The sequence below is a fragment of the Nocardiopsis sp. ATB16-24 genome, assembly GCF_030271535.1.
Lineage (GTDB): Bacteria > Actinomycetota > Actinomycetes > Streptosporangiales > Streptosporangiaceae > Nocardiopsis.
Genome location: NZ_JASCXJ010000009.1, coordinates 57,194 through 172,536, shown reverse-complemented (window position 1 = coordinate 172,536; position 115,343 = coordinate 57,194). Strand labels below are relative to the sequence as shown.

General features: G+C 69.5%; 89 protein-coding genes, 3 tRNA genes, 1 pseudogene and 1 riboswitch (1 of these 94 cut by a window edge). Of the genes and pseudogenes, 61 read left to right on the top strand and 32 right to left on the bottom strand.

All coding sequences use genetic code 11. From position 1 onward, the window contains the following. Positions 1-19: 19 nt before the first annotated feature. The 4 genes from PFX91_RS12520 (at position 20) to PFX91_RS12505 (ending at position 5,099) form a co-directional block, all read left to right on the top strand. On the top strand, positions 20-691 hold the full coding sequence (locus tag PFX91_RS12520; RefSeq protein ID WP_285731679.1) for a hypothetical protein: 672 nt from the start codon (positions 20-22) through the stop codon (positions 689-691). A 165-nt stretch (positions 692-856) separates the two neighbouring features. Then, positions 857-2,197 (top strand): M16 family metallopeptidase, encoded by a 1,341-nt coding sequence (locus tag PFX91_RS12515; RefSeq protein WP_285731678.1) that lies wholly within the window; start codon positions 857-859, stop codon positions 2,195-2,197. Between the two features lie 57 nt (positions 2,198-2,254). Further along, positions 2,255-3,601 (top strand): M16 family metallopeptidase, encoded by a 1,347-nt coding sequence (locus PFX91_RS12510; RefSeq protein WP_285731677.1) that lies wholly within the window; start codon positions 2,255-2,257, stop codon positions 3,599-3,601. A 244-nt stretch (positions 3,602-3,845) separates the two neighbouring features. Continuing rightward, positions 3,846-5,099: a serine/threonine-protein kinase gene (locus PFX91_RS12505; RefSeq protein ID WP_285731676.1), complete on the top strand. Its 1,254-nt coding sequence runs from the start codon at positions 3,846-3,848 to the stop codon at positions 5,097-5,099. 83 nt (positions 5,100-5,182) lie between these two features. Here PFX91_RS12505 and PFX91_RS12500 read toward each other — a convergent pair. Then, positions 5,183-5,257: transfer RNA gene (locus PFX91_RS12500), tRNA-Leu, on the bottom strand. Between the two features lie 86 nt (positions 5,258-5,343). After that, entirely contained in the window at positions 5,344-5,826 is a 483-nt protein-coding gene (gene bcp, locus PFX91_RS12495) for a thioredoxin-dependent thiol peroxidase (protein ID WP_285731675.1), read from the bottom strand. 327 nt (positions 5,827-6,153) lie between these two features. Here bcp and PFX91_RS12490 point away from each other — a divergent pair, with 327 nt between their 5' ends. Next, positions 6,154-7,272: a CDP-alcohol phosphatidyltransferase family protein gene (locus PFX91_RS12490; RefSeq protein ID WP_285731674.1), complete on the top strand. Its 1,119-nt coding sequence runs from the start codon at positions 6,154-6,156 to the stop codon at positions 7,270-7,272. A gap of 15 nt (positions 7,273-7,287) precedes the next feature. Next, positions 7,288-7,683 (top strand): DUF3618 domain-containing protein, encoded by a 396-nt coding sequence (locus PFX91_RS12485; RefSeq protein ID WP_285731673.1) that lies wholly within the window; start codon positions 7,288-7,290, stop codon positions 7,681-7,683. Between the two features lie 70 nt (positions 7,684-7,753). On the opposite strand, the gene PFX91_RS12480 is transcribed toward PFX91_RS12485, so the two are convergent. After that, positions 7,754-8,980: an alanine racemase gene (locus tag PFX91_RS12480; protein WP_285731672.1), complete on the bottom strand. Its 1,227-nt coding sequence runs from the start codon at positions 8,978-8,980 to the stop codon at positions 7,754-7,756. Between the two features lie 144 nt (positions 8,981-9,124). Here PFX91_RS12480 and purU point away from each other — a divergent pair, with 144 nt between their 5' ends. The 8 genes from purU (at position 9,125) to PFX91_RS12440 (ending at position 13,743) form a co-directional block, all read left to right on the top strand. Beyond that, a complete protein-coding gene (gene purU / locus PFX91_RS12475; protein ID WP_285731671.1) occupies positions 9,125-10,006 on the top strand; it encodes a formyltetrahydrofolate deformylase in 882 nt (293 codons plus the stop codon). 327 nt (positions 10,007-10,333) lie between these two features. Next, entirely contained in the window at positions 10,334-10,801 is a 468-nt protein-coding gene (locus PFX91_RS12470) for an Asp23/Gls24 family envelope stress response protein (protein WP_285731700.1), read from the top strand. A 2-nt stretch (positions 10,802-10,803) separates the two neighbouring features. Beyond that, on the top strand, positions 10,804-11,118 hold the full coding sequence (locus tag PFX91_RS12465; protein WP_285731670.1) for a hypothetical protein: 315 nt from the start codon (positions 10,804-10,806) through the stop codon (positions 11,116-11,118). A gap of 37 nt (positions 11,119-11,155) precedes the next feature. After that, entirely contained in the window at positions 11,156-11,329 is a 174-nt protein-coding gene (locus tag PFX91_RS12460) for a hypothetical protein (protein WP_285731669.1), read from the top strand. 14 nt (positions 11,330-11,343) lie between these two features. Beyond that, positions 11,344-11,712 carry an Asp23/Gls24 family envelope stress response protein gene (locus PFX91_RS12455; RefSeq protein ID WP_285731668.1) on the top strand — a complete coding sequence of 123 codons (369 nt, stop codon included), beginning with the start codon at positions 11,344-11,346 and terminating at the stop codon, positions 11,710-11,712. A gap of 1 nt (position 11,713) precedes the next feature. Next, a complete protein-coding gene (locus tag PFX91_RS12450; RefSeq protein ID WP_285731667.1) occupies positions 11,714-12,319 on the top strand; it encodes a DUF6286 domain-containing protein in 606 nt (201 codons plus the stop codon). A 2-nt stretch (positions 12,320-12,321) separates the two neighbouring features. After that, positions 12,322-12,912: an Asp23/Gls24 family envelope stress response protein gene (locus tag PFX91_RS12445; protein WP_285731666.1), complete on the top strand. Its 591-nt coding sequence runs from the start codon at positions 12,322-12,324 to the stop codon at positions 12,910-12,912. A gap of 135 nt (positions 12,913-13,047) precedes the next feature. Continuing rightward, positions 13,048-13,743, top strand: coding sequence for a hypothetical protein (locus PFX91_RS12440; RefSeq protein ID WP_285731665.1), 696 nt, complete (start codon positions 13,048-13,050; stop codon positions 13,741-13,743). A 291-nt stretch (positions 13,744-14,034) separates the two neighbouring features. Here PFX91_RS12440 and PFX91_RS12435 read toward each other — a convergent pair whose 3' ends face one another. From PFX91_RS12435 to PFX91_RS12425, 3 genes are read right to left on the bottom strand one after another with little or no spacing between them, the layout of a single operon-like run. Next, positions 14,035-14,685: a restriction endonuclease subunit S gene (locus PFX91_RS12435; protein ID WP_285731664.1), complete on the bottom strand. Its 651-nt coding sequence runs from the start codon at positions 14,683-14,685 to the stop codon at positions 14,035-14,037. Then, the gene (locus PFX91_RS12430; protein ID WP_285731663.1) at positions 14,670-16,316 is read right to left on the bottom strand and encodes an N-6 DNA methylase; all 1,647 of its coding nucleotides are present in this window, start codon (positions 16,314-16,316) and stop codon (positions 14,670-14,672) included. The genes PFX91_RS12435 and PFX91_RS12430 overlap by 16 nt, the downstream gene beginning before the upstream one ends. A 10-nt stretch (positions 16,317-16,326) precedes the next feature. Then, positions 16,327-16,977 carry a hypothetical protein gene (locus PFX91_RS12425; RefSeq protein WP_285731662.1) on the bottom strand — a complete coding sequence of 217 codons (651 nt, stop codon included), beginning with the start codon at positions 16,975-16,977 and terminating at the stop codon, positions 16,327-16,329. 431 nt (positions 16,978-17,408) lie between these two features. Here PFX91_RS12425 and PFX91_RS12420 point away from each other — a divergent pair, with 431 nt between their 5' ends. Further along, complete coding sequence (locus tag PFX91_RS12420; RefSeq protein ID WP_285731661.1) at positions 17,409-17,612, top strand: hypothetical protein; 204 nt, start codon at positions 17,409-17,411, stop codon at positions 17,610-17,612. Beyond that, a complete protein-coding gene (locus PFX91_RS12415; protein ID WP_352231663.1) occupies positions 17,613-18,017 on the top strand; it encodes a type II toxin-antitoxin system death-on-curing family toxin in 405 nt (134 codons plus the stop codon). A gap of 13 nt (positions 18,018-18,030) precedes the next feature. On the opposite strand, the gene PFX91_RS12410 is transcribed toward PFX91_RS12415, so the two are convergent. The 6 genes from PFX91_RS12410 to PFX91_RS12385 form a co-directional block, all read right to left on the bottom strand. After that, the gene (locus PFX91_RS12410) at positions 18,031-19,443 is read right to left on the bottom strand and encodes an L-serine ammonia-lyase (protein ID WP_285731659.1); all 1,413 of its coding nucleotides are present in this window, start codon (positions 19,441-19,443) and stop codon (positions 18,031-18,033) included. A gap of 78 nt (positions 19,444-19,521) precedes the next feature. Further along, positions 19,522-20,790, bottom strand: coding sequence for a serine hydroxymethyltransferase (glyA, locus tag PFX91_RS12405; protein WP_285731658.1), 1,269 nt, complete (start codon positions 20,788-20,790; stop codon positions 19,522-19,524). 7 nt (positions 20,791-20,797) lie between these two features. Further along, the gene (gcvH, locus tag PFX91_RS12400; RefSeq protein WP_285731657.1) at positions 20,798-21,178 is read right to left on the bottom strand and encodes a glycine cleavage system protein GcvH; all 381 of its coding nucleotides are present in this window, start codon (positions 21,176-21,178) and stop codon (positions 20,798-20,800) included. Between the two features lie 154 nt (positions 21,179-21,332). Then, a complete protein-coding gene (gene gcvT / locus PFX91_RS12395; RefSeq protein ID WP_285731656.1) occupies positions 21,333-22,445 on the bottom strand; it encodes a glycine cleavage system aminomethyltransferase GcvT in 1,113 nt (370 codons plus the stop codon). A gap of 144 nt (positions 22,446-22,589) precedes the next feature. Further along, positions 22,590-22,691, bottom strand: a riboswitch (glycine riboswitch). Between the two features lie 106 nt (positions 22,692-22,797). Further along, the gene (locus tag PFX91_RS12390; RefSeq protein ID WP_285731655.1) at positions 22,798-23,859 is read right to left on the bottom strand and encodes a 3-deoxy-7-phosphoheptulonate synthase; all 1,062 of its coding nucleotides are present in this window, start codon (positions 23,857-23,859) and stop codon (positions 22,798-22,800) included. 233 nt (positions 23,860-24,092) lie between these two features. Continuing rightward, entirely contained in the window at positions 24,093-25,811 is a 1,719-nt protein-coding gene (locus PFX91_RS12385; protein WP_285731654.1) for an AMP-binding protein, read from the bottom strand. Between the two features lie 194 nt (positions 25,812-26,005). Here PFX91_RS12385 and PFX91_RS12380 point away from each other — a divergent pair, with 194 nt between their 5' ends. Continuing rightward, the gene (locus PFX91_RS12380) at positions 26,006-26,884 is read left to right on the top strand and encodes a DUF4429 domain-containing protein (RefSeq protein ID WP_285731653.1); all 879 of its coding nucleotides are present in this window, start codon (positions 26,006-26,008) and stop codon (positions 26,882-26,884) included. A 96-nt stretch (positions 26,885-26,980) separates the two neighbouring features. After that, positions 26,981-27,937: a prolyl aminopeptidase gene (pip, locus tag PFX91_RS12375; RefSeq protein WP_285731652.1), complete on the top strand. Its 957-nt coding sequence runs from the start codon at positions 26,981-26,983 to the stop codon at positions 27,935-27,937. 306 nt (positions 27,938-28,243) lie between these two features. Here the strand turns inward: pip and PFX91_RS12370 are convergent, their stop codons facing one another. Then, positions 28,244-29,509 (bottom strand): NAD(P)/FAD-dependent oxidoreductase, encoded by a 1,266-nt coding sequence (locus PFX91_RS12370; protein ID WP_285731651.1) that lies wholly within the window; start codon positions 29,507-29,509, stop codon positions 28,244-28,246. Between the two features lie 42 nt (positions 29,510-29,551). After that, on the bottom strand, positions 29,552-30,514 hold the full coding sequence (locus tag PFX91_RS12365) for an asparaginase (RefSeq protein ID WP_285731650.1): 963 nt from the start codon (positions 30,512-30,514) through the stop codon (positions 29,552-29,554). Between the two features lie 242 nt (positions 30,515-30,756). Here PFX91_RS12365 and PFX91_RS12360 point away from each other — a divergent pair, with 242 nt between their 5' ends. Then, positions 30,757-31,704: a 3'-5' exonuclease gene (locus PFX91_RS12360; protein ID WP_285731649.1), complete on the top strand. Its 948-nt coding sequence runs from the start codon at positions 30,757-30,759 to the stop codon at positions 31,702-31,704. A gap of 78 nt (positions 31,705-31,782) precedes the next feature. On the opposite strand, the gene PFX91_RS12355 is transcribed toward PFX91_RS12360, so the two are convergent. The 3 genes from PFX91_RS12355 to PFX91_RS12345 all read right to left on the bottom strand — a co-directional run bounded on the left by PFX91_RS12355 (position 31,783) and on the right by PFX91_RS12345 (position 33,645). Continuing rightward, positions 31,783-32,043 carry a hypothetical protein gene (locus PFX91_RS12355; RefSeq protein ID WP_285731648.1) on the bottom strand — a complete coding sequence of 87 codons (261 nt, stop codon included), beginning with the start codon at positions 32,041-32,043 and terminating at the stop codon, positions 31,783-31,785. Positions 32,044-32,184: 141 nt separating this feature from the next. After that, entirely contained in the window at positions 32,185-32,853 is a 669-nt protein-coding gene (locus PFX91_RS12350; protein WP_285731647.1) for a TetR/AcrR family transcriptional regulator, read from the bottom strand. Positions 32,854-32,958: 105 nt separating this feature from the next. Continuing rightward, on the bottom strand, positions 32,959-33,645 hold the full coding sequence (locus tag PFX91_RS12345) for a biliverdin-producing heme oxygenase (RefSeq protein WP_285731646.1): 687 nt from the start codon (positions 33,643-33,645) through the stop codon (positions 32,959-32,961). Between the two features lie 582 nt (positions 33,646-34,227). Between PFX91_RS12345 and PFX91_RS12340 the strand changes: the two genes are divergently transcribed. The 5 genes from PFX91_RS12340 to PFX91_RS12320 all read left to right on the top strand — a co-directional run bounded on the left by PFX91_RS12340 (position 34,228) and on the right by PFX91_RS12320 (position 39,476). Then, on the top strand, positions 34,228-35,493 hold the full coding sequence (locus tag PFX91_RS12340) for a PP2C family protein-serine/threonine phosphatase (protein WP_285731645.1): 1,266 nt from the start codon (positions 34,228-34,230) through the stop codon (positions 35,491-35,493). Between the two features lie 23 nt (positions 35,494-35,516). Further along, positions 35,517-37,442 carry a sensor histidine kinase gene (locus tag PFX91_RS12335; protein ID WP_285731644.1) on the top strand — a complete coding sequence of 642 codons (1,926 nt, stop codon included), beginning with the start codon at positions 35,517-35,519 and terminating at the stop codon, positions 37,440-37,442. Positions 37,443-37,470: 28 nt separating this feature from the next. Then, positions 37,471-37,905 carry a response regulator gene (locus PFX91_RS12330; RefSeq protein WP_285731699.1) on the top strand — a complete coding sequence of 145 codons (435 nt, stop codon included), beginning with the start codon at positions 37,471-37,473 and terminating at the stop codon, positions 37,903-37,905. A 92-nt stretch (positions 37,906-37,997) separates the two neighbouring features. After that, positions 37,998-38,525, top strand: a complete 528-nt coding sequence (locus PFX91_RS12325; RefSeq protein WP_285731643.1) for a low molecular weight protein-tyrosine-phosphatase — start codon at positions 37,998-38,000, stop codon at positions 38,523-38,525. 6 nt (positions 38,526-38,531) lie between these two features. Next, positions 38,532-39,476 (top strand): fructosamine kinase family protein, encoded by a 945-nt coding sequence (locus PFX91_RS12320; RefSeq protein ID WP_502888313.1) that lies wholly within the window; start codon positions 38,532-38,534, stop codon positions 39,474-39,476. Between the two features lie 54 nt (positions 39,477-39,530). On the opposite strand, the gene PFX91_RS12315 is transcribed toward PFX91_RS12320, so the two are convergent. The 3 genes from PFX91_RS12315 to PFX91_RS12305 form a co-directional block, all read right to left on the bottom strand. Beyond that, the gene (locus PFX91_RS12315; protein ID WP_285731641.1) at positions 39,531-40,508 is read right to left on the bottom strand and encodes a carbohydrate ABC transporter permease; all 978 of its coding nucleotides are present in this window, start codon (positions 40,506-40,508) and stop codon (positions 39,531-39,533) included. Then, positions 40,505-41,482: a carbohydrate ABC transporter permease gene (locus PFX91_RS12310; RefSeq protein ID WP_285731640.1), complete on the bottom strand. Its 978-nt coding sequence runs from the start codon at positions 41,480-41,482 to the stop codon at positions 40,505-40,507. The genes PFX91_RS12315 and PFX91_RS12310 overlap by 4 nt, the downstream gene beginning before the upstream one ends. An 87-nt stretch (positions 41,483-41,569) precedes the next feature. Next, positions 41,570-42,913 carry an ABC transporter substrate-binding protein gene (locus PFX91_RS12305; protein ID WP_285731639.1) on the bottom strand — a complete coding sequence of 448 codons (1,344 nt, stop codon included), beginning with the start codon at positions 42,911-42,913 and terminating at the stop codon, positions 41,570-41,572. A 335-nt stretch (positions 42,914-43,248) separates the two neighbouring features. On the opposite strand from PFX91_RS12305, the gene PFX91_RS12300 reads away from it, so the two are divergent. The 3 genes from PFX91_RS12300 to PFX91_RS12290 all read left to right on the top strand — a co-directional run bounded on the left by PFX91_RS12300 (position 43,249) and on the right by PFX91_RS12290 (position 46,460). Further along, positions 43,249-44,331, top strand: coding sequence for a Gfo/Idh/MocA family oxidoreductase (locus tag PFX91_RS12300; protein WP_285731638.1), 1,083 nt, complete (start codon positions 43,249-43,251; stop codon positions 44,329-44,331). A gap of 127 nt (positions 44,332-44,458) precedes the next feature. Beyond that, complete coding sequence (locus PFX91_RS12295; RefSeq protein ID WP_285731637.1) at positions 44,459-45,820, top strand: four-carbon acid sugar kinase family protein; 1,362 nt, start codon at positions 44,459-44,461, stop codon at positions 45,818-45,820. Between the two features lie 208 nt (positions 45,821-46,028). Further along, entirely contained in the window at positions 46,029-46,460 is a 432-nt protein-coding gene (locus PFX91_RS12290) for a PPOX class F420-dependent oxidoreductase (RefSeq protein WP_285731636.1), read from the top strand. A 76-nt stretch (positions 46,461-46,536) separates the two neighbouring features. Here PFX91_RS12290 and PFX91_RS12285 read toward each other — a convergent pair whose 3' ends face one another. The 5 genes from PFX91_RS12285 to PFX91_RS12265 all read right to left on the bottom strand — a co-directional run bounded on the left by PFX91_RS12285 (position 46,537) and on the right by PFX91_RS12265 (position 51,342). After that, entirely contained in the window at positions 46,537-47,436 is a 900-nt protein-coding gene (locus tag PFX91_RS12285; RefSeq protein WP_285731635.1) for an alpha/beta fold hydrolase, read from the bottom strand. A gap of 92 nt (positions 47,437-47,528) precedes the next feature. Continuing rightward, the gene (locus PFX91_RS12280) at positions 47,529-47,882 is read right to left on the bottom strand and encodes a DUF4873 domain-containing protein (protein WP_285731634.1); all 354 of its coding nucleotides are present in this window, start codon (positions 47,880-47,882) and stop codon (positions 47,529-47,531) included. After that, positions 47,879-49,420, bottom strand: coding sequence for a flavin-containing monooxygenase (locus tag PFX91_RS12275; RefSeq protein ID WP_285731633.1), 1,542 nt, complete (start codon positions 49,418-49,420; stop codon positions 47,879-47,881). The genes PFX91_RS12280 and PFX91_RS12275 overlap by 4 nt, the downstream gene beginning before the upstream one ends. 143 nt (positions 49,421-49,563) lie before the next feature. Further along, a complete protein-coding gene (locus PFX91_RS12270) occupies positions 49,564-50,475 on the bottom strand; it encodes an AurF N-oxygenase family protein (protein ID WP_285731632.1) in 912 nt (303 codons plus the stop codon). A 12-nt stretch (positions 50,476-50,487) separates the two neighbouring features. Next, entirely contained in the window at positions 50,488-51,342 is an 855-nt protein-coding gene (locus tag PFX91_RS12265; RefSeq protein WP_285731631.1) for an SDR family NAD(P)-dependent oxidoreductase, read from the bottom strand. 115 nt (positions 51,343-51,457) lie between these two features. Between PFX91_RS12265 and PFX91_RS12260 the strand changes: the two genes are divergently transcribed. Then, positions 51,458-52,267 (top strand): MerR family transcriptional regulator, encoded by an 810-nt coding sequence (locus tag PFX91_RS12260; RefSeq protein WP_285731630.1) that lies wholly within the window; start codon positions 51,458-51,460, stop codon positions 52,265-52,267. Positions 52,268-52,374: 107 nt separating this feature from the next. Here PFX91_RS12260 and PFX91_RS12255 read toward each other — a convergent pair whose 3' ends face one another. Further along, positions 52,375-54,249 (bottom strand): GMC family oxidoreductase N-terminal domain-containing protein, encoded by a 1,875-nt coding sequence (locus PFX91_RS12255; RefSeq protein ID WP_502888312.1) that lies wholly within the window; start codon positions 54,247-54,249, stop codon positions 52,375-52,377. 218 nt (positions 54,250-54,467) lie between these two features. Here PFX91_RS12255 and PFX91_RS12250 point away from each other — a divergent pair, with 218 nt between their 5' ends. Both PFX91_RS12250 and PFX91_RS12245 read left to right on the top strand, forming a co-directional pair. Beyond that, positions 54,468-55,109 (top strand): DUF6230 family protein, encoded by a 642-nt coding sequence (locus PFX91_RS12250; protein WP_285731629.1) that lies wholly within the window; start codon positions 54,468-54,470, stop codon positions 55,107-55,109. A gap of 4 nt (positions 55,110-55,113) precedes the next feature. Continuing rightward, positions 55,114-56,532 carry a DUF6114 domain-containing protein gene (locus PFX91_RS12245; RefSeq protein ID WP_285731628.1) on the top strand — a complete coding sequence of 473 codons (1,419 nt, stop codon included), beginning with the start codon at positions 55,114-55,116 and terminating at the stop codon, positions 56,530-56,532. Positions 56,533-56,580: 48 nt separating this feature from the next. Here the strand turns inward: PFX91_RS12245 and PFX91_RS12240 are convergent, their stop codons facing one another. Continuing rightward, positions 56,581-58,392, bottom strand: a complete 1,812-nt coding sequence (locus tag PFX91_RS12240) for a UvrD-helicase domain-containing protein (RefSeq protein ID WP_285731627.1) — start codon at positions 58,390-58,392, stop codon at positions 56,581-56,583. An 826-nt stretch (positions 58,393-59,218) separates the two neighbouring features. Between PFX91_RS12240 and PFX91_RS12235 the strand changes: the two genes are divergently transcribed. From PFX91_RS12235 to PFX91_RS12220, 4 genes are all read left to right on the top strand, one after another. Further along, on the top strand, positions 59,219-59,848 hold the full coding sequence (locus PFX91_RS12235; protein ID WP_285731626.1) for a DUF1707 SHOCT-like domain-containing protein: 630 nt from the start codon (positions 59,219-59,221) through the stop codon (positions 59,846-59,848). Between the two features lie 145 nt (positions 59,849-59,993). Continuing rightward, positions 59,994-60,599 (top strand): SanA/YdcF family protein, encoded by a 606-nt coding sequence (locus PFX91_RS12230; protein WP_285731625.1) that lies wholly within the window; start codon positions 59,994-59,996, stop codon positions 60,597-60,599. 137 nt (positions 60,600-60,736) lie between these two features. Further along, positions 60,737-62,173, top strand: a complete 1,437-nt coding sequence (locus PFX91_RS12225; RefSeq protein WP_285731624.1) for a hypothetical protein — start codon at positions 60,737-60,739, stop codon at positions 62,171-62,173. 234 nt (positions 62,174-62,407) lie between these two features. After that, entirely contained in the window at positions 62,408-63,976 is a 1,569-nt protein-coding gene (locus PFX91_RS12220) for a DUF885 family protein (RefSeq protein WP_285731623.1), read from the top strand. 193 nt (positions 63,977-64,169) lie between these two features. Here the strand turns inward: PFX91_RS12220 and PFX91_RS12215 are convergent, their stop codons facing one another. Beyond that, positions 64,170-65,201 carry an N-acetylmuramic acid 6-phosphate etherase gene (locus PFX91_RS12215; RefSeq protein WP_502888311.1) on the bottom strand — a complete coding sequence of 344 codons (1,032 nt, stop codon included), beginning with the start codon at positions 65,199-65,201 and terminating at the stop codon, positions 64,170-64,172. A gap of 86 nt (positions 65,202-65,287) precedes the next feature. Further along, the gene (locus tag PFX91_RS12210; protein ID WP_502888310.1) at positions 65,288-66,274 is read right to left on the bottom strand and encodes a MurR/RpiR family transcriptional regulator; all 987 of its coding nucleotides are present in this window, start codon (positions 66,272-66,274) and stop codon (positions 65,288-65,290) included. Positions 66,275-66,858: 584 nt separating this feature from the next. Here PFX91_RS12210 and PFX91_RS12205 point away from each other — a divergent pair. From PFX91_RS12205 to PFX91_RS12135, 15 genes and pseudogenes are all read left to right on the top strand, one after another. After that, complete coding sequence (locus PFX91_RS12205; protein ID WP_285731621.1) at positions 66,859-67,044, top strand: hypothetical protein; 186 nt, start codon at positions 66,859-66,861, stop codon at positions 67,042-67,044. A gap of 265 nt (positions 67,045-67,309) precedes the next feature. Continuing rightward, positions 67,310-67,383, top strand: a tRNA-Lys gene (locus PFX91_RS12200). A 173-nt stretch (positions 67,384-67,556) separates the two neighbouring features. Continuing rightward, a tRNA-Lys gene (locus PFX91_RS12195) sits at positions 67,557-67,630 on the top strand. Between the two features lie 418 nt (positions 67,631-68,048). Next, positions 68,049-68,537 carry a septum formation family protein gene (locus PFX91_RS12190; protein WP_285731696.1) on the top strand — a complete coding sequence of 163 codons (489 nt, stop codon included), beginning with the start codon at positions 68,049-68,051 and terminating at the stop codon, positions 68,535-68,537. 219 nt (positions 68,538-68,756) lie between these two features. Next, positions 68,757-69,350: a septum formation family protein gene (locus PFX91_RS12185; protein WP_285731620.1), complete on the top strand. Its 594-nt coding sequence runs from the start codon at positions 68,757-68,759 to the stop codon at positions 69,348-69,350. A gap of 94 nt (positions 69,351-69,444) precedes the next feature. Then, the gene (locus tag PFX91_RS12180) at positions 69,445-69,708 is read left to right on the top strand and encodes a hypothetical protein (protein WP_285731619.1); all 264 of its coding nucleotides are present in this window, start codon (positions 69,445-69,447) and stop codon (positions 69,706-69,708) included. Between the two features lie 746 nt (positions 69,709-70,454). Then, entirely contained in the window at positions 70,455-71,699 is a 1,245-nt protein-coding gene (ccrA, locus tag PFX91_RS12175; protein WP_285731618.1) for a crotonyl-CoA carboxylase/reductase, read from the top strand. A gap of 615 nt (positions 71,700-72,314) precedes the next feature. Beyond that, positions 72,315-74,831 (top strand): sensor histidine kinase, encoded by a 2,517-nt coding sequence (locus tag PFX91_RS12170; RefSeq protein ID WP_285731617.1) that lies wholly within the window; start codon positions 72,315-72,317, stop codon positions 74,829-74,831. A 94-nt stretch (positions 74,832-74,925) separates the two neighbouring features. Then, entirely contained in the window at positions 74,926-75,351 is a 426-nt protein-coding gene (locus PFX91_RS12165) for a roadblock/LC7 domain-containing protein (protein WP_285731616.1), read from the top strand. Continuing rightward, a complete protein-coding gene (locus PFX91_RS12160; protein WP_352231661.1) occupies positions 75,299-75,754 on the top strand; it encodes a DUF742 domain-containing protein in 456 nt (151 codons plus the stop codon). Before PFX91_RS12165 ends, PFX91_RS12160 begins: the two co-directional genes overlap by 53 nt. A 22-nt stretch (positions 75,755-75,776) precedes the next feature. Beyond that, positions 75,777-76,334 (top strand): GTP-binding protein, encoded by a 558-nt coding sequence (locus PFX91_RS12155; RefSeq protein ID WP_047869036.1) that lies wholly within the window; start codon positions 75,777-75,779, stop codon positions 76,332-76,334. Positions 76,335-76,393: 59 nt separating this feature from the next. Further along, positions 76,394-77,656 (top strand): annotated as a pseudogene (locus tag PFX91_RS12150) (styrene monooxygenase/indole monooxygenase family protein). Positions 77,657-78,188: 532 nt separating this feature from the next. Further along, positions 78,189-86,270, top strand: coding sequence for a type I polyketide synthase (locus tag PFX91_RS12145; protein ID WP_285731614.1), 8,082 nt, complete (start codon positions 78,189-78,191; stop codon positions 86,268-86,270). Continuing rightward, positions 86,257-91,005: a type I polyketide synthase gene (locus PFX91_RS12140; protein ID WP_285731613.1), complete on the top strand. Its 4,749-nt coding sequence runs from the start codon at positions 86,257-86,259 to the stop codon at positions 91,003-91,005. The genes PFX91_RS12145 and PFX91_RS12140 overlap by 14 nt, the downstream gene beginning before the upstream one ends. Positions 91,006-91,102: 97 nt before the next feature. After that, positions 91,103-98,332 carry a type I polyketide synthase gene (locus PFX91_RS12135; protein ID WP_285731612.1) on the top strand — a complete coding sequence of 2,410 codons (7,230 nt, stop codon included), beginning with the start codon at positions 91,103-91,105 and terminating at the stop codon, positions 98,330-98,332. Positions 98,333-98,394: 62 nt separating this feature from the next. Here PFX91_RS12135 and PFX91_RS12130 read toward each other — a convergent pair whose 3' ends face one another. Both PFX91_RS12130 and PFX91_RS12125 read right to left on the bottom strand, forming a co-directional pair. After that, complete coding sequence (locus PFX91_RS12130) at positions 98,395-98,586, bottom strand: hypothetical protein (protein WP_285731611.1); 192 nt, start codon at positions 98,584-98,586, stop codon at positions 98,395-98,397. Positions 98,587-98,741: 155 nt separating this feature from the next. After that, entirely contained in the window at positions 98,742-99,812 is a 1,071-nt protein-coding gene (locus PFX91_RS12125; protein ID WP_285731610.1) for a serine/threonine-protein kinase, read from the bottom strand. Positions 99,813-100,222: 410 nt separating this feature from the next. Here PFX91_RS12125 and hrpA point away from each other — a divergent pair, with 410 nt between their 5' ends. From hrpA to fmdA, 6 genes are all read left to right on the top strand, one after another. Continuing rightward, on the top strand, positions 100,223-104,173 hold the full coding sequence (hrpA, locus tag PFX91_RS12120) for an ATP-dependent RNA helicase HrpA (RefSeq protein ID WP_285731609.1): 3,951 nt from the start codon (positions 100,223-100,225) through the stop codon (positions 104,171-104,173). Between the two features lie 211 nt (positions 104,174-104,384). Next, the gene (locus PFX91_RS12115) at positions 104,385-105,482 is read left to right on the top strand and encodes a lactonase family protein (protein WP_285731608.1); all 1,098 of its coding nucleotides are present in this window, start codon (positions 104,385-104,387) and stop codon (positions 105,480-105,482) included. A gap of 369 nt (positions 105,483-105,851) precedes the next feature. After that, positions 105,852-106,691: an SMP-30/gluconolactonase/LRE family protein gene (locus PFX91_RS12110; protein WP_285731607.1), complete on the top strand. Its 840-nt coding sequence runs from the start codon at positions 105,852-105,854 to the stop codon at positions 106,689-106,691. Positions 106,692-106,702: 11 nt separating this feature from the next. Further along, the gene (locus PFX91_RS12105) at positions 106,703-107,359 is read left to right on the top strand and encodes a hypothetical protein (protein ID WP_285731606.1); all 657 of its coding nucleotides are present in this window, start codon (positions 106,703-106,705) and stop codon (positions 107,357-107,359) included. Then, positions 107,331-107,618 (top strand): FmdB family zinc ribbon protein, encoded by a 288-nt coding sequence (locus tag PFX91_RS12100; protein ID WP_285731605.1) that lies wholly within the window; start codon positions 107,331-107,333, stop codon positions 107,616-107,618. Before PFX91_RS12105 ends, PFX91_RS12100 begins: the two co-directional genes overlap by 29 nt. Positions 107,619-107,645: 27 nt before the next feature. Continuing rightward, entirely contained in the window at positions 107,646-108,902 is a 1,257-nt protein-coding gene (fmdA, locus tag PFX91_RS12095; protein ID WP_285731604.1) for a formamidase, read from the top strand. A 73-nt stretch (positions 108,903-108,975) separates the two neighbouring features. Here the strand turns inward: fmdA and PFX91_RS12090 are convergent, their stop codons facing one another. Further along, the gene (locus tag PFX91_RS12090; RefSeq protein WP_285731603.1) at positions 108,976-109,968 is read right to left on the bottom strand and encodes a type IV toxin-antitoxin system AbiEi family antitoxin domain-containing protein; all 993 of its coding nucleotides are present in this window, start codon (positions 109,966-109,968) and stop codon (positions 108,976-108,978) included. 521 nt (positions 109,969-110,489) lie between these two features. On the opposite strand from PFX91_RS12090, the gene ctaD reads away from it, so the two are divergent. The 6 genes from ctaD to PFX91_RS12060 form a co-directional block, all read left to right on the top strand. Continuing rightward, positions 110,490-112,112, top strand: a complete 1,623-nt coding sequence (gene ctaD / locus PFX91_RS12085; RefSeq protein ID WP_285731602.1) for an aa3-type cytochrome oxidase subunit I — start codon at positions 110,490-110,492, stop codon at positions 112,110-112,112. 111 nt (positions 112,113-112,223) lie between these two features. After that, positions 112,224-112,589 (top strand): hypothetical protein, encoded by a 366-nt coding sequence (locus tag PFX91_RS12080; RefSeq protein WP_285731601.1) that lies wholly within the window; start codon positions 112,224-112,226, stop codon positions 112,587-112,589. A gap of 149 nt (positions 112,590-112,738) precedes the next feature. Next, a complete protein-coding gene (locus PFX91_RS12075) occupies positions 112,739-113,365 on the top strand; it encodes a biotin transporter BioY (RefSeq protein ID WP_285731600.1) in 627 nt (208 codons plus the stop codon). Beyond that, positions 113,365-114,045 (top strand): energy-coupling factor ABC transporter ATP-binding protein, encoded by a 681-nt coding sequence (locus tag PFX91_RS12070; protein WP_285731599.1) that lies wholly within the window; start codon positions 113,365-113,367, stop codon positions 114,043-114,045. The genes PFX91_RS12075 and PFX91_RS12070 overlap by 1 nt, the downstream gene beginning before the upstream one ends. Continuing rightward, complete coding sequence (locus PFX91_RS12065) at positions 114,042-114,656, top strand: energy-coupling factor transporter transmembrane component T family protein (RefSeq protein ID WP_285731598.1); 615 nt, start codon at positions 114,042-114,044, stop codon at positions 114,654-114,656. Before PFX91_RS12070 ends, PFX91_RS12065 begins: the two co-directional genes overlap by 4 nt. Positions 114,657-114,847: 191 nt before the next feature. Then, on the top strand, positions 114,848-115,343 hold the 5' portion of the coding sequence (locus tag PFX91_RS12060) for a serine hydrolase (RefSeq protein ID WP_502888309.1). 410 nt of this gene lie beyond the right edge of the window; the window shows 496 of its 906 coding nt (coding positions 1-496); its start codon is at positions 114,848-114,850; the stop codon falls past the right edge of the window.

Sequence of the window (115,343 nt, the reverse complement as noted above, 5' to 3'; positions counted from 1 at the left end):
CGCACGAGAGGGACAGGGCATGGCGGGCATCCACGGGCGGCGGCGGTGGGTACGCGGGCTGCGTGCCGCGACGGGAGCGGCCGCGGCACTCGTACTCCTGGGCGCCTGCTCCGGCGGGGACGACGGGGCGGAGGTCGAACTGGAGCGCGGGGAGAGCGGCATTCTCCCGGCGGCGCAGCCCCCGGCTCCGGAGGAGTTCGGCACCGAGAGCATCGAGGGCGTGTCCATCGAGGTTCCCGACGACTGGGAGGTCCAGACCCAGGACGGCGTGCTGTGCGTGAGTCCACCCGGGCAGGCGGCCTGCGCCTACGGCTCGGTGCACCTGATCCCGCGCGCGGCGGAGCGCAACCCCAAGGACTGGCCCTCCAAGGGCGACGCCTTCAGCAAGGACGACGGCTGGGCGGACGACACCGGCAGTTGCCGCAGTCTCAACACCTCCGCCTCCGGGGGGATCGGTGTGGACGAAGCGGAGCTGACCGTCACCAACAGCTTCACCGAACACGCCGACGGCCTCAAATCGCACCACGCGGTGTGGAAGGTGACGTGCGTCAACGACGACACCTTCGAGGTGCGTATGTGGTTCCTGCCCATCAGTGACGTCCTGCTGTACGTGTGGTCGGCCGACTCCCAGTACTCCGCGGTCTATGACGAGATCGCCCTGTCCATGGACACCACTGAGTACCAGAACTGACCCGACCGCCCCGCTCACGCGACGTCGGTCCGGTCGAATGACGATCGAGGTGTCCCACGGTCCCGTGAGGCCGTAGGGTCGTAGTCGTCACGAAACCGTTCGCGCGGGAGCCGCCGCGTGGACGGTGACAATGGAGACACGGCGTGAGGCGGGGGTGCAGCACTGGTGACCAACATCGGAGCGGCGGGACAGGTGAGGCAGTACACGTTGGACAACGGGTTGCGTCTGGTGACCGCGCCGGCCTCCACCGGCCAGGTCGCCGCCGTGAACCTGTGGTACGGCGTGGGTTCGCGACACGAGGTTCCCGGACGCACGGGTTTCGCTCACCTGTTCGAGCACCTGATGTTCCAGGGCAGCGGCAACGTCGCCAAGGGCGAGCACTTCGAGGAGGTCGAAAGGCTCGGTGGCGACATCAACGCCTCCACCTCCTCCGACCGCACGAACTACTACGAGACGGTTCCCGAGCACGCCCTGGACCGCATCCTGTGGCTGGAGGCGGACCGGCTGGAGACCCTGCGCGAGGGCATGACCCAGGAGGTCCTGGACAACCAGCGCGACGTGGTCAAGAACGAGCGCCGTCAGCGTTACGACAACCAGCCCTACGGCACCGCCCTGGAGCGCATCCTGCGTCTGGCCTACCCCGAGGGACACCCCTACCACCACCCGACCATCGGTTCCATGGCGGACCTGGACGCGGCCGACCTCGACTACGTCAAGTCCTTCCACAAGGCCCACTACGGTCCGGACAACTGCGTGCTCACCGTGGTCAGCGGCCTGGACTCCGAGGACGTCCTGGCCCGTGTGGAGAAGTTCTTCGGTCCCCTCCCCGCCCGTGAGACCGTCGCCAAGGCCCCGGACGCCTCACTGCCCGAACCGATGGGCGGGCCCCTGCGCGACTCGACCACCGGGAACGTTCCCGCGGCCGGAGTCTTCATCGGCTTCCGGGTCCCTCCCTACGGCACACGCGAATTCGACGTCATGCACCTGGCCTCGGCCGTCCTCGGCCAGGGGCAGGGCAGTCGCCTGTACCGTTCCCTGGTGGTGGAGCGCCCCATCGCCGCCGACGACGGCGGATCCGCCTCCGACATCCTGGCGTTCCGCTACACCGACAGCCTCATGCTGGTGAACATGCTCGCCAGGGAGGGGGTCGGCGGCGACGTGCTGGAGGCGGCCATGCGCGAGGAGATCGCCGAACTCGCCTCCGGGATCACCGCGGAGGAGCTCGACCGGGCCCGCGCCGTCCTGGAGCGCGACCACTTGCAGTCCATCTCCAGCCCCTCCGGACTCGCCGACACCATCAGCAGCTGCACCCAGCTGTTCGACGACCCCGAGCTCGCCTACACCTGGCCGCGCAGGTGGGACGACATCACCGCGGAGGAGGTGCGGGCCACCGCGGAGCGCCTCCTGGTCGACGACAACCTGCTCGTCGTGCGTTTCGACCCCGAGGAGCCCCAGGCCTCCGAGGCCGACGAGGCCGCCACCGCACCGGAGACCTCCGGAGCCTGACGCCTCAGCACCGTCCCCGGTCCCGTTACCCGCAAGCCTCAGAAAGAGCCGCAGAGCATGCCGCAGACTCGCCCGGACCTCGGTACCGCAGCGCCTTACACCTTTCCCAAGCCCCGCCGACTCACCGTCGGCGGGGGCACGGTCGTGGCCATCGACGTGCCCGGCCAACAGCTCGTCTCCCTCCGCCTGGTGCATCCCCACGGCGGCGCCGCCGAGCCGCTCGACGCGATGGGCGTCGGCGTGCTCACCAGCGAGGTCCTGGAGGACGGGCCCGACGGTAACAGCTCCCTGGCGCCGGCCCTGGAGCGCCACGGAGCCGAATGGGTCTCCCGCGTCAGCTGGGACGCCTTCATCACCGGTCTGGACGCTCCCGCCAACCGTCTCGACGAGGCGGTGCGCCTCTTCTCCGAGGCGGTGCGTCGCCCGGCGCTGGCCCCCGACGACATCCTCCGCCGCCGTGAGCAGCTTCTGGAACGGTTCTGGCTGGAGGCCGCCTCGGCCGGCACCTTGGCCATGCGCAGTCTGGGCGGGCAGTTGTTCACCGGCCGCTACGCCACGCCCCTCGCCGGTGGCCCGGTGAAGCTGGCCGATGTCACGCCCGAGACCGTGGCGGCCTTCCACGCCGACTCCATCGCCTCCGTGGCCGGAACCCTGGTGGTCGTCGGCGACCTCACCGGGGTCGACCTGGAGGAGCTGGCCAAGACCGTGTTCGGTGACGCCGCGGCGGTGACCGCGGACGAACCCTCCGAGCCCGCGCCGCCCCCCGGTGAGCTGCCTCGGGTCCTGATCGTGGACCGCCCGGGGTCGGTCCAGTCGGCCCTGGTCATCGCGCACCGCGCACCCTCGCGCAGCCAGGTGGACCTGCCGCGCGCCGAGGGCATCAGCGAGGTCCTGGGCGGCATGTTCACCTCACGGCTCAACCTGGAACTGCGCGAGCGTCTCGGCTACACCTACGGCGCCGGCTCCCGCTTCGACCTGCGCCGTGACAGCGGGGTGTTCTTCATGTCCACCCAGGTGGAGGCGGACACCACCGCGCACTCCATCACCTCCTCGCTGGAGCAGGTCACCGAACTGCGCGAGTCCGGGGTCACGGAGGAGGAACTGACCGCCGTGCGGGAGTCCAACACGGTGGGCCTCCCGGTCGGTTACGCGACGGCACGGGCGCTGGCGGGCGCCTTGGTCGACATGGTCGTGCACGACCTGCCCGAGGACCACGTGGACCGCACCCGGGCCGGGTACGAAAGGCTCACCAAGGAATCCCTGGACAGCGCCGCCGTGGAGTACCTCCGTCCCGACGAGTCGGTGGTCGTGGTCGTCGGTGACGCCGAACGTCTGCGCGGGCCGATCACCGACACCGGGGTCGGCCCGGTCGAGGTGCGCTCAGCGGACTCCCTCTGGTCCTGAGAGCCCGGGTGTGCGGACCCGGTGTCCGCACACCCGGCTCCCCTGGACCGTGGGAAATCTTTCGATGTGACCTACGTCACTGCATGTGAGGGCTTTCGTCGGACATAACGAAAGCGAACCTATGTGCTCGTGATATGGCAACCACCAGCATGGACCCGGCGTCCTGCTGGTATAACGAGTGATCCGTGCACCTACGTGGTGACAGCGACCGCAATGCTCCGCAGGAGGCCACCATGGCCGGCGAATGGACCCGTGGATAACCGTGTCCTCCCTAGATAACCCCCACACGCAACGTCCTGAGACGTCGCGCTCTTCGACGAACCCGAAGGACTCCGGTGCGGCCGCCACCGGAGCCGGTCGCCTGCTCAAGGGGCGCTACCAGTTGGTGTCGGAGATCGCCCGGGGCGGTGTCGGTACCGTGTGGCGAGCCACGGACCTGGTCATCGACCGGGAGGTGGCCGTCAAGGAGTTGCGTCTGCCCGCGGACCTGAGCCGCTCGGAGCGCGAGTCGCTCCTCCAGCGCACCACCCGTGAGGCCCGTGTCGCCGGACGCCTGGTCCACCCCAGCCTGGTCACCGTGCTGGACGTCGTGGACGAGGACGACCGTCCCTGGATCGTCATGGAGTTGGTGGAGGCCTCCACCCTGGAACAACTCATCCAGGTGGGCGGTCCTTTGCCCTACCAGCGTGTGGCCGAGATCGGTCTACAGCTCATCGACGCCCTCAAGGTCGCGCACAACGAGGGCATCGTGCATCGCGATGTCAAGCCCGACAACGTGATGATCAGCCAGAGCGGGCGGGTGGTACTGACCGACTTCGGTCTGGCCGCCTGGAACGGCGAGTCGGCGTTGAGCGCCTCGGGTCGCATCATCGGCTCCCCGGCCTACATCCCACCGGAGCGGGCCAAGGCGGGCCCGGTCGGTCCGGAGTCGGACCTGTGGTCCTTGGGCGCCACGCTCTACACGGCCGTGCAGGGACACCCGCCCTACGACCGCAAGGGCTACATCAAGATCCTGCGTCAGGAGCAGTTGGACGAACCGGCCGAGGCCACCAACGCCGGTCCCCTGGCCCCGGTGCTGGCCGGACTGCTGAGGGTCGAGCCGGCGGAGAGGCTGACCGCCGAGAACGCCACCAAGATGTTGCGGATCGCGGCGTTGGCCCCGTGGGCACCGAGGACGAGCGGGGAGACGACCGCCCAGGGCGCGGAAGCGCCCACCGAGCCCCGGACCCAGGACGGTGAGGAGCGCGAGTCGGCCCGTGAACACTTCAAGGCGGGTGCGCACGTACTGGCGGAGTCCATCAACGAGCGGCTGCGCAACAGTCCCGAGGCGATGAACTCGATCATGACCTCCATCCGTGAGTCCACGGACACGCTGGGGCTGACCAGTTCGGGCAAGCACGCCGAGAAGAGCCGTATGCCGGTGATCGCGGTCGCGGCGGTGGCCCTGGGCGTGGTGTTGTTGCTGGCCGTCATGCTCTGGGCGCTGTTGGGGCGCTAGGAGCCCGCGAAGACCGAAGGCCCGCCACCCGTTCGGCTTTGGGTGGCGGGCCTTGTCCGTGCGTCGCCCCGCACGGGTCGAAGTAGGGCCGGCGGGATTCGAACCCGCACTGTACAGCACCTAAAGCTGCCGTCTCCTGCCAGTTGGACTACGGCCCCTTTCCCGGACAACTCTACCGGTGTTCGGGCCGGGCCCGTCCGCTCGGTCGCGCTTTGGCTCCCGTGCGGCCGGGCCCCGAGCCGGCTCAGAGAGACAGTTCCCGCTTGATGCGGTCGACGTGGCCGGTGGCCTTCACGTTGTAGAAGGCCTTCTCCACCTTGCCGTCGGCACCGACGATGACCGTGGAGCGGATGACGCCCTGTACGGTCCGGCCATAGTTCTTCTTCTCCCCGAAGGCGCCGTAGGCGCGCAGGGTCTCCTTCTCCGGGTCGCCGAGCAGAGTGAAGGTGAGACCCTCCTTGTCCCGGAAACGGGCGAGCTTGTCGGTGGTGTCGGGGGAGACTCCGAGCACGGTGAACCCGGCGGCGTCGAACTCACGCAGGTTGTCGCGGAAGTCGCAGGCCTGGGTGGTGCATCCCGGGGTCATGGCCGCGGGGTAGAAGTACAGCACGACGCGTTTGCCGGTGGAGGCGAGCAGTGCGCTGAGGGTGACGGGCTTGCCGTCGGCGTCGTGGAGGGTGAAGTCGGGCGCCTGGTCGCCGGGCTCCAGGAGGATCGGGTCGCTCACGTGGTGTTCCCCTTCGGTTCTTCGGCGGTGCGTGCCGCTCCGCCGTCTCACAGCGCTTCTCACCCTAGCCACTTCCACCGATGCCCCGTGGTTCGACGGATCGGGGGGTGTGCCAGGCTGTGAGGTGCGATCTTCGGTTGCGATTGCGGTTCGTTTCGTCCGCATCGGGAGTGATCAAAGACGTGATCACCTATTGTTGACCGCACTTGGCCTATCGACCGGCTCCGGAAGGCGTTCGTCGCTCGCACCGGGACGCCGAGCCGTCGGCGGTGCCCGGAGCCCGCGGGCCGGAACACATCCGCTTCGCTGTGGGGAGTAGTGGCGACGATGCCTGGATTCACACTCGACGAGGTCAGGGCTCGGACGCTCAAGGAGCGCGACTCCTGGTGGACGGTCTACCTCGTGGACCCGATCGCGATCCGGCTCGTGCGCCTCATCGCCAACCGGACCTCGCTCACCCCCAACCAGTTGACGGTGGTGGCGCTCTTCCTCGGGCTCGGTGCCGCCGTCTGCTTCGCCCTCGGCTACCGCCAGTTCCTGGCCCTGGGAGCGGTGCTGTACTTCCTGTGCTTCCTCGTGGACTGCGTGGACGGAAAACTGGCCCGGCTCACCGCGTCCGAGTCGTTGTTCGGGGCGTGGATGGACTATGTCTCCGACCGGTTCCGGGTGTTGGTGTGCGCGGTCGCCCTCATGGGCGGTCAGTACGTCGTGGCCGCGAACGACACGGGCAGTGGTCCGGTGTGGCTGGTGTGGCTGGCACTGGCCGTGGTGTTCCTGGACATGCTGCGCTACCTCAACGCCCTTCAGGTCTACAAGGTGCGCCGTGAGATGCGCTCGCACCTGGCCGCGGCCCTGGAGCGGGCCCGCGCGACCCTGTCCATGCTGGAACCGGAGGAGGACGACACGGGGTCGGCCACCGGTGGGGGCGGTCGCACGATGAGCGACGGCGGCGAACAGGCCGTGCTGCGTCACGGTATCGGGGTGCTGGAGCAGATCCTGCACAGCCAGAACGAACGCGAGACGCGCAACCAGCGCACGGCGGGAAAACAGCCCGACCTCACCCTGCCCAAGGTGGACCTGCACCAGGAGTTCCGAGACCGTTTCCCCTGGTATCAGCGGTTCTGGGCGGCTCTCAACGCCCGACGGATACGCACCCACCTCGTGGGCGGCATCGAGTTCCAGATGGCGGTGTTCGTCATCGCTCCTCTGGCCGTCGCGATCTTCGCCATGCCGTCCCTGATTGGGTGGATCACTGCCGTTACAGGCGTTTTGCTCCTCGCCTTCGAGATCGCCATCATCTATAAACTGTGGTTGTCCACGCGGGACTTCTTCCGTGTGGTCGACGGAATCGACAGCGCGCTGAGGTTCACCGGTCCGTCCGACGGCGCGGAGGAGAAGAGCCGGGACACCGGCTCGGACACGGGATCCCAGACGAGCCTGCGCTAGTGGAGAGAGGCACCCATGACGGGACGCGACACCGAACCGCGCCAGACCCCTGCGGAGATCGAGGCCGAGATCAACCGCGAGCAGCGGCTTCTCGCCGAGACCCTGGAGCAGTTGAGTGTGCGGGCCCGGCCCTCCAACATCGCCCGGCGTCAGATGGAGCGGGCCCGGGAGAGGGGCGCACGCATCGTCGACGAGGCACGCGCCCTGGTCGTGGGCGGCGGCGCGGTGCGCGTACAGAGCCACCTCGTGGAGCCCCCGGAGGGCAGCATCGTCCTCAAGGGCGATGACGAGGTCGTCACCACCTACCAGACGCGTGGCCAACTCCCTCCCGAGGCGCTGATCCTGGCGGCCGGTGTCGGAGTGGTCATCGCCGTGGGCGTGGTGGCCTGGGCGGTGCGTCGCAGGAGGTAAGGGCACAAAGGTGATGGGGCTCGCGTTCGCGGGCCCCATCGTCGTCTCCGGGCGGCCGGGTGTCGGGTGCTCAGAGGAACGTCCGGCCCTCACCTCGGTAGGTGGGCACACGCCCCTCGTAGGTTCCGGTGTCGGAGTCGATCAGGTGCAGGCTGTCGAAGCGTTCGCACAGTTCCCCCGCCTTGGCGTGGCGCATCCAGACCCTGTCACCGATGGCGAGTGCGTCCGCGGCGGTGCCCAGCAGGGGCGTCTGCACTTCTCCGGCGCCCTCGTTGGCGCTGTAGGAGAGCCCCGCGGGCAGATGGGGCAGGGGGGCGCGGTGGACGTCCACGGGCCCGGACGCGGGATAGCCGCCGCCGAGGGCGGTGACCGATCCGGGGCCGGGGCGACGGACCACCGGGAGCGCGAACAGCGCGGCGGGACGGCCGTCGAAGGAACGGTAGTGGTCGAACAGATGCGGATGGTAGAGCCCCGAACCCGCCGCCAGTTCGGTCACGGCCCTCTCCCTCGCGGTGGTGTGCAGGCTGCCGGTGCCGCCGCCGTTGACGAAGCGAAGCCCGGTGACCTCCCTGACCGCGTCCACGATCGCGGCTCTGCGCCGGGCCAGCTCCACGGCGGAACGGCGCTGTACGACCCGTAGGAGACGTCCGTAGAGGGGTCTGCCGGGCGGGGCGTCGCCGACCCCGGCGATCTGTCCCTCGTAGGCCATGACACCGTCCAGTTCCAGCTCCGGCCGGGTCGTGACGGCCCTGGCGAGGGCGGCGGCCTGCGCGGGGGTCCGTACGGGGGAGCGGTAGGTGCCCACACGGGCGCGCGGCCCCAGTGGCTGCCAGCTGGTGTCGATGTCCACACACACCCGGACCGGTGGCGCTTCGGGGCCGCGTGCGTCGGCGGCCTCGGCGACCGCGGCGCCGATCAGGTCCAGATGGGTGGGATCGTCCACCATCAGGGTGATGGCGCGGACCGCGACGGGGTCGCGTACCAGGCGGGCCAGGGCCTTCCTGTCGACGGTGGGATAGGCCACGAGGACGTCGTCGCTCACGGGGTCCTCACCGGTGGCCAGCCAGAGGGCCTCGGGCAGGGTGAAGGCCATGATCCCCGCGTAGCCGGGCACGGCGAGGACGGTGCGCAACAGGTCACGGCTGCGCACGGACTTGCTGGCGACACGGATGGGTTTGCCTTGGGCCCGACCGACCAGGGCGGCCGCGTTGGCGCGCAGGGCGGCCAGATCGACCACGGCGAAGGGGGCGTCGAGTCCGCGGGTGGCGGCCTCGTAGGTCTCGCGCAGGCTTGTCATGCCTTGAGAATGCCAGAACGTGAATGTTATTCATATTACTTGGGGAAGGGGCGTGTGCCCGTGGGGGAGGCCGACGGCCCCCGGGGTCGATATCCTGGGACGTCACGGCTGATCAGCCGTTCGACCCCGGGAGTGGTTCTTTCGATGAGTGAGCGTGAGTACGTTCTGACCCTTTCGTGCCCCGACAGTCGGGGCATCGTCGCCGCTGTGGCCAACCTGCTGTCCGACCACGGTTGCAACATCACCGAGAGTCAGCAGTACGGCGACCACTACACGGGACGGTTCTTCCTGCGGATGCAGTTCGTCGCGGAGCGCGGGGCCGACGGTGCGACGGGGGAGGACGTCCTCCGGGGTGCCTTCGCGGCGCTGGCCGGCGACTTCACCAGCGGCGACTCTTTCGTGGAGTGGACCCTCAAACCGCGTGACGTGCGCTCGCGCATGATCGTGATGGTCTCGAAGTTCGGCCACTGCCTCAACGACCTGCTCTACCGTCAGCGCAGCGGTCTGCTGGACGCGGACATCGCCGCCGTGGTCTCCAACCACCCCGACCTGGAGTTCCTCGCCGACTCCTACGGTGTGGACTTCCACCACCTGCCGGTCACCCCTCAGACCAAGCAGGAGCAGGAGGCACGCCTGCTGGAACTGGTGGACTCCTACGACACGGACCTGATCGTGTTGGCGCGTTACATGCAGGTGCTCTCCGAGCGGCTGTGCGCCAAGATGTCCGGTCGTATCATCAACATCCACCATTCCTTCCTGCCCAGCTTCAAGGGCGCACGTCCCTACCACCAGGCCCACGCGCGTGGAGTGAAGCTGATCGGCGCGACGGCCCACTACGTCACCGCGGACCTGGACGAGGGCCCGATCATCGAGCAGGAGGTCTCGCGGGTCGACCACACGCACAGCCCCGAGCAGCTCACCGCGATCGGTCGGGACCTGGAGTCGGTGGCGCTGGCGCGGGCGGTCAACTGGCACGCGCAGCGGCGTGTCCTGCTCAACGGGAACAAGACGGTCATCTTCGACTGAGGGATCCGACCGCGATCGCGGGCCGTCGGAAGAGGTTCTTCATGGGGGGCGCCTTCGGGCGCCCCCCATGTCGTCTCTCGCCGAATTCCGGACCCTCCCGCCGGAAGCGAGGTGGCACACGCCCTTTTCGGACCAGGAAATCCTACGCAAGGTGCCTTGGTGGTTACTCCCTGTGTGTATATGGTGTGTTCAGTTCGAAACTTCCGGACCTTCGGATGACATCTAGGCAAGGTTTCGGTCCGGCATTCCGGAAGGCGTGCCCGGAAGACGTGGATGGGAAGCACATCGGCCCGACCGTGAAGCGCACAAGGGGGACCAGTGGCGGACATGAGGACCGTGGCCAAGGTGCCGGGCGCCCGTGAGCAGGGCTGGTCGAGCCGAGGGGACACCCCGCAGGGAGAGGGCGGTCGTACACAGATCGCCGACGGGGTGGTCGCCAAGATCGCCGCGGTGGCCGCGCGCGAGATCGGCGGTGTGTACGCCATGGGCGGTGGCGCGAACCGGACGGTCGGGGCGGTACGCGACGCCGTGACCGGCAACGGGGAGGGCAGGGCGGCGTCCAAAGGGGTCCTCGTCGAGGTCGGGGAGCGCCAGGCCGCCGTGGACATCCACCTTGTCATCGAGTACGGCGCCGCCATCCAGGACCTCGCCGCGGCCGTGCGCCGCAACGTCACCGCGGCGGTGGAGCGGATGACCGGCCTCGAGGTCACCGAGATCAACATCCGGGTGGAGGACGTCCACCTGCCTGATGAGGGCCGCGAGGACGAGTACGACCCCGCGCCCCGGGTCCGGTAGCCGTGGGCTCCGAGGAGGAGCCGGGTGAGGTGGCACGGCGCCTGGCTCGTGAGGCCGAAGCCTTCCCCGACGTGGTGGAGCTGTCCTCCGGCGGGTTCGGAACGCTCGCCACGCCCGTTCCGGGGGGCCGTGTCCACGGGGTCGCGGTACGCGCGGACAGCGTCGAGATCGGTGTCGTGGTCCGCTTCGGGCGACCCCTTCCCGAGATCACCGCGGAAATGCGTCGGAGGTTGGCCCCTCTCGCGGCCGGTCGGATCGTCCACATCAGCGTGGAGGACGTGATCGCGGGGCTGGGAGACGGTGCCGGAAGTGGTTGAGGAAGAAGTGCCAGGGGCTGGACGAGAGGGGGAGACCATGTGGCCCGTAGTCGGCCTGTCCTACGGGACGGTACTGGGGTTGGCCGCGGCGTTCGGTGGATTCACGGCCTTCGCGCTGGTGCTGATCCTGGGTCTGGCGGGATTCGTCGCCGGTCTCGCCGTCGAGGGTGAGATCGACCTCACCACGATGTTCGCACGACGCTCCACCTGAGAGGAGGAGTGGACATGGTCGGAGCGAGAACCGGTGCGGCGCCCCCGAGGAGGGGACACACCGACGCCGTCCCGGACACGCCCCCGCACGCGGAGGGCCGGGACCCGGGGGGACGCACCACCATCTCCCCCCTCGTGATCGAGAAATCCGCCGCGCGGGCGGTCCGCGAGATCCCCGGTGCGCGCCGTGCCCGGTCGCGTGCCGCCCGCGCCAGGGTGAGCGGTGAGATCGTCCTGCTGAAGCTGAGGATCGGTGTCCTCTACCCCCGCTCCGCCCGAGAGGTCGCCGTACGGGTGCGCGAGCACGTCGGCCGGCGGATCGAGCGGACCACCGGAAAAAGGGTTCACCACATCGACATCGAGATCGCGGAGTTGGTGCGCTGACATGACCACCGTGGAAGAGGCGCTCGGACGTCCGGACCAAGGCGTCGACCGCCGGGCCAGGCGTGTGGCCGTCCACACGTTCCGCCCGAGGCGGTCCTGGCCCGCGGTGATCACGAGTCTGGTGATCCTCGTCGTGGCCGTGGTGGCCGCCGCCGAGGTGATCGCGGCGCTGGCCGGTAGCCCGCTGGGGCTGGTCCCGGTCGGAGCCGCCACCGGGTACGCGGCGGCCTCGACCTGGTCGGCACCGTCGGTGCAGATCGCCTCAGCCGTCCTGGCGTCGATCGGCCTGGCCCTGATCGTGATCGCCCTGGCGCCCGGTCGAGGTCGTTGGACCGCTCTGCGCACCGATGACCCCGCTCTGGTGGTGGGTCTGACCCGGCCCGCGTTGCGTCGGGCGGTGGCCGCCGCGGCCCAGGACGTCAGCGGGGTCGACGAGGTGTACGTGGCGGTGCGCGGCAACGTGATCCGGTTGTACGTGCGCACGGGGATGCGCGGCGCGATGGGGCTGCCCGGCGAGGTGACCGCGGCGGTGGAGCGGCGGTTGGAGGAACTGGCGCCGCTGCGCAGCATACGGATCCTCACCCACGTGCGGTACGCGGAGGAGTGACCATGCCCGGTGACAGGGCACGAAGGTCCGCCAGGGGGAACCGGTGGGGACTGGTGGCCGTGGGCACGGTGCTCCTCGCCGCCGGACTGGGCTCGCTCGCCGTCGGGCACGGTCTGTTCGGCGCGGAGGCGGCCGACGGTGTGCTGCTCGGTCCTTCGGTTCAGGAGGTGCTCGGTCGACGGTGGACGCCCTACGTGGCGGTCGCGGTGGCCTTCACCGCCGCCTTCCTGGCCCTGCGATGGCTACTGGTCCAGGGACTCAACGACACGGTGGGACACCTGGTACTGGAACGCGGGGGAGCCGGTCGGGTGGAGATGACGGAGAACGTGGCGCGGAGTGCCCTGGAACAGGAGGTCGCCGCCTACCCCGGAGTACGCCGTGCCCGTGCGCGCCTGACCGAGTCCGCCGACGCCCCGCACCTGCGACTCGCGCTGACCCTGGAGGAGGACGCGGACGTGGCCGGGGTGTGGCGGAGGGTCCGCGCCGAGGCCCTGGCGAACCTGAGGGGGACGCTCGACCTGGACCGGTTGCCCACCGTGGTGCGGATGTCGATGACCGCACCGGCCAAGACTCCGAGACGCAACCTGGTCTGAGCCGTCGGGGCACGAGGTCTCTCCGTGCCCCGACGTGCCCGGTGTCCGGAAACGGCCGGCTGTGCGGGGTGGGACACGGAACGTGAGGCGCTACGCTGTCCGCTGTCGATGCCGGACCGCCCCTTGGACGCCCCCATGAACCCCTGTCCCCTCTGCCAGAAGTCGGACCAGACCGCGAGCGTGCAGGCGATCGTACGCTCGGGAAGCAGCGAAACCTCGGGCACGGGGACCACGTGGCACCCCGGAGCCACCGGCTACGTCGGTTCCACCTCGGTACACGTGGGGCCCTCCCTCAGCACCCACCGGTTCCACTCGCACAGCCAGACCCACCTGGCGCGGGAACTGGACCTGTGGCTGGAGCAGCCACCGGAACGATTCCGACTCAACCTGGGGCTCCTCACGCTGTTCCTCGCCGTGTTGGGCTCGGGCGCCGTGGACTCCACGACGAGGATGCTGATGTTCCTCGTCCTCCTGGCCACGGTCTTCGGTCTGGTGGTCCGACGCTTCGCCCCCAAGGTCGGCCCGCTCGCCGGACTGGCCGCCTTCGGCGCCATCCTGTACCTGCTCTCCCGACCCGAACCGCTCGACGGTTTCGTGCGGATCGTGGTCCTGGCCGCCCCGGTGGTGTCCGTGGTAGCCCTGGGAAGCTGGCTGTGGGCCTGGATCGGCTACCGTCGGCGCGCGCCGCTGCGAGAGCACCTGTACCAGGTGTGGTCGCGGTTGCTCTACTGTTCCCGTGACCACAGGGTGTTCGACCCCGAGACGGGGATGCACACGGACCCCGGGGACGTCAACGCGCTGCTCTACGCACCCCGACCGGGGCGGAACTGACCGACCGGTGCTCGACGCTCGTGGTGGCCCGGCCGCCGCGCGAGGTCTCCTTGTCGTGCATGGTCGTGATGACCTCGCCCGAGGCGACGATGGGCGACCGTTCACGAGGACGACCTTGGACGATATGGGGCGACGCCTCTTACTCACCCCCAGCTGTCGTCAGTCCTCGCCTGAACGATCTGCTCCGGGGCGCTCTCCGTTCGTTCGGGGCGTTCGAACCGTCCGATGTCATGGACCTGCCACGGGTTCGCCTTCCGTGGATCGGCGATCCCACCCGGGCGAGGCCCGTCGTCAGGGTCTGGCCGAGTCGTCGGGGGAGAGGGGGTGCTCGGCGAAGAGAAGTTCGGCCAGGGAGGCGCGAAGTTTCCGGGTGGTCTGTAGGACCTCGGACTGCAATCGGATCCGCGTGTCGAGGAGCGCCAGTCTCTCACCGATGTCGCGCTGGACGTGCAAAGGCGGAAGGAGCACGGGAAGTGATTCCATCGTCTTCCGTGTGATCGAGGGAATGGTGCTGCCGGAGGTGTGCGCGTCGAGCCAGACCCGGAGTCGAGGCAGAGTGAGGTAGTGCACGAGATAGTTCGGGTCGACTTCCGCCGAGGGGCGCAGCCGCAGCAACTGTCCGCTCATCAGCCACCCCTGTTGTCCCTGCTCGACCAGCGCGAATCGGCCGAGGGTACCGGTTCGCACCGTCACGATGTCGTTCGCCAGTAGGCGGTACCGGTTGCCCAGTTGCGCGGCGTTCTCCTCGGGCACGTGAACCAGGCCATGCTCTGAAACGCGCAGTTCGACGATGTTGAGGGGGCGGACCAGAGGTGTCCCCCGGTCGGAGAATTCCTGAGAAGAAGTGCCTCTCCCCGAGGGCCCGGCCTGGATGTCGCAGATTTCTCCCAAGGGCCGCTCCAACCGATCTCCGGTGTCCGTGTCGCTCAAGGGCGCGTCCATCGTCGTGTCTCCTCGATCAGGTGGTGGACCGGGATGTCCGTGGCCGCCAGTTGGCCCTCCAACCGGTGCAGTCGTCGGGTGAGGCTCTCGAACCTCTCCCTCTCCTCGTCCACGTCGACGGTCGGGAGAGGGGGGGAGACGTAGGAGGCAGGGAGCAGGGAATGGTCTCGCGCACGGATTTCGTCCAGACCGATGGCACGGCCCATGTCCGAAACGGGGGCGCCCTCGCGCCAGGCCAGCACGGTCGAAACGATGTCGTCGATTTCTTCGGGAGCGAGGCCGCGTTTGGTGTGGGACACCGTTCCCAGCCTCCGTGCGTTGACGAACAGGACCTCGGAGGCTTTGTCGGCTGGGCTTCTCAGAAGCCAGATATCGGCGGGGATGTTCGTGCTCTGGAAGAGTCGGTCCGGTAGTGACACCACGGCCTCCACCACGCCATCCTCGATCATGGCCGTGCGGATGGCCTGCTCCCCGGGGTGGGAGGAAAAAGTGGCGCTCGGCGACATGACGACTGCGGCCCGTCCACCCGGTCGGAGCGCTGTCACGGCGGATTGCAGCCAGACGAAGTTCGCATTCGAGAGGGGCGGCCGCCCATAGGGGAGGTGACGCGGGTCGTCAGCGGAATCCTCGTCGGCCGCCCAGCGCATATTGAACGGTGGATTGGCCAGGATGAGATCGGCCCGGCGGCCCCGGTGCCGTAGGCCGAATGGGTCGGCGCCGGGCATCAGCTCGGCCTCCACACCGTGAACACGCAGGCGCATCTTGGCCATATCTGACAACTCATCCGAGCCTGGGATTCCGCTGAGCAAGGGCCGGGACGCAGGCTGGTTGACGTGGAGCCACCGCTCCATGGCGATGAGGAACTCACCGGTTCGGCAATAGGGGTCGTGTACCGCTCGGGGAGGTGTACGTGAATCGAGCATTCGGACGGCGGTCTCTACAATGGATTCCGGGGTCTGCCACATCGCTCCGACTTTGCCTTCGGTGTCCGCCAGCAGGGCGAGTACATGGTCGAAGACCGCGGCAGCCCGCTCTCGCCGATCTCCATCGGAGACCAGCTCCTCAACATCCCTGAGGACACGGGGAAGGATGTGAGGCGGGTCCGTCAGATTCGGCAACCCGTGCCTCTGTGAAGGAAGCAGGGACGTGAGGGACGCGGCCATGCGGAAGTACGTGGGTTGGCGCAGGAGTTCCTGCCAGTCCTGTTCACGCGACACGGAGATGTCGATGAGGTGGAGGAGGAACTTGAGATTGGTGTCGAAGGGGACATGACCGCGCAAGTGGTCCAGAATCCCGTAGACGGCCCGGTCCGGGGTCTGTCCCCGGGAGGTCGTCCTCCTCACCTGCGCGTGTGCAGGAACACGGGATGAACCCGAGGCGGCCAGGGAGGCTTGTACCCGTTCGGCGTAAGTCGTACCCGCATCCTCGCCCGGTCGACGGGCATCGGCGGGGATGGTGCGCTTCGCTAACCAGGAGAGGACTTCCTCGAGGTCGAACAGCTCCTTCTCGGCGTCCGCGGGCTCGGGGAAATCGGGTCCGCGCCTGCGCCAGTTGGTGACCGCGGCGCGGCTGACCCCGGCGTACCGGGCGAGTTGCGCGCGTGACACCAGGGCCGGGCCGTCCTTGCTCACAGTGGCCTCCTCAGAAGCTCGAAGGGAGATCACCCCGGCACACCTGCTCTTTGACCAGGAGCACCTCGGGAACGCGGTCGAGGAGCTTGATACCGGAGGCGGCCTCAGGATTGACATACGAGAGCACGAGGTAGAGCTTGGCGTGGTCCGCATCCAGGTGGCGGTGGTGGATCGGCTCATGGTGCATGATGCGGTTGCGCAGCAGTCGCAGGGAGTAGAGCTGGTCCTGGAGGATGCGGCGCGGCCCTCGGTATCCGGGGAACGCGCGATGAAGGGCGGGAACCCACAGATCTCGGTCGTACCTACGAGCGACCAGTGAGGACCAGAAGCCGAAGGACAGCTCGGTGACGACGTCGTCCGGAGTGGCCGAACGGCGGCACCGGGCCCGCGCCTGGCGGACGAGGCGCTGGCCCTCGTTGTCGAGCGGAGCCCTGTTCCACCAGTCCTCCTGCCCGAAGTGGGCGCTCAGACGGCCGTGGATGGAGTTGCGCAGGGCGAGTTCGAACGTGTGGAGCGGGCCGTAGAAGGCCGCGGAGACCATGACGTTCCAGTGATACAGATTGACGGCTCGGGCCACATCGCCCCCACTGTGGCGGAGGTAGGGCCCGAGGCGGGGCGAGGAGTACACGGAGACCATCCATTCCGGGATGCCGGTGCTCACGATGACCTTCGTTCTATCTCGGCTGAGGGCGCGAGAGGACAAGGGCGAGGACGTTTGGTATCGTTGGCTCCGTAAGCCCCGGGTTCGCCTCTGCTCAGCACGCCACCCGGGGCACGGCTTTTTCTGGGGCGGTACTGCCCAAGCCCCGATGATCGGCCCATCGCGAACTGAGCCGCGTGCACCTGTCTTCCATCAACAAAGGTACACACGGCAACCCCGTTGTGCAAGCGCACTCCAGTGCGCGATTTTGTTAACACCTCTGTGATGGCCCTCAGCACTTGATGACGTTGACGGCCAGACCGCCGCGCGAGGTCTCCTTGCCGTGCATGGTCGTGATGACTCTGTCCAGGGATACGGATCCACGACGTCTCCCGGTGTTCCGGCCTCCTCGGGTATTCTGGAGGCAGGGCGCACCGTGGAAGGGGGCGAGCATGTCGGTACTCGGTATCGAGTTCACAGAGGCGGAGGCGGAGCAGATCCGTCAGACCGCCGCCGCTGAGAAGCGACCACCGCAGGAACTGGTCCAGGAGATGCGGGAGAGCATGCTCGCCGAGATCCGACGTCGTCGTTTCCTGGCTGCGGCACGGCGCGTCACCACCCTCTCCGCCGAGCTCAACGAGAGGCTCGCCCAGTAGGTGGAAGACGTCTTCTACCTGGACTCGGCGATGATCGTCGACATCACCACCATGGCTCTGGCCCAAGAGGAGCAGGGCGCTGCCGTGGTTCGTGACCCGGGGCTCCTGGAGAGCGCCGTCCACCGCCCCCAAGGGTCTTCGTTCGGGGACGAACACTATCCGGATATCTTCGAGAAAGCCGCCGCGCTGATGCATTCCCTGGCCAGGAACCATGTGTTCCTCGACGGGAACAAGCGAGCCGCGTGGAACTCTACGGCGGTCTTCCTCGAAGTGAACGGGAAGCCCCTGGTGGATCCTGTCGATGTGGACCGCGCCGAGCGTTTCGTTCTCGACGTCGCCACGGGAGGGCTCGACGACATCGGGGACATCGCGGCGGCTCTGCGTACTTTCCACATGGCGCACTGAGCTGTCGGGCGCGTCAACACTCGATGACGTTGACGGCCAGTCCGCCGCGGCTCGTCTCCTTGTACTTGTCGTGCATGTCGCGTCCGGTGTCGCGCATGGTCTTGATGACCTTGTCCAGGGACACGAAGTGGCTGCCGTCGCCGCGCAGGGCGATGCGCGCGGCACTGATCGCCTTGACCGAGGCCAGGGCGTTGCGCTCGATGCACGGCACCTGCACGAGGCCGCCGATCGGGTCACAGGTCAGCCCCAGGTTGTGCTCCATGGCGATCTCCGCGGCGTTCTCCACCTGGGCGGGGGTGCCTCCCAACACCTCGGCCAGGCCGGCGGCGGCCATCGACGAGGCGGAACCCACCTCGCCCTGACAACCGACCTCGGCTCCCGAGATCGACGCGTTCTGCTTGAACAGGATGCCGATCGCCCCCGCGGTCAACAGGAAGCGCACGAAACCCTCGTCACCGGCGCCCGGACTGAAGTGCAGGTAGTAGTGCAGTACCGAGGGGACGATGCCCGCGGCCCCGTTGGTCGGCGCGGTCACCACCCGGCCGCCCGCGGCGTTCTCCTCGTTCACCGCCAGCGCGTACAACGTGATCCAGTCGCTGCCGCGCATGGGATCGGAGTCCACGGTGGTCGGTGCCAAGAGTCCCGACTCGTCGCAGACGCCGCCCAGCTGCCGGTACAGGCGAGGCGCGCGCCGGGGCACCTTCAGGCCGCCCGGCAGGGTCCCCTCGGTGGTCACGCCGCGGCGCACACACTGGCGCATGGCCTCCCAGATGACGAGCAGTTCGTCGTGGATCTCCTCCGAGGACCGCCCGAACGCCCTCTCGTTGGCGAGCATCACCGCGCTGATCGACATGCCCGTCTCCGCGCAGATCTCCAGCAGTTCCTCGGCGCTGTCGAAGGGGTGGGGCAGCACGGTGTCGTCGGGCTTGATCCGGTCCGCGCCGGCGGCCCGCTCGTCCACGACGAAGCCACCGCCCACCGAGTAGTAGACCCTGGAGGTCGACTCGTTCCCGTGGGCGTCCAGAGCCACGAAACGCATGCCGTTCGGGTGCTCTGGCAGGTTCTCCTTACGGCGGAAGTCCACGTCCACGGACGGATCGAAGTCCACCCGCGGCCCGTCGGGCCCGCCCAGGCACAGTGTCCGCTCCTCGCGCACCCGCTCGACCAGCGCGGGCACCGCCTCCACGTCCACGTGCTCGGGCGTGTGCCCCATCAGCCCCAGGACCACCGCGGTGTCGCTGCCGTGCCCCCTGCCCGTGAGTGCCAGGGACCCGTACAACTCGGCCCGCACACGGGTCGTCCCGTCGAGGCGTCCGTGCTCGCGCAGCCCGTCCACGAACGTGCGCGCCGCCTTCATCGGCCCGACCGTGTGCGAGCTGGAGGGACCGATACCGATCTTGAACAAGTCGAACACACTGATGGCCATGGCCGTCCTCCTCGTCGAGCACAGGACCTTGGGCGACAAAGCGCCGTGCGGGGCCGGTGCCCCGCACGGCGCGGGGCTCTACAGGTTCGGGTAGAGCGGGTGCTTGCCGGTCAGAGCCCGGACCCGGCCGCGCAGCGCGTCGGCGTCGAACTCGGGCTTGAGCGCCTCGGCGATCACGTCGGCGACCTCGGTGAAGTCCTCGTCGTCGAAGCCGCGTGTGGCCAGGGCCGGGGTGCCGATCCGCAGGCCGGACGTGACCATGGGCGGACGCGGGTCGTTGGGCACCGCGTTGCGGTTGACCGTGATCCCGATCGTGTGCAGGCGGTCCTCGGCCTCCTGGCCGTTGAGCTCGGAGTGGACCAGGTCCACCAGCACCAGGTGCACGTCCGTGCCCCCGGAGAGCACCTTCACCCCGATCTCGGCCATGTCCGGACGGGTCAGGCGCTCGGCGAGCAGTCGGGCACCGGAGAGCGTGCGGCGCTGGCGCTCGGCGAACTCCTCGCTCGCCGCCACCTTGAGCGAGACCGCCTTGGCCGCGATCACGTGCTCCAGCGGCCCGCCCTGCATGCCGGGGAACACCGCGGAGTTGATCTTCTTGCCCAGCTCCGCCTTGGACAGGATCATGCCGCCGCGCGGACCACCCAGGGTCTTGTGCGTGGTGGTGGTGACCACGTCGGCGTACGGCACCGGGTTGGGGTGCAGGCCGGCCGCGACCAGACCGGCGAAGTGCGCCATGTCCACCAACAGCAGCGCCCCGACCGAGTCGGCGATCTTACGGAAGCGGGCGAAGTCCAGCTGCCGCGGATAGGCCGACCACCCGGCGATGATCATCTTGGGCCGATGCTTCTCGGCCAGCGCCTCGACCTCGTCGTAGTCGACGGTGCCGTCCTCGTCGCGTACGTGGTAGGCGACCGGGTTGAGGATCTTGCCGGAGTAGTTGATCTTCATGCCGTGGGTCAGGTGACCGCCGTGGGCCAGGTCCATCCCCAGGACGGTGTCGCCCGGCTTGAGCAGCGCGAAGTACACGGCCGTGTTGGCCTGCGCGCCCGAGTGCGGCTGTACGTTCACGTGCTCGGCGCCGAACAACTCCTTGGCCCGGTCGATCGCGAGCTGCTCGATGACGTCGACGTGCTCGCAGCCTCCGTAGTAGCGGCGGCCGGGATAGCCCTCCGCGTACTTGTTGGTCAGCACGGTGCCCTGTGCCTCGAGGACCGCCTGCGGGGCGAAGTTCTCCGAGGCGATCATCTCCAGGGTGTCGCGCTGGCGGGCCAGCTCCGCGTCGACGGCGGCGGACACCTCCGGATCCAGTTCGCCCAGTGTCTTGTTGAGCGTGTTCTCAGTAGCCATCGGGGGCCTAATCCTCGCCTTCGGTCAACTTGGTGTACTCCTCGGCGGAGAGCAGGTCGGAGGGTTCCTCGGAGGTGCGGACCCGGAACAGCCACCCGGCCCCGTAGGGGTCGGAGTTGATCGTCTCGGGCTCGCCTTCAAGGGCCTCGTTGACCTCGAAGACCTCACCGCTCACGGGCGAGTAGATGTCACTGACGGACTTGGTCGATTCCACCTCACCGCACGGCTCGCCGGCGGTCACCTCACTGCCGACCTCGGGCACCTCGACATAGACGATGTCACCCAGGGACTCGGCGGCGAACGAGGTGATCCCGACCGTGGTGACTCCGTCCTGGACCGAGACCCACTCGTGTTTGTCGGTGTAACCCAGCTCCGTGGGAACGCTCACTTCAACTCTCCTTGGAGGTGTTCCTTTTCCTGCCGCGCGCCCGTACGGCTGCCCGGCCCGGCCTATGCCCGGTCGTGCCCCGTGCGCGCGGGTCCCCTGTACGGGACCGCGCACGCAGGAGGCGTGTGGGCCTTCGGGATGTGAAGACCCGCTCCTACGACCGCCGCTTGTAGAACGGCAGTTCGACCACGTCGACGTCCTCGTTCCGTCCACGCACGTCCACGCTGAACGCGCCGGTGGTGGTGTCGAGGTCGCCGTCCACGTAGGCCATGGCGATGGGGCGGCCCAGGGTGGGAGAGGGCGCGCCGCTGGTGATGGTTCCGACGGTGGTGCCGTCGCGCAGCACCTCCTGGCCCTTGCGCAGGGGGCGGCGGCCGCGTGCGAGCAGGCCGATGAGACGGCGGGGACGGGTGTCGCGCGAGGCCTCCTCCAGGCGGGCCCGGCCCACGAAGTCACCCTTGTCGAACTTGACCACGCGGCCGAGACCGGCGTCGAAGGGGGTGAGTTCGGCGGTGAGCTCCTGCCCGTACAGCGGCATCCCGGCCTCCAGGCGCAGGGTGTCGCGTGCGGAGAGCCCCGCGGGAACCAGCCCGTGTTCCGCCCCTTGGGACATGAGGGCCTCCCACACCTTGGGGGCCTTGGCGGCGGGGCGGACGAAGATCTCGAAGCCGTCCTCACCGGTGTAGCCGGTACGGGCGAGCAGCACCGGCTCTCCGGCGACGGTGTGCTCATAGCCCGCGAAGTAGCGGATGCCGTCCAGGTCGGCGTCGGTCAGCGGTGCCAGGACGTCCACGGAGCGGGGACCCTGGATCGCGATCAGGGCGTAGTCGGCGGACTCGTCGGTGACCTCGACGTCGAAGCCGGAGGCGCGTTCGGCCAGTGCCGGGGCCACCACCGGCGTGTTCACGGCGTTGGCCACGACGAGGTACTCCTCCTCGCCCAGGCGATAGACGATGAGGTCGTCCAGGACGCCGCCGTCCTCGTTGGTGATCATGGTGTATCGGGCACGACCCACCTTGAGCCCGGACAGGTTCCCGACCAGGGCGTAGTCCAGGGCCTCGGCGGCCTGGGGGCCACGCAACCGGATCTCCCCCATGTGGGAGAGGTCGAACATGCCGGCGGCCTCGCGCACCGCCTTGTGCTCCGCGGTCTCGCTGTCGTAGCGCAGGGGCATGAGCCACCCGGCGAACTCGACGAGTGTGGCACCGGCCTTTTCATGGACCTCGCGCAGAGCGGTGACACGCGGCTCGGATGCGGGCTCTGACATGGGCACTCCCGAGAGGATGGGCGTCGTGACGTGCGTGGCGTTGCCATCCTCCCCCTCTGTCATCGGCGCCTGAGAGCTTCACCACGTGCTCGGCGTGGCTTGCACCTTCGGCGAAGGACGGTCGTCCCTGCTTTCCAGAGTGGTCTCGCCCGTACGGTCCATTGTGCCTGAGAGGTTGTCTTCGGGGAGGAATTGCTCCTTCGGCGGCCCGGGCTGGATACGCGGACACTCTCCCGTACGGGGTCAGCAACACGTTCAGCCTAGCAGCGGGCGCGCAGCGTGCCCAAGAGCGTCCGGGCCGAACGAGGACGGGGCGGCCCCGCCGCCCCGCCCTCCTCGGGGTCGCCCGTGGTCAGCCGGCGTTCTTGCGGCGCTGACGTACGGCCTCGGCCAGGTGGGCCAGGACCTCACCGGTGGTCTCCCACCCCATGCACTTGTCGGTGATCGACTGACCGTAGGTCAGCTCGGCCGGGTCGCCCAGCTTCTGGGCACCCTCGACGAGGAAACTCTCCAACATGACGCCGATGATGCCCGTCTGGCCCTCGGCCACCTGGGCGGCGATCGCGGAGGCCACGCCGGGCTGTCGGGTGTGGTCCTTGCCGCTGTTGGCGTGGCTGGCGTCGATCATCAGCCGGCGCGGCAGTCCCGAGCGTCCGATGACGTCCAGGGCGGCGTCGACCGCCTCCACCCCGAAGTTGGGGCCGCTGCGGCCGCCGCGCAGGATGACGTGGCAGTCCGGGTTGCCGGAGGTCTCGACCACGGAGCCGACCCCCGAGGGGTCGACCCCGAAGAAGGTGTGCGAGGCGGCCGCCGCGCCCACGGCGTCCACCGCCACCTGCACGTCGCCGTCCGTACCGTTCTTGAAACCGACGGGCGTGCTCAGACCGCTGCTGAGCTGGCGGTGCACCTGACTCTCCGTGGTGCGGGCCCCGATGGCGCCCCAGGAGACGGCGTCGGCGATGTACTGGGGGGTGATGGGGTCGAGGAACTCGGTTCCGGCGGGCAGCCCCAGCGAGTTGATGTCCAGAAGGAGCTCACGTGCCAGGCGCAGACCGCGGTGCACGTCGTAGGTGTCGTCCAGTCCCGGGTCGTTGATCAGACCCTTCCATCCCACCGTGGTGCGCGGCTTCTCGAAGTACACGCGCATCACGACGCACAGCTCCTCCCGGAGAGAGGGCACCAACTCGACCAGGCGGCGGGCGTAGTCCATGGCGGACTCGGGATCGTGCACCGAGCAGGGTCCCACCACGACCAGCAGTCGGTCGTCGTCGCCGTCCAGAACGCGCTTGACCTCGGTGCGCGCCTCCTGCACCAGGGCGCTGCGTTCGGGGCCCAGAGGGAGCTCGGCCAGCAGGTCCCCGGGGGCGATGAGCGGCTTGTAACTGGCCACCCGTGTGTCGTTCGTGTTCGGCATGATGCTCCCCTTGGGTCCTGTCTGTCCTTTTTCGCTGCCGTGGCAAGAACCGTCACCAGAACAGTAGCGCGGACGGTCGCGTACAGAACATCGGCGTCGATATTCCGGCACGGCCCGGGTGGCGGAGGGCACCACATCTTCCCGGGGTCAAAATCGTCTCATCCAGTGAGACGATATGTAGGGTATTACCGCGCGAATTTCCGTGGCGATGGCCCCGGGGGAGTCGCCGAAGCTCAGTCCCGCAGGCTCGGGAGGTCCTCCTCCCAGTACTCGCGCGGGTTGCGCGTGCCATCGATCGCCGTGCCGCGTTCGCTCTCGGCCTGGCGCAGCTCCACACGACGGATCTTACCGGAGGCCGTCTTGGGGAGCTCGGTGAACTCGACACGTCTCACCCACTTGTACGGCGACAGGCGTTCGCGTACATGGGTCAGGACGGCCCCGGCGGTGTCCGCGTCGGGCGGCACACCCTCCGCCAGGGAGACGTAGGCCTTGACCACCGCACGCCGCAGTGGATGGGGCGAGGGAACGACGGCGGCCTCGGCGACGTATTCGTGCTCGACCAGGACGCTTTCTATCTCAAATGGTGAGATGCGATAATCTGAGGCTTTGAACACATCATCGGATCGACCGATATAGGTAATGTAACCGTTCGCGTCTCGGGCGGCGATGTCACCGGTGCGGTAGCGCCCTCTACCGGTCACCTCACGGGTGAGCTGGGGGCGGTCCGAGTAACCCTTCATCAGCCCCACGGGGGACGTGGTCGTGTCCACACAGATCTGCCCTGTGGCGGACGGCTCGTCGGTGACCGGATCCAACAGCATCACGTCGTAGCCGGGCATCTCCCGTCCCATCGAGCCGGGGACGACCTCCTGTCCGGGGCCGTTACCGAGCAGGATCGTCGTCTCGGTCTGCCCGAAACCGTCGCGGACGGTCACCCCCCACGCCTCGCGCACCTTGTCGACCACCTCGGCGTTGAGGGGCTCGCCGGAGGACACGGCCTCGCGCAACCCGACGTCCCACGCGGTCAGGTCGAACTGGAGGAGCAGGCGCCACACCGTGGGAGGCGCGCACAGTGTGTCCACCCCGCAGCGCACCACCTCGTCCAGCAGTCGCTCGGCCTCCCACCGCCCCTGGTCGACCACCAGCACGGTCGCCTCGGCGTTCCATGGCGCGAACACACTGCTGTAGGCGTGCTTGGACCAACCCGGCTCGGACACGTTCAGGTGAACGTCGCCCGGCCGCACGCCCAACCAGTACATGGTCGACAGATGTCCGATCGGATACGAACTCTGGGTGTGGGCGACGAGCTTGGGTCGGGAGCTGGTGCCCGAGGTGAAGTACAGCAGCAGAAGGTCGTCGGGACGGGTGGGGTGCGGTGGGTGGAAGGTCAGTCCGGCGTGTTCGGAGTCGGAGTAGGACAGCCACCCCTCCACGTAGCCCGTGCAGATCCGCGTCCAGTGTCCCCGCAACGTCTCGAACTTCTCCGTCTCGGCCGCGGAACAGACCACGTGCGAGATCTCACCGAGCTCCAGCCGGTCGAGCAGGTCGCCCTCCGACAGGTTGGTGGCGGTCGGGACGACCACGGCGCCGAGCTTGATCGCGGCGAGCAGGGTCTCCCACAGCTCCACCTGGTTGCCGAGCATGAGCATGATCCGGTCGCCCGCGCGCACACCCTGGTTGTTCAGCCAGTTCGCCACCTGGCTGGAGCGTTCCGACATGTGCCGGTAGGTGTACTTGGTCCGGCCTCCGCCCTCGTCGAGGATCCACAGAGCGGTCCGGTCCGGCCGTCGTTCGGCGACCTCGTCGAAATGGTCCAGGGCCCAGTTGAAACGTTCGGGCCGTGGCCAGGTGAACTCCCGGTGCGCCCTCTCCTGGTCCTCACGGTGTCCGAGCAGAAGATCCCGTGCGGCCCTGAACTCCTCCGCGCCCGTGAGGGCCTTGCCTTGCGACATCTTCGGTGACCTCCGGTTCGGGGACGGGGCACTGGACGCGCTGTCGGCCGACTCCGTCCCCACGGGACGGGTGGAACAGCATGTCCCGCTTTCCTACCCGTGATGCGTGCCCCGACCCCTGGCCCGAACCGGTCGCCCGAGCCCCGGATCGAGTCCCGTGGACGCGGCTCCGCCGCCCTCTAGGATGGGTGTCCATGGAGGAACTGCGCGGACATCACGGAACGTGGCTGATCGAGGACGAGACGGTGCGTATCCGTTTTGGCTCCGGACGCAAGGTGCCGACCCTGTTCAGGGCACTGGGCGGCTGTACGGTGCCGCTGGCGGCCGTTCGCGAGGTCGACTTCGACCGGGGGACCCGTAAACACGGATGGAGGCTGCGCCTGCACCTGCTGGAGGGGGCCGACCCCTACGAGCCCCTGGGAGCCCCGGGTCGAGACGCGCCGACGCCGCTGATGCTCACGGGCCCGCACGACAAGGAACTCCTCGCCGAGTACTTCTCCGAGCAGATCTCCACCTCCTCCCGCTACGCGCGCGAACTCTCCTCCACCACGCCGGACCCACGAGAGGTGGCCAAGGGGTTGGTGGCCCGCCCGCCCCTCCAGGTCCGTACCGCCGAGGGTTCCGCCTCCTTCGACGGCACGCGTGTGCGCCTGCAATGGGACGGGTGGCTCGCCAGCACGACCAAGGAACGGGAGAAGTCCCGCGACTACCGACTCTCGGAGATCGAGTCCGCGCAGTGGTACCCGCCGGTCGACATCACCGAGGGCCATCTGCGCATCGTGCTGAGGGGGGTGACCATCCCCGAGGCCACCACGTTGGACAACGACTTCTTCACCCTGGCCTCCCACGGTCCCAAGGGCAGCGAGGAGAGCCTGCTCATGGCGGCCACCCTCAACGCTCACGTGGCCTCCGAGGAGGGGCGGGAGGAGGCCGCGGCGCTCCCGGCGGGGGCCGACGACGGCAGCGAGGCGATCTTCGACAAGATCCGTGAACTGGGCCGTCTGCACGCCGAGGGCCTGCTCACCGACGAGGAGTTCGGCGCCAAGAAGGCACAGCTCCTCGACCGCCTCTGACCGGAGTCCTCCGCCCGGGCGCCGACCGGTGACCCCGGCCGCGGTACCTCTTCCCCGGGGACCGCCCGGGGCACACCCAAGAAAGGCTCCAACGCTGTGCGTACCTTGTATCCGCCCATCGAACCGTACGACTCGGGGATGCTCGACGTCGGTGACGGACACCGCGTCTACTGGGAGCTGTGCGGCAACCCCGCGGGCAAGCCGGTGGTGTTCCTGCACGGTGGCCCCGGCGGCGGTTGCACACCCGCCCATCGCAGGCTCTTCGATCCCGAGCGTTACCGGATCCTGCTGTTCGATCAGCGCAACTGCGGCCGTTCCACCCCGCACGCCGGTCGGATGGACACCGACCTGTCCACCAACACCACGTGGAAACTGGTGGAGGACATGGAACGGTTGCGCGAGATGATCGGCGCCGAGAAATGGCAGGTCTTCGGAGGTTCCTGGGGCAGTTGTCTGGCCTTGGCCTACGCCCAACAGCACCCCGAACGCGTCAGCGAACTGGTCGTGCGCGGCGTCTTCACCCTGCGCGAGGAGGAACTGCGCTGGTTCTACCAGGAGGGCGCCTCCCACCTCTTCCCCGACCTGTGGGAGTCCTACCTGGAGCCGATCCCCGAGCAGGAGCGCGGTGACCTCATCGCCGCCTACGGTCGCCGCCTCGCCTCGCCCGACCGCGAGGAGCGGCTGGCCGCGGCGCGCGCGTGGAGCGTGTGGGAGGGGTCCACGGTCACCCTGCGGCCCGATCCGGCGCTACGGGAGCGGTACGCGGACGAGGACTACGCTCTGGCCTTCGCGCGGATCGAGAACCATTACTTCGTCAATCGCGGGTTCCTCACGCCGAACCAGCTCATCGCCGGCGCGGAGAGGATCCGGCACATCCCCGGGGTGATCGTGCAGGGCCGCTACGACGTGTGCACTCCGGCCCGCACGGCCTACGACCTGCACAAGGCATGGCCCGAGGCGGACTTCCACCTCGTGGACGACGCCGGGCACGCCTTCGACGAGCCCGGCATCCTGCACCGCCTGATCGAGGCGACCGACCGCTTCGCGGAGTGAGGGTCCACGCGGCGAGGTGACGGCCTTCCCACACGGACCGGGGAGGCCCGGGGTCCCGGGCCTCCCCGGTCGCGTCGCGGTCGGCGGTGGGGACGCTCCACGACGGACCGTCCGTCGACAGCGAACGGATCCGGGTCGCTCGACGGCCCTCGCGCCCGTCACGGCAAGGTTTCCACGGTTGGGGAACCAACGACCACGTGTGCCGTGGTCCACCACTCGACCCGTGCGTGGAGCGATCGGATGTGCGCTGGGAGGTCCCGCCTCCCAGCGCACCGAACGGAGGTGGGAAGGGCGCGCACCGCCGTACTACGCGACGGCGAACCCGGCGGCCTCCAGGGCCTCGTCCCACGTCGTGGGCCGCTCCAACAACCCGCGGTAGCGCATCGTCCTCGGCGTGGAGCGCAGTCCCAGCACACCGGTGAGCATGCCGTCCCTGCCGAGGAAGGCCACGAACTTCCGGTCCTCGGGGGAGCCGTGCACGAAGGCGACCTCGTCGGCCGGGGAACCCTGTCCCAGCAGCTGGATCTTCCTCCCGTACTGGTCCGACCAGAAGTAGGGCACGGGGGTGAAGGGCGTGCGCCCGTCGCCCGCGAGCAGGTTGTACGCGGCGGCTTCGCCCTGCTCGCTCGCGTTCGTCCAGTGCTCCAAGCGGATCCGACCGCCGTAGCGCGGGTGTGGCCAGTTCGCCAGGTCTCCGACCGCGTACACGTCGGGCACCGACGTGGCGGAGTACTCGTCGCACGCCACCGCACCGTCGGCCAGCAGCTCCACACCCGACCCGCGCAACCACTCGGTGTTCAGACGCACGCCGATCCCCACCACCACCAGTGAGGCCTCCAGGGTCGAGCCGTCCGCCAGCCGGACCCGCTCGACCCGGCCCCGCCCCTCGAAACCGGTCACACTCGTGCCCAGACGCACGTCCACGCCGTTCTCCCGGTGCAGTTCGGTCAGGACCCCCCCGATCCGAGGATCGACCACCCGGGTCAGTGGAGTGGGAGCCGCCTCCACCAGGGTCACGTCCATGCCCACCGTGCGCGCACTGGCCGCGACCTCGGCACCGACGAAACCGGCCCCGACCACCACCAGGCGACCACCGGAATCGAACTCCGCGCGCACCGCCTCGGCGTCGTCCAGCGTGCGCAGGACGTACACGCCGTCCAGGTCGGTGTCGGGACGGCGCGCACGCGCGCCCGTGGCGATCACCAGGCCGTCGTAGCGCACCGCCCCGTCCGTGCCACCGGGGCCGGACACGTGCACCTCCCGGGCGACGGTGTCCAGTCCCACGGCCCGGGTGTTCGGTCGAAAGTCCAGGTCGAGGTCGTCCATGACGTCGTTCTCGCGCAACCGCAGCGCCCGGTGACCCACCAGCCGGCCGGGAGCGCCCCCCGACGGGTCCATCCCCGCACCGGTCAGGACCTCCTTGGACAACGGTGGACGCGAGTAGGGGCGGTGCGCCTCCTCGCCGAGGAGCGTCAACCGCCCCTCGAAGCCGTGCCCGCGCAGAGCCTCGGCGGTGCGCAGACCCGCCATCCCGGCGCCGACGATGACGATGTGGTTCAGGGTGTCCCGCACTTGGTGTCCCTTTCCGATGGCGGACCTTCCAGGAGGGTCTGGTCAGAGTGGGCGGACCTCGCCGACGGGGGCGCCGCCTCCGTGGACGTCGACGCGCAACCGGTCCTGGACGGGGGTGACGTCCACACCGAGGGTCCGCAACGCGTCGAGTGCGACCAGCGTACGCGCCCGATCCTCGGCGTCCCCGTCACTGATCTTGACCGCGACCGTCTCGCCCGTGGGAGCGCCGAGCACCATGACCCCCTCGGCGCCGACCTTGGAGACCAGTCCGGGCATCCGGGTCATGAGGTCGGTGTCGACGCGGTCGGTACCCGACACGTACAGGGGATGAGCCCTCATCGCGTCGATGACCCCGCGTTCCGGGCCGTCCGCGGGCGCCGTGTTCATCCGCCACAGCCCTCGGGCCAGCCCGACGAGGGAGACGGCCATCTGGGGCGCTCCGCAGCCGTCCACCGCGGTGTGCGCGACGGGTTCACCGCACAGTTCCTCGGTGGTCCGCCGGACGAGCAGTTGGAAGGGATGGTCGGGGTCGAGATAGTCCTCGGTGCTCCACCCCCTGGCGACGCAGGCGGCGAGCATGCCGGCGTGCTTGCCCGAGCAGTTCATCAGCACGCGCTCGGGTTCACGGCCCGCACGGAGAAAGGCGGACCGGGCCTTCCTGCCGCCGGGGACGGCCGGCGGACAGCGCAGGTCCTCCGTGGTGAGCCCGACCGAGGCGAGGATACGTCCGGTCTCGGCGGCGTGGACGTCCTCGCCGCCGTGGCTGCCCGCGGCGATGGCCAGGGAGGGGCCCTCCAGGGCGGCGCCCGCCCGCAGCATGGCCAGCGCCTGGAAGGGCTTGGCCGAGGACCGCGGGAACATGGGCCGGTGCACGGGACCGCGCGCGTGGGCGACCCTCCCGTCGCGAGAGAGTCCGACGACCGCTCCGTAGTGGACGCTTTCGAGCATCCCGGAGCGGACGACCTCGGCCAGCGGGACGTACTCGGGCAGGGGGACCTGGGGCATGCGGATTCTCCTCGCCGGTGGCTTGGGGCTGACTGTGCGCGGAGTGCCCGCACGGAAGCGGACACGAAGAGGAACGTTACCCAGCCCCCTCTTCTTCCGGTGGGTCGACGGCGGCCGAAGCCGGGCGGATCCAGCTCACAGGCGCGTGCGGGGGATTTCGGTGTCGGAGGTGGGGAGTAGGGTCGGTGCCGTTGAACACCGGGAGGCCGGTCACCGAGCCAGGCGAAGGAGTGGGGCACACGATGGGAACGCTGCGAATGGGCGCGCTGACCCGGCGCGGGGTCGGTATGCGGGCGGCGGACCTGGAGTACGCGGTGCTCGACATGGAGACCACCGGGCTCGAACCGCGCGAGGGCGCGCGCATCGTGGAGATCGCGGTGGTGCGCATGCGCGGTGACGGCGAACCGGTGGCGGAGTTCAACACCTTGGTCGACCCGCGTGCACCGGTGAGGGGTCAGGAGTTCCATGGGATCGGCCGGAGCGACACCGTCGGCGCACCGACCATCGCCCAGGTGGTACCGAAGCTGACCGAGTTGCTCTCGGGGGCGGTCGTGGTCGGCCACAACCTCGACTTCGAGCAACGCTTCCTCGCCTCCGAACTGGTGCCCGCGGGCCTGCCCACGGGCCAGTCGGGACTGTGCACGCTGCGTGCGCTGCGCTCCCAGGTGGACCTGGACCGGTATTCGCTGCCCAAGGCGTCCTTCCGGCTCAGCGGGCACTGGCCGACCGGTCAGCACACCGCGCTGGGTGACGCCCGCACGTGTGCCAAGATCCTGGCGGAGATGCTCGCGAACGCGCCGGGGGAGCTGCGTTACAGGGGTCCCTCACCGAGGCACTTCACGGTGCCCGCAACGCCTGCGGGGGGCCTTCCGGGACAGGGCGAGGGGGCTCGCCCGGGCATGGGCGGGGCCGGCGCTCCGGTCCGGTGGAAGCCGCGCACGGAGTCGGTGCCCGGCGGGGTCCCCGCTCCGAGCGCCTGGCGGGTGAGCTGGAGACCGAACGAACTGGACCCGGCGCTGTGCGGCGGGGTCTTCGGAGCCACGGAGCGCGCGATCGCCGAGACGGCGGCGCGTCGCGGTGTCCGTTTCCGCGAACGCCTGGCCGTCGCCGCCGCCGTGACGGGCGGGATCGCGGCCACGGCGGCGGGCGGGCTGATGGTGCGACTGGCGGGCGGTCGCGGCGGGAGCTGACCGGCTCGGGCGGAGGTCCGTTCACGGTGTCCGAAGGCGTGGGCGCCGGGCAGTCCCGTCGGTGGCGGTGCGGTGCGCTTAAAGATCGGACAGTGCGAGGAAGAGGGCCACGATCAGGGCGCTGCCACCGAGAGCGGTGAGCAGGGCCTTTCCCCGTTCGGTGAGGCGGGCCGGGACCAGGCGCACGCGCGGAAGGACACCGGGAGGTCGCGCGGTGGACACGGATCCGGGGCGGTCGTCACCGGGGGACGGAGGGCGCTCGGGCACGGAGCCGGGCACCTTGTCGAAGAAGGCGATCGACACCAGCGCGGCGCCGAGGAGGATCAACATGAGGGACACGATGGAGAGGGCCTCACACTCGGTCGCAGGGGTGAGCTTCCGGCAAGGGTGAGCGGGTCCGCTCATTCTCACCGATGCGGCCGTACCGTCGCGACCTGATATCTCCCTGCCGGGGCCGTGTCGTGGACGCGGGCCCGCCCCTCACCCCATGTTCACGGGTTCCCCCTCGGGGTCGCGGGGGCGGCGTGCGGGCAGGAGGACGTCCACGGTCTCGGTGGCCACGCCCAGGGCGCGGAGCACGAAGCGGGTGACCAGCGCGTGGGTCTCCTCCAGGTCGACCTCGCCACTGACCAGGGGAAGGCGCTGGGAACCGACCATGGACAGGGCGAGCCGGGCCGTGGGCTCGGCCGGTAGGGGGTCGAACTCGCCCGCGAGGGCGCCCTCCTCCAGGATCTCGGTCAGCAGCCGCTGCATGGGTGCCACATGGGCGGCGAGCGCCTCGTAGGCCGCCGGGCCGAGGCTGGCCCCGAGTTCGGCGGCGGGAGGGTGCGGGTGCGCCACGATCCCCTCCAGTTGAAGCCGCAGGAACGCCGAGAGGCGCCGCGCGGCGGACACCCCCGAGGGCAGTTCACGCCGGTAGCGCTCGACGAACTCGTTGCTGACCTTCTCGGTGAAGGCCAGGAGCAGAGCGGGTTTGTCGGGGAAGTAGTTGTAGAGCGCGGTACGTGTGATCCCCGCGGAGCCGGCCACGTCGGTCATGGAGATGCGGTCGATCCCCTGTGTCCGGGTCAGTTCGCCGACGGCCTCCATGATGCGCTCCCGTGTACGGGCACGGTGGGCGGCGATGGTCGGCGCCGTGATCTTGGGCATTCTCCTATGGTGGCACGAGGTGGAAACGCTCCGGCATGGTCCGACGGACGTGCGCGCGCAAGGCGGGGCGCCGACGTCCCCATCGGGGTCCCCGCCTTCCACTGCTCAGGACTCGGACACGTACGACCGCCCCAGATCGGCGAGCACCTCGGTGTTGAGCCGGTAGGCCAGACGGGTCTCCGCCACCAGACGGTCGGCGGCGGTCGGATCCAGTCGTAGGGAGTCGAGTCTGTCCTTGTATCCGTTGCGGAAGCGCGGCAGGCTGCCCAACCCGTCGAAGACGTAGAAGGCGACCCCCGCCTCGTCGGTCAGCCCGTAGGTCCTGGCGGCCACACGACGGATGAACTGGCCACCGGAGACATCCCCCAGGTAACGCGTGTAGTGGTGGGCGACGAACCCCTCCGGGTGCTCGGCCATCTGCTCGATGCGGGCCACGTAGGTGCGGGTGGCGGGGGTGGGCGAGATCTTCTTGCGCCAGTCGGCGCCGAGCAGGTGCTCCAGGTCGCGGACCAGAGCGGGGACGCGTTCCAGTTCCGGGTAGTGGAATCTTCCGGCCACGGGGTCGTCCGCCAGGAGTCTGCCGGTCTCCTCCAGGGCCGTGTAGGCGAAGTAGTGCTGGGCGACCATCCCGACGTACCCGGCCAGGGGGAGGGTGCCGTTCAGGAGCAGGCGGGTGAATCCGTGGTCCTCGGCGGCCTGATGGTCGTTCCAGGTGGCGGCCTTGAGTCGCTCGGAGAACGGCTCGGAGGAGGGGGGAACGGTTTCTGGAGGAGCCTCGGCTTCTGCGCTCATGCGGGTGCTTTCCACCTTCCGCGCCGTATGTTTCATGACATCATGTCATTTAGATTGCCACGACTGTCAAGATGGATCTGACACATCGTCAGAAAAACTTCGGGCCCCGCCTCCTGGCGTGCTGGAAGGGGAAGGTCGTGCGTGAGGCGATCGATGGGCGCGACGGAGGGCCCCGGGCCCTCCGGGCGACTTCGCCCGACTTCCGGAAAGATGACGCTGAGGTTTCCGATAGGCTTCTTTTGTGTCTCGGTGTGCTTCCGATCCCTCCTCGCGCGCGCTCCCGCGGGCGCGGACCCTCGTACCGCTCTCGGTGTGGGGAACCCGTTCCTTCGCCCGCCCCCGGGAGGAAACAGGGCCTCGCTCGTGCGCGGCGGCCCCGCGGTTCCTCCCCGTGGCGTTGGATGTGTCTCGTCACGGTCGCTGGTCAACAGGTCGCCGGGGCGATTATCGTTTGGGTGTCGTGCAGTCCGAACCGCCGGAATGAGCCCCGGGCGTCCCCAGGGCGCGCGGCGTGGCAGAGTACCCCACGGACCGGCAGACCAAGGGCGATGAGTGGATACCAGGAGAACAGGGCACGATCCCGTGACGGTGGTCGGAGGGGAAGCGGCGCGGACCGCTTCCGCCAACGGCGACTCCCCGGGCACCAGAGCCTCCCTGGGAGACGACACCGCTGTGGACGAACGGGTGGAGGCAGCCGTCGAATCAGTTGACGTCCTGCTGATCGAAGACGACCCCGGCGACGCCTTCCTCGCCGAGGAGCTGCTGGACGAGACGCCCCTGACCACGCGGATCACCTGGGTCACCACCCTCGCCGAAGCGCGCGAGCACCTCGAGAGGTTCCGGGGCTGCGTGCTGCTCGACCTCAACCTCCCCGACGCCAGGGGACTGGATCTGCTGCGCGAGGTACTGGACAGCGCACCCGCCGCGGCCGTCGTCGTCTTCACCGGATTCGACGACGAGCACGAGGGTGTGGCCGCCGTCGCCGCGGGAGCCCAGGACTACCTCGTGAAGGGACAGGTCGACGGCTCCCTGCTGGGCCGCAGCCTGCGCTACGCCCTCGAACGGCGCCGCGCCGACGAGAACGCCCGCCAACTCCACGAGGCCCGCATGCGGGCCCGGGAGAACATGCGCCTGGAACGTGGACTGCTTCCCCAGGTCCTCCTCCAACGCTCCCCCCTGGAACACCGTGCCTACTACCGTCCCGGGCGCAAACGCGCCCTGGTCGGCGGGGACTTCTACGACGCCGTCGAGAAGGACGGCACCACCCATGTCCTGATCGGCGACGTCAGCGGGCACGGCCCCGACGAGGCGGCCCTCGGCGTCAGCCTGCGCATCGCCTGGCGCGCCCTCATCATGGGCGGTGTCCAGGAGGAACGGATCCTGCCCAACCTGGAGGCCATCCTGGTCAGCGAACGGGCCCAGGAGGAGATGTACGCGACATTGTGCATGGCCAGCCTGGACACCGGCGACGAACGGGTCAGGCTCCGCGTACTGGGGCACCCGCCTCCCCTGATCCTCAGCGACGGTTCGGCCGTCCAGACCCAGGTCACCCCCCAACCTCCCCTGGGCGTGTTCCCCGTCGAGCAGAGCGACACGGACGAGGTGACCCTGCCGAGGGGGAAGAGCATGCTCTTCTACACCGACGGACTCGTGGACGCCTATGACGGGGGCCCGCCCGGACGGCTGGAGGTCGAGGGCCTGCGCCGTATGGTCGCCGAGGTGCTGGACCAGGGAGTGTCCCTGCCCCAGTTGCCCGAACGGCTGGTGGACGAGGCCGAACGGAGCAACGGCGGACCGCTCCAGGACGATGTGGCGATGCTGCTCATCACCCATGGAGAACCGGGGTGAGACCCGCGGAGGAGGGAACGGCCATGGAGACCGAGAAGACCGGGCCGTCCCCGGACGCCGACGTGCGTGGCGGCACATCCGTCGGGGGCACGCACTTCGTCAACGGCACGGGCGGCGAACCCGAACGACCCGCCCCGGGGACGTGGAGCCTGAGGCGGCGTGTCACCAGCCTGCTCACCGTGGTCGCGGTCGTCCTGGTGGTGGCGGTCTCGGTCATCACCCTGGCCGCGTTGAACGCCCGAGAGTCCCTCTCCCTCCAGGTCGACTCGCTGACCCCCGCCGTGAACGCCGTCGAGCAGACCCGCTCGGGCTACCTCACCCAGGACCACGCCCTGCGCGGCTACATCCTCACCCAGGACCGTGAGTTCCTCCAGCCCTACGTCGAGAGCCAGATGTCCATGGCCGAGGGGCGGGCCACCCTGGCGGAACTCGCCGAGGACCACCCGGAGGTGGCGACCAACGTCGAGGACATGCTCACCGCGGGCCGGGTGTGGACCGAGGAGTTCGCCGAGCCCGCCCTGGAACAGGTCAGCAACGGGCAGGAGGTCTCCCAGGAGGACCTGCGGCGTGGACGGGCCCTGTTCCTGGAGCTCAGCAGGATCAGCGACGCCACCAGCCAGCAGTTGCAGGACGAGATCAACGACGCACGTGACGGCCTGGCCCTCGCCACCCAGCAGGTCGTGGCCCTGCTGGTACTGGTCGGCCTGGTCGTGGTGTTCCTGTCGGTGTTCCTGTGGGTCATGCTCCAGCAGTGGGTGTTGCGTCCCCTCGAAGAACTCGCCGGGCACATGCGGCAGGTCTCGGAGGGCTACTACGCGCACCGGATCTCCCTGCACGGTCCGCCGGAGATCGTCCGGCTCGGTCAGGACGTGGACGCCATGCGCGAACGCATCGTGCAGGACCTGGACGAGGTCGCCTCCGCACGGCGCAAGCTCCAGGAGCAGTCCACGCTCCTGGAGAAGCAGACCGAGGAACTGCGCCGGTCCAACCTGGAGTTGGAGCAGTTCGCCTACGTCGCCTCCCACGACCTCCAGGAGCCGCTGCGCAAGGTCGCGAGCTTCTGCCAGCTGCTTCAACGGCGTTACCACGGACAGCTCGACGAGCGTGCCGACTCCTACATCGACTTCGCCGTCGAGGGTGCCAAGCGCATGCAGACCCTCATCAACGACCTGCTGGCCTTCTCACGGGTCGGCCGTACCAAGAATTTCGCGCCGGTCCCCCTGGAGACGGCCCTGGACGACGCGATGAGCAGCCTGTCCACACGCCTGGAGGAGGCGGGCGCGGAGGTCACCTGGGAGCCGATGCCCACCGTCCAGGGCGATCGCACCCTGCTCACCCAGGTGTTCTTCAACCTCGTGGGCAACGCCGTGAAGTTCCGCGGAGAGGAGGACCCCCGCGTCCACATCAGTGTCGAACGGCGTGAGGACGAGTGGGTGTTCTGCTGTGAGGACAACGGGATCGGGATCGAACCGCAGTACGCGGAGCGCGTCTTCGTGATCTTCCAGCGGTTGCATACCAGGGACAAGTACACGGGGACCGGCATCGGCCTGGCGATGTGCAAGAAGATCGTCGAGTTCCACGGGGGTCGGATCTGGCTGGACACGGCCCCCACGACCCCTGAAGCGACCGAAACCTCACCCGAAAGCAAGTCCGGGCGGACCGGAACCCGCATATGCTGGTCCTTGCCGATCGACTCCGAGCAGGAGGAAGGAACGGTTCTCTCCGAGGGAACCGGGGAGGTCCCTTCCGGCGATAAGGAGATCGAGGGCACCGAGGACGCCGAGACCACCCCTGAGGATTCGGCTCCGACGGCCGAACGACGGCCCACGGGTACGGGCGACCCCAGGGAGGACGGCGCCGAACCGGCGGACAGACCGGGCGGCGCACGTTCCACCCCGCCCGGTACCGGTGGCGGTACGGCTCCCCCCGGTGACGGGGCGGAGCCCTGAGCAGGGGTTTGGAAGCTTGAGCGAGGTCATGTTGGTGCATCCCATAGAGGTGCTGTTGGTCGAGGACGATCCCGGTGACGTCCTGATGACCAAGGAGGCGTTCGAGGAACACAAGCTCGGCAACCGCCTGCACGTGGTCTCCGACGGCGTCGAGGCGCTCCGTTTCCTACGACGTGAGGGCGAGTTCGCCGACGCTCCCCGCCCCCACCTGATCCTGCTCGACCTCAATCTGCCCCGTAAGGACGGCCGTGAGGTCCTGGAGGAGGTCAAGAACGACGACGAACTCGCGCACATCCCCGTCGTGGTGCTGACCACCTCCGAGGCCGAGGAGGACGTACTGCGCAGTTACCGTCTGCACGCCAACGCCTACGTGCCCAAGCCGGTGGACTTCGAACAGTTCATCAAGGTGATCCGGCAGATCGACGACTTCTTCGTCACCGTGGTGCGGTTGCCCAAAGGGTGAGGGCGCCTCCGCCCCGCCCCTCCCGGCCGCCCGGACGAACGCGCGGAAGCAGAAGTGGTTGGTGATCGAGGTTTTTCGTTACGGTAAGAGGCATGAGCTTGCCGGAACCACGTGACCCCGCTGGTCCCTATCGCATCAGTATGGTGTGCCTGGGCAACATCTGTCGCTCGCCCATGGCCGAGAAGGTCCTCGTCTCCGACCTCGAACGGGCCGGCCTGAGCGACCTGGTGGAGGTGGACAGTTTCGGCACGGGCGACTGGCACGTGGGGGGCGGCATGGACCCGCGTGCGGCCTCCACCCTGCGCGTGCACGGTTACCTCACCCACCACACCGCCCGACAGTTCACCCATGAGGCCCTGGCCACCCGGGACCTCCTCCTGGCGATGGACCTGGACAACATGGACGTCCTGCGACGCGTCGTCGACCAGTACGGCCAGGAGTACGGGTTCGACATGTCCCGACTCCGACTGTTCCGCTCCTTCGCGCCCGGCACCGGTTCCCACCCGGAGGTCCCCGACCCCTACTACGGTGGCGACGACGGCTTCACCGCCGTGCTGAACATGGTGGAGGCCGCCTCCAAGGGGCTCATCGGCGAACTCGCCGCCCGGTTGAGGCGGTAGCACCGGGTGGAGGGGGAACCGATCGTGCGGGCCTTCGAGGGCGACGACGGCGGCGGTCCCCGGAAGGACCGCCGCCGGGATCCGGTCAGCGGCACCATGGCCGAACGGCTGAGCGTCCTCCTGGGCCGTGAGGTCCGACGCGCCGCACGTGCCGGAAGCAGCCACGACTGGGAGATCTCCTACGCCGAACTCGCCGACGGCACCCGTCTGTTCGTCAAGGCCCTGCCCCGACAGTCCCCGCCCAGTGGTGTGCTCACCTCCGAGGCGCGAGGGCTGGAGTGGCTGGGACGCGCCTTCGGCTCCCCCGTCATCGACGTCCTGGCCTGGGACGAACGCATCCTGGTCCTGCCCTGGCTGGAGGAGCGTGAGCCCACCGTCGCGGCGGCCGAGCGGCTCGGCCGCCGGCTCGCGGGACTGCACCTGACCGGCGCCGAGCACTTCGGCGCCGACTGGCCCGGGTACATCGGCCCGTTGCCCATGGACAACACCCCCTCATCCGAGTGGCCGCGCTTCTACGCGGAACAGCGGTTGCGCCCCTACCTGCGTCGGGCGGTGGACCGGGGCGCGCTCACCCCCTCCGACGCCCGTGTGGTGGAGAAGGTGGTCGACGCGGTGCCGGAACTGGCCGGGGAACCCGAGCCGCCCGCGCGCGTCCACGGTGACCTGTGGAACGGCAACGTGCTCTGGGCGGGGCGGGACGCGGTGCTCATCGACCCGGCCGCGCACGGCGGGCACAGGGAGGCCGATCTGGCCATGCTCGCCCTGTTCGGACTGCCCCACTTGGAGCGGGTCCGCGACGCCTACAACGAGGTGGCGCCGCTGGCCTCCGGTTGGCGTTCGAGAGTGGCCCTGCACCAGTTGCACCCGTTGCTGGTGCACGTGTGTCTGTTCGGCGCCGCCTACCGGACCACGACACTGGAGGCGGCGCGTACCGCCCTGCGCGGCGGTTGACCGACGCGCGGCGGCCCGGGCACCGTCGGCCGCGGTACCCGGGCGCGAGGCCTCTCAGCCCTTGACGCTTCCCGCCAGCAGACCGCGTACGAAGTAACGCTGTAGGAGGAAGAACACCGTCAGCGGTACCACCATCGAGACGAAGGCTCCCGCGGTGAGCCGGTGCCAGGCCTCGCCGCGGGTCCCGGCCAGCTCGGCCAGACGGACGGTCAGGGGCGCGGTGGCGGTGTCGCCTCCGGTGAAGATCAGCGCCACCAGCAGGTCGTTCCACACCCACAGGAACTGGAAGATGCCCAGGGACACCAGCGCGGGGGCGATCAAGGGCAGCACGATGCGGGAGAAGATCCTCCCATGGCCGGCGCCGTCCACCCGGGCCGCCTCGAACAGCGACCTCGGTAGTTGTGAGACGAAGTTGTGCAGGAGGAAGATGCCCAGCGGCAGCCCGAAGATGGTGTGCGCCACCCACACGTTGGTGAAGGCCATGGCGCCCGTCAGCTCCCACGCGGGCAGGACCTGCGTCCCGCCGATCGACACACCCTGGGAGAAGAACCGCAACAGCGGTACCAGCGACATCTGCAACGGAACGATCTGTAGGGCGAAGATCCCCAGGAAGAGCCAGTCCCGGCCGCGGAAGTCGATCCAGGCCAGGGCGTAGGCGGCCAGGGCGGCCACCCCCAGCACGAACACCGTGGAGGGCAACGTGATCACGAGGGAGTTGACGAAGTGGCTGGCCAGACGTCCGTCACTGGCGCTGCCGAACAGCACGTCCCGATAGTTGTCCAGGGTCACCTCGGGAGAGGCGAAGAACGTCCACCATCCGGTGGTGCGGATCTGGTCGGCGGGCCGGAAGGAGGAGACGAACAGTCCCGCCGTCGGCACCGTCCACAGCACGGCGATCACCAGGGCCGCGAGACCGGCCGCGGAACCGCTCAATCGGTGGCGTACCCGTCCGGCGGCGCTTCCTCCCCGTGGCCTGCGGGAGGGCCTGCCGGGGGTCTCGGCGACGACGGGGGCCGTCGGAGTGGTCGTCATACCAGCTCCCTTGCCTTGCGGTTGCGGCGGATCTGCACCACGACCAGGGGAATGACCAGGACGAACAGGAACACCGCCAGGGCCGACCCCTGACCGATCTGACCCTGTTGGAAGGCCTGGCTGTACATCTCGTTGGCGATCACACTGGTTCCGTAGTTGCCGCCGGTCATGGTGCGGACGATGTCGAAGACCTTCAGGGTCTGCACCGTGATGGTGATGAGCACCACCAGCAGGGTCGGCCACACGGAGGGCAGGGTGATCCGTGCGAACAGCTGCCAGGCGCCCGCGCCGTCGATACGGGCGGCCTCGATCGTCTCGGCGGGGATCGCCTTGATGGCCGCCGACAGCACGACCATCGCGAAACCGGCCTGGACCCAGATCAGCACCAGGATCAGCAGGAAGGTGTTGAGGGGTTGTTCGAGCAGCCACAGCCGTGGTTCCCCACCGAACCAGACCACGATCTGGTTGAACAGCCCGTACTGCTCCTGGTCGGCGGGCCGGTAGGCGAAGACGAAACGCCAGATGATGCCGGCGCCGACGAACGAGATCGCCATCGGCATGAACACCAGCGACTTGGCGACCGCCTCGAACCGGGACCGGTCGATGAGGACGGCGTAGAGGAGGCCGATGGCGGTGGCCAGTGCGGGGGCGAACACCACCCACAGCAGGGTGTTGCGCAGCACCAGCAGGATCTCGGGCCGCTGGAACATCCACAGATAGTTCGCCAGCCCCACGAACTCCTCACCCGAGCGGTCGTGGAAGGACAGCATGGTGGTGCGCAGCACCGGATAGACGAGTCCTCCGACCAGGAGGAGCAGGGCCGGTGCGAGGAAGAGGAACGCCTGCCATCGGTCACGCCGGGTGCGCGGTAGGTCGATCACCACGAGCATCAGGCCGATGACGCCCAAAAAGGCGGCGATCCCGATGAGCATCCATACGATCTTGGGAAGCTCGTACAGGAACGAGTACTCCATGAAGGCCCCTTGTCGGTCCGCAGGGGTGACGGGGCCCGGCCCGGAGCGGACCGGGCCCCGTGGGGGAAGTGGGGAGGGGGAGTCGGATCAGGGCCAGGCCGACTCGATGCTCTCCAGGACGTCCTCGGTGGAGCTGCCGGTGACCCAGTCGACCATGCCGTTCCAGAAGACGTTGGTCCCCACGGAGGAGGGCATCGCGTCACTGGCGTCGAAGTGGAAGACGGTGTCGGGGGCGAGCAGGACCTCCGCCGCGAACTGGGAGGCGGGATCCTCGATCACGGACGTGTCCATGTTCCTGTTGGCCGAGACCCAGGCGCCCTCGGAGGCGCGGCTGTCGGCGTACTCGGGGGTGGACAGGTACTCGTGCACCGCCGCGACCTCGGGGCGGTCGGCGAACGGGACGACGAACTCGCCGCCGCCCATGACCGGGACCTCGGCTCCGGCCTCCAACGGGGGCAGGACGAAACCGTAGACGTCGCCGTCCTCGGCCACCACGACGTCCTCCTCGAACTGGGCCGAGTAGAACGAGCCCATCAGGTACATCGCGCAGCCGCCGTCCAGCAGGGGCAGCCCGGCCTCCTGGAAGGAGGTGACGGCGATGCTGTCCACGCCGCCGAACGTGCCGTTGACGTAGTCGGGGTTGCGGACGATGCCGTCGGCCAGGTCGAAGGCCTCGGCGACCTGGGGGTCGTCGAAGGGGATGTCATGGGAGATCCACTGCTCGTAGGCCTCGGTGCCCGAGGTGCGCAACAGGGCGTTCTCGATCCAGTCCGTACCCGGCCAGCCGGTGGCGTCGCCGGACTCGAAGCCGACACACCACGGCTTGGTGCCGGAGTCGGCGATCTCGTCGCTGAGGGCCACCATGTCGTCCCAGGTCTCGGGGACCTCGTGGCCGTTGTCGGAGAAGAAGGTCGGTGAATACCACACCATCGACTTCATGTTGGCGCCGTAGGGGGAGCCGTACAGTTCTCCGTCGAAGGTGGCGTAGCCCTGCCAGTCCTCGCCCCAGCCCTGCTCGACGTTGGCCCGGACGCCGTCGGACACCGGCAGCGCGTAGCCGTCCTCCACGACCCGCTCCAGCAGACCGGGCTGCGGGATCAGCGCCAAGTCGGGGGCGTTGCCGCCCTCCAGGCGGATGGGCAGCTGTGCCTCGAACTCGCCGCTGCCCTCGTGCTTGATGTCGATGCCCGTGCACGCCTCGAAGTCGGCCCAGGAGCGGTCCATGCGCTCGGCCTCCTCGTCGCGGATGGACGAGTAGACGGCGACGGTGCCCTCGACGTCGCTCCACTGCTCGTAGGGGGTGCAGTCGACGTCGGAGGCGTCGCCTCCGCCACCGCCCCCACCCTCACCACTGAGGAAGGCGCATCCGGAGGTGACGAGGAGGAGGCTTCCGGCGGTCGCCATGACCGCCAGACCTCGGCGATGTGCCATGCGGTCTGGTTTCAACATGGGGCTTCTCTCTCGTGAGGGGACGGCGCCACGGAGGTCGGTGCGACCCCGGGCATGCCGAACTCGATGGAAGCCATTCCTGGTGAAAAAGTCTACTTTTTTTGCAGAAGTTTTCGTAACGAAGAGGAGTGTGCTGGTCGAAGGCGCGAAAAAAGTTTTCCGAAAGCGCTCCCGAGAGGGAGGAGACCTACGAGGGTCGTCCCTGTCGGCGGCTCGTCGCCGTGGTGCGGCCCGCGCCGAGGAGCGGAGAGGGCCGCGAAGGCGGCCGTGGTCACGTGACGGACGGTCCTCTTCCGCGCACGCCCTAGATTGGGGGCATGGCTGACGCACCGAGTACACCCGGCGACGGCGGCTCCGAGCTGCACGTCGCACTCATCGGCTACGGAAAGGGCGGCGAGGTCTTCCACGCGCCGCTGATCGACGCGGTCCCGGGACTGCGTCTGGCCGCGGTGGTCACGGGCAACCCCGACCGGCGCCGAGCCGCGGAGGAACGTTATCCCGGTGTCACCGTCTACCCGAACGCCGCCGCTCTGTGGGAGGACGCCCACCGCTACGAGATCGCGGTCATCGCCACCCCCAACGACACGCACGCGCCCCTGGCCAAGGTCGCGTTGGAGGCGGGCATGGCGGTGGTGGTGGACAAACCGTTCGCCCTGAGCTCGGTCCAGGCGCGTGAGTTGACCGACCTGGCGGCCGAACTGGGCCGGGTGCTCACCGTCTACCAGAACCGCCGCTGGGACGCGGACTTCCTCACCCTGTGGAAGCTGATCGAGGAGGGCGCGCTGGGGCAGGTGCACCGGTTCGAGTCCCGTTTCGAACGTTGGCGTCCAAGGCCCAAGCCGACCTGGCGCGAGAGCGGAGGCGTCGAGGCCGGGGCCGGCCTGCTCTACGACCTGGGTCCGCACCTGATCGACCAGGCGGTCAACCTGCTGGGCCCGGTCGCCTCCGTCTACGCCGAGATCGACGTACTACGTGAGGGGGTCAGCGCGGACGACGACGTGTTCCTCGCCCTCGACCACGCGCGGGGGACCCGTTCCCACCTGTGGATGAGCGCGCTCTCGGCTCAGAACGGCCCACGTTTTCGGGTGCTGGGCGACAAGGGGGCGTTCGTCAGCCACGGGATGGACGGGCAGGAGGCCCGACTGGCCGCGGGAGAGCAGCCGAAGACCCCCGACTGGGGGGTGGTCCCCGAACAGGACTGGGGCGTGCTCGGCGTGGACGGCGACACCCGCCGGGTACCCAGTGAGCGCGGTGCCTACCAGGAGTTCTACGCGGGTGTACGCGACGCGGTCGGCGAGGGCGAACCGCTGCCGGTGGACCCCCACGAGGTGATCCACGGGCTGGAGGTCATCGAGGCCGCCCGACGCAGTGCCAGGACGGGCTCCGTGGTCACCCTGTGAGCCGCTTCCAGTCGGGCGATCCTCGACGTACGGACCGGGGCCTATGTTGGAGGCGGGGCACTCCCCGGGCCCGGTGCCCGACTTCGGTGGAGGGCCCCACGCCGACGAACACCGAAGGAGACGTGCAGTGGCCCAGGTCCTCGTGGTCGCCGATGACCTCACCGGTGCCAACGCCACCGGTGCCAGGTTCGCCCGTACCGGGATGCGCGTGGCCACGGTGACCCCGGAGCACGTGAGCCGAGTGGTGGGCGACTACGACGTGGTCGTGGCCAACCTGGACAGCCGTCATGTACCCCCCGAACAGGCCGCGGATCTGGTCACCGACGTGGTCGAGGCCGTGTGGCCGGTGGGGTTGGTGGTCAAACGCACCGACTCCACGCTGCGCGGCAACATCGGTGCCGAGCTGGAGGCCGCCTACGACGCCGTACGCGAGCGGGTCCCGGTCGGGACCCGCGTGCGGGTGCTGTTCGTTCCGGCCTTCCCGGGGTCGGGACGTGTCACCGAGAACGGATCGCAGTTGCTCAACGGTCTGCCACTGGAGCGCACCGAGCTGGCACTGGACCCGTTGTGGCCGATGACCACCAGCGCCGTCGCCGACCTGCTCGCCGAGCAGACCGACCTGGCGGTGCGGCACGTGCCGGTGCGTCGGGTGACACAGGCGATGCTCACCGCCGACCTCCTCGCCGGTGACGAGCCCGTCGTCGTATGCGACGCGAGTACGGAGCAGCATCTGGCCGACATCGCCGAAGCCGCCGCTGCCGCGCACCATGACACGGGCGTCGTGTGGCTGGCGGCCGATCCCGGTCCCACGGGCGCACTGCTGGCCTACGCGCTGCGGCTACGCGGCCAGGCCGGTTCGCGTGGACCACTGCTGGGGGTGGTGGGCAGCACCACGGAACTGACCCGCCGCCAACTGGAGGCGGTGGCCCGAACCGGCGCGGTCCGGTTCCTGGACCTGGACGCGGTGGCCCTGAGCGAACCCGGAAACGGTCACGCCGACGAGGTCGCCGAGGAACTGGCCGACCAGCTGACCTCCTCGGGGTTCCCCGAACTGTGCGTACTACGGGTGGTGACCACGTCCGAGCGGGTGCGCGAGCTGCCCGCCCAGGCCCGGGCGGAACTTCCCGAGCGGATCGCTCGGCTGGTCGCGGACGTGGTCAACGGGGTCGCCGATACCACCGGTACCCACGCGCTGCCCAGCGGTCTGTACCTGACCGGCGGAGCCCTGGCCGCCAGCCTGCTGGCCGAACTGGACGTGCACGCCTTCGACGTGGGCGGCGAGATCGTGCCCCTGGCGGTGCACGGTCACCTGAGCGGCGGGCCGCTGGACGGAACCCCGGTCGTGGCCAAGGGCGGCCTGGTGGGGGACGACACCACCCTGGTCGACTGTCTGGCCAAGCTACGCCGGGCCGTGCAGACACGTCTGCGCCAGGTGCACTCGGAGGTCTCCGAGTACGTGGTGCCGACGCTGCTGCGCGACACCGTCTGACCCGGAGCCTCGTAAGGGGGAGTATCCCGACACCGGGCCTTCGCGTCCCCGCGAGGACCTGAGGGGTCGGACAGGAGATGATGGGCGAGGTGACAGCGGTCACACGGGAAGGTCGGGTGCTTCCACGGGTCCACGGGAGGACGTCCACGACCGCCTCCCACCGCGTCGCCGAGAACGTTCAGCACACGGCAGAGAGGTGACCCCGCCCATGACCGACACACCGTTCGACCCGCGCACGTTGCTCGCGGGAAGCCGACTCGGCGTCCTGGCGACGATCAAAGCGGACGGTCGGCCCCAGCTCTCCCCCGTCACACCCTTCTACGACCGGGAGGCCGAGCGCCTCCACATCTCGACGACCCAGGGCCGGGCCAAGACCGCGAACCTGCGCCGGGACCCGCGGGCCGCGCTGGAGGTCACCAGTCCCGACGGTCGCTCCTGGGCCACGGCCGAGGGCACCGTCACCCTCATCGGGCCCGGAACCGACCCCCACGGTCCCGAGGTGGAGGCCTTGGTGGACTACTACCGTCAGGCCGCCGGAGAACACCCCGACTGGGACGAGTACCGGGCGGCGATGGTCTCCGACCGCAGAGTGCTCGTGACCATGGCGGTCGAACACGTCTACGGTGCCAGGATGCGCTGACGTCTGAGTCGAAGGGGCCCGGCACCGCGAACGCCCCCGTTCCCTCGGATCGGGGCGTTCACGGAGCGGAGCCGGATCAGGCGGCCTCCGCGAGGCCTTCCAGGTGCTCGGCGGCGAGCCGGTTCAGCCGGTCGGCCAGGAGCTCCGGATACTCCAGCGGCCCCATGTGGCCGGCGTCGGGGACCTCCAGGACCTCCCGGCAGTCCCCGACCAGCGAGGCGATGTGGTGCGCGTGCCAGGGCGGGGTCAGTTTGTCCTCGACCCCCACCAGCACGACGGTGGGCGCCGTGATCCGACGCGTGGACCCCTCCAGGTCCAGCGTGCTCATCACGCGTCCCCACGACCCGCGGCACACGGGGTCACAGGCGTGCACCATCCTCATGCACAGCCGCACCATGCGAGGGTCCGCCTTCCTGCCCATCACCATGGACTTCAACGCGGCGGTGGTGAGGATGTTGCGGGGGCCCAACGGAAGGGGTGCCTTGAGGAACACGTGCGCGCCGAGCGTGCCCAGCGGGCCGGGCAGCGGGACGGCGGTCGACCGTTGGGGCAGTTGCGTGCACCCGGTGTTGGTGAGCAGGACCGCGGCGGCTCTGTCCTGGAACACCGGGTGGGCGCCGGCCGCCATGATGGTCATGCCGCCCATGCTGTGTCCGGCCACCACCGCCTTGTGTCCCTCGGGCACGGTCGCCTCCAGGACCGCGCACAGGTCCTCGGCCAGCTTCTCCGCGCCGTACCCCGCCCTGGTGACCGGTAGGGGGGTCCGGCCGTGGCCGCGTTGGTCGTAGAGCACCACCCGCAGCGAGGGGTCGAGCGCGCGGACCACCGGCCCCCAGGAGGCCGACGAGGTCGCCCAGCAGTGGGCGAGGACCACGGTCGGCCCGTCCTCGGGGCCGCGTACCTCGACGTGCAGCGTCGTGCCGTCGTCGGAGCGCACCTGGAGTTCACGGGCCTGGCCCACGTGCCGCATCGCCATCGGGGGAACACCTCTCACTCGGGATGTGCCGGGGGTATCGTCATGAGCCCCCCGGCCGGCACGTGTCCGAGGGGCCTGGTGGGGGACGCGGCTCAGTGGTCGGGCTCGCCGATGTCCACCAGGGGGACCGCGAAGGGGGGAGAGCCGGTCCCGCCGATCGGATGCCCACCCCACAGGTTGGGCTCCTCCAGGACCCCGGCGCTCTCGAATCCTCCGGGTGTACGCACCACCACGGTACGCACGCCCTCGCGGAAGGCCGCGCTCACCCTCGTGCTGGGGGAGAGCCGTCCACGCCACCGGTAGTCGCCGGTCAAGGGGGAGAAGTTCCCCGCCAGGTGGGCCCGTACCTCCACGTGCTCTCCGGAGCCCTCCTCGGAGTCGTCGCCGGGCAGCACGATCGTCACGAGGCCCTGGTACTCCTCCTCGCCGTCGTCGAACCCGCTCATCGCGCGCCTCCTCCCGTGACCGCCGGTACGCGGGTACGCGGACCGCGTCCGCGGGAGCGGTCCACGCGCAGGTCGTAGTTGTGGGGGTCGAACCACCGCGTGCGCAACGCGAAGCTCCACGTGAAGGTGGGCCACAGCGTGGTGTTGCGGCCGTTCTCGTTCAGGTACCAGCTGTCGCAGCCGCCGGTCACCCACACGGTGCCCTCCATGGCCTTGGCGATCCTCGCGTTGTAGGCCTCCTGGGCCTGGGGGCGCACCTCCAGACGATCGAGCCCGTTGCGGCACAGGTAGGTGAGAGCCTGCATGGTGTACCGGATCTGGGCCTCGATCATGAACACCTGGGAGGTGTGCCCCAACCCCGTGTTCGGCCCGGCCAACAGGAAGGCGTTGGGGAACCCGGCGACGGTGGTGCCCCGGAAGGCCCGCACGTCCTCGCCCCAGTGTTCGGCCAGTGACCTGCCCTCGGCGTCGAAGATCCGTCGGGCCACGGGAGGGTCGGTCACGTGGAAACCGGTGCCCAGGATGATCGTGTCCACCTCGTGCTCGGTCTCGCGGCCCGAGGGGTCGCGGGTGACGACGGCGTTCGGTCGGACCTCCACGATGCGGTCGGTGACCACGTCCACGTTGGGCCGGGCCAACGCCGGGTAGTAGTCGTTGGACATCAGGATGCGCTTGCAGCCCGCCCGGAAGCTCGGCGTGAGCTTGGCGCGCAGCTCGGGGTCCTTCACGCTCCGGTTGATGTTGGCCCGGCCGAGCCTCTCCACCACCGACAGCAGTCTCGGATTCTTGGCGAAACCGAGCACGTAGCTCTCCCGGCCCCAGTAGATGCTCTTACGGGCGACCTGCTGGGCCAGCGGGACGTTGCGGTACAGCCATCTCTCCACCCTGGTGATGTCGCGGTCGTGCCGGAACATCACCCATGGCGCGGTCCGCTGGAACAGCGTCAGTCTTCCCGCCTTGGGCTGGATCCGCGGTACGAACTGGATCGCGGAGGCGCCGGTGCCGATCACCGCGATCCGACGACCGGTCAGGTCGTGGTCGTGGTCCCAGGTCGCCGAGTGGAACATCGTCCCCTCGAAGGTCTCCAGGCCCTTGATGTCGGGGTAGGAGGGATCGGCGAGCGGACCGGCTCCGCTGACCAGGAACTGGGCGGTGAGGGTGCCCTTCTCGGTCGCGATCCGCCACCGGTTGTGCTCGGGCTCCCAGTGCGCGGAGGTCACCTCGTGGCCGTGGCGGACGTGCTTGTGCACGCCGTACTCCCCGGCGACCCGCTTCATGTAGTCGAAGATCTCCGGTTGGGGGGAGAAGGTGCGACTCCAGTCCGGGTTGAGCGCGAACGAGAACGAGTACAGGTGTGAGGGAACGTCGCAGGCGGCGCCGGGGTAGGAGTTGTCGCGCCAGGTGCCGCCGATGTCGTCGGCGCGTTCCAGGACCACGAAGTCCTGGAGGCCGGCCTGCTTGAGTCGGACGGCCATCCCGATCCCGGCGAAGCCGGAGCCGATGACGGCCACCCGGAAGTGCGGTGGTGCTTCGGTCACGTGCGGGATTCCCTTCGTGCGATCGGCTCGGGACACCCGGCCGGGGGCGTTGGGCCCGGGGACGTGGCGCGTTGCGTCCCCGGGGGTGTGACCACCGTCGGAGGGCGTGGCGCGTTGCGCCCTCCGACGGTGGAGTCCAAGGGTCAGCCGAGCAGCCCGGCCTTCTTCCAGAAGTAGCGGCCCAGGCCCGAGATGGCGCCGGCGGTGTCCAGGGTCCTGACGACCTTGCGGGCGGCCCAGGTCTTGGTGGCGATCCAGTGGGGGTTGCGCCGGGCGACCCGGGCCGCCTCCCGCGGATCGAGTCCGACCTGTGCGTACACCTTGGGGTTGATCAGGCGGGTGGCCGAATAGTAGGCGACCAGGCCCAGGATGACGCGGCTGTAGGCCCTGTTGAGCGGCCCACGCGTGGCCCAGTCCCGGTGGAACTCCTCGCGGGCGTAGCGCATGTGCCGCGCCTCCTCCACCACGTGGATCCGGGAGACGGCGCGCACCAGGGGGAGGACCTGCTCGTCGGGGACCGCCTCACGCTGGAACTGGTCGAGGACCTCCTCCACGAACAGGGCCCCGGCGAAGATCAGCGGGCCGTGCGCGATGGTCTTGAACAGGCGGCCGAGGTTGTGTGCGGCGGGGTCGAGCTTGTAGGCCTTCGAACCGAGTTTCTCCACCAGCTTGGCGAACATCACCGTGTGCCGGCACTCGTCGGCGATCTCGGTGTACGCGTACTGGACGTGCTTGGTGGTGGGGTCGTGGTCGTAGGCGTGCCGCACCAGCATCTGCATGAGGATGGTCTCGAACCAGATGCCGATGGTCGCGATGGAGGCGATCTCCAGGCGGGAGAGCTCCTTGCGCTGCTCGTCGGTGAGCCGCTCCCACAGGTAGGTGCCGTAGAGCGAGACGCGCTCGGGTCGGACCGCCCACATGTCCTTGTCGACGGGGGCGTCCCAGTCGATCTCGACGAGCGGGTCGAAGGAGGCCTTCGCCGAGCCGCGCAGCAGCCGCTTGGCGATCCCCTCGCGGTCGGTGGGCTTGGGCGGTGCGGTGGTGTCTGCGGTCAACTTTCTTCCTCCTCAGGACGCGTCCGGACGAACCGGGGAGTGGCCGTGTCGCTCGTGGAGCCCCCGGGCGATCTCGGCGTCGCCGAAGGCGCCGTCCGCCAGGAGCAGCCCCACCTGGAGCGACACGATCTGTTCGGTGGTGCCGGGGAAGTGTCGGAACAGACGCAGTCCGACGGTGCCGAGTGCGGTGGAGGCCACGTCGCGGGGGGCCCGCCTGGCCCCGGCCGCGCGGACCACCGACATGACGGTGTCGCGCTCCCGTTCGGCGGGCACCAGGCCGTCGAGGGCCACCCCCGTGGCCCGGGAGCTGTCGTGGATGGGGGTGTCGACGTAGCCGGGGTAGACGGTGGTGACCCCGATGTGTGTGCCGTACTCGGCGCGCAGACAGTCGGCGTAGGCGGTGAGCGCCCGCTTGGAGACCGTGTAGGCGCCGGCGAAGGGAAGTTGGAGGCCCGACAACAGGGAGGCGGTGATGATGACGCGGCCCCTGCTCCGGAGCAGGGCCGGCATGGCGGCGGCGGTGACCCGCCAGGGGCCCAGCAGGTTGACCTCCAGGGCCTGGTGGACGTGCGCGTCCGGAGTCCGGCCGATGTCCACGGCCGGTCCGACCCCCGCGTAGTGGATCAGCAGGTCCACACGGCCGTCGAGTCGTTCCAGTGCTTCGGTGACCCCCTGGCGAACCTGCTCGTCGTCGGTGATGTCGCAGCCGATGACGTCGGGGGCGGGTTTGAGATCGATGCCGACCACGTTCACGCCGAGCCGGCGGAGAACGGCCATGGTGGCGTTGCCGAAAGCCCCCGAGGCACCGGTGACGAGGGCGTTCTGGCCGGGCAGCCGTCGTAGGTGGCGCGGCGGGGGCGTCGTCATGTGATCTCCTCCACAGTCATTGCCGGGAACGTTACAACGAGCATTGTCACAATGCAATGGGGAGAGGATGGAAATTTACTGACGAGTAAGGTTCGGGGGTCCCTAGGCTTGGCCCATGGCCGAATACCGCATTGACGAACTCGCCCGCCTCGCCGACACGACGGTGCGCAACGTCCGGGTGTACCAGGACCGGGGGCTGCTGGCCCCTCCCCGGAGGGAGGGGCGTGTGGGCATCTACTCCGAGGCGCACCTGACGCGTCTGCGGTTGATCGGCCAACTGCTGCGCAGGGGCTACACCTTCGCCAACATCGGGGAGATGTTCCGGGTCTGGGAGCGCGGCGGCGACCTGTCCGACATCCTCGGCTTCGAGTCGGCCATCGGGGACGCCTGGAGCGACGAGATCCCCGACTACCTCACCATCAAAGACCTGAAGGAACTGTTCGGCGGAGGCGTGACACCGCGGACCGTCAAACGTTCCTTGGACCTGGGCGTGCTCGAACGCGACGGCCTGCGCTTCCGAGTGCCCAGTCCCCGGCTGCTGCACGCCGGTGTGGAACTGGTGAAGCTGGGGATGAGCGTGGACTCGGTGCTCGACATCGCCGAGAACCTGCGTGACAAGCTGGGCAACGTGGCCGAGCACATGGTCCGCCTCGTCGCCGACCACATCATCGCCGAGTACGCGCCGGGCACGGTGGTCCGCAGCGAGGAGACCGCCGAGATGGCCGAACTGATCCGCCGTGTGCGTCCCCTCGCGCAACAGGCCGTGGACGCGGTCCTGGCGCAGGAGATGGCGGACAAGCTCACCAACGTGATGGGGGAGCACTTCGCCCTGGCGATGGAGTACCTACAGAAGGAGGCCGCGGAGAAGGAGGGGCCGGAGGAGGGCAGCCCGGGAAGGGTCGGCTCCGGGCAGGGGGCGCGCTGAGCAGGCCCCGCGCCACGCGGAGCGGGACCCTTCCTAGGCCCACCGCCGAGGGCCTCCCGTCCGGTCCCGCCCCGGCGTCGGAGCGGGACCGGACGTGGAGAGGGGCCTCAGACACCCTCCGCCTTCGGCATCGGCTTCGGGGAGGTCGGCGTGGGTTCGGCCACCGTCAGGGGCAGCGGGACGGTGAACCGCAGCTCGGCGAAGGCGCCGGCGGGGACGGCGGGGGAGTGGGGGAACACCGGTGCGATCCGTCGGTACGGTGCCCCCTGCTCCGGACGCGTGTCCTCCTCACCCTTGTTCGGCCACATCGACATCGCGCGCTCGGCCTGTGCCGTGATGGTCAAAGACGGGTTCACGCCCAGGTTCGCGGTGACCGCCGAGCCGTCCACCACGTGGATGTCCGGATGTCCGTACAGGCGGTGGTAGGGGTCGATGACACCGTTCTCGGCGCTGTCGCCGATGGGACAGCCGCCCAGGAAGTGCGCGGTCATCGGGATGTCGAACACGTCCCCCCACGTTCCTCCGGGGAACCCGTCGATGCGTTCGGCCAGCCTGGTGGCCGCCTCCTGCCCGGCCGGGATCCACGTCGGATTGGGTTCGCCGTGGCCCTGCCGGGAGGTCAGCTTCTTCCTGCCGCCGAACAGGCCCCGACGCACCGACGTGGTCAGCGAGTTGTCCAGGGACTGCATCACCAGACCGATGATGGTCCGCTCCGACCAACGGCGGTTGGAGAAGCTGCGGACGAAGACGTGCGGGCGGCGGACCACCAGGCCCAGGAACCGCAGCCAGCGTGGAATCCTTCCTCCGCCGGGCACCTGGATGGCGGTGAGGAGTCCCATCGCGTTGGAGCCCTTCCCGTAGCGGACCGGTTCGATGTGGGTGTTCTCGTCCGGATGGATCGAGGAGGTGATGGCCACGCCCTTGGTCAGATCCTCCGGCGGCGGTACGTGGCGGCTCATCGCTCCCACCAGGGCCTCGGAGTTGGTACGGGTGAGCGTGCCCAGTCTTTCCGACAGTCGTGGCAGCGTCCCCGAGTCGCGCATGCGGTGCAGCAGGGTCTGGGTGTTGTAGGTCCCGGCGGCCACGACGACCTGACGGGCGGTGAACGTGCGGGCGTTCTCCCTGCGCCGAGGTGCGTCGGTCCTGACGGTGTCGACGGCGTACCCGCCTTCGGGCAGCTCGCGCAGACGTTCGACGGTGGTCAGGGGGTGCACCTCGGCGCCGTCGCGTTCGGCGAAGTACAGGTAGTTCTCCGTGAGGGTGTTCTTGGCGCCGTGGCGGCATCCGGTCATGCACTCACCGCACTCCCGGCAGGCCCTGCGCTCGGGTCCGGCCCCGCCGAAGTAGGGGTCGCCCACCGACGCGCCGGGGGCACCCCGGTTCCCCGCGCCGTCCTCACCGTCACCGAAGCACACGCCCACGGGGGTCGGCCGGAAGGTGTGTCCGACGCCCATGTCCTCGGCCACCGCCCTCAGGTGCACGTCGGAAGGGGTGATGGTGGGGTTGGTGCGTACGCCGAGCATGCGTCGGGCCTGGTCGTAGAAGGGCGCCAACTCCGACTTCCAGTCGGTGATGTGCCGCCACTGGGGATCTTCGAAGAACGGGTCCATCGGGTGGTACAACGTGTTGGCGTAGTTGAGGGAGCCTCCGCCCACGCCCGCTCCGGCCAGGATCATCACGTCGCGCAGCAGGTGGATGCGCTGGATGCCGTACATGCCCAGTCGCGGTGCCCACAGGAAGTTGCGCAGGTCCCATGAGGAGGACGGCAGCGTCTGGGGGGTGAAGCGACGTCCCGCCTCCAGGACACCGACGCGATAGCCCTTCTCGGTGAGGCGCAGGGCGCTGACCGAACCTCCGAATCCGGAGCCCACGACGATGACGTCGTAGTCGAAGCGACCGTCGTCGCCGTCGGTGGTCTCGTTGGTGGTGCCGGTGGTGGGGGTCGTGGGGGAGGCGGAGGATGTTCTGCGCTCTGAGGGCACGGCTGATCTTTCTCCAGGTCGGTTACGGTCTACGCATGGTGGTCTTGCTACGAGTCCGCAACATTGAACGCGCCATCTAGAAATGTGACATTGGTTATTGTAATGTTCCTCACTACCGCCGAGTAGGGCGTGTTTCATACAACACACGTGGCGTGCCTCGGCGCAAGATCCGCTCCCCCCACGCCGTCTCCCCGGGCGGCGGAACACTGGAGGTACCCATGCCCAAGGCTTCCGACGAGGTGTCCGAGCCGCCCCAGGACACGCCCGAACAGCGACAGGGCGGCACGCAGTGGCGCAGGTTCGCGCTCGTGGCGGTCCCGGGATTCGTGGCCGCGGCGGTCCTCGGCGGTATGACCACCCAGGGACTGCTCGCCGCGTCCTTCGCCGTCTCCGGCGACAGCTTCAAGATGTCCGCGGACCGACTCTCCGGCAACGGCTTCACCCAGTACGGCGACGCCGCCACCTCCGTGGACGGCTCCTCCCGACCGGTCGGCCTGTCCTCGGTGAGCACCGCGGAGCTGACCGACCTGTGCATGTCCTCCCTGTGGGACCTGCCCATCGGGCAGGCCACCCTGGTCATCAAGGCCGGTGAGAGCACGCCGGTGGAGGGACGCAACCTCGTCCTGGACATCGAGCAGCTCCAGGGCGACGCCGAGTTCGGGTCCATCGAGATCGGACGTGACGCCAGCACCCTGGACAAGGCCGACGGTGGTCAGGGCCCGGAGGGAGGCTTCGGTCTCCAGGCCGACTCGATCACCGTCTCCGACATGGAGCTGACCACGTGGGCGGTCACCTCCGGATCCCTGCGTCTGTCCGGCCTGAGTCTGGCGGTCAAGCCCGGCGACCACGAGTGCTTCTGATCCCATGGCCCACGCACTGACCCCGCTGCGCACGGGGTGGGGGCACTTCCGGAACTGGCGGCGCAGCCGCCCGTTCTGGGGTGGGCTCCTCCTCGTCGCGGCCGGAATCGAACTGCTGGTGGCACCGGCCGCCCAGAGTCTGATCCTGCCGATCGACCTGATCATCTACGCCGGTATCGCCGGTGTGTCCGGCACCCTCATCGCACTGTTGATGATCACCCTGGGAGTGCTGAGCTGGTTGCAGCCCGCACAGCACGTCTTCTTCGGACTGGTCGGCCTCTTCCTCTCGCTGGCGTCCTTCGTGACCTCCAACTTCGGCGGGTTCGTCATCGGGATGCTGCTCGGTATCGTCGGTGCTTCGCTCGTGTTCGCGTGGACGCCCGGTGTCCGAGGGCGCCCGGGTCGGCGACGTGGGATCGGGGACGCCCCGACCTCCCGGGGCGGTGGGGAGCGGGAGGAGGACTCCGGCGAAGAAGGGTCCACGGAGGAGGAAGGCCCCGACGACAACGTCACCGGCGAGACCGAAACCCGGACCGAAACGCAAGCGGGCCGTGCCGGCTCCGACGCCGGTTCCGACGAGACGGTCTCGCCTCCCCGGAACGGGACGCGGCCACTGGCCGCCCTCGCCCTGCCACTCGCGGCGATCATGACCCTGGCGAGCGCGCCCGCGCCCACCCTCGGCTGGCCCTGGGACTGGTTCCGCCCTCCGAGTGACGAGGAGGAGCAGCCGACGGAAGAGCCCTCGCCCTCTCCCACGCCCACTGACGGCCCCGAGGAACGGCCCACCGACCCGGGTGGTGACGAGGAGGCCGAGGACGGCGCCGAGGAGACCGAACCCGAGGAGGAGCCGGAGGAGGAAGACGAGGAGGAGGGCGACGCCGACCAGTGCGAACTGCGCACGGGCGAGTCCGCCCTGGCCGGGTCCGAGGAGGAGTTCCTGGACGCCGTGCGCGCCTGCGAGGCGGCCCAGGAGGAGGGTAGTCTCCCCGACGTCCTGGTGGCCCGGGAGTACGACTGTTTCCCCGGCTCGGTCCGCACGTCCGGTCTGAGCGCCGACAGGCTGACGATGAGCGGTGCGCGCTACGACGGGATCGTGGAATGCCCCACCCAGGACGGCGCCCGCAGGTACATCCGGCTGTCCATGAGCAGGGCGGACTTCCACGACGCCGAACTGTGGTTCGAGGACGCCGGGACCCGGATGAGCCTGGGCCTGCCCACCATGGTCATGGACGGTGACGTCCAGATGCACGTCACCCGGATGCACGTGCGCATCCTGGGCATCCCCCTCACCTTCACCCCGGACTTCCCTCCCCCACTGCTGCTGCCGTACATGATCGTGACCGACGTGGACGTGGACGACCCGACGGCCAGTACCGGCACCATGAACATTCCGAACCTCAACGGGCGTTACGGCGGCTCCTGACAGGCCGCGGGGGCGCCGTGGTCGACCACGGCGCCCCCGGGGAACACCTCAAAGACCGCCGGCGATCAGACGACTGGCCCGGCCCACGTACGAGACGTACAGAGCGTCGCGGGCCCGGGTGCAGGCCACGAACAGCAGCGTCCGCTCCCGCCGGAGGGCGTGCTCCAGTGCCACCTGGTCACCGTCGGCCGCCTCGATCGCGGCCTTGGGCGGTAGCAGATGGTCACTGACGCCGACCAGAGCCACACAACGGAACTCCTGACCCTTGAGCCCGTGCAGCGTGCCGGTGCGCACCGCCCGGATCCCGCCGCCGTCATCCAACCGCGCGGTGGGGATGTCCCTGGCCTCCAACTCCTTGGCGATGCCGCGCACCACCCACTGGTTGCGCCCGGCCACCGCGATCTCGGCGGGATCGACCCCGGCCTCCAGCCACACGCGCACCCAGTCGCCCAGCGCGGTGAGCTCCTCGGCCCGGTTCTCGCAGGCGCGTACCACCGGAGCGGGCCCGCGCAGCAGTGAACGGTACCCGGCCAGGGTGTCGGCGTCGTCGTCCATGCCCAGACTCGCCCGGCGGCCCAGGACGGGCATGCTCCAGTCCAGGATCTCCTGCGTGATCCGGTAGCCCACGCGCAGACGGCGGCTGCGTCCACGCACGCTGATGCCCAGTGAGGCCAGTGAGACCCGGTTGTCGGACACTCGCTGGTTCGGATCGCCGACGATGAACAGATCGTCCGGCCCCTCGGGAACGGCGGCCCGAAGCATGCGCCATTGGGTCGGGTGCAGGTCCTGGGCCTCGTCGATCACCGCGTGCCGGAACAGCGGTCCGCCGCGCCCCAGGATCCGGGCGGCCTCGTCCGCCAACTGTGGAGAGGACCACAGGCCCTCCACCCGCATGGCGCCGACGTAGCGCCGCACGGTCTCCCACACCTGGCGGCGATGCTCGGGAGCCAGATGCTGTATCCGGCCGCTGCGCTCGCAGCGAATGTACTGGGGCAGCAGCTCCAGCCCCTTGGCGAGGATGACCTGCTCCCACTCGTCCACCAGGAAGCGACCGGAGAAGGCGAGACCGTCGGCCACGGCCACCGCCCGCCAACGCCGCGCCAACTCGTCCTTGCCGATCAGGCGCGGTGCCATGCCGGCGTGCGACTGCACCACCGCGTGGGCCAGACCGTCGATCGTGGCCACGCGCACCCGGGCACGGACACCCGGGTCGGGCAGCAGCCGGTCCAGGCGCTCGGACAGGGACTGGGCCAGCGCGCGGTTGTAGGTGGTCAGCAGTACCGACTCCCGGACATCCCCCGGGTGCACGGCGGCGTCGTGTTCGGCCAGGTGGGCGGCGCGATGCAGCGCGATCACGGTCTTGCCGGTCCCGGGTCCGCCGGTGATCTGGGCGGATCCGTTGTAACGGGCCTCGGTGATCCGGTGCTGGTCGGGGTGGAGCGTCAGCCGCCACCGGTCGAAGGGACCGCTGAGCGCGTCCGCGAGCTCGGGAGGACCCGTGGGCGTGGGGTCGGGGACGGCGAGGGCCGCACCCGCCGGAGTCCGGGGCCGCAGGTCTCGGGCGAAACGCAGGGCCTCGTCACGTGGACGCACGGTGACCAGGCGGTAGTGCGCGTCCTCGGTGGGACCACCGGGACGCTCCTCCCCGTCCGGGTCGGAGACGGGAACGATGACGCCGGACCAGTCGGGAGAGATGCGGACGACCCGGACGCGCGGATCGGCGGCGCCCTCGACGGACTCCGGTTCGGGTCGGTCGCCCGCCTGGTAGGCGCGCATCACGGCCAGGGTTTCGAGCTGGACGTCGGGCGTGAGGCGGGTGAAGTCGCTGAGAAACGTCGGGGCGATCGCGAGGGCGGACACGTCGTGGTTTCCTCCGGTCTTCGACCAGGTGGTGTCTGTGGTGCTCGGAGCGGTCGGAACGGATGAGTCTGGTGCGGCGCGGACGGTCGGGACCGGTCCCGCGCTCATAGGGAGGATGCTCGCCCCGGAATTTGGGCAAACGCCGCCTGAAGGGCTATTCCACCCGAGGGGAGTGGTATCTGAAGAGTCTGCGTAAGACCAGGTCAGAGCGTCGTTTGCGGAACTGTGTTCGGCCCTTCGGTGAAGGTTTTCCGTGGAGGGCGCAAGGCGTCCCCGTGACCTGGGCTTCTTCGACGCCCTCCGGTTTCCTTAATATGACTTATAGTCTGTCCGAAATTCGGGCAGCCAGACGGACGGGAGGAGGAGAGCCTGTTCCCGGCAGGATTCGTCAAAAGAGCGGGGAGAGCCCCTCGCCTCGATATGTGCGGGCCGAAACCGAGGGACGGGGAGAGCGGCGGGATGGGGACACGAGCGTCCGCACGCGAACCAGTCCGGCCCTCCCGTGATCGTGTCCGCACGTTAACGCAGTGGCCGTTTGCGGACACGTTCTGTGCAAAGGGTTCCCTGATGCGAGATCGTGGAGACACGCGAGGTACCACGTGTGGTTCAGGGCCCTGCCGGGGTCCGTCCTACCCCGGCAGAGTCCTCAACCACCCTAGAGAAGCGGTACCCCGCCCCGGCCCCGTCCAAGCGGGAGGGCGCGCCAACCTTAGCCGGTCCGATCGACGCGGCTCCCCGGGCCCCACCGGCCGGCTCTCCGCCCATGTCGTTCTCCATGCTCTACCGTGGGTCTGACAAAAGAGCGGAAAGGATCGGAACGAGACCAGTGGCCTCCGACGACATGAGCCGTATGCGCGTCTCCGATGCCGAGAGAGACCAGGTGGCGGAGGTCCTGCGCGAGGCGGCGGCGCAAGGGCGCATCACCCTCGACGAACTCGACGAACGGCTCGACGCCGCCTACGCCGCCAAGACCTACGCCGACCTCGGGCCCCTCACCGCCGACCTGCCCCCCGGCGGTGGGACGTCCGCGAGTCCGGTCCCCCCGGTGGCGGGAGACCGTCCGCCGGAGCGCCGAAGCGACGACGTCCTCGTCCTTCGCGCTCAGGGCAGCACCGTCGTGCGCAGGGGCACATGGCGGGTGCCACGCCGTGTCGAGGTGCACAACCAGTACGGTTCCGTCCGTCTGGACTTTCGCGAGGCGCACATCCTCGACCCCGTCGTCGAGATCCACATCAACGCCTCCTGGGGATCGGGCGATCTGATCCTGCCGGAGAAGGCCACCGCCGAGGTGGACGTGGACACCACCTGGTTCGCGGTCCTACGGGAAGACGTCGACTCCATCCGCGAGACGACCCGCACCCACTTCGTCATCACCGGCACGTGCCAGGGCGGCAGCCTGTCGGTCCGCTACAAGCGTCCCTTCTCCTGGGCGGGCCTCATCGGCCTCGACGACTGAGCACCCACGGCGGTCGTCCCCTCGTCCTCCGAACCCGATCCGGGACCGAGCACCGTGCCGGTGCGCCATGATGGGTGCCACGCGCGACCTGGCGCGTGAAAGGCACACGGTGCGTCGGCGCCGGACGACGACGAGGGGCGGCAAGGTGGCTCTGTGGATCGCGGTGGTCGGAGCGGGCGCGTGCGTTCTGGCCCTGGCGCCCTACGGGTGGATCCACCTGGCCGGTGTCGGGCGTCGGAAGGAGATCGACACCGTCCCCTACCGGCCCGTGGCCGTGGTCCTGGGTGCGGCGGCCTGGGACGACGGACCCTCGCCGCTGCTCGCCCGTCGCCTGGACCTGGCCGTGCGGCTGTACGAGAACGGCAAGGTCGAACGGATCATCGTCTCCGGTGACAATCGAGAGGTGTCGCGTCGTGAGACCGACACCATGACCGGGTACCTGATCGGACGAGGGGTGCCCGCCGACAGAATCGAGGCCGACCGTTACGGCTACCGCACCTGGGACACCTGCGTACGGGTGCGCGACCTGTTCGGGGTGCGTGCGGCGACCATGGTCACCCAGTCCTTCCACCTGCCCCGCACCATAGCCCTCGCCCGCGCCGCCGGAATCGACGCCGTCGGAGTGGGCGACGCCAGCCTGGGCGCCCGACGCCGTTCCACGATGATCGGCTACGGCCGTGAACTCGGCGCCGCGGTCAAGGCACTGCGCGACGCGCTCCTGCGCCCCGCCCCGGCCCACGCCGAGCTCTAGGAGACACCCGGCGCCTTCGCGACCCCACACCGCGGGAACGGGTCGGCGGCGGACGGCCTCACGCCCCCTTCCACGAGAACCGGAGAGCGGTGCCCGGGTCGGTACGCGGGCGGCGGCACAGCCGGGATAATCACCCCATGAACGCGACCACGGACAACGACTCGAACGACGGCGCGGAGAACGTGGACTGGGAGGCGCTGGCGCCCCGGGAAGGCGCGCGCATCCCCGAACTCCTCGCGCAGCTCGCCGGCAGTGACAGCGCGCTCTCCGAGCTCCACGACATCCTCCACTTTCCCGCACCCGGGCACCTCGCGGCACCCAGGGCGGTCGACTTCCTGGTCGACATCGCCTGCGCCGCGTCGACCCCCGCCACCGACCGTTGGCGCCCACTGAGCCTGCTGCTGGAACTGGTGGTCGGGCACGTGGAGGACCGCTTCCCCGAGCCCCTCGAACTCGACCAGTGGCGCGAAGAGGTGGCCTGGGCGACCTCCGAGGACGTGGAGAAGGTGCGCGAACAGTACCGCTCCTGGGCCGAAGAGGCACAGAACGAGCAACGCCACCACCGCATGCGCAACCGACTCGCCGTCATGGAGCGGCCGGAGGGGCCCGCGCTCCTGCAAGCACAGCTGGACACCTACCAGGCCGTGCACGCCCGCGTCCCCGACCTGGTCACCCTGCTCAAGGGCGGCGACAACCGGGGCGGTATGGACCGCGCCGGAGAGTGGGTGAGCTACCTGCTGGGCTTCATGGACTCCGATGCCCGGCGGATCGCCGCCGAGATCACCTCCGCCTCCCACATCCTGCTCGCCAAGGACCTGAGGCCGGCCCCCAAACCGCCCACGAGCCTGCGTGAGGCGATGAACATGACGGACACCGGCGAACCGCTGCCCGCCGAACTGTTCGCTCTGGGGATGGTGGCCGATCCGACCGACATCGACACCACCGTCGGGCTCACCCACCAGATGGCGGGTGGGAACCTGTACAACTCCTTCGCCGCCTCCGTGGCGATGGTGCTCATCCATGGCGAGAACACCCCGCGTGAGGCACTGCGCCGCATCGGCCGGGGCGGCGGCACCTCCGTGGGTTACGCAGGGCTGTTCAACGAGTCCTGGCCGCACTGCGGCGGCCACTCCCCCCAGGTGCTGGGCTTCCTGGCACTGGGCCGTGCCGGTGACCGCGCCCGCCGCCTGCGACTGGACATCCTCCCGGGGCTGATCAGGGACGAGGAAGGATCACGGGCCCTGGTGACCGGCGTGGGACTGGAGATCCTGTTCGGTCCCCGCACCAGGGAGCGCTCCGTCGAGGACCACGCCGGCGCCGACTACGACGAGGAGACCCTCAAGGTCCTGTGGGCCATCGCCGAGCTGCCCGACTCCGCATGGGAGGACGAGGAGTTCGTCCGGACCCTGAGCGCCTGGGCCCTACCGGACGACGCCGAGGACTTCCGCGCGCTGGCGGGAGTGGAAGCCCGACCCGAACCCGAACCCCGGCAGGAGCCGGAACCCCAGCGGCAGACCCCCAGCGCACCACAGCCCGGTGGTCTTTTCGGACGCCTCTTCGGAGGTGGACGCTGACGGACCGGCCGTGACCGTCACCGGTGGGCGAGCGGTCCCTTCCCCGCTCTCCTGAAACCCCTCGGTGTCGCCGCCGGGCGCCGGTGGCGACACCGAGGGCGAACCTTCCTTGGGAAGCGCCTGAGGAACCCCCACGGGCGTCTCCACGCACCGGGGAGACCACGGACGGGAACGCCGTGGGCGAGGGCCTTCCCGGACGATCCGGTCTGCGCCCGGGCCCACTAGAGTCGCCGCATGCCCTACCAGTCACAGCACGACGAGCTGCCCCCGCGACTCAGAGCCCTCGCCGACCTCATGCCGGGAGACATGAGAGAGGGGGCCGGCATGCACCGGTACGACGGGAAGGTCGCCGACATGTCGCCCGACGGGGTCGAGGCCGCGCTGTCCCGCCTGGGCGGCGACCCCCTCGACGACCCGCACGACGAGGCACATCTGACCGCCTTCGAGAACGCCCTCCGCTACGAGTGGGGCGAACTCGGACTCCACCGGGTCAACCCCCTCTACCACCTGGCCGAACTCGACCTGTCGGGCTACGACCGTGAGTACGCTCCACGAGTCGAGCGGGACGCCGCGCGCATCGCGCACCTGGCCGAGTGGCCGCGCGTGGTCGACAACGCGATCACCGCCCTGGACCGGGTGCCCGCGCCCGTCGCCGAGGCGCTCATCGGCGCGGTCAGGGGGGTAGCCGACGGACTGCCCGGCGACCTGCCCGCCGACATCCGGGAAAGAGCCCTCGCCGCCCACGCCCGTCTGGTCGCCCACATCGAACGCGCCGCGCGGGAGGGGCCCGCCAGTGCGGCTCTCGGCACCCGGACGCTGGCCCGCCTCATGGGCTGCGGTGAGGCCGTGGAGGTGGATCCGGCGGACCTGGAGGCCCGTGCCCGAGCCGAGCGCGACCGTCTCCGTTCCCTGTTGGCCGAGAGCGTCGGACGCCTCGCGCCCGGACGCCAACCCATGGAGTTCGTTCGCGAGCTCACCCGCAGGCACCCCGACACCGACGGGGTCCTGGACGCCGCACGTCAGTGGACACGCCTGGCGCTGGAGTTCACCGCCGAGCGGAGACTGGTCCCCTACACCGACGGGGAGTGCCGTGTGGACGCCTCCCCCGCCTCCCAGCGCTGGGCCACCGCGATGATGGCGTGGTCGGGGCCGTGGGAGGCGGACACGCCCTCCTTCTACTTCATCACCCCGCCCGACGCCTCCTGGAGCGAGGAGGAGGCCGACGAGTGGCTGGAGATGTTCAGTCACACCACCCTGCCCGCCGTGAGCGTCCATGAGGTCGCCCCGGGGCACTTCTCCCACGGTCGTGCCCTGCGCCGGGCTCCGGGGCCGGTGCGTCGGGGACTGCACTCCATGACCTTCGCCGAGGGTTGGGCGCACTACGTGGAGGAGGTGTGCGTGGAGGAGGGCTTCGGCGCCTACGCCGCCGAACGCCTCGGTGACGACTCCTGGACCGCGGACCACTACGAGATCGGGGTATGGGTGGAGGCGCTCATCCGCGTCACCCGGTTGTCCGTGGCCATCGGTGTGCACAGCGGCACCATGACCGTGGAGCAGGCCGCCGCGAAGTTCGCCGAGGACACCCCGCTCCAGGGACCGGCGGCCCTGTCCGAGGCCCGCCGCGCCACCTTCGATCCCACCTACGGCCGCTACACCTGGGGCAAGTTGGAGATCCTCCGACTCAGGGAACGGGCACGGCGACAGTGGGGCGAGAAATTCACCCTGGAACGTTTCCATCGGGCGTTGCTCGACCTGGGATCACCGCCGCTCGGCCTGATCGACGCCGCCCTCGCCCACGGCTGACGGGCCCGTCCACGGTCGGACGGACGGTGGCGTCCTCGGGCGCCGGCGGAGTCCCGAAGAACGCGCGTGAGGCGACGGCGGGCCCCGAAGGTGCCACGGGTGGGTCGGTGAGACGCCGACCCACCCTCCCCGGACCTCCGAAGACCCCCGATCCTCGTGGCGCACGGTCGAACGGCGCCCCGAGGGAGCATCCCTAGCCGTCGCCGGCCCGCTCGGCCACGCCCAGGGCGCCGAGAGCGGCGCGCACCCGCCCCCGCGCGGTCCCCAGCGCACGCGCGGCCGAGGCCGCGTCCACGTCGGCCAGGAGCGACACCAGAGCCACACGCGTGTCGCCCTCGGCCGCGTTCAGTGCCCGCGCGCACGCCTCCTCGTCCAGGCCCGTGGCCTGCATCAGGATGGTGACCACTCGGCCGCGCAACTTGCTGTTGGTGGCGTCCACTCCCACCATCAGGTTCGAGTACGTGCGCCCCATCCGCACCATCACCGCCGTGGAGAACGCGTTCAGCGCCAACTTCTGCGCCGTGCCCGCCTTCATACGGGTGGACCCGGCGATCACCTCCGCACCGGTGGACATGCCCACGTGCACGTCCACGTCCTCGGCCAGCGGCGCCTGAGGGTTGGCGCTGATCAGCACCGTCGACGCCGAACGCTCCCTCGCCACCTCCAGGGCCCCTCCCACGTAAGGGGTCCGTCCGCTGGCCGCCAGGCCCACCACGAGCGATCCCGGAGTGATCTCGGCCGCGTCGGCGCGTCCGGACCCCCAGTCGTCCTCGATCCCCTCCACCGCCCGGGTCAGGGCCTCACCACCGCCCGCGTGGTGAGACACCACCCAGTGCGGGGGGACACCGTAGGTGGGGGGCAGCTCGGCGGCGTCCTGTGCGGCGATACGACCGGACGTGCCCGCCCCGAAGTAGTGGATGGACGCCCCGCCCTCCAGGGCCGCCACCCCCAACTCCACGGCTCGCGCGAGCTCCGGCAGGACCGCGCCCACCGCCGCGGGGACCGTGACGTCCTCGGCGTTGATCTGCCGCAGCACGTCCAACGCCGGAAGCAGATCGATGTCGTAGGTACCGGTGTTGCGCTCCTCCGTGGGCGCACGCACGATCACGGCCTCGCCGCCCCTTCCACCGGAGGCCGTGGCGTCGGTCCCCCGTGGAGCACCTCCGCCTTCGGCCGTGACACCCCGCCCGTCGTCGTGCACAGCGCTCTCCTGTTCGGTCCGCACTCGCGTCCGTTCCTTTCCGCCAGTGCCGCGGTCGGCCCCGGCCCCGTAGCCGGGGGAACCCGACGACGAGGCCGACACCCACCGGGTCAGCCGTCGCTTGCGTCCGTGCTCCTGCCGCCGGGGCCCTCGCCCCGGCGGCGCCTGCGTTCATCGCTGAACCGCAGTCCCCGCACCGCTTCGAAGGTGGTCTCCAAGGCGGTGCGGCTGTCGGTGTAACGGCTCTGCGCCAACCCCACGAACAGGCAGTCCACGACGGTCAGCTGGGCGAGCCTGCTCGCGGTGGCACCCGACCGGAACGTGGTCTCACGCGCCGCGGTGGTCAGTACGTGGTCGGCGAAGCCGATGGGGGAGCGGGGGAAGTTCGTGATGGCCACGGTCACGGCACCACGCCGACCCGCCTCGGTCAGGGCCTGGACGGTATCGATGGTCGTACCACTGTGGGAGATACCGATCGCCACGTCGTCCTCGCCCAACAGGGCCGCGCTGGTGAGCATCACATGCGCGTCCGACCACGCGAACGAGGTCAGACCGATCCGATGCAGCTTCTGCTGTAGGTCGGCGCCCACGAACGCGCTCGCACCCACCCCGTACACGTCGATGCGCCGGGCGCCCGCCATCGTGTCGATGACCATGCGCAACACCTCCACGTCCAGGGAGGCACCGGTCTCCTCCACCGCGCGCGCGTCGGTGTAGGCGATCTTCTGGACCACCGTGACGAGGGTGTCGTCGGGGTTGATGTCACTGGACAGCTCAGGCGAGCCCGATCGCGCACCACGCGCCTGCCCCGCCTCGGTGGCCAGCGCCAGACGCAGGTCCCGATAACCGCTGAAGTCGATGGTCCGGCAGAACCGGATCACCGTCGCCTCGGAGGTGGCGCAGTCCTTGGCCAGCTGGGTGATGGAGGAGGCCGCCGCCCGCTCCGGATCGTCGATGATGCGCTGGGCGACCCGTCGCTCGGCGGGGGCCAAAGAGGGCAGCAGAGACCGTATGCGCAGCACGGTCGTGGGCACGGGCGGCGCGGAGACGTCGGGGGTCTCCGGTGGTCCGTTCACATGTTTCGGATTTTCCGCCATGGAGGAAAGTTTCTTTCGGTCGTGGTGCAGAGTCAACGCAGGGACAGGAAAAAGCGGGAGAATCCAGGATTCCAAGGCACAGGCGAAGCGGCAAGTACCAGAGTCCCAATTGCGATATCCCAGCTCAGAAGGCACCTTGGAACCAAGGGGCGCATCGGCCGCCCGAACACACCGTCACCACCGCGCACCTGAGCGAACGCGTCCGGACCGCCCGAACGCGAACCCTTCATCCGCGTCCAGACGCTCGTCCTCCACCTCGGCGAGTCCCTGCGCGTCTTCGCGCGTCCCCACGGCCCGGAAGGCCGTCGTACCGCACGCCGGGCCCGCGAAGGGTCGACACGGCCGTGGGGAGGTACCGGCCGCCTCCCGAGCCCTACGGGAGGGCGTGGCCGAGGAGGACGGCGTCCGGTCCTCCTCGCGGTGAGGAGTGGTCCCATGGGCGGCCCAGGGCGATGTTCCCCGGTGTGGTGAGGGAGCCGCCCCGGACACCTGCGGTCGGCACATCCTCACTCTTGGGCCATGAAATCGGTCGGATATGCCCACAGGGGTCCTCAGCACTCACACAAGTCGCTAATGTCAACCCCATGACAGAGAACAACGATCCCAACATCGACCCGGCGGGGACCACCCAACACTTCCGCCGCTTCGTCGACGAGAACCCGGCGCCCGAAGAGCCCGCGCGCCGTCCGATCCTGCCGATCGTGCTGGCGGCCGTCGGCGCGGTCCTGATCATCGCCGTCATCGTCGCGTTGGTCATGGCCTTCTCCTAGGAGGCCCTCTTCAGGGGGCTCCGTTCCCTCGGTGCCCCCAGAGAGGAGACCTTCGGCGTCCACGGTGTCTCCGGAGCCCGCACGACCTCCCAGTGGACGCAAAGCGCGCCGAAGGCGTTGGACACCCCTTCCCCGAAGTCTTCGGAGAACGCACGAGGATCGGCCGTCGGAACGGCCCCAGAACGGTTCGCGGCCACCTCACGGTCCTGCTAGAGTTAACGACGTCGCCAAGGTGAGGCCCAAGAGCCACGCCGGTGAGCGGCAGGCGCCATTAGCTCAGTTGGTCAGAGCAGCTGACTCTTAATCAGCGGGTCCGGGGTTCGAGTCCCTGATGGCGCACAGAGCGGCGGCCCCGAGGCGAAGGCAGCACCTTCTCTCCGGGGCCGCCGTACTGCCCGGTCGAAGCGCCCGCGGATGTGATCCACGACCTCTTCCGCAGAGGCCGAGGGTCGCCATGGGTCGGGTAAGGTGGAACGGTCGCCGCGGCCGAGAGGCCCCGCGGCGGACGGCAGGCGTCATTAGCTCAGTTGGTCAGAGCAGCTGACTCTTAATCAGCGGGTCCGGGGTTCGAGTCCCTGATGACGCACACGAAGCGAAGGCCCCGGTCGATTCGACCGGGGCCTTCGGCGTTCACGGGAATGGATTCCGGAAGGGTTCTCCCGTCTGGTCTTCCTGTGTTCCCCCTTCTCATGACTCTTCGTGTGCGCACGAAAGCTCTCTGTTCTTCGACGGAAAAGAAAAGGGGAGTACTTCTGTGCAGAGAGAACATCGCTCTGTGTGATGGGACGCGAGTGCAGCAAAAACGTCGTAGCCGCGTGATGGGCTGTCCGGTGTTGGAAAACCCCCGTTCAGGGGGTGGAAGGTGCGATGGCACATCGTGTGCACGAAGGTTCCCTCCCACGATCCCAGGAATGGGATTGACACGAACCCGTGGCCGGTGAACTGTTACCTTCTCACCCCGATCGGGACTGATCACCCTCACACATGACTTTCGGAGTATGCCCATGTTCTCTTTCCCTCCCGTTTTACGTGCCGCCGGGATCTCCCTGCTCGCCTCCGGCTCGATCCTGGCACTCAGCGGCTGCGGCACCCTCATGTCCGTCCTCGGAGAAGAGGGCAATGTGATGACGCTCAACGTCGGCGACTGTTTCGACGAGGAGACGATGAACACCGCCCTCATGAACAGTGAGATCACCGACGTACCGCTGGTCGACTGCGCGGAGGAGCACGACTCGGAGTTCTTCCACTCCCACCAGATGACGGGTGACGAGTACCCGGGGGACGGTGAGATCCAGACCCAGGCGGACGAACTCTGCTCGGGAGACGCCTTCACCGACTTCATCGGTGTCTCCTACGAGGAATCGGAGACCTACGTGGCCCACCTCTCTCCGACCCAGGAGAGCTGGGAGCAGTTGGACGACCGCGAGATCCTCTGTTACGTCAACGTCCCCGGTGAGAAGGTCACCGGGACCCTTGAGGGCAGCGCGCGCTGATCGCCGGCCCCAGGAGACCGATGGAGGTCCTGTTCCGACCTTCCGGACACATTCCCCACCTGGGGCCCCGATGGGGTGTATGTCCTGATGAGAGCAGGATCTCCGTTTCATTCGGGTCGGAGATGGAACCTTCAGCGGGTTCCGGGCATCTGCACAGATGTCGACGGCCACGGCCCCCACGTCGGCTCGAGTACCTCAACGATCCCAGTGGAGTCTTCCTTGTCCGAAACGCGTCGCTCGCCGCTCGGCCGCATCACCTTCGGAGCGCTGGCCCTAGGCACCGCCACCCTCACACTGACCGGATGCGGTCTCCCCCTTCTGCCCCCCGCCTTCCAGAACACCGACGAGACGGTCGCGCCGGAACCGGTGGACACCGAAACGCCGACCGACGTCGTCGAGCCCACCGAGCCCGAGGACACGCCCGAGCCCGCCGGGCCGGAGGACACCGACGTCTTCGCCATCTACGTGGGGGACTGCGTCAACGAATTCGGTGAAGAGGGTCCCTCCGAGTTCTCCGAGGCACCGACCATCTCCTGCTCGGAGCCCCACGACTACGAGGTCTACCACGCCGAGGACGTCCAGGAGACCGGGCTCTACCCGGGCTTCGACAGGATCTCGGAGATCGCCACTGAGATCTGTTACGACGAGTTCGCCGATTTCGTCGGTACCTCCTACGAGGAGTCCGGACTCGACTTCACCTCCTGGTTCCCCACGGAGGACGGATGGAACGAGGGCGCAGACCGTGAGGTCCTCTGCCTGATCTACGACCCCGCCGGCCAGGCCACCGGGACCCTGGAGGGTTCGCGGATCTAGGTGTGCGTCGCCAGAGGAGGGGGCCGCACCGCTTCGTGAACCGGTCCCCGGAAGCCGGACTGAGAGATCGGTTCCGCTTCCGGGGAGTATGTGCGTGAACCCGCGCAGCTCGATCACCAGCGAGCAGTGTGCTGCCGCTGTAGACCTGTTCGAGGCAGGTCGCGGCTTCAGAGCCGCGTCCTCGCTGCTCGGCGTAGGCCGCCGGGCGCTCCGTGTCCCGTTCGAGCGATGGAAGCTCCATGGTCGAAGGGCTCTGGTGGAGAAGCGGACCAAAGAGTGGTTCCCGTTCGAGGTGAAGCGGGAGGTCGTGCGCCGGCGCCTGGCGGGCGAGACAGCGATGGACCTGTGCAGCGAGTAGGGGCTGTCCTCGCGCAGGATCCCGAACGAGTGGGGCCGGTACACCCCCTGAGGGGATCCGGATCCGTGGACGTCATCGTGTTCCGCGACCCGGGCGGTGCATCCGGCCCATGTTCGCGCCGTAGGCAGGGGCCCGCACGAGAAAGACACCGCGCCAGATCCCGTCGGGGCGCACCGACGGGTCCGGCACGCTGCGGTCCGACCGCTCGGGGAACAGGCTGCCATAGACCGCCGTGGGCCAGGAGCACCTGTGCCCGGTGATCGGAGCGGTCGTGTCGCGAAGTCTCCACGGTGAGGAACCCTGGCACCCGCAACGAGCGATATCGGGAGGACCACGTCGGCCCGCCCCCGGTCAGGGGGCGCCCGGTCGGACGACCCGGTGGCGGTGTCGGCCGTGGTGAATGCCGGCGGGTGCCCACCGCAGTTCTGCGCGGCATTCCTTCTGCCGTGGTAATGCTCGTTCATGTCTGTAAGGTTGGTGGAGAGGCGATCCATTGACGTTCCTGTGGGCGGTGTTCGACCCACGGCTCTTTTCATCGGAATCGCCTTCCCTCCATGCTCGACCCCCGCCCCCCTCATCGGCTATCGACCTTTCCCCGATCAACGTCCTCCCGGTGTTTCCAGGAACGGCTCTCGATGGCCGGGAATTCGTCGTAATCACAGGTGGAGAGTGGTTTCGAAAGGGATTTAGGCGCGACGAAGAACAGGGAAGGTCGGCGTCGCTCACACAGGAATCAGGGAATCCTCATGTACAAGGACCTGTACGACCTCGGTGAGATGCCCCCGCCGAGGCACGTGCCCGCCCGCATGCACGCCTTCACCCTCAGGCGTGACCGCTACGGCGAACCCCGTGACGCCTTCGCGCGGGAGATCGTCCCGGTACCCGAACTCCGGCCCGGGCACGTCCTGGTGTACACGATGGCCGCGGGCATCAACTACAACAACGTCTGGGCGGCACTGGGTCACCCGGTCGACGTCATCGCCATGCGCGAGAAGGCCGGGGCGGACGAGGACTACCACATCGGTGGATCCGACGGCTCCGGCGTGGTCTGGGCGGTGGGGGAGGGGGTGCGCGGAGTCCGGGTCGGCGACCACGTCATCCTGTCCCCCGGACAGTGGGAGGAGGACTCCGAGGACATCCGGCTGGGTCGCGATCCCATCGCCTCACAGAGCATGCGGGTGTGGGGGTACGAGAACAACTTCGGCTCCTTCGGGCAGTTCACCCTGGTGCGTGACTTCCAGTGCCACCCCAAGCCCGAGAACCTGCCCTGGGACGTGGCGGGCGGCTTCCTGGTGAGCGCGGCCACCTCCTATCGTCAGCTCTTCGGCTGGGAGCCCAACGTGGTCCGTCCGGGCGATCCCGTGCTGATCTGGGGAGGGGCGGGAGGCCTGGGCACGTCGGCGATCCAACTGGCCCGCCAGGTGGGCGGCAAGCCGATCGCCGTGGTCTCCACCGAGGCCAAAGCGCGCCTGTGCCGTGATCTGGGGGCGGTCGGCACGATCCTGCGTACCGAGTTCGATCACTGGGGGCGTGTCCCCGACGAGCGGGACGCCCAGGCCTACGCGGCCTGGACGCGCGGGGTGCGGGCCTTCGGCAAACGCTTCTGGGAGGAGTTGGGGGAGCGGCGCTCTCCCAGGATCGTCTTCGAGCACACCGGAGCCAACACCCTTCCCACCTCGCTCTACCTCTGTGACAACGCGGGGATGGTGGTCGTCTGCGGGGCCACCTCGGGTTTCCAGGCCGACGTGGACCTGCGTTTCCTGTGGATGCGCCTCAAGCGGCTCCAGGGCTCGCACTTCGCCTCACCGGCGCAGTGTCGGATGGTGATCGACCTCGTCGCGGGCGGACAGCTCGATCCCTGTGTGACGAAGATCGTCCAATTCGACGAGATCGGACTGGCGCACCAGCTGATCCGCGACAACGCACAACCGCCGGGGAACATGTCCGCGCTGGTCAACGCACGTGCGGGACAGATCGGACTCGACCTGTAGCCTCCGGTCCGCGATTGACTGACACCGGACCAGAAACAGACATTTCTTCATAATCCTCACAAAAACAACCCGGGGCGGTGCGCCTTGACAGTGGTGTTCTCGCACGTCAGAGGCGCTCCTCCGGGTTCCTTCCCGGTGCTTCTTTGATTCTTCTGCCAAGCCCGCCGACCTTTGTTAGTCTGACGAACCGAACGACGGTTCTCGGTGGAAGTACAGGAATTGTGCGGGGAGTGCATACTTGTCGGCGGATGGGGTTTTGTTCCCGCCCATGTCCCCGCACGTGCGGGGACACTCGGCCCTCGCCAAGGCGTTCCCCCGGCGTACGGGCACCCGGCTGCCACGGGTCCCGTCACGGTCCTCGAGGTGGTCACCTCCCAGATCAGGGTGGTGGCGTGGGACCGCCGCCGATCCGCCCACCTGAGACGAGGAGACGAGACTGTGGCAGAGGCGCCGTCGCCGCGAGACAGCCCCACCTCCCGCTTCGGCGGGGACGGACACAGACCATCGGCGGAGGGCGGGCAAGGAGCCAGACGAGAGGGCGTGTTCCGCAGGGCCATCTCCCGCATGGTCAGGGCCCACGAACCCTCCTCACCGGAGACCGAGCAAGGAAATCCCGTGCATCATCCCGTGCATCCGCATTCGCAGGACCCCGGCCGCGCCCCGGACAGGGGGCAGCACCAGGCCGATGACGCTCCCCAGAGCGGTAAGACGGCGCGTGGCGGCGAGTCCGCCTCACCCGCCACCGGATCCTTCTCGGGACCGACCGAGAACGGATACCGCCCCTCCGCCAGGGTGAGCGTGCCCAACCCCTACACCAAGCGGCGGGTGAACGTCGACGAGGTCGACAGCGGAGCGACGCCCGTCGGCCAGTGGCGGGGCGTCGGTCTGAACGAGCCCGAACCACGTTCCTCCCACATCCCGGCCACCACGGACACCATGACTGACACTTCCTCCGAGCGTCCGGAGCAGACCGACAAGCCCGTGGCATCGACACAGGCGTCTCCCGCGACCCCGGCCACCGCGCCCCAACAGCCCCCGCCTTCGCAGCCCGCTCCCGCACGGACCGAGGCCCAGAGCTCCGAGGATTCGAGGTCCGGACCTCAGGCCGAGGACCGTCAGGACGAGGCGGTGTCGCCCCGAACCTCACCGCAACCGTGGGCACCGACCGAGGCCGGCGGGATCCAGGACGAGGAGCGGAGCGGCGCACGGCCGCAGGCGGAGCCCGACACGACGCCCCAAGGAGAACAGTCGAACCAGCAGCCTGCGTGGACGCCCGCCTGGAACGCACACCCGCAGCACCCCCACCAGGCACCCCCGCCTCAGCCGGACCGGCAGGGATACGCGCCACAGCCGGGGCCGGTCCAGCCTCCCGCCCCTATGGGCCATGACCCCTACGCCGCGCACGGCGGTCCCTACCACCAGGCTCCGGGCACGCCCTACGGAGGCCCGCCCCACTGGCAGGACCAGAACCTCCACGGGCCTCGCCCCGAGGGTTACGCGCCCGCGCCTCAACAGCACGGCGGCTACGCCCCCCACCCCCAGGGCCCGCCCGTCTCCTACGCTCCGCATCAGACGCACTACCAGCCGCAGCCCGCTCCCTATCCGGCGCCGTACCCGCCCCAGCACCTGGTCGCCTACCAGAGCGCCTACCCGGCGCCCTTCCAACCGCCCGGCTACGTCCTGCACGGCCAACCGGTCTTCTACACGGGCCAGTACAACCCCTACGGACAGCCGGTCCAGCACGTCATCGTGCTCGCCGCCGGACAGCAGCCGCAGGTCATCAGCGCCGAGTCGGCCAGTACCCTCCTCGCCGAACTCTCCGAGTCGGGCGGCGACGCGCGCGAGGGCCGGGCCCTTCCCCACGCGGAGCGGGAAGCCGCGTCCGAGGAGGAGCCCGAGAAGGCCGCGGCCCCCGAGGTCGGGACCGAACCGGAGGAACAGCGGACCGCGGCCGTTCCCGAGGAGGAGGACCTCGAGCCCGTGGCCCAGACGGCACAGGAGCGCAGCGTGGTCGCCGAGGCCGACGAGACCGGGACGGGATCCGACGACGGACTGCTCAACGAGGCGCTCGCCGGTCTGGCCATGCGCGACCTGTCGCTCGTGGACGCCCTGTTGGAGATGGTCGAGGAACTGGAGACCGAGGCCAAGGACCCCGACCTTCTCGACAAGCTCTTCCAGATCGACAACTTCGCGACCCGTATGCGGCGCAACGGGGAAAACTTCCTGGTGCTCACCGGACACGACGGCGGGGAGTCCGACGCCCACGACGAGATCGTCCCCCTGCTCGACGTGGCCCGCGCGGCGACCTCCGAGATCAAGGACTACCCCAGGGTCCGCCTGGGCAAGATCCCCCAGACCTCCATCACCGGTATGGCGGCGGACGACATCAGTCACCTGCTCGCCGAACTCCTGGACAACGCCACGGCCAACTCCCCCGAGCACTCCCAGGTCGTGATCAGCGCCCAGGAGCTGAACGACGGCCGCCTCATGATCGTCGTGGAGGACGAGGGGGTGGGCATCCCCGAAGCACAGCTCGGCGAGCTCAACCAACGCCTGAGCGGCGAGCCCGTGCTGGACGACACCGTGCCCCGCCACATGGGCCTGTACGTCGCCAGTCGGATCGCGGAGAAGCACGGCCTGGAGACCCGGCTCGAATCACGCTCCTTCCGAGGGGTGAGCGCCTACACGATCATCCCCAAGAAGCTCCTGCGCGTGGCCACGCCGAGAACCCCCGGACAGGCCCGTACCTCTTCCATCCCGGCGAGTGCCCCGGCGGCGCCGGTCGCGCCCCCCAGGTCGACCGCCCCGGTGAAGCCCGTCGCCTCCACACCCTCCTCCAACGGTGTGGCCAGGCCCTCCAACGGTGCGGCCAAGTCTTCGGCGGGCGGAAGCTCCGCGGTCACCGCCGCCGGTCTGCCTCGGCGCAGTGCCACTCCGCACGGTTCGCCGTTGCGGATGATGCCGCGCCCCGGACAGACGCCCGACGGTCCGCCCAAGGCCCGCGAGGACACCCCGCCCAAACTGACCGGTGAGGCCCGGGCGAAGCAGATCCACGACGAGCTCGGCGACTTCTTCGACGGTGAGCGAGAGGCGCGAGAGGGAGCGGACGAGCCCAAGGGCGACAAGAAATGACGGACTCCCACACGACCACGGGCGCCTCCCCCGGAGGGCCCTTCCAGATCCCCCAACGAAAACGACACTCGGCCCAGGCAGGTAAGGCACAGCGATGACTGAATCCGTGAACGACAGTGTTGAGAACTTCTCCTGGCTCATCGACCGGTTCGTCCGGGACGTGCGCGGGGTCGAGCACGCCGTCGTGGTCTCCTCCGACGGCTTGGTCCTGACCCACTCCAGTGATTTCCCCGAGGAGCACGCCGAGCAGCTCGCGGCCATCGCCAGCGGCCTGCACAGCCTGGCCGTCGGTGGTGCGAGCCTCTTTCAGCGGGGTGAGTGCGAACAACTGCTCGTCCGCTTCAACCACGGACACCTGTTCATCATGGCGATCAGCGACGGTTCCTGCATGGCGGTCCTCACCGCTCCGGGCACCGAGCTCAAGCTCGTCGGTTTCCAGATGACCAAGCTCGTGGAGAACGTCGCCCATGTGCTCACGCCGCAGCTGCGATCGCAACTGCGCGAGGTCATCCAGAACTGACGACGGTGACCGAAACCGTTCGGGAGGAAAGGTTGCCTCGGCTATGAGCTTCCGCAGGCGAAGGAGTAACCGTGTCCGCCCGTTCACCTTCACCGGTGGGCGGACGCGGTCACGGCATCCGCTGATGGTGCAGACTCTGGTTTCGACGTCCGAGCCCGGGCAGGAGCCTCCCAGCACCCTCATGCCGGAGTCGATCAACATCTACAAGCTGTGCCGGGAGACCCGGTCACTGGCCGAGGTCTCGGCCGAGCTGAACATCCCACTGGGCGTCACCCAGGTCCTCATCAGTGACCTGGCTGAACAGGACCTGGTGTACATCCACCCGACCATCACCGGCAGCAGTCCATCGGAAAACCAGGTTCTGGAGAGGGCTCTTCGTGGTCTCGAACGACTTTTCCAGTGACAAGCGGTCCAATCGCAAGAAGATGTCGAGCAAGATCGTCATCGCCGGTGGCTTCGGTGCCGGTAAGACGACCTTGGTGCGCTCGGTGTCGGAGATTCCGCCGGTCACGACCGAGGCGATCATGACCGAGGCCAGCATCGGTCATGACGACACTTCGATCACACCAGACAAGACGACCACCACCGTCGCGATGGACTTCGGTCGCATCACCATCGACGACGAACTGGTCATGTACATGTTCGGAACACCGGGCCAGGCGCGTTTCTGGTTCATGTGGGACGATCTGGTCCGGGGCGCCGTGGGCGCCGTCGTCGTGGTCGACTGCCGAAGGCTCGCGGATTCCTTCGACGCCGTCGACTACTTCGAGACGAACAAGCGCATCCCCTACATCGTGGCGCTGAACAAGTTCGAGGGCCGCCTCGACTACACCTCCGAACAGGTCCGCGAAGCGCTGGAGGTCAGTCCGGAGGTGCCCATCATCGACTTCGACGCTCGGAATCGGCTGTCCGGGGGTGAGGTGCTCAAGACGCTGCTGCGGTACGCGTTGGAGCACAATCGCGCCAGCGAGCCCGTCGCTTGACGGGTGGGGAGACCCGGTCTCCCCACCGCCCCGCAGATCCCCCAGGAAAGTTAGCGACAATGCGCAAGATCCTTATCGTCGGCGCGGGCCACGCCGGTCTACACCTGGCTCACGGCCTCCTGACCCACGGATACGACGTCACGGTGATCACGGGGCAGTCCTCGATGGAGATCCGTACCGGTAAACCGTCGATTTCGCAGTTCACGCTCCCCACGGCGCTGGACTACGAACGGCACCACGACCTTGATCTCTGGAGCGCTCTGTCTCCGCAGATTCGGGAACAGAAGGTGCACCTGTATCCAGGGCAGGGTCGGCCTTTGGTGTCCTTCAAGGGAAGAACCGGCAAAGACAACGACTACATGGTCTCGGTCGACCGGCGTGTGAAGATGGCCGACTGGCTGGAGTACTTCGAGGACCGGGGCGGCAAGGTCGTCATCCACGGAGTCACCGTCACCGACCTGGACTACTTCTCCCGGATGTTCGAGCTCATCATCGTGGCGGTCGGGCACGGGGAGCTGGGGCAGCTCTTCGACTACGACGAGAGCAGGTTCAGTGGAGCCAGGCCTCGTTCGATCGCTCAAGCGTACGTGTACGACGTCTGGCCTGACGAACAGGGTGAGGAGAACATCGGCTGGGCCGCGTCGGCGGCGGACGCGGGCAATATCAACTTCATGCCGATCCTCGCTCAAGAGGGTCCCTGCCACACACTGATGATGGTGGACAAACGCGGTGGTCCCATGGACGCCTGGCCTGACCGCCCGGGACCTGAGGAGCAACTGCGGCGGATGAAGGATCTCCTCCGCCAGTACGCGCCCGAGTACTTCGAGCGCGCCAAGGACGCGGTTCTGGTCGATGGCAACAGCACCCTGGTCGAGGACCTGACGCCCCAGGTCCGTAATCCCGTGGGCGTGCTTCCGTCCGGTGGACGCGTCCTCGGTATGGCGGACGTGGTCGTCACGATGGATCCGTATGTGTGCCAGAGCTGGAACAACTCCACGCGTTGCGCTCAGGCATACCTGGAAAGCATCATGGAGCACGGCGATCGCGAGTTCGACGAGGATTTCCTGGTCGGGGCGTTCGACCGTTTCTGGGAGTTCGGTCTGCACAACCAGCTCTGGTCGGAGATGAACTCCACGATGTAGGAGCCAGGTGATCTTCCGCCGTACTTCTACGAGCTCATCGAAGGGGCCAACACCTATCCCGAGGTGGGGGACAGGTGGATTCAGGGGTGGGACTACCCGCCGGATTACTCCACCTGGCTTCTCGACCCGGATCTGGCCAGGCAATATCTCGCCGAGGTCCGTGCCCGGCACGGCGACTGACCGCCGCGCCGTCGCGCCCCCGCCCGATGTCCTTGGGGACATCGGGCTTCTTGCTGTCAGGGGATGGTTTTTCTCGGGAGTTATGCCGCCGACCGAATAGCGAAGCGGAATGACCGAAAATCGGTGATGCGTTGTCACGCCTCCTGAGCGGCGGTTACGATCCTCCGTGTTGGTGCTTGTACGTGTCCTATGGTCACTGGTGGGGCTTATGTGACAATGGGGCTTGTGCGTCGACACCTGGGACACCGGGCCGCCCCCGGAAGAAGGCCTGCATCAGCCATGAAGGGTGTTTCGTGTATCCCCGTGTGTGCTCCTTCCCCTCGGCCTTCTCCCCGGTTTCCCTCAGAGTGAGGACTTTAGTCCTTCCTGGGGGAGAGATACATCATATTTCCAGAAAATGCATTCTGGCCTGCGAAAAAGAGAAGCGGTTCGTGCATCTGCACGGTACGGGCGCAGGTACGCCGCCCAGGACGACGCACACCGCGGAAGCCCTCGTGGACGCACGGGGAGAGCACGAATCGGAGGGAACGCGTTGAGCAGTGACCATGCGTACGGCGGCCAGGGGGAATCCGGCGCTCCCGTCGCCGTGGTGGGGGTCTCCTGCCGGCTTCCCGGAGCCTCGACCCCCGACGCCTTCTGGAGACTGCTCTGCGAGGCACGCGAGTCCATCACCGCGCCGCCCGAACGCCTGGGTACGGTCTCTCCTGAGCGCGACCGTCATTGGGGCGGTTACCTGGACCGGGCCGAGGACTTCGACGCCTCCTTCTTCGGTGTCTCACCGCGTGAGGCCATGGCCATGGACCCCCAGCAGCGGATCATGCTCGAACTGAGCTGGGAGGCCCTGGAGAACGCCCGGACCTCTCCCGAGTCCCTACGCGGCTCCGACACGGGGGTGTTCACCGGTGCGATCGCCTCCGACTACGCGACGCTCCAGCAACGTGGCGGTCACGGCGGCATCACCCACCACACGCTGACCGGGACCCAACGCGGCATGATCGCCAACCGGGTCTCCTACACACTGGGTCTGTCCGGTCCCAGCCTGACCGTGGACAGCGGCCAGTCCTCGTCGCTGGTCAGCGTGTACATGGCGATGGAGAGCCTGCGCAGGGGCGAGTGCGGGATCGCCCTCGCGGGCGGAGTCAACCTCATCCTCTCCCCGGAGAGCACCGAGAGCGTCGCCCATTTCGGCGGGCTCTCACCGGACGCACGCTGCTACACCTTCGATGCCCGTGCCAACGGCTACGTGAGAGGCGAGGGCGGAGCCGTGGTCGTGCTCAAGCCCTTGGACCGGGCACTGGCCGACGGTGACCGGATCCACGCCGTCCTGCGAGGGGGCGCGGTCAACAACTCGGGGCGGACCTCCTACCTCGCACGGCCGGAGGTGGCGGGCCAGGAGGAGGTGTTGCGAGCCGCGTACCGGCAGGCCGCCGCCGACCCGGCTCAGGTGGGCTACGTCGAACTGCACGGTACAGGTACGCCCGCGGGAGATCCCGTCGAGGCCGAGGCACTCGGCACGGTCTTCGCGGCCGGACGCGAAGAACCACTGAAGGTGGGATCGGTCAAGACCAACATCGGCCACCTGGAGGGCGCCGCCGGTATCGCGGGGTTCGTCAAGGCGGTGTTGAGCCTGTCCCACGGACAACTGCCTCCGACCCGGAACTTCGCTTCTCCCCATCCCGACATCGACCTGGAACGGTGGGGACTTTCTCCGCAGACCACACGCGAGCCCTGGCCCGCGGACGCCCCGTTGGCGGGGGTCTCCTCCTTCGGGATGGGAGGGACGAACTGCCATCTGGTGCTCGGACCGCCTCCTCTCCGGCAACCCGAGAAGACGGAGCCGAGCACGGGGGAGAGCACGCTGGACCCCGTGCCCTGGGTGCTCTCCGCGCGCTCGGAGGCGGCGCTGCGCGCGCAGGCCGCGGCACTGCACGCCTTCGTTTCGGCGCGTCCGGGGTTGAGCGCCCAGGATGTGGGGTTCTCGCTGGCCACCACTCGCGCGGTGTTCGAGCACCGCGCGGTGATCCTCGCTTCGGGTGACAGCGGGGCCCAGGAGTTGGAGTCCGTGCGCCCCTCGTCCGTTCCCCTGCCCGAGGACGACCGGGAACGGAGGGGACCGGTCCTGGTCTTCCCCGGTCAGGGCGGACAGTGGGCGGGTATGGTCCGGGACCTCCTGGACGGTTCGGGTCCCTTGGCCCAGGTGTTCACCAAGAGGCTGCTGGAGTGCGAGCGGGCACTGGACGCCTACGTGGACTGGTCGCTCGTCAAGGTCTTGCGGGGTGAGCCCGGTGCGCCTCCCTATGTCGGTCCTGGCGCCCGGGTCGACGTGGTCCAGCCGGTTCTGTGGGCCGTGATGGTCTCCTTGGCGAGGGTGTGGTCGGAACTGGGTGTGCGGCCCGCCGCGGTGATCGGCCACTCCCAAGGCGAGATCGCCGCCGCGTGCGTGGCCGGGGCGCTCTCCCTCGACGACGCCGCCAAGGTGGTGGCGCTGCGCAGTCGGGCGCTGGTCTCCCTTGCCGGAACCGGGGGCATGGCCTCACTCGGCCTGAGTCGGGACAGGGCACAGGAGTACGTCGCGGGCACGGAGGACCTGTACCTGGCGGCGGTCAACGGCCCGGACTCGGTCGTGGTCTCCGGCGGAGCCGAAGCGGTACGCCGTGCCGTGGAGCACTGCCTCGACAACGGGGTCCACGGTGCCCTGATCGACGTGGACTACGCCTCCCACTCCGCCCATGTCGAGCGCATCCGTGAGGAACTGCTCGACCAGTTGGCGCAGATCACTCCGAGGCCCCCGCAGGTGCCGTTCTTCTCGACCCTGACGGGAGAACCGCTGACCGGGGACGGCCCGCTCATGGACGCCCGTTACTGGTACCGGAACCTCAGCAGTACGGTGCGCTTCGTCGAGGCCACGGAGGCGGCCATCGCCGCCGGACACACGACCTTCGTCGAGGTCGGCCCCCATCCCGTGCTCTCCTTCGGGATCGAGCGCACGCTGGAGGAGTCTGAGACCGAGGGCACGGTGCTGGAGACGCTCCGCCGGGAACGTGGTGACCAGGCTCAGTTGCTGACGGCGGCGGCCCAGGCGTTCACCTCGGGGACGGACGTCGACTGGGGCGCGCTCTTCCACGGGAGCGGCGCACGCCGGATCGACCTTCCCACCTACGCCTTCCAACGCTCCAGGTTCTGGCCGGACACGACTCCGGTGCACTTCGCAGACGTTACTCGGGAGGAGACCGGGAGCACAGCCAGGTCCATCTCAGAGACCGGTACCAGGGAACTGGTCCACACACTCACGGCGCGCATACTCGGACGGGCGTCCCTGAACGCCTTGGACGAGCGTCGCGCCTTCCGTGACCTGGGATTCGACTCGATGATGCTGCTTCAGCTCGGGCGTGCGCTTTTTCGGGAGACGGGGGTTCGGCTGGAGGACACCGTCCTGTTCGACCTGCCCACTCCCGCCGCACTCGCGGAATTCCTCGTCGGAGAACTGGGAGAAGAGGTGTCGGGGGCCGCTACCGTCCCCTCCACTCCGGCCACGGCCCCCACACCCGTGTCCGCTCCCTCCGCCCCCGCGGTCCCTGCCCCCACGGCATCGACGCCCCACGACGACCCGATCGCCATCACCGCGATGGCCTGCCGTCTGCCGGGCGGAGTGCGCTCCCCCGAGCAGCTGTGGCGGCTCGTCGACGAGGGAGTGGACGCCATCGGAGACTTCCCCGACAACCGTGGATGGGACCTGGAGAACCTCTACCACCCTGAACCGGGCACCCCGGGACGCACCTACACGCGCTCGGGCGGGTTCTTGTACGACGCGGACATGTTCGACGCCGCGTTCTTCGGTATCAGCCCTCGCGAGGCCGACGCCATGGACCCCCAGCAGCGGCTGCTGTTGGAGACCACCTGGGAGGCGGTCCAACGTGCCGGGATGAGCACGGAGGAGCTGCGTGAACGGCAGGTCGGCGTGTTCGTCGGAGCCATGCCCACCGAGTACGGGCCGCGCCTGGCCGACCAGGGCACGGGCAATGACGGCGGTTACCGCCTCACGGGCAGCACGCTGAGCGTGGCCTCGGGCCGCATCGCCTATGTCCTGGGCCTGCGTGGCCCGGCGCTGACCATCGACACCGCCTGTTCGTCCTCGCTCGTCGCCCTGCACCAGGCCGCCGAGGCCATCCGGCGTGGGGAGTGCGAGATGGCGTTGGCAGGGGGCGCCACCGTCATGGCCACTCCCGGCATGTTCCTGGAGTTCGCCGCCCAACGTGGCCTTTCCCCGGACGGGCGGTGCCGTGCCTTCGGCGCGCAGGCCGACGGTACCGCCTGGGCGGAGGGGGTGGGCGTGCTCCTACTGGAGCGCGCCTCACGCGCCCGTCGCGCCGGGCGCCCGGTCCTGGCGCTGATCAAGGGCAGCGCGGTCAACTCCGACGGCGCCAGCAACGGACTGACCGCGCCCAGCCGGGAGGCCCAGGAGCGAGTGATCCGCCAGGCCCTGGCATCGGCCGGCATCGGGCCAGGCGAGGTCGACGCCGTGGAGGCGCACGGTACCGGCACCCGACTGGGTGATCCGATCGAGGCCAAGGCCCTGATCTCGGTCTACGGCCAGGCGCGCGAAACCTCCCATGAGGCGCTGAGGCTGGGTTCGCTCAAGTCCAACATCGGACACGCTCAGGCGGCGGCCGGTGTCGCCGGAGTGATCAAGACGGTGGAGGCACTGCGGCACGGCCGACTGCCCAGGACGCTGCACGTGGACCAGCCCACGGACAAGGTCGCATGGGAGGACAGCGGCGTACGGGTACTCCGTGAGGCGGAACCGTGGCCGGACACGGGACGTCCGCGCCGAGCCGCGGTGTCCTCCTTCGGTATCAGCGGTACCAACGCACACGTGGTGCTGGAGGGTGTGGCCGACGAGGGCGCTCCCGTCATCGTGCCGGAGGACCCCTTCCAACGCCGCCGCCACTGGGTGGAACCCGTGACGCGGGTGTCCGCGCCCGTGACAGCCCGCCCCCTGCTGGGCGAGGCCCTGTCCCTTGCCGACGGACGGACCGTGTTCAGCGGCCGGATCAGCCCGGCCGACCACCCGTGGGTGCGCGACCACGGACTGTGGGGACGGATCGTCGTACCCGGGACCGCCATGGTGGAGATGGCGGCCCACGCCGCGGCCCGCAGCGGAGGCTCCGTGGTGGGAGATCTGGTTCTGGAAGCGCCACTGGTGCTGTCCGGGGGCGCCCAGCTCCAGGTCACCGTGGGGACACGTGACGACGAGGGCCGTCGCGAGGTGCACGTGCACGCCCGTCCCGAGGGGGATGACACCGCCCCGTGGACCCGCCACGCCTCGGGAGTCATCGAGGCCGGGCACTCGACCACGGCGGAGCGGACACCGCGAGCGTGGCCCCCCCAGGACGCCGAACCGGTGGACACGGCCGCCGACTACGCCCTGTTGGACGGTCGTGGCTACACCTACGGTCCGATGTTCCGTGGCCTGCGCTCGGTCTGGCGTCGTGACGGAGAACTCCTGGCGGAGGTGGAACTTCCTCAGGCGCCGCGCGCCGGTGGCCCCTTCCACGGCCCCCATCCCGCTCTGGTCGACTCCCTGTTGCACGCGGTGCTCGCGCACGGTACCGACCGGCAGCGCCTTCTGGTGCCCTTCTCCTGGTCCGGCGTGCGCGTCGCCTCCCGGCAGGACGGAGAGACCCCCCGGACGCTGCGGGCGCGGATCATCGAACTGGGGGCCGACCGCTACCGCCTCCTGGCCACGGACGAACGAGGGGTTCCCGCCGTGTCCGTGGACGAACTGGTGATGCGCCCTCTGGACGGGCGGTCGTTGCCCGAACGCGACTCCTCCGAGTCGCCCGGACTGTACGAGATGGTGTGGGAGAGGGTACCGGTCGCCGACCCCGCGACGGAGGTGCCCACCGGCCTGCCCGACCTCGACTCCCTCGACCCGGACGGCCCCGTGCCGTCGACCGTCTACACCGAACTGCCGCCCACCGCGGTCTACGCGGAGGCGACCCCGCCACCCCAGGCCGTCCGCGAGGGGCTCGAAGCGGTTCTGGAGGCCGTGCGCACCTGGCTCACCGAGGAGAGGTTCGCGCACGCGCGGCTGGTCGTGGTGACCTGGCGGGCCGTGCCCGCCGACCCCGGAGCGCCCCTCGCCGGACTGGCGGCCTCCCCGGTGTGGGGACTGCTGCGTTCGGCGCAGCGGGAGCATCCCGGCCGCCTCGTCCTGGTGGACTCCGACGGTTCGGAGGACTCCCACCGGATACTGACCGCCGCGGTAGGGCTCGACGAGCCGCAGGTGGCACTACGCGCGGGAACGGTCCTGGTGCCTCGCCTGACCGAGGCGGGAGCCGACCAGGAACTGACCCCTCCCGGGGCTCTGTGGCGGATGGACACCCGGGATCCCGGTTCGCTGGAGAACCTGGAGCTTCTTCCCGCGCCAGAGGCGGGCGCCCCCCTCGGCCCCGACGAGGTACGGGTGGCCGTGCGGGCGGCCGGTGTGAACTTCAAGGACGTGGTGGTCGCTCTCGGCATGGTCGAGGGAGAGAGCGGTATCGGCTTCGAAGGTTCCGGAATCATCGTGGAAACCGGCTCGGAAGTCGAGGGCTTGGTGCCGGGCGACCGCGTGACCGGCATGTTCGACGGTTCCTTCGGCCCGATCGCGGTCGCCGACGGCCGCAAGCTCGCCCGCATCCCCGACGGGTGGACCTTCGAGCAGGCCGCCGCGGTCCCCGTCGCCTTCCTGACCGCCTACTACGGACTGGTGGACCTGGCCGCGGTACGCCCGGGGGAGAGCGTCCTGGTGCACGCCGCGGCGGGAGGCGTCGGTACGGCGGCCGTGCAGCTCGCCCGGCACATGGGGGCCCAGGTGTTCGGCACCGCGAGCCCGCACAAGTGGGCGAGGCTGGCGGAGTACGGACTCGATGAGGAACGGCTGTCCTCCTCCCGGAACCTGGAGTTCGAGCAGCGCCTGCGCGCCGCCAACGACGGGCGCGGTATGGACGTGGTCCTCAACTCGCTGACCGGGGAGTTCGTGGACGCGTCGCTGCGTCTGCTGCGCTCGCCCCAGGACGGAGCGGGCCCCGGGGGTCGCTTCGTGGAGATGGGGCTGACCGATGTCCGTAGCCAAGAAGAGGTCGCCGAGGCCTTTCCAGGTCGTGGCTACGAGGCGTTCAAGTTGACGGACGTCTCCGCCGACCGGATCGGACAGATGCTGGGACGCGTCATGGAACTGTTCTCCACCGGCGTCCTCCGCCATCTTCCGATCACCGTCCACGACCTCCGCGACGCCAAGGACGCGCTGCGCTCCCTCCAACGCGGTGACAACATCGGAAAACTCGTCCTGACCGTTCCGACGCCCTTCCCCCAAGAGGGCACGACCCTGGTCACGGGAGGCACGGGCACCCTCGGGCACCGGGTGGCACGCCACCTGGTCACCGGCTACGGAGTGCGCGACCTGCTGCTCCTCAGCCGGAGCGGCCCCGAGACCGAAGGCCAGGAGGCACGGACCGCCGAACTGGAGGCGCTCGGAGCCCGGGTGGAGGTGGTCGCCTGCGACGCCGCGGACAGGAAGGCACTGGAGGAGGCACTCAGCGCGATTCCCGGAGATCGCCCCCTTCGCGCGGTGGTGCACACCGCCGGCGTGCTCGACGACGCCACCGTCACCTCGCTCACCGACGAACAGGTCGACAGGGTGCTGAGGCCCAAGGTCGACGCCGCCTGGAACCTGCACGAACTGACCCGGGAGACGGAACTGGGGGCGTTCGTACTGTTCTCCTCGGTCGCCGGTGTCCTGGGCACGCCGGGGCAGGCCAACTACGCGGCGGCCAACGTCTTCTGTGACGCGTTGGCCCACCGGCGCCGCGAACAGGGGCTGCCCGCCACCTCGCTGGCGTGGGGCCTGTGGGGCGAGGCCAGCGGCATGACCGGGCACCTGGACGGAACCGACCTCGGCGTGCTCGGCCGGGTGGGCCTGCTCCCGATGCCCACGGGAGAGGCGCTGCGGCACATGGACACCGCTCTGTTGTGGGACATGTCCCACGGCGTCCCCGCCCTGTTCGACGCGGAGGGCCTCGGCACCGAAATCCTGCGCGGATCGGCGGAGCAGGGCGCACGGTCCCTCTCCGAAGCCCCGGGAGCCCCGGCGGAGATCGTCACGGAGCGGTTCACCGGACTGTCCGAGGACGAACGGGACAGGGCCCTGCTCACCGAGGTCCGCGCCCACACCGCCGTGGTCCTGGGGTACGGCCCCGACGAGGGACCCTCCCGGGTGGACCCCGACCTTCCCTTCAGCGAACTGGGTCTGGACTCGCTCACCGGACTGGAACTGCGCAACCGGCTCAGCGCGCGCGTCGGTGTCAGGGTTCCGGCGACCGCCGTCTTCGACCATCCGACCCCCCGGGCACTGGCCCTCCTCCTGGCCGGCCTGCTGGCCCCCGAACAGCCGACGACCCCCGATCCGGAACACACCGGTCCCGCGAACGACACGGACGCCTTCACCGAGGGCGCGGGAGTCCAGGAGAGCGACATCGACGCGATGGACGTCGAGGATCTGGTGAACCTCGCCCTGCGCGGCGAGGAACACACATCCCCACGTGGACAGGAGACGGCAGATGACTACCGATGACCAAAGACTGGTCGCGGCGCTCAGGTCCGCGCTGAAGGAGAACGCGCGGCTGCGGGAGGACGTCGCACGGGGAGCCTCCCGCGAACCGATCGCCATCGTGGGAATGGGCTGCCGCCTGCCGGGAGGCGTCCACTCTCCCGAGGAGCTGTGGGACCTGCTCGTCCAGGGGCGGGAGACCGTGGGCCCTTTGCCCGACGACCGTGGCTGGGACATCGCGGCGCTTCGCGGAGAAGGAGGGGGGACTCCTCGTTCGGCCATGCTCCAGGGCTCCTTCCTCCACGCCGCGGGTGACTTCGACCCCGATCTCTTCGGGATCTCCCCCCGTGAGGCCGAGGCCATGGACCCGCAGCAGCGCCTCCTGCTCGAAGTCACCTGGGAGTCCCTGGAACGGTCCGGGATCGCCCCGTCCTCGCTCGCGGGGTCGGACACCGGCGTCTACGTCGGCACGCTGACCCCCGAGTACGGCCCGCGACTGTCCGAGGCCCCCGAGGACGGTTTCGCGATGACGGGGACGGCGCTCAGCGTCGCCTCGGGGCGCCTGTCCTACACCCTGGGGCTCACGGGTCCGGCGATGACGGTGGACACCGCCTGCTCCTCCTCGCTCGTGGCCGTGCACCTGGCCGTGCGCGCCCTGCGCGCGGGCGAATGCTCACTCGCGCTGGCGGGAGGCGCGACGGTCATGTCCTCCCCGGGCCCGCTCACCGAGTTCACCCACCTGAGAGGGTTGGCGCCGGACGGCCGGTGCAAGGCGTTCGGGGCGGACGCCGACGGGGCCGGTTTCGCCGAAGGCGCGGGCATGGTCGTCCTGGAACGACTCTCCGACGCCCGCCGCAACGGACACCGCGTGCTCGCCGTGATACGGGGCGGCGCGGTCAACCAGGACGGCGCCTCCAACGGCCTGACGGCACCCAACGGCCCCTCCCAGGTGCGGGTCATCCGTAAGGCCCTGGCCGACGCGGGCCTGGGCCCGGAGGGCGTCGACGTGGTGGAGGCGCACGGCACCGGCACCACACTGGGAGATCCGATCGAGGCGCAGGCGCTGCTGACCGCCTACGGCCAGGACCGGCCCGAGGACCGGCCGTTGTGGTTGGGATCGCTCAAGTCCAACGTGGGCCACACCCAGGCCGCGGCCGGAGTCGCGGGACTGATCAAACTGGTGCTGGCCCTCCGACACGGGGTGTTGCCGCCCACCCTGCACGCCGACGAGCCCACCCCGCACGTGGACTGGTCCTCGGGGGCGGTCCGGCTCCTGTCGGAGGAACGCCCCTGGCCGCGCACGGACCGCCCGAGGCGGGCCGCGGTGTCCTCCTTCGGGATGAGCGGGACCAACGCCCACATCATCGTCGAACAGGCGGCGGAGACCACCGCCGACGACACCCCGAGCCCCGCAGGTCCGGGCCCCTGGTGGTGGACGCTCTCGGCGCGCGGCGACACCGCCCTGCGCGCACAGGCGGCACGGCTGCGCGACCACCTGAGGGACCGGCCCGAGGCCGACCCCGCGGACATCGGATGGTCGCTGGCCACCACCCGTTCCGCGTTGGAGCACCGGGCCGCCGTCGTCGCCGACGACCGGGAGGCCTGCCTCGGCGCCCTCGACGCCGTGGCCGAGGGGCGACCCGACCCCCACGTCGTGCTCGGCGTGGCGAGGAACGACCGACGACCCGTCTTCGTCTTCCCCGGCCAGGGCGGGCAGTGGGAGGGCATGGCGGTGGAACTCATGGAGTCCTCACCGGTGTTCGCCCGACGCATGGCCGAGTGCGAGGAGGCGTTGACCCCCCACGTCGACTGGTCGCCGACCTCGGTGCTGCGGGAGGGGGACGCGACGTCGCTGGAACGCGTGGACGTGGTCCAACCGCTCCTGTGGGCCGTGATGGTCTCCCTCGCCGAGACATGGATCGCCCACGGGGTGCGACCGACGGCCGTGGTCGGCCATTCCCAGGGCGAGATCGCCGCGGCCTGCGTCGCCGGAGCACTGTCCCTGGAGGACGCCGCGAAGGTCGTGGCGCTGCGCAGCCGGGCGATCCTCGAACTGTCGGGCACCGGGGCGATGGCCTCGATCGCCCAGCCCGCCGACCTGGTCGGCGCACGCGTCGCCGCGCTGGGCGGGGACGTGCACGTGGCGGTGGTCAACAGCCCCCTCTCCACGGTCGTGGCGGGTGGAACCGCGCAGGTGCGCGACCTGGTCGCGCGCTACGAGGCCGAGGGGGTCCACGCGCGGATGATCGCGGTGGACTACGCCTCGCACACCCCCCACGTGGAGCGCCTACGCGAACGCCTCACCGCGTCGTTGGCCGGGATCGACCCGAGACGACCGGACGTGCCCGTGTACTCCACCCTCACCGGGGGCCGACTGGACTCCACCCCGATGGACGCCGCCTACTGGTACCGCAACCTCTCCCAGCCGGTCCAGTTCGCCCGGGCGACCCGCGCCCTCCTCCAGGACGGTCACGACATGTTCGTCGAGGTCGGCCCGCACCCGGTACTCGCCTCCGCCCTTCAGGAGACCTGCGAGGAGTCGGAGGTGCGCGACACCGTGGTCCTGGGCACCCTCCGCCGGGGAGAGGGCGGCGCACGCCGTTTCCTGACCTCCCTGGCGGAGGCCCACGCGCACGGTGCCGCCCCCGACTGGGAACGGGTGTACGGCGGTCGGCGGAACGTGGTGGACCTGCCCACTTACGCCTTCCAGCACCAGTACTTCTGGAGACCGGGCGGAGGTGACGGGTCCACCATCGGGACCACGCCGGCCGTCTCCGACCGCACGGAGTCCGCCTCCTGGGACGAATGGTCCTACAAGGAGGACTGGGAGCCCGTGGGAAGCGGTGCCGCCTCCGCCACGCCGCCCGGTACCTGGCTGCTGTTCGGCTCCGGTCCGACGGACCCCGCCCTCCTGGACTGCGTCGCGGCGTTGGGCTCGCGCGGCCACCAGGTCCGGACGGTGGACGTCGCGGGGGCGCCCGACCGCGCGTCCATGGCGGCCCTGGTCGCCAAGGCCCGCCAAGGCGTCGCCTCCGTCGCCGGAGTGGTCTCGACGCTGGCCCTGACCGGTGCCGACGAGGCCGGGGACGTGCCTTTGCCCACCCGCACCACCGGACATCCGGACACCGTCCTACTCCTTCAGGGCCTCGGCGACGCCGGGATCACCGCTCCCCTGTGGTGCGTGACACGAGGGGCCGTCACCGCCGGGGAGGAACTCTTCGACCCGTCGGCCGCGCTGGTGTGGGGTCTGGGCCGGGTCGCCGCGCAGGAGCACACGGACCGTTGGGGCGGTCTGGTCGACCTGCCCCGGGTGAGCACCCCGGGGGCGGGGGAGGCGCTGGCCTCGATCCTGACGGGGGAACGTGCCGAGGGCGAGGACCAGCTCGCGATCCGCGCGGATCGGATCCTCGCGCGCCGGCTCGCACGGGCGCCCTTGAGCCGGATACGGGCCGTACGCCGCTGGGAGCCCACCGGAACGGTCCTGATCACGGGCGGAACCGGAGCCCTGGGCGCGCACACGGCACGATGGCTCGCACGTCGCGGCGCGGAGCACCTGCTGCTGGTGAGCCGTCGCGGTGCGGACTCCCCCGGAGCCGGGGAACTGGAGGCCGAACTGCGGGCGGCGGGCGCCCGGGTGACGTTCGCCGCCTGCGACGTCGCCGACCGGACGGCCCTGGCCGAAGTCCTGGAGGCGATCCCGCGGGAGTACCCGCTCCGCGCCGTCATGCACACGGCGGCCTCCCTGGACGACGGAGCGATCGACTCGTTGACCCCCGAGCAGGTGGCCCGGGCCCTGCGTGCCAAGGCCGACGGGGCGGTGCACCTGCACGAACTCACCCGCGACATGGACCTGTCGGCCTTCGTGCTGTTCTCCTCGGTCGGCGCGGTCTTCGGTGTGTCCGGGCAGGGCAACTACGCTCCGGGCAACGCCTTCTGCGAGGCGCTGGCGCACCACCGCCGCACGCTCGGACTTCCCGCCACGTCGGTGGCGTGGGGGGCCTGGGCCGGCGGTGGCATGGCCGAGGACGAGGCGGTCGCCGCGCTCCTGAGCCGCCACGGCCTGCCGGAGATGGATCCCGAGGTCGCCGTCACGGCCTTCGAGCACACGCTCGACCGGGACCTGGCCGCGATCGCGATCGCGGCCGTGGACTGGCCGCGGTTCCGCACCGCCTTCACCGCCAACCGTCCCAGCCCGTTCATCGCGAGCCTCGGCCTCACCGGCACCGGAACGTCCGGACCCGGCGGAGTCGCGGAGGGCGGTCTGGAGAGGCGCCTGTCCGGGTTGACGCGCGCCGAACGCCGGAAGGTCCTCACCGACCACGTGTGCGAACACGTGGCCGCGATCCTCGGCCACGCCTCCGGCGACGTGCTCGACATCGACCGCGGACTGAAGGACCTGGGCATGGACTCGGTGACCGCCGTCGACCTGCGCAACCGACTCTCCGCGCTCACCGGGCTGAAACTGCCCTCGGGTCTGGCCTTCTCCCACCCCACGTGCGCGGCGCTCGGCCGGCACCTGGAGGAGCGTCTGTTCGGTGACACCGAGCAGATCGTGATGACGCGCATCGACGGTATCGAGGCGGCCCTGGCCGAGGCCGGGGACGCCGAACTGGACCGTGAGGCCGTCGCCCGACGGTTGCGCGGACTGCTCGACCGGATCTCTCCACGAAGCTCCGGGGCGGGCGCCGTGGACGAGGACCTGGAGTCCGCCACCAAGGAGGAGTTGTTCGCGCTCATCGACGACGCCCTACGTGACTGATCCGCCTCCCCGTCCCCCACACCCCTTCCACCCTGCTTTCCACCCCGGCGTCCCTCGGCGTCGGGTCATGGACCACGTGAAACGGTGAGTCAACACCATGACGGAAGACGCCCGACTCCTCGACTACCTCAAACGGGTGACCGCCGACCTGCGCCGCACGCGCGCCGAACTGGACGATCTTCGCTCCCGCGAGTCCGAACCGATCGCGATCGTGGGCATGGGATGCCGACTCCCCGGCGGGGTGGACTCCCCGGAGGCGCTGTGGCGCCTGCTGGAGGACGGCGCGGACGTGATCACGGACCCGCCCACGGACCGAGGATGGGACCTGGAGTCCCTGGTGGATCGGCTGGGATCGACGCGCTGGGGCGGATTCCTGGACGACGTGGCGGGCTTCGACGCGGACTTCTTCGGCATCTCCCCGCGTGAGGCGGCGGCCATGGACCCGCAACAACGCCTCCTGCTCCAAGTGTCGTGGGAGGCGATCGAACGCGCGGGCATCGACCCCTCCTCCCTCGCGGGCAGCCCGACCGGGGTGTTCACTGGTATCAGCGTCACCGACTACGCCGGGGGCGCGGCCTCGGGGGCGCTTCCCATCCCCGAGGAGGCCGAGGGGTACCTGATGACGGGTGTCTCCACGAGCGTCGCCTCCGGCAGGGTCGCCTACACGCTGGGGTTGGAGGGCCCCGCGTTGACGGTCGACACGGCCTGCTCCTCCTCCCTGGTCGCCATGCACCTGGCCGTGCGCGCTCTGCGCCGGGGAGAGTGCTCCATGGCGTTGGTCGGAGGCGCCACGGTGATGACGGGACCGTCCCTGTTCACGGAGATCGCCCGGCAGGGCGGTCTCGCCGCGGACGGGCGCTGCAAGGCCTTCGGAGCGGGGGCGGACGGAGCGGGATTCTCCGAGGGCGCCGGCGTGGTGCTCCTGGAACGGCTCTCCGACGCCCGCAGGCACGGGCGTCGCGTGCTCGCGGTGATCCGGGGGACCGCGACCAACCAGGACGGCGCGTCCAACGGGCTGACGGCCCCCAGCGGCCCGGCCCAGGTACGGGTGGTGCGTTCGGCGTTGGCCGACGCCGGCCTGACCACGGGGGACATCGACGCGGTGGAGGCGCACGGCACCGGAACGGAACTGGGCGACCCGATCGAGGCCCAGGCCCTGATGGACGTGTTCGGTGCGGCGCCGAACGCGTCGACGGTGGGCGTGGGCTCGCTGAAGTCGAACATCGGCCACACCCAGGCCGCCGCGGGAGTGGCGGGTGTCATGAAGATGGTGTTGGCCCTCCAGCACGGAACGCTGCCCCGCACCCTGCACGCCGACGAGCCCACCCCGCACGTGGACTGGTCCTCGGGGCGTCTGCGGGTGCTGTCCCGGGAACGCCGTTGGGAGCCCGGCGAACGGGTGCGCCGGGCCGGGGTGTCCTCCTTCGGCGTCAGCGGGACCAACGCGCACGTGATCGTGGAGGAGGCGCCCCAGGAGATCCCCGCCGAGGAGAGTGGGACCGTTCCCCGGCCGTTGGTCGAGGGCCCCTTGCCGTGGCTCCTGTCGGGGCGCACCGGACCGGCACTGACGGAGCAGGCCGTGCGCCTGCGCGCACACCTGGAGGAGGAGGCCACGCCGGCCGTGGAGGAGGTCGCCCGGGCACTGGCCACCACCCGTACCTCCTTCGTCCACCGGGCCGCGGTGGTGGCGACCGACCACGCCGGGTTCATGCGGGGTCTGGGCGCACTGGCGGACGAACGCGCCCACGAGACGGTCGTCACCGGCACGGCCGGTCGTACCGGCCGCGAGGTCGACCCCGTGTTCGTGTTCCAGGGCCACGGTGGACAGTGGCCGGAGATGGCCAGGGACCTGCTGGCCTCCTCCCGGGTGTTCGCGGACGCGGTGGCCGAGTGCGGGGCCGCCCTGGCTCCGTTCACCGACTGGTCCTTGGAGGCGGTGCTGCGTGGCGAGGCCGGAGCGCCACGCGTGGCGGGACCGGAGGCCCGCGTGGACGTGGTGCAGCCGGCGCTGTGGGCGGTCATGGTGTCGCTGGCCCGACTGTGGCGCGCGGCGGGGGTGGAGCCCGCCGCCGTGGTGGGGCACTCCCAGGGAGAGGTCGCCGCGGCGTGTGTGGCGGGCGCGTTGTCGTTGGAGGACGGCGCCCGTGTCATCGCGCTGCGCAGTCGGGTCTTCTGGGACGTGGCCGGACACGGCCGCATGGCGGCGGTCAGGGTCGGCCCCGAACGCCTGACGGACCTCATCGCTCCGTGGAAGGGCCAGGTCGTCGTGGCCGGGGTGAACGGCCCGGACGCCACGGTCGTGGCGGGCGACGGCGACGCGGTCGCGGAGTTCGTCGCCGCCTGCGAACGCGACGGCGTGCGGGTGCGCGACTTCGGTCTGGACTACTGTTCACACGCCTTCCCCATCGACCGGGTCGAAGGTCGACTGTCGAGGGATCTGGCGGGCATCCGGCCCCGCACGGGCGATGTTCCGTTCTACTCCACGGTCGCGACCACCCCCGAGTGGTCGGCGGAGTCGGTGCCCGAACTCGTCCCCGTGGACGGCTCCCTGCTCGGCCCCGACTACTGGTACCGGAACCTGCGCCACCCCGTGGTCCTCGCCCCGGTGATCGAGGGACTGGCGCGTCGCAGCGGCGCGTTCATCGAGATCGGACCGCACCAGGTGCTGTCCCCGGTGATGGAGGAGACCCTGGAGGAGGCCGGCCTCGACCGGCCGGTGATCGGCACACTACGACGGGACGAGGACGGAGCGGTACGGTTCATGACCGCCCTGGCCGAAGCCCACAGCCGGGGCGTGGCCATCGACTGGGAGCGGGTCCTCGCAGGCACGGGCCGGACTCCCGTGGAGCTTCCCACCTACCCCTTCCAGAACCGCCGCTACTGGCTGACCGAACACCGGAGCGCCGCCGACCCCTCCGCCCTCGGGGTACAGGGCGCCGGACACCCGCTCCTCGGCGCACGCGTCCCCGTCGCCGGCACCGGACAGACGGTGTTCACCGGAGTGCTCGACGCCGCCCGACACCCGTGGCTCGCCGAACACGCCCTCGGCGACCGGGCCCTGCTGCCGGGCACCGCCATGGTGGAACTCCTGCTCCACGTGGGACGCGAGTGCGGGTGTCCCGAGATCGCCGACCTGGTGGTGCGGGCGCCGGTGGAGGTGCCGTCGGAGGAAAGGGAGGGGCTGCCGCTCCAGGTGGTGGTCGAGGCTCCCGACGACACCGGGGCCCGTGCCGTGCGGGTGCTCTCGCTCTCCCGGGAAGACCACACGTGGACCCTGCACGCCGAGGGGGAACTCGTACCGGAGACCGGAAAGGGACCGACCTCCCTCGACCCCCTCCAGGAGGGGGCGGTGCCCCTGCCGGTGGAGGAGGCCTACGCGCGCTTCTCCGCGCTCGGCTACGGCTATGGTCCGGCCTTCCAGGGTCTGCGCGCCGCATGGGAGGACGCGGCCGGTGTGCTCGGCGAGGCCGAGCTCGACACCCCGCCGTCGGACGCCCGTGACATGGTGGGGCCCCATCCCGCACTGGCCGACGCCGGACTGCACGCGTTGCTGCTGCACCACCTCGTGGGAGGCGGCGAGCGCCGCTCCCCGATGCCGTTCGCCTGGCGGGGTGTTCGCCTCCATGCGACCGACGCGCCGGCACGGCTGCGCACCCGGGTCACCAGGACCGGCCATGACACGTGGTCGGTGCTCTACACCGACACCGCCGGCACCCCCGTCCTGTCCATCGACAGCCTCACCACGCGTGAGGCCCCGGTCGCCGTCGAACCGCCCGCCCTCTTCCAGCAGGACTGGACGGAACCGGACACGCCGGAGGGCGGCGCTCGCACGGCCCGCCCCCACACGTGGGCGACCGTCGGAGACCAACCCCTGGAGGGCCTGGCGCGGTACGCCGACACCGCCGCGCTGGAGGCCGCGCTGGACGCGGGCGCGCCCGTGCCCGGTCTGATCGCCGTGTCCGCCGGAGGCGGTGGCGGGAACGCACCCGACCGGGTCCGCGTCGAACTCCACCGCCTCCTCGGCCTGCTCCGCGCCTGGGTGGACGACGAGCGCCTGGGAGGAACGAGGATCGCCGTCCTCACCAGTGGAGCGGTACGCCTTCCCGGCGACTCCGACGTCCCCGTGGACCTGTCCGGGGCCGCGGTGTGGGGGCTTCTGGCCTCCGCGGAGACGGAGAACCCCGGACGTTTTCTCCTGCTGGACGCCGACCGGATCGACGCCTCCCTGCTCGCGGACGCCGTAGCGACGGAGGAGCCGCGCGTGGCCGTCCGCGACGGCCGCCTGTACGTGCCCCGTCTGGCCGAGGCCCGTACGTCCCGTGACGGTGTCCGTCTGCCGCGACGCCGCACGGACTGGCGACTGGACGTACGCGAACCCGGAAGGGTCGACGGGCTCGCCGCCGTCCCCGACCCCGGGCAGCACCGGCCCTTGGCCGCGGACGAGGTCCGTGTCGCGGTCCGCGCGGCCGGACTCAACTTCCGCGACGTCCTGATCACCGTGGGGATGTACCCCGAACCCGGAGGCATCGGCAACGAGGGCGCCGGAGTGGTCCTGGAGGTCGGACCGGACGTGGAGGACCTCGCCCCCGGGGACCGGGTGATGGGCATCTTCCCCGGCGCGTTCGGCCCGGTCACCATCGCTCGACGCGCGTTCGTGGCACCGATCCCGCACGGATGGGACTACTCCTCCGCGGCCGCCGTCCCGGCCGTCTACCTGACCGCCCACCTCGCCCTGGAGGAGGCCGGGCTCGAACCCGGGGAGACGGTGCTCATCCACTCGGCGGCCGGAGGAGTGGGACAGGCGGCCATGCACCTGGCCCGCGGTCTGGGCGCCAGGGTCCTGACCACCGCCAGCCCCGACAAGTGGGAGGTGCTGCGGGAGCAGGGGGTGGAGGAGGAGCGCATCGCGCATTCGCGCCGACTCGACTTCGAGGAACGCTTCCGCGCGGTCTCCCCGCCCGTGGACGTCGTCCTCAACTCCCTCACCGGTGAGGCGATCGACGCCTCACTGCGGCTGATGGCGCCCACCGGACGCTTCGTGGAACTGGGACGCAACGAACTCCGCGACCCCGCACGGGTGGCGGCCGACCACGGCGGTGTCCGCTACATCCCGTTCGTTCTGCCGCTCGACGACCCCGCACGTATCCGGCGCGCCTTCACCTCCCTCCTGGCTCTCCTGGAGAAGGAGGGGCGCCCCGCGACGCGCGTCACCCGCTACCCCGTCGAGCGGGTGGTCGACGCCTTCCGTCACATGCAACAGGGGCGCAACGTCGGCAAGCTCGTCCTGGAGATGAGCACGCGGCTGCGCCCGGGCGGCACGGTCCTGATCACCGGTGGCGTCGGCACGCTCGGTGCCCTCGTCGCCCGCCACATGGTCGTCCGACACGGCGTCACCCGACTGCTGCTGGTCGGACGTCGGGGCGCCGACGCTCCCGGGGCCGCCGAACTCGTGGCCGAACTCGGCGCTCTGGGAGCACACGTGACCGTCGCCGCCTGCGACGTCGCCGACCCCGAGGCGGTGCGCGCCCTTCTCGCCACCGTGCCCGAAGACCATCCGCTCACCGCGGTGGTGCACTCCGCTGGTGTGGTCGACGACGCCACCGTCACTCGCCTGGGCCCCGAGGCCCTGGAACGGGTCCTGGCGCCCAAGGTCGACGGGGCCTGGAACCTGCACCAGGCCACCGCCGGCCTCGACCTCGACGCCTTCGTGCTGTTCTCCTCCGGAGCGGGCGTGCTCGGCTCGGCGGGGCAGGCGGGATACGCGGCGGCCAACTCCTTCCTGGACGCCCTCGCCCACCACCGCCGCTCCCTGGGACTGCCCGCGCAGTCACTGGCCTGGGGGCTGTGGGCCGACACCAGCGCCTCGACCGCGCGCCTGGACGACGTCGACACCTCCCGCATGTCCCGGATCTGGGGAGTGGAGGCCATCGGCGCGGACGAGGGCTGCGCGCTCATGGACGCCGCCGCGGACATCGACCGGGCCGTCCTGCTCCCCGTCCCGATGGACCTCGCGGGCCTTCGGGCACGCGCGACCTCACCGGAGGCCGTTCCGCACCTGCTGCGCGGACTCGTGCAGGCAAGGCCGGCACGGCGTTCCGACAGCGACCCCGGGGCCGCCGCGCGCCTGCGTGGCACCAAGGCGGGAACCGAACGTCGCGCCCTGTTGCGGGAGTTCATCGGGACGCGCGCCGCCGAGATCCTCGGACACCCCTCGGGCCACCGCGTGGAGGCCGACCAGGACTTCCTGGAGACGGGGTTCGACTCCCTCACCGTGGTCGAACTGCGCAACCACCTGCGTGAGGCCACCGGGCTGAGGCTTCCCGCCGCCGTGGTGTTCGAACACCGCACCCCGGCGCTGCTGGCCGCCCACCTGGACACGCAGATGGAAGGAGGAACGGGCGACACCGGCCAGGAGGACCCGACCGGGCCCGTACGGCCCGCCGACGCCCTGGTGGGACTGTTCCGCGACGCATGCGCGGACGGAAGGCCACAGGACGCGGTCGCGATGGTCCAGGCCGCGTCCCGAGGACGGGCGGTGGTCGACGCCGGCCAGGAGTGGCCGGTCCAACCGGTCCAGCTCGCCTCGGGCCCCCAGGATCCGGTCCTGATCTGCTTCCCGTCCCTGGTCATGACCTCCGGCGCCCAGGAGTTCGCCCGGTTCGCGGCCGGCATGCGGGGCCGCAGAGGGGTCCACGTCCTACCCGCCCCGGGCTTCCTGGCCCAGGAGAGACTGCCCGCCGACATCGGGGTGTTCGTCGACGGACAGGCGGACGCCGCGCTCCGAGCGGCGGACGGAGCCCCGTTCGTCCTGGTGGGACGCTCCTCGGGAGGCTGGGCCGCGCACGCCGTCGCCGAGGAACTGCACCGGCGCGGCCACACCCCCCAGGGGTTGGTGTTGCTGGACACACCGCTCCCCGGGGAGCCGGGCGTGCTGCCGTTGGTCGCCGCCTCGCTGCCCATCGTCACCGAGTCGGTGATGGCACGAGCCGGCGAGTTCGAACTCCTCGACACGGCCCGGTTGACCGCCATGGGCGGTTACCTGTCCCTGTTCGCCACCTGGCGACCCGCCTCCCTCCCGGTGCCCATCGTCCAACTCTGCCCCGAGGAACCGGTCCGCACCCCGTCGGGTGAGGTGCTGGAGACCGGATGGGAGTGGCCCGGCCAGGGCGGCAACGTCAAGGTCCCCGGGGACCACCTCACCATGCTGGAGGAGCACGCCGAGACCACGGCCGCGGCCGTGGAGGAGGTCCTCACGGGGATCGGGCCGGCATCGAAGGGACGCTCGTGGGCGCGCCGTCTGAGCGACCGCGCCCGGGGACGTGGCTGAGCCTTTCCACCCACGCCCGCCGCGGAACCCGGTCTTCGCGGCGGGCGGTCACCGTCCGTCCCTCATCCGGACATCGGACCGGGGTCCTGAACCCTTGGTCCCTGCCGCCTGTGGGCCGCGATCAGCCCGTCCAGCCGTTGGAGCTCGGCCTCGGCCCGGTCGATCTGTTCTTCGAGGCCGGCCTGTTCCGGCTGGTACCAGTACGGACGCCTGGAGTGGTCGATTCTGCTTTTCCTGCTCCATTTGATGACCATCAATGAAAAGGGGAAGGTCAGGATGAACATCGAGATGCCTACCGTGAGGATGAAGATCGGAACTCCTTATGTGGGGCGGATGTTGTGTTCATCGTCGATAGGGCGGATCGCATGGGTGAGGGAAGGAAGAGCATCGACGACGCGGTATCCGTTCATCAATCGAGGAAGATCAACGACGCGATGATGAGGGCCACGGGGGCGAGGACGAAGAAGACGGGAGGAAGGACGGCCAGGAAACGGATCACGGACATTCGACGTTGAACGGCGCGTTCCTTGCGCAGTTCCTCGACCCAGACCGCCAGTTCTCCCCTTCGGGATTCGAGCAGGGACAGCGGTAGGGGCGTGGCGGAACCCGGCGGAGACGTCGGGAAGGGGTTCCCGGGCGGCGGGGGAGAAGGAGGCCGGGACAGGGACGGAGGCGGTGCCGCCTGCGGCGATGTGTGTCCTGTGATCAGGAGGTCGAGGAGCTCGCGTGCACTCGGGCGTCGGGCCGGATCCTTGGCCATGCACCGACGCACCACCGCGCCCAAGGGCTCGGGCACTCCGGAGTGGTCCGGGTCCTCCAGCAGGATCTTACGCAGCAGGCCGCTTTGACTCTGGGCGGTGAAGGCATGGCGGCCGGTCGCCGCGTACACCATCACCGCACCCCAGGCGTGGATGTCGACGGCCGGGGTGAGCCGACCGTCCTCCAACTGTTCGGGGGCCATGTACTGAGGGGTGCCCAGCATGGCGCTGACGGTGAAGGAGGTGGCCTCGAAGGCGCGGGCTATGCCGAAGTCGATGACGCGAGGGCCGTCCGCCCCGAGCAGGATGTTCGACGGTTTCAGGTCGCGGTGGACCATGCCGACGGCATGGATGGCGCGTAGCGCGGTCGCGGTCTGCACGGCGAGCCAGTGAAGGTCGGCGCCGGTGCGAGGTCCCCGGTTCCGTACGTCTTGTGCCAGCGTGGGACCGTCGATGTACTCGGTGGCGATCCACGGCTGCTCGGCGTGGGGATCGGCGTCCAGCACCCGGGCGGTGCAGAAGGACTCCACTCTCTTGGCGGCCTCCACCTCCTTGGCGAAATCCTCGAAGAAGCGCGGACCGGCGTCCGGCCCCACGCGTAACAGCTTGATCGCCGCCTGCTCTCCATTGACGTTCTCGCCGAGGTAGACCACGCCGAAGCCGCCCTGGCCCAGTTCTCGGACCAGGCGGTACCCGCCGATCTCGGTCATCTCATGTCTCACCGCGGGGACCTGCCTTCTGAAGGGGGTGCGGGCCTTGCGATGATTATGGGCAATGACGGGTGACACCGCAGGGGTGTCGGGTGGGAATTCTTCTGGAGTCCGACCACCACCATCGGAACCCGAGGGGAATTCCGGTGTTCTCCGTGGACCAGGAGTCGGAAGGCGAACGGTTCGACGTCGCCGGAACACGCGAGTGCTCTCGAAGGACGTGGCGGCCCTCGCCCAAGAGTGAGGCCGAGGACCCGCAGCCCGACCGCCCGGAGCGCCGTCCGCGCCGCCTCCGAGGAACAGAACCGACCTTTCGGACGTTGGCTCCTAACGTGCCCGCGGCCCGTCGTGCGCCGCCGCGCCGTCCCCGCCCCGGCACCCGCGAGAAAACCGGTTGCCACCCCTTCTACCCTTGACTACTGATGAGCACCACCACGCCCGCGCCCACCGCGGACTCACTGCGTCCCCGGCTGCGCGATCTCATGCCCTCGGACCGCCACCGACTCCGTCGGCGTCTGGACGGTCTGAACCGGATCGGTGACGAGCGCCGCCGCGCCTCCGTCCTCACCCAGATCGCCGCCGACATCGACCGGGCCGAGCTGCGCCTGGAGCTGCGCCGTGAGTCCGTGCCCGAGCTCACCTACCCCGAGTCGCTGCCGGTCAGCGCCCGCCGCGAGGACATCGCCGAGGCCATCCGCGACAACCAGGTCGTCATCGTCGCCGGTGAGACCGGTTCGGGCAAGACCACCCAGCTGCCCAAGATCTGCCTGGAGCTGGGACGCGGTGTCATGGGCACGATCGGCCACACCCAGCCCCGCCGGCTGGCGGCCCGCACGGTCGCCGAGCGCATCGCCGAGGAGATCGGCACCCCTCTGGGCGAGACCGTCGGCTACAAGGTCCGCTTCACCGACTCCTCCAGCGACAGCACGCTGGTCAAGCTGATGACCGACGGCATCCTGTTGGCCGAGATCCAGCACGACCGTATGCTGCGCGCCTACGACACGCTCATCATCGACGAGGCCCACGAACGCAGTCTCAACATCGACTTCCTGCTCGGCTACCTCAAGCAACTGCTGCCCAAGCGCCCCGACCTGAAGGTGGTCATCACCTCCGCCACCATCGACCCCGAGCGCTTCTCCCGCCACTTCGACGACGCCCCCATCGTCGAGGTCTCCGGCCGCACCTATCCGGTGGAGGTCCGCTACCGGCCGATCTCGGAGGAGATCCTCGACCCGGAGGAGAGCAACCCCGGGGGCGGGACCGACCGGGACCAGACCCAGGCCATCCTGGACGCCGTCGACGAACTCGGTCGCGAGGCCCCCGGAGACGTGCTGGTCTTCCTCAGCGGCGAACGCGAGATCCGCGACACCGCCGAGGCCCTGGAGAAGAAGAAGCTCCCGAGCACCGAGATCCTGCCGCTGTACGCCCGCCTGTCCACCGCCGAGCAAAGACGCGTGTGGTCCTCCCATCGCGGGCGCCGCATCGTGCTGGCCACCAACGTCGCCGAGACCTCCCTGACCGTCCCGGGCATCAAGTACGTCATCGACCCCGGCACCGCGCGCATCTCCCGCTACTCCCACCGCACCAAGGTGCAACGTCTGCCCATCGAGGCCGTCTCGCAGGCCTCGGCCAACCAGCGCAAGGGCCGCTGCGGCCGTGTGTCGGAGGGCATCTGCATCCGGCTGTACTCGGAGGAGGACTTCCTGTCCCGCCCCGAGTACACCGACCCGGAGATCCTGCGCACCAACCTGGCCTCGGTCATCTTGCAGATGGCCGCACTGGGCCTGGGCGACGTGGCGGCCTTCCCCTTCGTGGACGGCCCCGACCACCGCCAGATCAAGGACGGCGTCAACCTCCTCACCGAACTGGGCGCCCTGCACCCCGACCCCTCGGGCAACAAGCGCAGACTCACCCGGATCGGCCGCCGACTGGCCCAACTGCCCATCGACCCGCGCCTGGGCCGCATGGTCCTGGAGGCCGAGAAACGCGACTGTCTGGCCGAGGTACTGGTCATCACCGCGGCCCTGTCCATCCAGGACCCGCGCGAACGCCCCACCGACAAACAGCAGCAGGCCCAGCAGGCGCACGCCAGGTTCGCCGACAAGGAGTCGGACTTCCTGGCCTACCTCAACCTGTGGAACCACCTGCGCAAGAAGCAGCGCGAGCTGTCGGGCAACCAGTTCCGCAGGATGTGCCGCGAGGAGTACCTCAACTACCTGCGCGTACGCGAGTGGCAGGACATCCATGGCCAACTCAAACAGGTGTTGCGCTCCATGGACGTGGAGGTTCCAAGCCTGCGGGAGGAGGCCACCGACCCCCGCGGCGTGCACATGTCGCTGCTGGCCGGACTGCTCTCCCACGTCGGCCTCAAGGACCCCGAGAAACACGAGTACCTGGGCGGACGCGGCGCGCGCTTCGCCATCTTCCCCGGCTCGGCCCTGTTCAAGAAGCAGCCGCGCTTCGTGATGGCCGCCGAGCTGGTGGAGACCTCCAAGCTCTGGGGGCGCATGGTCGCCAAGATCGAACCGGAGTGGGCCGAGGAGCTGGCCGGGGACATCGTCAAGCGCCAGTACAGCGAACCGCACTGGGAGCGCAAGCGCGGCGCCGTCATGGCCTTCGAACGCGTCACCCTCTACGGCGTGCCCATCGTCGTGCAGCGCAAGGTCTCCTACGGCGGGATCGACCCCGAACTCTCCCGGGAACTGTTCATCCGCCGCGCCCTGGTCGAGGGCGACTGGGACACCCGCCACCACTTCTTCCACGCCAACCGCGCACTGTTGGAGGAGGTGGAGGACCTCGAACACCGCGCCCGCCGCCGCGACATCGTCGTGGACGACGAGACGCTGTTCGCCTTCTACGACGCCCGTGTCCCCGACTCGGTGGTGTCGGCCGCGCACTTCGACTCCTGGTGGAAGAAGGCCCGCCGCACCGACCCCGAGCTGCTCGACTTCACCCGTGAGGAACTGCTCAACGACGGCGCGGACGACGTCAGCGAGGACGACTACCCCGACGTGTGGCGTCAGGGCGCGTTCACGTTCGACCTCACCTACCAGTTCGAGCCCGGCAGCGCCGCCGACGGCGTGACCGCGCACATCCCGCTGAAGTTCCTCAACCAGGTGGAGGACACCGGGTTCGACTGGCAGATCCCGGGACTGCGCGCGGACCTGGTCACCGCGCTGATCCGTTCCCTGCCCAAGCCGCTGCGCCGCAATTTCGTACCCGTGCCGGACAACGCCGCACGCGCGCTCGGCGGACTCACCCCCTACCAGGGAAGGCTCACCGAGGCGCTGGCCGCCGAACTCACCCAGATGGCGGGAGACCGGATCAGGCCCTCGGACTTCGACCTGACGAAGGTGCCCGACCACCTGCGCATCACCTTCCGCGCGGTGGACGACCGGGGCCGCGTCCCGGCCGAGTCCAAGGACCTCGAACAGCTGCGGGCCAAACTCAAACCGCGCCTGCGCGAGGCCATCTCGGCCGAGGCCAAGGGCGTGGAGAAGAAGGGGCTGACCTCCTGGGACTTCGGTCCGCTGGAACAGACCCTGGAACGCAAGGCCCTGGGACCCAAGGTCAGGGGCTACCCGGCGCTGGTGGACGAGGGCGACAGCGTCGCGATCCGCATCTTCGACACCCGACCCGAGCAGCGCGCCGCCATGTGGGCCGGCACCCGACGTCTGCTGCTGCTCACCGTGCCCTCCGTGGCGCACGTGGTCAGCAAGGGGCTGAACAACCCCGACAAGCTCGCCCTGGCCGACAACCCGCACGGGTCGGTCAAGAAGATGCTCGCCGACGCCGAGATGGCCGCCGTCGACCACCTGCTGGCCCGCGAGGGCGGCCCGGTGTGGAACGGCGAGGACTTCCGGAAGCTGGCGGACCGGGTGCGCGCCGACCTCGGTGACACCCTGGCCGACGTCCTGGACAAGGCGGCCCGGGCCCTCGTGCAGTGGCGCAAGGTGTCCAAGAAGGTCAAGGGGACCACCTCCCTGGCCGTGCTGCCCTCGCTCAACGATGTGCAGGGACAGCTCGGCGACCTGGTCGGGGACGGGTTCATCACCCGCACGGGACTGGCGCGCCTGGACCACCTGCACCGCTACCTGCGCGGGGTGGAGCAACGCCTGAACAAGCTGCCGGAGAACCCGCGCCGCGACCAGGTGAACATGGCCAAGGTCGAGCAGATGCGCCAGGCCGTGGCCAAGGTACGAGGAAACCTGGCCGCCGGGCGCGCGGCGGATCCGGACGTGGTGGAGCTGCGCTGGATGTTGGAGGAGTACCGGGTGAGCCTGTTCGCCCAGGAGCTGCGCACGGCCTACCCCGTCTCGGACAAGCGCATCCTGAAGGCGGTGGAGGCGGTCAAGGCCGCCGGCCGCGAGTAGGTCGTCATCGAGCGGGTCCGGGGGCGCCGTCCGACACGGACGACGCCCCCGGCTCGTTCCACGGTCCTGGCGACCTCACCTGTCCGGTGCGGGCGGCGAGGGTGGAACGGAGCCGGCGCCGACGAGATTCCGAGCCGCCTGTAGCATCGCCTGTAGTGGTGTAGACCACTGTGTCGAAAAAGCGCTGGGACATGAGGAAAGCGGGGCCCCGATGGGCGGATCGGCGGACGGACGACGGCTTCTGCTCGTGGGAACCTACACCCCCGACTCCCAGCCCTCGGGGGAGGGCGAGGGGATCCACCGCGTCTGGTTCGACCCGCTGACAGGGCGGATGGCCGACGGCGGCGTGGCCGCGCGCACGACCGGGCCCTCCTTCCTGGCCTTCCGCGAGGACCCGCCCACGGTCTACGCGGTCAACGAACGGACCGAGGGCACCGTCACCGCCTTCGGAGTGGACGGCCGCGCCGACCTCACCGAACTGGCCCAGGTGTCCACCGGAGGCGGATCGCCCTGCCATGTGCTCGCGACCGGTTCCGACCTGGTGGTGACCAACTACGCCAACGGGGTGGTGAGCGTCCACGGACTGTCCCAGGACGGCACCTTCGCCACCTCGACCGCACTCACGCACACCGGAAGCGGCCCGGTCACCGACAGGCAGGAGGGCCCGCACGCGCACAGCGCCGTCGCCCCCGACGCGCGTCACGTCCTGGTGGCGGACCTGGGCACCGACGAACTGCGCGTCCTGCGCCAGGGTGAGCAGGTCGGCGTCGTCGCGCTGCCGCCGGGAACCGGTCCCCGTCACATGACGGTGGCGGGGGAGTACGTGTACGTGGCCGGCGAACTCGACTCACGGGTGCACGTGGTGCGCTGGGACTCCGACACCGGAACCGGCGAGCACCTCGAAGCCGTCCACGCCACCGGAAAGGCGGCGGCCGGGGACAACTTCCCCGCGGAGATCCTCCACCACGGAGGGTACGTGTACCTGTCCAACCGGGGGGCCGACCAGATCGCCGTCTTCGCCCTGCGCGACGGCGGCGCGCGCCTGGAACACGTGGTCGGCGTCTCCGCCGGGGGAGCGTGGCCGCGCAACTTCACCGTGGTGCGGGGCCACCACGAGGAGCCCGACCACCTGGTGGTGGCCGCCCAGAACGGGGATTCGCTGGCGTCCCTGCGGCTGGACCCCGACACCGGCGTCCCCGTCGACACCGGCCACCGCCTGGCGCTCCCGGTGCCGGTCTGCGTGCTCCCGGTCCCTCTCCGGCGCATACGCCGCACCGCCGCATCCTCGACCCCGCATCCCTCCTCGTGACCTTGTACTTGTAGTCGGGCGTGCGAAGCGGCCATGAGCACCAGGTCGCCGCGGGTCAGGAGGTGGCGAGGTGGTGCCCGTTCTCAACGACGAGGGCGGGTGTCCAGCGCGCGGAGCGGCCCGCCCACCCGTCCGCCACCGGTGGGCGCCGCCGGAAGGCGCCCGAGCACGTCGATGACGGCCGGTGCCGCACGACGCCCTCCTCATCCCACCATCAGGGCAGTCACTGTAAGTGATTTAGAAGTGTCTCTCGGTTATGGTGGGGTGTGATGTCGCCCCACGATCGTGGGGCGAACCTCTCCCCGAACCCGGAAGAACGTGGACATCGCCGTGCTCATCGGCGGGGTCCTCCCAAGGAAGGCGGCGACGATGAAGGTCGAACAGGTCACCGATCCGCTCGCCTACCACGGCGAGGGGCCGGTCTGGTCGACCGCCTGGGGCGGCCTTCGCTGGTTGGACATGCTGGCGGGGGACGTGCTGTCGCTCTCCTCGGACGGCGCCGTGGCGCGGCGCCACATCGACACCGTGGTCGCCGCGGTCCGCCCCAGACGAGGCGGAGGAGCCGTGATCGGTGTCGAACGCGGCTTCGCCCTTGAGGACGCGGACGGGACGGTGACCCTCCTGGAACCCCTGTGGAGCGATGACCGTGTTCGCATGAACGAGGGAGGGTGTGACCCCGACGGGCGGTTCTACTGCGGTTCCATGGCCTACGACCTCCGGTCCGGGGCCGGAGCGGTCCACCGGCTGGACCCCGACGGTTCGACGACCGTCGTCCTCGACGCCGTGACGGTCTCCAACGGGCTGGACTGGAGCCCGGACGGGAGCCGTGCGTACTACGTCGACACCGCGACGGACCGTATCGACGTCTTCGACTACGACCCTGCGGGCGGCCTGAGCGGACGTCGCCGGTTCGCCGACGTACCGGGTGACCCGGACGGGTTGACGGTCGACGAGGAAGGCGGCGTGTGGGTCGCCCTGTACGGAGGCGGTTCGGTGCGCCGGTACACACCGGAAGGCGACCTGGACGAGGTCGTGGAGCTCCCGGTCACCAAGGTCACGGCGTGCACCTTCGGAGGCCCCGCACTCGACCGACTGTTCATCACCACCTCGCGCGAACACCTCGACCCCGGCGACGAGCCGCAGGCGGGCGCGCTGTTCACCTGCACACCGGGCGTCCGGGGCATGGCCGCCCGGGAGTTCGCCGGATAAAGGGAAGACCCATGGACGACTCGACGGGCGAGCGGACACAGACCCTGGTCATCCTCGGCGCACATGGAGACCTCACCACGAGACTGCTGCTACCGGGCCTGGGCAGCCTCATCGCCCTGTCCTCGCTGGACGCCCTCTTCCTCGTCGGCAGCAACAGGGGCGAAGGAAGCGACGAGGAGTGGCGGGCGACCGTCGCACGAGCGTTCGCGGACGCCGACGCGAGCGGACCCGCGGTCGACGCCGTCGTCCGTGATACGCGCTACGTGGCCGCGGACGCCACCGACGAAGGTGATCTGCGCCGACTGCTGGACCTTCGCCGTGATCTGTCTCGTGGGTCTGGCCTTCGTCGCCAAATGGGTCCCCGAGACGCGGAACCGGCACTCCGACGAGGTGGGCGCGGACCTTCAACGGCGGTGGAACATGTAGCGGGGTCGCCGGATCAGCGCCCTCGGGCAGGCAGCCTGGGCCTCCGCCCGAGGCCCTCCTTCCACACCAGCATCGTCCGGTACCGAGGCCGACGCCACTGTGATCACGAAGAGAAACTTTATGATCACACTCTGTTTCCTTCGTGGCGATGGCGGGCAGGCGCTCAGGTTACGGGGACGCTGAGGGATCTCGTCCACAGAAAGGGATCGCCCTATGGCCACCTACCAGTTCGTGTGCGCTGAGCACGGCGGTATCGAACTCGAAGCGGCGATGGGGGCGGCACCGCCGACCCTGTCGTGCCCGGACTGCGGTGGGCGGGCTCGCCGGGTGTTCTCCGCTCCGATGCTCGGCGGTCTGCCCCGCGCCGTGACGACCGCGTTCGAGAGCGCCGAACGCAGCGGGGACGCACCGGACGTGGTCACGTCGGTACCGCCTCCCACAGGGCGGCCCGCACAGCGGTACACGCACAACCCGGCACACCGCCGACTTCCCAGACCCTGACGACGCTCTTTTGAAAGGAACCCGCCGGTGCCCGAACTCATCTTTCCTCTGGACTCGAGCAAGCCGTTCACAGAACAGGAGATCATCGGACACAACAGGTACCACCCCGACATCCCCGCCGCCGTCCGGGTGAACCCCGGGGACGTCTTCCGTCTGCACTGCCGTGAGTGGTTCGACGGTGCGATCAAGAACGACGACTCGGCGGAGGACATCCGCGACGCCCCGATGTCCAAGGTGCACGCCCTGTCGGGTCCGATCCGGATCGAGGGGGCCGAACCGGGAGACCTTCTGCTCGTCGACATCCTGGACGTGGGACCCCTGCCCCAGGAGGACTCCGGTCCCCTGGCCGGACAGGGCTGGGGGTACACGGGTATCTTCGCCAAGCGCAACGGCGGATCCTTCCTGGTCGACCAGTTCCCCGACGCCTACAAGGCGGTGTGGGACTTTCGTGGTGAGGTGGCCACGTCCCGGCATGTCCCCGGGGTCTCGTTCACGGGCATGACCCACCCGGGGCTGATGGCCACGGCCCCCTCCGCGGAACTGCTGGCCAAGTGGAACCGCAGGGAGGGCGCGCTGATCGCGACCGACCCCGACCGGGTCCCGCCGCTGGCGCTGCCGCCCGAACCGCAGGACGCGATCCTGGGGACGCTGAGCGGTGAGGAGTTCGACCGTGTGGCGGCGGAAGGCGCCAGGACGGCCCCGCCCAGGGAGAACGGCGGCAACCAGGACATCAAGAACCTCACCCGGGGAACCCGCGTGTTCTACCCGGTGTACGTCCCCGGGGCGAACTTCTCGGTCGGAGACCTGCACTTCTCCCAGGGCGACGGGGAGATCACCTTCTGCGGCGGCATCGAGATGGGCGGGTTCATCGACCTGCACGTCGACCTGATCAAGGGCGGCATGGAGACGTACGGGGTGAGCGAGAACGCCCTGTTCATGCCGGGCAACACCCAGCCCCTGTACGCGGAATGGCTCGCCTTCTCCGGGATCTCGGTGACCCTGGACGGCGAACAGCGCTACCTGGACTCGCAGCTCGCCTACCAGCGGGCCTGCCTGCACGCGATCGACTACCTGACCAAGTTCGGCTACAGCCCCGAGCAGGCCTACCTGCTCCTGGGAGCGGCGCCGATCGAGGGAAGGTTCTCCAGCGTGGTGGACATCCCCAACGCGTGCGCCACGGTCTACCTGCCGACCGCGATCTTCGACTTCGACGTACGACCGTCCGCGTCGGGTCCCGTGCGGATCGACCCGGGGATCGGTGCGCCGAGGGCCGCGGGGGAGTGAGGCCAACACCAGAAAGCGCTGTCAGTGCTCCCATCAACACCAGAAAGCGCCTTCAGCGCCTCCAACAGCACTCTCACACCCGCCCGGCTGCCCGGGCGAGGACCGAGGCGATGTACCCGGGCCGGTACAGGTCCTGCCAGGTGAACCGGACGATGCGCACATTCGGGTGCCATACCTGAAGGTCGTTCTGCCGGATGCGGTCCCTGGCCAGCGCCTGGGGCAGGCTGTGCGGACCGAGCCCGTCCGCCTCACCGATGAGCCTGGACTCCGCCCACCACATGTCGGCCACGGCGATGGTCCGGCCGGTGCCGTCCAGGAAACGGTGTTGGAGGTCGGTGGGCGGGAACCCCGCGTCCGTGCAGGCCAGGCGCACCCTGGTCTCCAGCGGACTTTCGGCCCGTCCGTCCGCCAGGGGCCGCCAACGGCGTGTTCGCACGCTTCCCTTGCGTCCACGGTTGGCCAGTACCAGTGGGGTGAGTTCCTCCTCTGAGATGAGTGCCTGGTTGAGCGCCGAGTCCATGAGGCACACGGCGGTCTCGCGGTCCACGGACAGGAGGGTGTCACGCAGGGTCCGCCCGGGGTCGGTCAGGCGGATGACGCCGTCGAGCGTGGTGGTCTCCTCCGGGTCGATCTCCCAGGTGTGCAGCGTGACGCGGGGACGGTGACGCCTTGTTCCTGGCCCGGGGACGACCATGTGCACGGTGTGCCCGTCCCACGGGGGCAGGCCCCGCATGCCCCACAGGTGAGCCGCGGTCCGACCGCCCGCGAAGGAGCGCGGCCCCAGGGCCAGTTGGGCGGCCATGACCGACGTGTGCAGGAAACCGGCGGGGTCGGAGCGGTCGAGGAGGGACCGCACCGAGTAGACCCCGATGTAGGGGCTGCCCAGGGTGCCGTTGCGCCTGAGCGTGTGGACGTCGTTCTTGCTGAGGCCGGCGTCCCTTGCCTGGGGCAGGCTGAGCACACCGTGTTGCCGTTCGGCGATCATCAGGGCTCTGAGGAGGGGACGCTTGGAGTCGCCGGGGGGTGTGGAAGAGGTCGGGGCCGTGGGAGGTGCTGGAAGATCCATGTCCCAAGGGTGCGGGGATGTGAGGGCCGTCGCAGCCCCGCACCGACACCTGTGGACAACGTGATCCCTTCGACATGCCCCGCGTACGGGGGTAGTCGCACACGCCGAGAGGGGACCGATGCCGGCGCACTTCGAATTCACCCTGCCGCGGTCGGAGCGGCCCCTGTTCTCGCCGAGCCGATCCCCCAGAGCCGGATTCGGTCACTCTCCCGGCTCTGGGGAAAGGATCGCCGGGGTCAATGTATTTCTGGGGAAATGACCCTTCCCAATCTCCATGATTGCTGACAAATCGGAAAAGTGTAGATCGCCGAAAAGGCGAGAAAGAGGAAGGGTAAACGCGTCCAAAAATGGGAGCGTGAGGCTTCCGCCTGCGTTAACGTTGCTCCTCGGGGTCAGAAGGATCCGCAGGGCACGGGGCTGGAAAACGGCCGCTGTCGGCCTTGGCTTTTCCGTGGTTTCGCGCATGTGGGGGTTGAATCGTGGTAGATGTTTCGGCGGAACGCGGGGCGAGTGAGAAGGAGGTGAGGAAAGGCTCCCTCATCGTCGGGTGGATCACCTCCACCGACCACAAGGTCATCGGGTACATGTACCTGATCACCTCCTTCGCCTTCTTCCTCCTCGCCGGGATCATGGCGCTGGTGATCCGTGCGGAGTTGTTCCTGCCGGGCAAGCAGGTCGTGTCCAACGAGACGTTCAACCAGATGTTCACCATGCACGGCACAGTCATGCTGCTGCTGTTCGCGACCCCGCTGTTCATCGGGTTCTCGAACGTGATCATGCCGTTGCAGATCGGCGCGCCCGACGTGGCGTTCCCCAGGCTGAACCTGCTCAGCTACTACCTGTTCCTGTTCGGCGGCCTCATCACCATCGGCGGGTTCCTGACCCCCAGTGGCGCGGCCAGCTTCGGCTGGTTCGCCTATCCACCGCTGTCGACCGAGATCCGTTCCCCAGGCGTGGGAGGCGACCTGTGGGTGCTGGGCCTGCTCATGTCGGGTCTGGGCACCATCTTGGGATCGGTCAACTTCATCACCACCGGCCTGTGCATGCGCGCACCCGGTATGACGATGTTCCGCATGTCGATCTTCAGCTGGAACACCCTGCTCACCAGCATCCTGGTGCTCATCGCGTTCCCCGTGCTGACCGGTGCCCTCGTCGGATTGGGAGCCGACCGTATCGTCGGCAGTCAGGTCTACGGCGCCAACCACGGTGGTGCGCTCCTGTGGCAGCACCTGTTCTGGTTCTTCGGCCACCCCGAGGTGTACATCATCGCCCTGCCGTTCTTCGGCATCGCGACCGAGATCATCCCGGTGTTCAGCCGTAAGCCGATCTTCGGCTACAAGGGCCTGGTCGGCGCGACCATCGCCATCACCGGCCTGTCGGTGACGGTGTGGGCGCACCACATGTTCGGTACGGGTGCGGTGCTGCTGCCGTTCTTCTCGTTCATGAGCTTCCTCATCGCGGTCCCCACCGGGGTGAAGTTCTTCAACTGGGTCGGCACCATGTGGCGCGGCCAGATCACCCTGGAAACACCGATGCTGTTCACCATCGGTTTCCTGGTCACCTTCCTCTTCGGTGGTCTGACCGGTGTGCTGCTGGCCTCCCCGCCCATCGACTTCCACGTCACCGACACCTACTTCGTGGTGGCGCACTTCCACTACGTGGTGTTCGGCACCGTGGTGTTCGCGATGTTCGCGGGCTTCTACTTCTGGTGGCCCAAGTTCACCGGGAAGATGCTCAACGAGAAGCTGGGCAAGTTCCAGTTCTGGTTGTTGTTCCTGGGCTTCCACGGCACGTTCCTGGTGCAGCACTGGCTGGGCGCGGCGGGCTTCCCGCGTCGCTACGCCGACTACCTGCCCTCGGACGGCTTCACCGAGCTGAACCAGATCTCCTCGATCTCCTCGTTCGTCCTGGCCGCCTCCACGCTGATCTTCCTGTGGAACGTCTACGTCACCGCGAAGAGGGCGCCGAAGGTGACCGTGGACGACCCGTGGGGTTACGGCAACTCGCTGGAGTGGGCGACCTCCTGCCCGCCGCCGCGGCACAACTTCACGTCGCTGCCGCGGATCCGTTCCGAGCGTCCCGCGTTCGACCTGCACCATCCGCAGGCCGCGGCTCCCCAAGCCACGGACCCCGAGAGGACGTAGTCCCCGAACGAGCACCTCAGCGGGTGCTCCTTTCCGGGAGCACCCGTCCTTCGAACAGGCTCAACGCACCGGCCGTACGGAAAGACCGGTTCGGGTGGAAAGCGCAGGATCGTGAGTCCCTCTCCTGGCGACAACGCACAGCGACCGCTCCTGGACGGCCGCGCCGGTGTGGTGTTCACCGTTCTTCTGTCCGTGGTCGTCCTGCTGATGCTGTGGGCGTTGACCGACCACGTCGCCTTCGTCCTGGCCGCGTGTTGCGTGGGGGCCGCCGTGCTCGCGGCGGCGTGTGTGCGGACCCGGGCGGGATGGACCGAACTGGTCGGCGGTCCCTTGGACGGTGAACGGATCCCCTCCACCAGCGCCGCCCGCCCGGGAGGGCCCGGGCTGGTGCTGGCCGTACCCGGTGGGGGACGGGCGCGTTACAGTCCCGACGGCTCCGGGCGCCTGGTCTACCGAGGGCGCGCCAGGGGCCGCTGAACGACTCGCTCCTGTGATGTCCGTCTCAGGCCGAACCCTACAAGGACGCCCTACGCGAACTGTGCACTCCGCCCCTGCTCCCTCGCCGACGGCGTAACGGACAATGAGGAGTAACGCACTCCTACGTCCTTTCCGAGGGAGTCCCACCCATGCCCACGACCAAGACGGGTGTCCGCCACAAGGGGCTGACGGCCCGGGACCTCGCGCTCATCGCGGTCTTCGCGGCGCTCATCGCCGCGCTCAGCGTCACCGTCGCCATCCCGCTGCCGTTCTCCCCGGCCCCGATCACCTTGCAGACCCTCGGCATCATGCTCGCCCCCGCCCTCCTGGGCTGGAAGCGCGGCGCCCTCGCCGTCGCCGCCTTCATCGCCCTCGGCCTGGCCGGACTGCCCCTGTTCGCGGGAGGCATGGGAGGCATCGGTGTCCTGGCCAGACCCACGGGCGGGTTCATCGTCAGCTGGATTCTGGCCGCCCTGGTCATCGGCGTACTCACCGAACTCATGACTCGTCAGGGCCGTTACCGTTTCTGGCCCGGCCTGGGCATCAACGTCGTCGGCGGCATCCTCGTCATCTACGCGGTCGGTATCCCCTGGATGGCCGTCGTGGCCGGCAGTGGGGCCCTGGCCACCACCTACTCCATGCTGGCCTTCCTGCCCGGTGACCTGGTCAAGGCCGTCGTCACCGCGCTCATCGCCCAGGCGGTCCTTCGGGCCTACCCCATCCCGCCCGCGGGGCGCCCCGTCGTGGAGGCCGACGGCGGCGGCGAGACCGCCTGATGCTGCGACTGGAGGAGGTTCGGCACTCCTACGATGGTCGCCCGGTGCTGTGTGGGATCACCCTCGAACTCGCGCAGCACCGCATCGGCGTGATCGGGGCCAACGGATCGGGGAAGTCCACGCTCGCCCGTACCCTCAACGGCCTCGTCGTCCCCGACAGGGGCAGTGTGACGATGGGGGAATGGGACACCCGGCGTCACGCCAAGCACATTCGGCGCAGGGTCGGCTTCGTCTTCTCCGACGCCGCCAACCAGATCATCATGCCCACGGTCGCCGAGGACGTGGAGATCGGTCTGCGCTCCCTCGGGCTCGGACGGGAGGAGACCGAACGTCGGGTCGAGGCCGTGCTGACCCGCTACGGGCTCGACGGTCACCGCGACCACCCCGGGCACCTGTTGTCCGGCGGGCAGAAACAGCTCCTGGCCCTGGCCTCGGTCCTGGTCACCGAGCCCGAGGTCCTGGTCTGCGACGAGCCCACCACTCTGCTCGACCTGCGCAACACCCGTATGGTGCACCGCGTCCTGGACGGCCTGGAACAGCAGGTCATCCTGTTCACCCACGACCTGGACCTGCTCGACGGCTTCGACCGGGTCCTGGTCATGGACGCCGGCCGGGTGGTCTTCGACGGCGCGCCCGGTGACGCCGTGGACCACTACATCGGACTCATGGACGGACGATGAGCACCGTCGGCCTCTACGTCCCCGGTGATGGACCGCTCTACCGTCTCCCCGCCGGAGCCAAACTCCTCGCGTTGCTGCTGGTCGGTGTCGGCCTCATCGCCGCCGCCGACCACCGGGTCGCGCTCACGGCCCTGGCGGTCGCCCTGGTGCTCTATCCGCTGGTGGGACTTCCCCTGGGGCGGGCCTGGTCGGTGCTGCGCGTCCTGTGGCCGTTCCTGCTGGCCATCGGCCTGTTCCAGATCCTTTTCGGGGAATGGCAGACGGCTCTGCGCCTGTGCGCCCAGTTGGCCGCCCTGGTCCTGCTCGCCAACCTCGTCACGCTCACCACCCGCGTGCGCGAGATGCTCGACCTCTTCGCGTGGATGGTCCGCCCCCTACGGCACGTGGGCGCCGACCCCGCCCGGATCGCCCTGGTCCTGGCGCTGACGATCCGGTCCATCCCGATGGTCGCCGCGGCCTGGCAGGCCGCCAGGGAGGGATATCTGGCCCGAGGGCTGACCGGATATCCCCATCTGCTCGTGGTCCCGGTCATCGTGCAGTTGCTGCGGATGGCCGACGCCACGGGAGAGGCGCTCGTCGCCCGGGGGATCGACGAGGCCACACGGCGCTGAACACCACGACCAGGGCCGAGGCGCAACGACGGGGCCCCTATCGATCACATATCGGATGGCCGCTTATGTGGTGCTTTGGGGGATAATAAGTCCACAGACGAGAAGCTCCGTGTCAACGAACCGGTGATACCGTGCCACGGCGTGATCCCCCCGCCGCAACCCGTGCCTGGTCCGTCGTCGTCACGACGGCCGTGCTCCTCCTTGTGCTGACCCTCGTCCTGCCGGGCGCCACGTCCGCGGCGCAGAGCGCGCCGCCCTCAGCCGACCCCTCCCTGGTACGCGCCCTGCTCTCCACCGGAGACCCCCTCCTGGTGCCCTTCGCTCCGGACACCGCGCCGGCCGGCGGTGGGCGGACCCTCACCCTCGACCAACGCCGGGAGCTCACCGCGTGGATGGACGCGCTCGGCGAGGAGCGGGGCGCCGACTTCGGTCTCGCGGTGCAGGATCTACGTACCGGCGCCACCTTCAGCCACAACGCCCATCGGCAGTTCCCCATGGCGAGCGTGGCCAAGCTGACGATCCTGGCCATGCTCCTCCTCCACGCCCAGGAGGAGGGGCGCGACCTCACCGAACAGGAGAGGGCACAGGCCGAGGTGATGATCCGCTACAGCGACAACGAGGTCACCGACGGTCTGTACTCACGGATCGGCTTCACGGACGGTTTCGTGCACGGTGCCCGGGCCTTCG

Excerpts from the sequence above, each read along its gene's own strand:
- PFX91_RS12520 (WP_285731679.1), top strand. The coding sequence starts at position 20 with ATGGCGGGCATCCACGGGCGGCGGCGGTGGGTACGCGGGCTGCGTGCC.
- PFX91_RS12510 (WP_285731677.1), top strand. The coding sequence starts at position 2,255 with ATGCCGCAGACTCGCCCGGACCTCGGTACCGCAGCGCCTTACACCTTT.
- PFX91_RS12505 (WP_285731676.1), top strand. The coding sequence starts at position 3,846 with ATGGACCCGTGGATAACCGTGTCCTCCCTAGATAACCCCCACACGCAA.
- PFX91_RS12490 (WP_285731674.1), top strand. The coding sequence starts at position 6,154 with ATGCCTGGATTCACACTCGACGAGGTCAGGGCTCGGACGCTCAAGGAG.
- PFX91_RS12485 (WP_285731673.1), top strand. The coding sequence starts at position 7,288 with ATGACGGGACGCGACACCGAACCGCGCCAGACCCCTGCGGAGATCGAG.
- PFX91_RS12480 (WP_285731672.1), bottom strand. The coding sequence starts at position 8,980 with ATGACAAGCCTGCGCGAGACCTACGAGGCCGCCACCCGCGGACTCGAC.
- purU (WP_285731671.1), top strand. The coding sequence starts at position 9,125 with ATGAGTGAGCGTGAGTACGTTCTGACCCTTTCGTGCCCCGACAGTCGG.
- PFX91_RS12470 (WP_285731700.1), top strand. The coding sequence starts at position 10,334 with ATGAGGACCGTGGCCAAGGTGCCGGGCGCCCGTGAGCAGGGCTGGTCG.
- PFX91_RS12460 (WP_285731669.1), top strand. The coding sequence starts at position 11,156 with ATGTGGCCCGTAGTCGGCCTGTCCTACGGGACGGTACTGGGGTTGGCC.
- PFX91_RS12455 (WP_285731668.1), top strand. The coding sequence starts at position 11,344 with ATGGTCGGAGCGAGAACCGGTGCGGCGCCCCCGAGGAGGGGACACACC.
- PFX91_RS12450 (WP_285731667.1), top strand. The coding sequence starts at position 11,714 with ATGACCACCGTGGAAGAGGCGCTCGGACGTCCGGACCAAGGCGTCGAC.
- PFX91_RS12445 (WP_285731666.1), top strand. The coding sequence starts at position 12,322 with ATGCCCGGTGACAGGGCACGAAGGTCCGCCAGGGGGAACCGGTGGGGA.
- PFX91_RS12440 (WP_285731665.1), top strand. The coding sequence starts at position 13,048 with ATGAACCCCTGTCCCCTCTGCCAGAAGTCGGACCAGACCGCGAGCGTG.
- PFX91_RS12435 (WP_285731664.1), bottom strand. The coding sequence starts at position 14,685 with ATGGACGCGCCCTTGAGCGACACGGACACCGGAGATCGGTTGGAGCGG.
- PFX91_RS12420 (WP_285731661.1), top strand. The coding sequence starts at position 17,409 with ATGTCGGTACTCGGTATCGAGTTCACAGAGGCGGAGGCGGAGCAGATC.
- PFX91_RS12410 (WP_285731659.1), bottom strand. The coding sequence starts at position 19,443 with ATGGCCATCAGTGTGTTCGACTTGTTCAAGATCGGTATCGGTCCCTCC.
- glyA (WP_285731658.1), bottom strand. The coding sequence starts at position 20,790 with ATGGCTACTGAGAACACGCTCAACAAGACACTGGGCGAACTGGATCCG.
- gcvT (WP_285731656.1), bottom strand. The coding sequence starts at position 22,445 with ATGTCAGAGCCCGCATCCGAGCCGCGTGTCACCGCTCTGCGCGAGGTC.
- PFX91_RS12390 (WP_285731655.1), bottom strand. The coding sequence starts at position 23,859 with ATGCCGAACACGAACGACACACGGGTGGCCAGTTACAAGCCGCTCATC.
- PFX91_RS12385 (WP_285731654.1), bottom strand. The coding sequence starts at position 25,811 with ATGTCGCAAGGCAAGGCCCTCACGGGCGCGGAGGAGTTCAGGGCCGCA.
- PFX91_RS12380 (WP_285731653.1), top strand. The coding sequence starts at position 26,006 with ATGGAGGAACTGCGCGGACATCACGGAACGTGGCTGATCGAGGACGAG.
- PFX91_RS12365 (WP_285731650.1), bottom strand. The coding sequence starts at position 30,514 with ATGCCCCAGGTCCCCCTGCCCGAGTACGTCCCGCTGGCCGAGGTCGTC.
- PFX91_RS12360 (WP_285731649.1), top strand. The coding sequence starts at position 30,757 with ATGGGAACGCTGCGAATGGGCGCGCTGACCCGGCGCGGGGTCGGTATG.
- PFX91_RS12350 (WP_285731647.1), bottom strand. The coding sequence starts at position 32,853 with ATGCCCAAGATCACGGCGCCGACCATCGCCGCCCACCGTGCCCGTACA.
- PFX91_RS12345 (WP_285731646.1), bottom strand. The coding sequence starts at position 33,645 with ATGAGCGCAGAAGCCGAGGCTCCTCCAGAAACCGTTCCCCCCTCCTCC.
- PFX91_RS12335 (WP_285731644.1), top strand. The coding sequence starts at position 35,517 with ATGGAGACCGAGAAGACCGGGCCGTCCCCGGACGCCGACGTGCGTGGC.
- PFX91_RS12330 (WP_285731699.1), top strand. The coding sequence starts at position 37,471 with ATGTTGGTGCATCCCATAGAGGTGCTGTTGGTCGAGGACGATCCCGGT.
- PFX91_RS12325 (WP_285731643.1), top strand. The coding sequence starts at position 37,998 with ATGAGCTTGCCGGAACCACGTGACCCCGCTGGTCCCTATCGCATCAGT.
- PFX91_RS12315 (WP_285731641.1), bottom strand. The coding sequence starts at position 40,508 with ATGACGACCACTCCGACGGCCCCCGTCGTCGCCGAGACCCCCGGCAGG.
- PFX91_RS12310 (WP_285731640.1), bottom strand. The coding sequence starts at position 41,482 with ATGGAGTACTCGTTCCTGTACGAGCTTCCCAAGATCGTATGGATGCTC.
- PFX91_RS12305 (WP_285731639.1), bottom strand. The coding sequence starts at position 42,913 with ATGGCACATCGCCGAGGTCTGGCGGTCATGGCGACCGCCGGAAGCCTC.
- PFX91_RS12300 (WP_285731638.1), top strand. The coding sequence starts at position 43,249 with ATGGCTGACGCACCGAGTACACCCGGCGACGGCGGCTCCGAGCTGCAC.
- PFX91_RS12290 (WP_285731636.1), top strand. The coding sequence starts at position 46,029 with ATGACCGACACACCGTTCGACCCGCGCACGTTGCTCGCGGGAAGCCGA.
- PFX91_RS12285 (WP_285731635.1), bottom strand. The coding sequence starts at position 47,436 with ATGGCGATGCGGCACGTGGGCCAGGCCCGTGAACTCCAGGTGCGCTCC.
- PFX91_RS12280 (WP_285731634.1), bottom strand. The coding sequence starts at position 47,882 with ATGAGCGGGTTCGACGACGGCGAGGAGGAGTACCAGGGCCTCGTGACG.
- PFX91_RS12265 (WP_285731631.1), bottom strand. The coding sequence starts at position 51,342 with ATGACGACGCCCCCGCCGCGCCACCTACGACGGCTGCCCGGCCAGAAC.
- PFX91_RS12260 (WP_285731630.1), top strand. The coding sequence starts at position 51,458 with ATGGCCGAATACCGCATTGACGAACTCGCCCGCCTCGCCGACACGACG.
- PFX91_RS12250 (WP_285731629.1), top strand. The coding sequence starts at position 54,468 with ATGCCCAAGGCTTCCGACGAGGTGTCCGAGCCGCCCCAGGACACGCCC.
- PFX91_RS12245 (WP_285731628.1), top strand. The coding sequence starts at position 55,114 with ATGGCCCACGCACTGACCCCGCTGCGCACGGGGTGGGGGCACTTCCGG.
- PFX91_RS12225 (WP_285731624.1), top strand. The coding sequence starts at position 60,737 with ATGAACGCGACCACGGACAACGACTCGAACGACGGCGCGGAGAACGTG.
- PFX91_RS12220 (WP_285731623.1), top strand. The coding sequence starts at position 62,408 with ATGCCCTACCAGTCACAGCACGACGAGCTGCCCCCGCGACTCAGAGCC.
- PFX91_RS12210 (WP_502888310.1), bottom strand. The coding sequence starts at position 66,274 with ATGGCGGAAAATCCGAAACATGTGAACGGACCACCGGAGACCCCCGAC.
- PFX91_RS12205 (WP_285731621.1), top strand. The coding sequence starts at position 66,859 with ATGACAGAGAACAACGATCCCAACATCGACCCGGCGGGGACCACCCAA.
- PFX91_RS12190 (WP_285731696.1), top strand. The coding sequence starts at position 68,049 with ATGTTCTCTTTCCCTCCCGTTTTACGTGCCGCCGGGATCTCCCTGCTC.
- ccrA (WP_285731618.1), top strand. The coding sequence starts at position 70,455 with ATGTACAAGGACCTGTACGACCTCGGTGAGATGCCCCCGCCGAGGCAC.
- PFX91_RS12165 (WP_285731616.1), top strand. The coding sequence starts at position 74,926 with ATGACTGAATCCGTGAACGACAGTGTTGAGAACTTCTCCTGGCTCATC.
- PFX91_RS12160 (WP_352231661.1), top strand. The coding sequence starts at position 75,299 with ATGTGCTCACGCCGCAGCTGCGATCGCAACTGCGCGAGGTCATCCAGA.
- PFX91_RS12155 (WP_047869036.1), top strand. The coding sequence starts at position 75,777 with ATGTCGAGCAAGATCGTCATCGCCGGTGGCTTCGGTGCCGGTAAGACG.
- PFX91_RS12140 (WP_285731613.1), top strand. The coding sequence starts at position 86,257 with ATGACTACCGATGACCAAAGACTGGTCGCGGCGCTCAGGTCCGCGCTG.
- PFX91_RS12135 (WP_285731612.1), top strand. The coding sequence starts at position 91,103 with ATGACGGAAGACGCCCGACTCCTCGACTACCTCAAACGGGTGACCGCC.
- PFX91_RS12130 (WP_285731611.1), bottom strand. The coding sequence starts at position 98,586 with ATGGTCATCAAATGGAGCAGGAAAAGCAGAATCGACCACTCCAGGCGT.
- hrpA (WP_285731609.1), top strand. The coding sequence starts at position 100,223 with ATGAGCACCACCACGCCCGCGCCCACCGCGGACTCACTGCGTCCCCGG.
- PFX91_RS12115 (WP_285731608.1), top strand. The coding sequence starts at position 104,385 with ATGGGCGGATCGGCGGACGGACGACGGCTTCTGCTCGTGGGAACCTAC.
- PFX91_RS12110 (WP_285731607.1), top strand. The coding sequence starts at position 105,852 with ATGAAGGTCGAACAGGTCACCGATCCGCTCGCCTACCACGGCGAGGGG.
- PFX91_RS12105 (WP_285731606.1), top strand. The coding sequence starts at position 106,703 with ATGGACGACTCGACGGGCGAGCGGACACAGACCCTGGTCATCCTCGGC.
- PFX91_RS12100 (WP_285731605.1), top strand. The coding sequence starts at position 107,331 with ATGGCCACCTACCAGTTCGTGTGCGCTGAGCACGGCGGTATCGAACTC.
- PFX91_RS12090 (WP_285731603.1), bottom strand. The coding sequence starts at position 109,968 with ATGGATCTTCCAGCACCTCCCACGGCCCCGACCTCTTCCACACCCCCC.
- PFX91_RS12075 (WP_285731600.1), top strand. The coding sequence starts at position 112,739 with ATGCCCACGACCAAGACGGGTGTCCGCCACAAGGGGCTGACGGCCCGG.
- PFX91_RS12070 (WP_285731599.1), top strand. The coding sequence starts at position 113,365 with ATGCTGCGACTGGAGGAGGTTCGGCACTCCTACGATGGTCGCCCGGTG.
- PFX91_RS12065 (WP_285731598.1), top strand. The coding sequence starts at position 114,042 with ATGAGCACCGTCGGCCTCTACGTCCCCGGTGATGGACCGCTCTACCGT.